This window comes from Cellvibrio sp. UBA7671 (assembly GCA_002483145.1).
Lineage (GTDB): Bacteria > Pseudomonadota > Gammaproteobacteria > Pseudomonadales > Cellvibrionaceae > Cellvibrio > Cellvibrio fibrivorans.
In genome coordinates this window covers 453,564-568,906 of record DLHJ01000016.1, presented here as the reverse complement: position 1 = coordinate 568,906, position 115,343 = coordinate 453,564, and the positions used below count along the sequence as shown (strand labels likewise).

Sequence of the window (115,343 nt, the reverse complement as noted above, 5' to 3'; positions counted from 1 at the left end):
ACACCCGCTGGCTTTGGCGTGCGAGTACTGGCGCAATTGCTGGATATCCTGATCCGCTACGGCATAGTCACCGTGATTTTTATCGCCCTGTCCCTGCTTGGGCGCATGGGTACCGGCATAGCGCTGATACTCGCGTTTTTGCTCGAATGGTTTTATCCCGTCTTCTTTGAAGTTACCCGCCAGGGCCGCACCCCCGGTAAAAAATGGATGGGCATTCGCGTAGTTAACGACGATGGCACACCCATCACCTTCGGCCCCTCGCTGTTGCGCAATTTATTACGCTTTGTCGATTTCCTGCCCATGCTCTACCTCACCGGTATTGTCGCCAGCCTGTGCAACCGCCAATTCAAACGTTTGGGCGATTTGGCCGCTGGCAGCATGGTGATTTACGAGGCGCCGCCTGCGCGTGAACCCAGTTTTGAAGTGCGCGGTCAGTTGCCAGTGCCCGCCGACTTTTCCACCGACGAACAGCGCGCCCTGCTCGCATTTGCCGAGCGCAGTAAATATTTATCGGCCGAGCGCCGAAGTGAATTGGCAACAATTCTTTTACCCGTTATCGGCAGCAAAGATCCGGTGATTGCCATCAAACAAATGGCCAACACTATGGTTGGCAAGCAGTAAGGACGATGACATGAAACAAGGACAATTCGAACAACTCTACCAACCACTCTGGCATGTGATGGAGCTGGAAATTATCGAGCTGGAAAAACCCGACGGCCGCCTCAAGGGCAGTGAACTGGCGAGTTTTGCCAGCCGCTATCGTCGCCTCTGCCATTTCCACGCGCTCGCAAAAGATCGCCACTACTCCAGTCATTTGGTGGATAAACTCGGCGATTTAGTCGTGCGCGGCCACCAGCAGTTGTATCGCCGCAAACAACCCTTTATGCAGCAATTCACCAGTTTTATTGTGGCGGGATTTCCGCGCTTGGTGCGCGAGCAACAACGCTACGTTTGGTGGGCAACTGCATTACTTTACGTTCCGGGGCTGCTGATGTTTTTGGCAATCCTGTGGCAGCCGGATTTGGTCTACACGGTCACCGCGCCCGAACAAGTCAGTTCATTTGAAAGCATGTACGATCCGGAAAATCGCACGCTCGGCAGCGCGCGGGAATCCGACACCAATGTGCAGATGTTTGGTTTTTATATCAGCAACAATATCAGCGTTGCGTTCCGCACCTTTGCATCGGGAATTGTATTTGGTGTCGGCTCGATTTTTTTTCTCGTTTACAACGGCTTGTTAATGGGCGCAGTCGCTGGGCATTTGACCAACGCCGAATTCACGCAAACTTTTTTTACCTTTGTCGTCGGTCACGGCAGTTTTGAATTGACGGCTATTTGCATCGCCGGTGCCGCGGGTTTAAAACTCGGCTACGCATTGCTGGCACCAGGCAACCTCACGCGCAAAGAATCGCTCAAACGCGCCAGCCTCATCGCCATCCAACTGGTGTATGGTGTGATTATCATGCTAGTGATCGCCGCTTTTATCGAAGCTTTTTGGTCGTCCAATAACATCCTTATGCCCTGGCAAAAATATTTGGTCGGCGGATTTTTGTGGGCGCTGGTGATTGGCTACCTGGTTTTCAGCGGGCGCAGTTTGCGTGGTGAGCGAGGTCAGGGATGAATCTGGATCAAGTCACATTGGAAATTCGCCCGCGCAGTGCATGGGAAGCGGTTGACCTCGGTTTGTTGATGGCCAAACGCTGGTGGCTGCCGATGATAAAAATCTGGCTGCTGGTGAGTTTTCCCTTTTTTATATTTACGCTGCTGATTCCCGACAATTGGTTTTGGGTGGGAGCACTCTTTATGTGGTGGCTCAAACCAGTTTTGGAACGCCCGCTATTACATATCCTCAGCCACGCGGTATTTAATGACCTGCCGGATACACGCAGCACCTTCAAATTATTTCCATCGCTCGCCTTGAAGCAAATTTTTTCCAGCCTGACATGGAGAAGACTCAGTCCAACCCGCAGTATGGATTTACCGGTCTTGCAACTGGAAGGATTAAGTGGTGCCCGCCGTCAGGATCGTTTGGGAGTATTGCATCGCGAAGATTCATCGCCTGCCAGCTGGATGAGTTTTATGGGGCTCGCGTTGGAAATATTTTTATGGATCGGCATTATCAGTTTTATCTGGGCGCTGATCCCGCGTGAAATTGATATCGAATGGGCGAATTTCTTTTTTGATCAGGAATCTTCCAACTTGCATCTGCTGCAATTATCCATCTGGTATCTCGCACTCAGCCTCACAGCGCCCTTTTATGTCGCCTGTGGATTTGCACTCTATTTAAATCGCCGCATTAAATTAGAGGCTTGGGATATTGATATTGCTTTCCGCCGCATTGCCAACAAACGCAGCAAGGTTAACATTCTGCCCTCATTACTTTTGACGCTGGCGCTTGGGCTAAGTATTTTTGCCTTCGATGCGCAGCGCATCGCCTATGCTGATGAACAATTGCCGGCGGTAGCGGAATCTGTAGAAACCAGTGAGGAATACTCCGGCGAAGCAGTGATCGATAAACCGCTCGGTGAATTCACTGAAATTGATCGCAACCAGGCGCAGGAATCCATCAAAGCCGTATTGCAACAAACTGAATTCAGCCGCAAGGAAATGCAGCGCACATTGAAATTCGATGAACCAGAAGAGGATGAAGAAACATCAACTTTCTGGAAAAAGTTTTTTAAATTTCTGGCCAATTTTGAAGGGTTTGTCGCCGCCGCCAGTTTACTGGAGATACTCTTATGGCTCGCCGTACTTGCCTTGATCGGTTTTGTTTTTTATCGCTATCGTCATTGGCTGGCCGCGCAGTTTGTACGGATTAAACCTACACCCGCTCCCAAAGCAAAACCGGTAACCCTGTTCGGGATGGATGTGACCCGCGAATCCCTGCCGGAAGATATCAGTACCAATGCACTCAAACTTCTGCAAGCAGGCGATATGCGCGCAGCACTCGCCCTGCTCTATCGCGCCAGCTTGTTTCATTTGGTTCATAGCGGCGTGGATATTCACGATGGCCATACCGAGCGCGAATGCGCTGAACTAATGCGTGAATATTTTGCAAAGAATAGCGCTGCGCAAACACGCGTTGCTTATTTTGTTGCGCTTACCCGTGAATGGCAGCGGCTGGCCTATGGCCATTTATTGCCTACGGCAGAGAAGGCGCAATATTTATGTGTGAATTGGAATAGCTGCTGGCTACAGCAAAGCAACAACGCAAACACACAGGGAGCTGCCGAGTGAGTGACGCAAAAAAATCGCTAACCCCTATGCAGCGCGGATTGATAATCGGTGCGTTGGCTACTGTCTTGGCCGGCTTGGGCTATTGGTGGTACACCACACTGGAGTGGGAAGAGAATGAAATCGATCTAGGCTATTCAAAAGAAGCGCGCCAAAACGATTTTCTTGCCGCTGAAATTTTCTTGCGTAAACAGGGCGTGCAAGCCACTACAGTAAAAAACCTGAGCCTGTTGGATAAACATTCCTGGCGCAACCTCAAACTGGGTGCACAAGACACCATTGTGATTATCAACGGCTATAAAACGCTGACTCAGGAACGTTACGACTCGCTCTATGAATGGGTGGAAGCGGGCGGCACCCTGATTACCTCAACACAAAATCCGTTTATCGGCACCCACACCAGTGAAGAAGATTTGTTGCTCAACGATTTTAATATCGAGCTGGAACCAGAAGAAACTGATGCTGACACCCGTGACCTGCTGGAGAAGCTTGCAGACGGTTTTGACGAGGAAACTGACGAATCCGATGATGAAAATTCTGATACAGAAAAAGCGGATGACAAGCAGGACACATCTCTTGAAAAACCACCAACTGAAGATACAGAAGAAAAAACACTAGCAGAAAAATCGAGCGATAAAAAAACCAACAAGAAAAATGGGAAAGCCAAAAAAGACGAAAAACCGGAAAACTATTATCGCTGTAGCATGAAAGAAACACCTACCGCAATTGAGTTTGCCGACGAAGAAAAACCATTGAATTTTGATTTCAGTCGCCGCAGCCAATTTATCTATTATGCCTATATCGCGCACGACGATGCAGAGGAAGATACAGAGAGCAGTGAAACACCATCAGAAGAAGACCTCACCGTTGAGGTTGAGGAAGATACTGAAGCTGTAGATGCAGAAGAAACGGATGAGGAAGATCATCACTACGATGAAAAACGTGAGCACCTGCTCTACTTTGATATAGGGGAAGGCTCAGTCACCATCACCAGTGACAACACTATTTGGGCAAACCAGCGCATTGACTGTCACGACCACGCCTATGGGTTATGGCGGTTGGTAAATCCAGATGGCCGTGTATGGTTTTTAATTAATCAGGATGCCCCATCGCTCGCCGCGATTTTATGGCGCAATGCCAGCTACGGTGTCATCGCCGGAATGATTGCACTGGTTTTGTGGCTCTGGGCACTCAGCGTGCGTTTTGGTCCGGTATTGGTTATTGAACAAAGCGGGCGCCGCAGCCTTGCCGAACATATTTATGCCAGCGCCATGCTGCTCTGGCGCAAACAGCAGCACCCGCAACTACTCAATGTATTGCGCAAAGAAATTCTGGAGCGGTTGGATGAGCAGCATCCCAATCTGGATCAAGCATCAGGTGAACAGCGCCTTGAATTTTTACACCAACTAACCGGCATTGCCCAAGCCGATATTAAACAAGCTCTTTTCGCCGACGGCCTGCACCATCCCCAGGAATTTGCCGCAGCGATTGCACATTTGCAAACTATCAGAAAGCAACTTTCAGGAAGCAATTATGACTGAGTCAATTAGCAACAACGACAGCATTGAAACCAACAAAGCAACGGACGCCGATGAGAGTTTGCAAAATCGTTTGCAGCAGGCAAGTACCGTTGCCAACAATTTACTGAATGAAATTAAAAAAGTCTTGATTGGCCAAGATGCTGTAATCGAACAAGTATTGATTGCTCTGATCGCACGCGGCCACGTATTAATTGAAGGTGTACCCGGACTGGGTAAAACGCTCTTGGTACGCAGCCTTGCCAAATGTTTTGGCGGGCAATTTTCACGCGTGCAATTTACGCCCGATTTAATGCCCAGCGATGTCACTGGCCATGCGATGTTTAATATGGCCAAACAAGAATTTGAAATCCGCAAAGGTCCTGCATTTACTAATTTATTACTCGCTGACGAAATCAACCGCGCGCCCGCAAAAACCCAAGCGGCATTGCTTGAGGTAATGCAAGAAGGACAAATCACTATTGAAGGCGAATCATTCAAAACCGGTGAACCTTTTATGGTGCTCGCAACACAAAACCCGATAGAGCAGGAAGGTACTTATCCGCTGCCGGAAGCAGAACTTGATCGCTTTATGTTGAAGGTGATTATTGATTACCCAAGTGAGAGCGATGAGCAATTTATGTTGCGCCAGGTAACTTCACAATCACAAGGCGGTTTTGGTCTGGAGCATATCCGCACATTATTAAAACCAGCACATGTGTTAAGCCTGCAAAAAATTGCCGAGCAAATAACCGTAGACGAACAAATTTTGCAATACGTAGTAAAACTGGTTCGCGCTACACGCAGCTGGTCTGGTATTTCACGCGGCGCTGGCCCCCGCGCTTGTATCGCCCTGCTCTCTGCAGCCCGCGCATATGCTCTGCTCAACAATAATTCGTTTGTAACACCGGATGATGTGAAAAAAATGTTTATCCCGGCACTGCGTCACCGGATTTTGTTATCACCGGAATTGGCGATTGAAGGCATCGCTGCCGAGCGGATTCTGCATAATATTTTGTTGCAGGTTGAAGCTCCGAGACATTGATTCCCTTACTGAAAAAAATATTATGCGCAGAACATGGATTCCCAGTACACGTTTGATAACTGCCTTCGCGCTGCTTGCAGCGCTGGTATTTATCAACGCCTTTAGCGCCCATTATTTTAAATGGAGCGCCGCTGCGTATTTGCCGCAGGGATTATTTATTGCTGTAACAGTTATCGCATTACTCGACTGGCTATTATCACGCCGCTTGCCGCCGGTAGAAATTACGCGCGAATTACCCGGCAACCTTGCGGTTGATAAATGGACCGAAGTAAAACTGCGCATTCGCCATCAATTTACCGACAAGGTAAACATCCAGATTTTTGATGGCGTACCTGCAGATGCCAACTACGAAAACTTACCGCTGCGCATTGAGTTGGAACCCAACAAAATCAGCACCAACCATTACTCATTGCGTCCACTGGTGCGGGGCTCACTGCAATTGGATAAAACCCATATCCAATTTAAAAGCCCATTGGGTTTATGGCATATCCGTTATTGGGCCGGTGAGACAACTACCGCCAAAGTATTTCCGGATTTTGTCGCCATCGCCAACTACGCCATTCTCGCCACCGAAAATCACACCAGCCAAATTGGTATTAAAAGGAAACAGCGCCGTGGTGCGGGCATGGAATTTCACCAGCTGCGCGAATATCGCCAGGGCGACAGTTTGCGCCAATTGGATTGGAAAGCGACATCGCGTCGGCAGAAATTAATTGCACGCGATTATCAAGATGAACGCGACCAACAAATTGTATTGATGATCGACAGCGGCCGTCGTATGCGTGCGAAAGATGATGAACTCAGCCATTTCGACCACGCGCTCAACTCAATGCTATTGGTGAGTTACATCGCATTGCGCCAAGGCGATAACGTGAGCCTGATGAGTTTCGGCAACCAACACCGCTGGATTCCGCCACAAAAAGGAGTTGAACGAGTCAAAGTATTGCTCAACGGCATTTACGATTTGCACGCAAACCAATCCACTGCGGATTACATTACCGCCGCAGAAAAACTCGCCCGCCTCCAACCAAAACGCTCGCTGATCATTTTAGTTACCAACTCGCGCGATGAAGACAACAGCGAATTGTTGCTTGCCGTCAACCTGCTCAAGAAACGCCATCTGGTAATGGTCGCCAACATCCGCGAACAAGTGCTCGACCAACTCAATGACGCTCCAGTGCAAACTTTTGATGATTCCCTCAATTATGCCGGTGTCCGTCGTTTTTTACATGAACGTCGCGATTCCCACCGCAAACTCACTGCCGCTGGTGTTTATGCAATTGACTGCACCGCCAACGAATTAGCAGTGCGTGTCGCGAATGCGTATTTGGAAATTAAGAGTACTGGGATTTTGTAGACATACTCACAAGAATACTACCCAGCAATTCATTTCGCTAATTGTTTACCGAAAATTTAACAACAAAAGACCTAAGAATTAACACAGAAAATATGAATAATTCATTACCACTTATCGCGGACGCTTGGCGTTTTTTCAAAAACAACTTGGCTAGTATTATTGCCCTAATCATGCCATTAATAATGGCCGTTAGCACTTTTTCTGCTGCTATCGCTCACTACGCGAGAGATATTGAATACATTGAATATCTCGCCATGCTTCCATACATGTTGACATTCCCCATATACCAATGCGTATTTATTCTTTACATGTCTTCTGTAATAAGTGGTGAATTCTTACAGAGAAAACAATACTACCAACTAGCACTTAAACTTTGGCTTCCTATTGTTGGGCTTTATATTATTGCGACAATCGCGATCCTAACTGGACTTTTACTACTTATAGTCCCTGCCATTATTGTCATGATTCGTATTTCATTTTCGGAGTTTTATTGCATTCTTTATAAAAGATCACCAGTTGATGCTTTTAGATTGAGCTGGAAAGCAACTAAAGAGTATCAGGGAATAATATTCGCCGGTTTTATCATTATATGGCTCGCGACAAATGTTCCGTTTTGGTTTATTAAGAGAACCTTTTATAACATGGACTTTTGGAATCCCATCACTATCGCCCTATACCATGCAGCAGAATCACTATTTGCTATTTTATTAACAATATTCAACTTCAGAATTTTCACATTACTGCCAGAAAAACCAGATAACTAAAATCCACTCAGGATGAGTTACCTTCGAGTCTCAATGCGAATAATTATATTTTTTCAATAGCTAGCGAACTATGGAGTTAGAAAACCGACAAGCCATTATTGCAAGTAATATTGCTGACTCATTGTGCTCACTTAGATACCTGTAAATTTCCCTATAAAAAAGGCAGCCGAAGCTGCCTTATTTTTAAACCAGAAGTAATTTACTGCGGTGTTTCGGATTCAGTTGCTTCGATTACTTCTGCTTCCGCAGCATCAATCGCGTCATCTTCGATTACTTCGTCTTCTACAGATTCATATGACACACCCTCTTCGACGGTTTCCTCGCTGTAAGTGGTGTCTTCAACTGCCCCCTCTTCTGTGTATTCAGTTGGGTAAGCATCAGTTTGGGATTGGTCGTACTGGCCGCTGAAATCCTGTTGCATTGCTTGCATGTATTGGTTGTACGCTGGTAACGCGAAAGCCAAAATCAACACCAATGCCACTACAGGGAAACCAAGTGCTACAACCCAGTGCCAGGTTTTATTCGGCGGAGTTTGCAGGCCGTAATTGTTGCGGCCGGGAGTACCTTTGAAGAAGATCAAAATAATGAGCAAATAAATATTTGCAAAAGGTACTAACGCAAGCAACCACATCCAACCGGTTTTATTCAAATCATGCAAACGCTGGATCATCACGATAACGCTGAACACCAACAATCCAATATAGGCAACAGCCATAATAGGCACGCCCACCCATGGAGACACAAATGCAAACAGACCGCCACCCACAGCTAAAATTGCGTAAAAGCCTATCGCAAATAATGCACCGTGAGCCCAATAGCGCAGACGGTTAATACGTGAGGAAGGAGAGAAAAACTTGATCTCGCCAACGGCTTGATCATCAGTGGTCAATTGACCTTCGGGGGTTTGGTAGGGATTAGTAGACACAAAAAGCTCCTTGATTTGTTATTTCTGAGTAAGTTGATGTGAACATCTGAGCCGCTTCACCGCAGCACATCAACAAATCAAAACAATACCGGAGTCAACTGGAACAGCAATACCTGTATTGTCGGAATTGCTGAAGCCGATCAATTCTTAACGAACTGGAGGAGAGAGATTCAGAGGTTCCGGGAGTTGCCTGCGCACCCAAACAGAGCAACTACCAACGGATTGATTCTAGCGATCAGCTGAATAAATTGCGAAAGAATAATTTCAAATTGTCGAGTAGACGCGCAAAAAATCCGGCTTCTTCGACTGCTTGCAGCGCAACAATCGGGGTATTCACCAACAATTGGCCATCCAGCTCAACGGTGAGGTTGCCCAACTCCTGTCCGACAGCAATCGGGGCTTTAATGATTTCATTGATATGCATTTTTGCTTGCAGTGATTGCTCGCGGCCTTTGGGTAAGGTCAGCACAATATTATTAGGGATGCCGAGTGTGACTTCCTGGGTTTTACCTGCCCACACGCGCGAACTACTCACCTGCTGACCCGCTTGATAAAGTTGGGTGGTCTGGAAGTAGCGGAATCCATAAGCCAGTAATTTTTGTGTTTCGGCAGCGCGCGCACTTTCACTTTCGGTGCCCATCACCACAGCAATAAAACGGGTGTTTTCACGTTTAGACGATGCCACTAAGCAATAACCCGCTTCCTCCGTGTGGCCGGTTTTTAAGCCGTCAACAGTCTCGTCGCGGTTCAACAATAAATTGCGGTTGGGTTGACGAATGTTGTTATAGAAAAAATATTTCTCGGCGTAGATCGGATAGTGAGTTGGATGATCATTAATGATCGCACGCGCAAGCACCGCCAAATCTTTTGCCGTAGTCAAGTGACCTTCTGCCGGCCATCCAGTTGAGTTTTCAAAATGGGTATTGACCATACCCAACTGCGCTGCAGTTTGGTTCATTTTATCGACAAAGGCATCTTCATTGCCGGACACATATTCAGCGAGCGCTACGGTTGCATCGTTGCCCGATTGGATAATCACACCGCGCAATAAATCGATAACTGACACTTGTGTGCCTTCTTTTACATACATGCGTGAGCCGCCCATTTTCCAGGCTTTTACGCTGATGTTCACCATAGCATCTTCGGTGATGCGGCCTTTTTCAATTTCATCAACCACCAAATAACTGGACATCATTTTGGTGAGGCTCGCAGGAGGTAAACGCTGTTCAGAATTGCTCTCGGCCACAATGCTGCCAGTAGTAGCATCAACCAAAATAAAACCGGTCGCAGCCAATTGGGGCGCTGCAGGAATAACCACTGGCTTTTGTTCGACAACCTGTCCAGGAGTCGGCGTAGGCAAAGTGGCAGATGGAACTGGTGCAGCTGGCTGCTGTGCAAAGGTGAGGCCTGAACTGACCAGCAGGACACTGGCTAATAATTTTTTAATCATGGTGGATTAACACTCTGTAAAACGAAATAAAAAAGAAAATTTGAATTCGCGAATTGTAACAGTAAAGCAGCGGCGTGAATCAAACCTGAATCTCAAGTGCAAGCGCTACCGGATTTACTGATAAACCACATGCGCTTCAAAAATTTTAATCCGCGCTAATTGGTCGCGAGCATCTTGCAAACTTTTTGCGTCTTTAAATGGGCCAACGCGCACGCGGTGTACCTGTTTAGGTTGTGCCGCAGATTTAATGATGATCGGATAAGTCAGTTTGCTACCTACACTCGCCGCAAATTGCTGTGCAGAATCTTTTTGGCTGAATGCACCCAACTGTAAATAAGTACCCGCTGGTAATGCCGGCTCAAGATTTTTTGGCGTTTTGCTATCGGCGCGGCGCGGGATGGGCGCCGCATCACCAGGCAATGCAATTTCTACTTCGACCCTGCCAGTGCCAGTTTTATGGATACCAATGCGCTGCGCTGCGGCGTAACTCAAATCCACAATGCGTCCCTGGTGAAAAGGGCCGCGGTCATTAATACGCACAACGACGCTTTTGCCATTATCCAAATTGGTCACGCGCACGTAAGAGGGAATCGGCAAGGTTTTATGTGCACCGGTCATGGCGTACATATCGTAGCGTTCGCCATTGGACGTATTGTGTCCATTAAATTTATTGCCGTACCAGGAAGCGTAACCGCGCTCGCGATAGGAACTTTCATCTTTGATCAGGTGATAGGTTTTGCCGAGCACAGTGTAAGGATTTTTATTGCCTGCCCGGGTGCGTGTTTCATAGCGCGGCACAGCATCGGGCACGTGCGACATATCAATGTCTTCGCTTGGCCCAAAATCCTTATCGTGTTCGTAGCGGCCATCATTGGGGTTGTATGGCTCAGAGGATTTAGTGGGCTTACCGGACTTGGGTTTATTGCCTGAACAGGCCGCCAATAAAACACAGCAAATGAATACCAGTGCGATATTTCTTTTTTGTATTTTATTGGCAGAGCCAGTTCGGGGCATTGATAGCATTAGTGGGCTGCTCCCGCAGATGGTTTATCGATGTTACGCATCGCTTGTTTGATATCAAGGCTTAAATCGTACACTGCCATGGCGTACATGGGGCTGCGGTTGTAGCGGGTGATGGTGTAAAAATTCTGCAAACCGAGCCAATATTCCAAGCCATTGGCGCCATCAAATTCAAGCGCGATCGCCGGTGTGTTGCGGGCAATTTTTTTGGCGGATGCGATACCTGCTTTTTTCCATTCACTCACTTTAATACTGGGTGGTTCTACTTTATTGAAAGACTCGTTGGCCAACAGAGTATCGCGCGCTTTGGTCAACCTAGCCGGAACCACAACTGCTTTGCCGGTTTGCCATCCATGCTTTTTGAAATAGTTGGCGACACTGCCAATCGCATCGGTGGGGTTATTCCAGATATCGGTAAAACCATCACCGCTGAAATCGACAGCAAAATTGCGGTAGCTTGACGGCATAAATTGACCATAGCCCATGGCACCTGCATAAGAGCCTTTGAACTCCAGCGGATTGTGTTTTTGCTCGCGCGTGAGAATAAAATAATTCACCAATTCAGAGCGGAAAAATGGCGCGCGCGGCGGATAATCAAACGCAAGGGTGGTGAGCGCATCAATCACATACCAGCTGCCGGTATTTTTGCCGTAGTTAGTTTCCACACCGATAATCGCCACAATAATTTCGGCGGGCACACCATATTCTTTTTCGGCGCGCGTCAGTGCGGCGCGATGCTCATTCCAAAACGCAACACCATTGGTGATGCGCATAGGCACGATAAAAATCGGCCGATATTCTTTCCAGGTTTTGGATTTTTCTGCCGGGCGCGCAATCGCCTCCAAAATCGGTTGACGCTTTTCTGCCTTACTCAACCATTGAGTAATTTCCTCGGCGGTAAAGCCATGCTGCTTTACCATTTCATCGACAAAACCAGCCGCCAGTGGATGCTGACTGTAATCCGCCGCCGCAATAACACTCAGGCTTGCACCCGCTAGAATACTCAGGCATTTTTTTGAAACGCTATAACAGAAAGACAACATAAAACCTCGTTTAACGCATTTTCCTATCCACTAACCGGCGGTATATGGATCAAGACTGGGGGGTCATTACCCGTTTTTTCTCAGTGGCAATTGCCATCAACAAACCGAAACCGGCAAAGAGCGCAACAATCGCCGTGCCGCCCTGGCTGATCAGGGGTAAGGGTACACCGACCACCGGCACTATGCCTGACACCATACCCATATTGACGAACACATAAACAAAAAACGTTGAACTCACAGCCGCAGCGAGCAGACGGCCAAAACTGCTTTGCGAGTTCACCGCAATCATCAAGCCGCGAATAATGACCATCGCGTAAATGGCCAATAAGAGTATCACCCCGAGTAGGCCAAACTCTTCTGACATAACTGCAATAATAAAATCCGTGTGGCCTTCAGGCAGGAAATCCAGGCGCGATTGGGTGCCTTCCATCCAGCCTTTGCCCGACAGGCCACCAGAGCCAATTGCCGTTTTCGACTGGATTATATTCCACCCGGTTCCCAGTGGATCCTGCGTGGGGTCAAGCATGGTCAGCACCCGCTGGCGCTGGTAATCGTGCAGCATAAAATGCCAGATTGGCCAGAGACTTGCGCCAAACACCACCACGGCAGCAGCGATATAACGCCAGAGCAGGCCGGAGAAAAACAACACCATAATGCCCGAAGTGGCGACCAGGATGGAGGTGCCCAAGTCGGGCTGTTCGATAATCAGGGCTGTGGGTAGACCGATCAACCCGAGCACTATGATGACCTGAGTGAATCGCGGCGGTAAAAAGCCACGGCTGAGGTAGGCCGCAATGGTGATGGGCATGGCGAGTTTCATGATTTCCGATGGCTGGAAACGGAAGCTGCCGATCTGTAGCCAACGCTGGGCGCCCATGGAAATATCGCCAAAAATAGTCACCGCCAGCAATAACAAGACGCCACCCACATAGGCGAAGGGCGCCATGCGCCGCATAAACTCGACCGGAATCTGCGCGACTATAAACATGGTGACGTAGGCAATCATAAAAAAAGTGCCCTGCTTTTCCACGCTCGGCAAGTTGTGCCCACTGGCGCTGTAGAGCACAGTCAGGCCAATCACTGTCAGCAACATCAACAGCAGCAGCAGGAAAAAATCGATATGCAGACGCTCGGCGAGACGCGCGCGGCGGCTGAAAGCACTCGCCGCCTCCGGCATGCGTCGCAGGAAATCCTGTTTACTCATGAGTGGTCTCCAGAACCGCAGCAGACGCAGCTGATGAAGAAGTATCTACAGCTTGCACGGCCGCTTTCGCAGCTAATTCCGCCTCTTTAGCCACCCGCACGGCTTTGCGCTCGGCGATGTAGTTGTTCGCGCGCTTGATAATGGCAGCGTGGTGGAATCCTACAGGTGGAACAAATTCGTCAGCTTTGAGGTAATAACCCAAGAGATGGGCATCCATCATCGCGCGCGCAACTGGTGCGGCTTGGCTCGATCCCCCTTCGGCATTTTCAAGCATCACCGCCACTGCAATTTGCGGTGCCTCAACCGGCGCAAAGGCCACAAACAGGGCGTGGTCGCGATGGCGCTCTTTCAGCAGCGCTGAGTTGTATTTGGCGTTTTGGGCGATCGCTACTACCTGCGCCGTACCCGACTTGCCCGCCATCCGATATTCAGAGCGCTCCGATACCCGCCGCGCCGTGCCGCGTGCACCGTGCATTACCTCTTCCATGCCACCGATAATCGCATCCCAATATTCGGGTTTGGTTTCGAATATCTCATCGACAATCGGCTCATGCACCTGATCACCAATTTTCTGGATAAATTGCGGCCGATAGCGGACACCTCGATTGGCGATAGTGGCAGTCATCACCGCCAATTGCATGGGGGTCGCCAGCACCATGCCCTGCCCAATCGAAATATTGACCGTATCGCCCGGGTACCAAGCTTCGCGCCGTGCCGCACGCTTCCACTCGCGCGAGGGCCACAGGCCTTTGCGTTCGCTGGGAATATCTATGCCGGTGAGGTTACCGAGGCCAAAATGCCCGCCAAAACTACTGATATTGTCGATCCCCATGCGGTTGCCCAGATCCCAGAAGTAGGTATCACAGGATTGGGAAATGGCCGCTTTGAGATCCACCCGGCCATGGCCACCACCGGTTCTGGCCAGCACCCAATCGCGATAGAGACGTGAACTGCCGGGCAAGGTAAATACGCCGCGGTCCGAAATGGCGCGATTGACATCGGTAAACCCCGTATGCAAACCAGCAAGACCAATCACCGGCTTTATAGTTGAACCGGGCGGGTATTGAGCCTGTAAAAAGCGGTTAAACAACGGGGTATCTATGTCCTCATTAAGACTTTTGTAATCGCGATAGCCAATGCCCGTCACAAACAAATTAGGGTCAAAACCGGGGTAGCTCACCGCCGCTAAAACGCCGCCGGTTTTCACATCAATCGCCACTACTGCGCCGCGCCGGCCACGCATGGCAGCGACGGCGGTCTCCTGCATGCGCGCATCCAAATGCAGGCGCAAATCGCTGCCCTGCTTGGAATCTATGCGATCAAGAATGCGCATAACACGACCGCGTGCATTGGTCTCCACGTTCTGGCTGCCAACTTCACCCAGCAACACATCTTCGTAACTCGCCTCGATCCCAATCTTACCGATGGCGTGGGTACCGGAATAACGCTGCAATTGCTCAGGCGTGAACGCATCCACCTCCTTTTCACTGATGCGCCCGGTATAGCCAATCACATGGGCAAACATGTCCTTGTGCGGATAATTGCGGACCAGCTCCGCATTGACCTCTACACCGTCCAGTAAATGCTGATTTACCGCAAGGCGCGCAATTTCTTCTTCAGTGAGACGATAGCGCAGGGGAACTGGGTCGAGTTTATGGCGACGCTGTTTTTGGGCTTTATAGAACTTACCCAAATCCGACGCGCTAATTTCAATCAGGCTTTTAAGCAACTCAATCGTGTTGTTCAATTCGGTGGCATCAGCACTGACAACCGAGAGAGTAAAACTCGCTTTATTATCGGCAAGCAGTTCGCCATTGCGGTCAAAGATCAAACCGCGGGTTGGTGGAACCGGCTGCACGTGTACGCGATTGCGATCAGATTGGGTGGCGTACTCTTCGTAATTGACGATTTGCAAATCGTAATAGCGATACACCAGGATTGACACCAACAGCAGCATAAATACCGCCATCACCACTACGCGGCTGCGAAATATTTTTGCCTCGCGCTGGTGATCTTTAAACTGTTGGGATTCTTGCATGTTCGGGTCGGGAACTCGTATAAATCAAGGTTGATAGTGTTGTAGGTTTTTTAACCTGGCCTTGGCGATATCATTATTTGTGATATGGATGATTTTGCAAAATCGTACAGGCTCGATAAAGTTGCTCGATCACCAAAATGCGCACCAAAGGATGAGGTAAGGTGAGCGGTGAGAGCGACCACTTTATTGTTGCCAGCGCCAAGCACGCCGGCGCCAAACCATCAGGGCCACCGATCAGCAATGAATAATTTGATCCACTCATTTTCCAGCCCGCGAGATTTTCCGCGAGCTGTTCGGTGCTCCAAGGCTTGCCTTTGACCTCAAGTGCAATCACTTGTTCGTCTTTGCCGCCTTTTTCAATCACCGCGAGCATGGCCTCGCCTTCTTTTTCCATCACCTTGGCAATATCGCTATTTTTACTGCGCTGGGCGAGCGGCAATTCCACCATTTCTACCGTGACATCGCGCGGCATACGTTTGGCGTATTCCGCATAGCCAGCTTCAACCCAGTCGGGCATTTTAGTGCCAACAGCGATAATGCGAATGCGCATAGCGACTATTTATCAACCGCTAATGGGTTTGTCACGATTGGCCGGTTTCATCGACCAGAGTTTTTCCAACTCGTAATAATCACGCGCCTCCTGTTGCATCACATGCACCACTGTATCGCCGTAGTCCACCAAAACCCAATCACCGGTTTCCAAACCTTCAATGCCCAAAGCGCGAAAGCCGGCTTTTTTGGTTTCTTCCACCAAGTTTTCAGCTAATGAACGCGAGTGACGGCTGGAGGTACCGCTGGCAATAATCAGGGTGTCCATCACATCGGTGAGTTCGTGCACATCGAGCGTCACTATGTCTTTGCCTTTGAGGTTTTCAAGGGCGTTAATGATCGCTTTGTTTAAATCTGACATTCAGTTACCTATTAATAAAAAATTCAAAAATAAAATGTAAAAAAGATTAATCAAGAGCGCGGCTTATTGATAAAGACCATTGCTGCGAATGTAATTCCACACTCCATCGGGGACCAAAAACTGCGGCGAATTTCCGGCGTGAATTTGCGCGCGAATATCAGTAGCGGAGATGGGCAGTAACCGCTGCTCCAACAACACAATCGCACCCGCTGACTTTTGCGAAATCACCGTGCTATCAGCGCGATTGGATTGCAACAAATCGGCCACTGCTCCCGACTCCGGCAAAAACCAACCCGGACGCGCAACGACTACGATATGTGCCAACTGCAACAATTGCATCCAGTTATGCCAGGTATCGAGCGTCGCAAAACTGTCCATTCCCATACACAAACACAAACTGTTGTGTTCGCCTACTTCAGCACGCAATTCATGCAGGGTGTCGTAAGTATAGGAAGGTTTATCGCGCTGCAATTCGCGCTTATCTATTCGCAATTCCGTGCAGCTTTGCAACGCTATCTCCAGCATGTCCACGCGCTGGCTTGCACTCGCCCCGGGTGTTGGACGATGCGGAGGCAAATAACACGGCAGCAAATGCATTTCATCCAATTGCAGCTGTTGTTTTATTTCCAGTGCGATGCGCAAGTGTCCGATATGGATCGGATCAAACGTACCGCCGAAAATACCTATGCGCTTGCGCATGAGGGGTTACGCACGGATGTGTCCATCGCCAAACACCACCCATTTTTGCGAGGTCAGGCCTTCAAGACCAACCGGGCCGCGCGCATGGATTTTGTCGGTGGAGATCCCAATTTCAGCGCCCAAACCGTATTCAAAACCATCAGCAAAACGGGTTGAGGCATTGACCATTACCGACGCTGAATCTACCTCGGTAATAAAGCGGCGCGCGCGGGTGTAGTCTTCACTGACAATTGCATCGGTATGTTGCGAACTGTATTGGTTGATATGCGCGATGGCTTCATCCAAACCGGACACAATTTTGATCGACAAAATTGGCGCGAGATATTCGGTCGCCCAATCTTCTTCAGTCGCCACATTGGCACTGATCAGATCGCGGGTCTTTTCATCGCCGCGCAGCTCAACACCTTTTTCAGCGTAAGCCGCAGCGAGGCGCGGCAGAATTTGCGCGGCAACTTGCTCATGCACCAGCAAGGTTTCCATCGCATTGCACACACCGTAGCGATGGGTCTTGGCGTTCATGGAAATGGTGAAGGCTTTGTCGAGATCCGCCTTATCGTCAATGTACACATGGCAAATACCATCGAGGTGTTTGATCACCGGTACTTTTGCATCAGTGCTGATACGTTCGATCAAGCCTTTACCACCGCGAGGAACAATCACATCCACAAATTGCGGCATGGTGATCAACTCACCCACAGCTGCGCGGTCTGTGGTTTCCACCACTTGCACCACATCGGCAGGTAAACCAGCCGCTTTCAGACCAGCTTGCAAACAATTGGCGATGGCACGATTGGAATGGATAGCCTCACTGCCGCCACGCAAAATTGCCGCGTTACCGGATTTTAAGCACAGACTCGCCGCATCGATAGTCACGTTGGGGCGCGATTCGTAAATGATCCCCACCACCCCCAAAGGCACGCGCATTTTGCCCACCTGGATGCCGCTCGGGCGATAGCTCATACCGGTGATTTCACCGCAGGGATCAGCGAGCGCCGCGACCTGGCGCAAGCCTTCAATCATGCCGTCGATCGTCGCTGGCTTAACAGCCAAGCGGTCGAGCATGGCGGCATCTAGGCCATTTGCTTTGCCAGCTGCAAGGTCCTTTTGATTTTCCGACACCAGCGTAATACGCGATTTATCCAATTCATTGGCAATCGCCAACAGCGCTTTGTTTTTCAATGCAGTGGGGGCAGCAGCGATCACACGGGAGGCGATACGCGCTTTGCGGCCAAGCTCGGCCATGTACTCTTTAACGTTCAATTCAGACATGAAACAACCTGTTGCGGGCAATTCAGAAAAAATGGCCGCGATTATAACCCGAGTTGCGCACACTTTTGGCGCTGAAGCTGGCTTTATTTCCGCGATTCAGACTCTTTAACGCGGTTTATCCGGATTGCGACGGAACGCACAAGATTGCTCGGTGACATTTCAGTTTTCGTTCATCTTAAAAGGCTTAGTCTGGTTCCACTCCCAACCAACCGGGAGTCACCATCAACCATACGAGATATACATCATGAAAAGCCTGTTATTAATCAGCACCCTGGCCAGCAGCCTGTTGCTGGCTAACAACGCCCTGGCTGATCGCGACCGTCACCATAAGCACAAACACCACGACCACCATCGCCATTCTTACCACGTGGTTGAGTACACCGAATATGCGCGCGTGGTGTCGAGCAGACCGATTTACCGCACCGTCGCTGTAGAAGTACCCATGGATTCCTGCCATGTCGAAACGGTGGCCTACAGCGAGCGTCAACGCGGCGGCGATTCTTTTAAAGGCACCGTAGTGGGTGGCTTGATCGGTGCGGCGATTGGCCATGAAGTTGGCCGCAGCAACCACGCAACTGCTGCCGGTGGCCTAATTGGTGCAGCCATTGGCAACGATGTTGCTGGCGGCAGCCGCCGTGTAACGCGCTATGAAGACCGCGAGGTCTGCAACACGCGTTACCGCACCGAATATGAACGCCAGCTAGTCGGTTATGATGTGACCTACGCCTACGATGACCGTATCTATCACACAGAAACCCGTCATCACCCCGGCGCCCGCATTGTGCATGTGAGAGGCCGTCATTAATCACTCAACGAATTGGCAAAGGTCAAATTGACCTTTGCCAAAACACGGGCGATAGTGAAGGCGTAGAATTTATTTGAATGCCTTCTTGTTGGAATTTGTCATGCTGTACTCAAAAACCTTCCGCGTGCGCCCCGGCCCTTTTCTGCAAACATTCCTTTTGTTGGCAACGCTGCTATTGAGCTGCCAACTGGGTATTGCCCAGTCCAATGACTTGATCGGCAGTGACATGGGGCTTCCCTCCAGTGAACCAGATAACAGCCTGATCGATACTGATACCATTGCCCCGACTGCCCCGGAACCCAAACTCTCGCCCGCTGAAGCCGCCGAATTGGTGCGCAACAAAGTGGGTGGACAAGTCATGAGCGTCAATACGCAGCAAGACGATACCCGCGTGGTCTATGGTGTTAAAGTACTCAACGCCGGGCGCATGCGCGTTATTAATGTCGATGGCCAAACTGGTCAATTGCTCAACCACTAGTAATTCTCTCGATTTAACCACTGCACTTAATCCATCAATAAATCCAGGACCGATCCATGCGTATTTTGATCGTTGAAGATGAAAAACCCCTGCGCGAACAAATTCTCAGCCTGATGGCCACCGAAAAATATGCCTGTGATGCCGCCGCCGATGGCCGCGAAGGCCTGTTCCTCGGCAGCGAATATGACTACGATCTGGCGATCATCGACTTGGGGCTACCGCTGCTAGACGGCACTCAACTGATCCGCGAACTGCGCGCCAAAGAGCGCAACTTCCCCATTTTGATTCTGACCGCACGCGGCAATTGGCAGGACAAAGTTAGTGGCCTGGAAGCCGGTGCCGACGATTACCTGACCAAACCCTTCCACCCGGAAGAGTTGCGCGCGCGCATCCATGCTCTGTTGCGTCGCGCCAGCGGCCATGCCTCCTCAGTCTTGCGCTACGGACCCATCACGATTGATACCAGCGCCAAACGTGTGCACCGCGATGAAACCGAAGTTGAACTCACCAGCTTTGAGTACAACACCCTCACCTATCTCGCCCTACACGCTGGTAAGAACATCTCCAAAAGCGAGCTGACTGAACACCTATATGCGCAGGATTACGACCGCGATAGCAACGTGATCGAAGTATTTGTCGGCCGTTTGCGTAAAAAACTCGATCCGGATGGCAGCTTGAATTTGATCAGCACACAGCGCGGCCTCGGCTACCGGTTCAACCTTGATAAGCAGTAAGCCCGTGATCGCCCGCTTCTCGTCGATTGCCTCGCGCCTGCTGCTGGCATCGGCGCTGCTGCTGCCACTGTTTTTGGGGCTGACCGGCTTCTTCCTTGACCGCGCGTTTGAAAACAGTTTGGAGGTGGCCGAGCGTTCGCGCTTGCGCGGCCACGTCAACCTATTAATGAGCGTGGCTGAACCCATCACCAAAAACGAGAAAATCCACAGTCTGCGCATGCCCGTCACCCTCAGCGACGCCGACTTTGAACATCCCAATTCCGGACTCTATAGCTACATTTTCGACAACCAATCCAAGCTGGTCTGGCGTTCCAACTCGGCAGCCCTGAGCGACCCGCCGGACTACAAACGCATCGCCAAAAGCAACACCCCCGGCAAAATGCTGTTCAGCGAGAAACTGCTGGGCGGCAACCTGCACTTTATCGCGCGCTACACGGTCAAGTGGGAAGATGCACGCGGCACCCCCACTCCATTCCACTTTGTTGTTGCGCACAGTGCCGATGAATACACCGCCGAACTCAAAGCCTACCGCAATGAACTCTGGCGCTGGCTGGGCGCGGCAGGGATTTTTTTATTGATCGCGCAAACGCTGATCCTGCGCTGGGGCCTTCGCCCGCTGGGGAAATTGGCACAGGCGCTAAAAGCGATGCAGAGCGGCGACACCAGCAATATCGCTGGCGAACACCCCAGAGAACTACAAAAAATTGTCGATAACCTCAACCAGGTATTGGAGCGCGAACAGGCCTTGCGCCAGCGTTACCGCAACAGCTTGGCCGACCTCGCCCACAGCCTGAAAACACCGCTGGCCGTGTTGCAAAGCAAGCTGGTTGAAGGTGTGGAATCCGACGGCGAGCTGCAGCAAATTGCCAGCGAACAGGTGGCGCGCATGAACCAGGTCGTGACTTACCAATTGCAGCGAGCGGTCTCCAGCCAGCAAAAAGGCACCTTCCGTCGTACCCGCCTTGAGCCCATCGCGCAGCGGCTATTTGCCGCACTGCAGAAAGTCTATGCACATAAACACATGGAGCAGGAACTGGATTTGGCGCCCAACTCGATAGTTGCAGGCGATGAACAGGATGTAATGGAATTATTCGGCAATATGCTGGAAAACGCCTTTAAATACGGCAATAAACAAGTTCGCGTGCGCTCGTTCGTTGAAGATACCCAACTGCGCATTGATATTGAAGACGACGGCCCCGGTGTTCCCGACGATCAGACTGAGCGGATTCTGGAGCGCGGCCAGCGGCTGGATACCACCATTCCCGGGCAGGGCATTGGCCTTGCCGTCGCCGCCGAAATTGTGCGCAGCTACGAGGGCAACATCAGCATCCACCGCTCGGAACTTGGTGGTGCGCGTTTTAGCGTCTGCCTACCCATTCTTCCCATCAGCAGTTAAAAAGCCTCCTTCACTTATAACCGTTTTGCAGATTTCCGCCCACCTTTTGTAAGCCATGGCTTACACGCTTGTCGTCCTGACCGCACAACAACTTCCGCGATTCCTCACAAAGCGCGGTGATTTATGCGACTACTGCTTTATCGTCCCAAGATCGATACTGGCACCATCTGCTCAACGGCTGTATACCAAAAAACACAGCGGGAGCGACAAGGACCAACATGCCAAGGAGGGCGCCAACCATTCTTACAACAATGCTGTAATCCAGTGGAGAAAGAAAATGTCATCCAGGACGTGTATTGCCGTAGATTCGACTTGCGATTTGCCTGCAAAGTTTATTCAACAACACAACATTGAAGTGCTGCCCATTTATATCAACCACTCCAAAGGGCAGGAGCTGGATTATCGTGATCCTCAAACCATGTTGAATTTTTACAAAAATCATTCACGCGATGTCTATGGTTTGGCGCAATCCGATCCACTCTCCGTCAACGACATGACCGATATCCTCAGGGAGCGTTTGCTGCCGAAATACGATTTGGTGCAAGTCGTCACCATCAACAGCAAAAAGAGCGATGTATTCAAACGCGTGTCTGAAGCGGCTCTGGTAAACGAACCGAAATTCCGCGAGATGGAAAGAACTGAAGGCCGCGCACCTTTCCGCATTCGCTTGTACGATTCCATGTCCATGTTTACCGGCCACGCGCTGCTGGTATATGAATTAGTAAAACGCATCCATGTGGATAATTTGCCCCTGAATAAATCCATTCGCGAAATCGATAACATGCGCGATCAGGTGTACGGCTACTTAATTCCAAATGATTTGTCTTATATGCGTGAACGCCGTCATCTGCGCAAAGGCGACAACAATATTTCATGGATTAATTTTAAATTGGCAAGCGCATTAAACCTGCGCCCGATTGTGCAATTGCACCGCGGTGCAACCGATAAAATCGATACCGGCAAAGGCTTTTTAGGTGCGCTGGAAAAATTGTTTGCCCATGTAAAAAAACAAATCCAACAGGGTTTGACTAGCGAAGTCGTTGCGATGAGTTATGGCGGTTTGTTGGAAGATATTAAAGACGAACCGATCCTCGTGGAATTCCGTGAATTCTGTAAGCAGTACAACGTTAAAACCATGCTGTCGATGATGAGCATGACCGGTGCGATTAATGTAGGGCCAAAATCTTTTGCATTGTCATTTGCTACAGATAAAGATTTGGTGTGATTTTTTTAGTTAGTACAGAACAAAAATTTAAAAGCAATAACTCCCGCCAGTTGCCTGACGGGAGTTTTTTTTGCCACAAATTAATTACAAGGATTCGAGGAATTTAATCAAATCATTGCGCTGCGCCGCCGTCGCCGCTTTGTACGCGGATTGGCTCGCACTCGCTTCACCACCGTGCCACAAAATCGCTTCGTTGATAGTGCGTGCGCGACCATCGTGTAACAAGCGGGTGTGGCCATTGACGGCCTCGGTCAGACCCAAGCCCCAGAGCGCCGGCGTGCGCCACTCGCGGTTTAGCGCGGCATTGCTGGTCAGGCGATCGGCCAGGCCATCACCCATATCGTGCACCAACAAATCGGTGTAGGGCTTGATGGTTTGACCGCGCAATTCTGCCAATGGGTGCCCGTAATCGGTCGTCATACTCGGGGTATGACAACCGCCGCAGCCGAGATTGGCAAACACTTGCTCACCGCGTACGACATCGGCGTTATTGACCGTTTCGGGACGACGCGCCGGTGCGCCCAGCGCCTGCATGTATACAGCAACCAGATTGACGCGCGCATCGCTCAACTCAACGCCCGCTGGCCCTGCATTGCGGCAGGCGGTTTGGTTGGCACCACAAGCGGGGCCCTGGAAGATACTGGTGCTTACCCCTATATCTTCATGCAGCGCATCAGCAGTGAACTGCTCAAGCGTGGCGATATTCGCTTTCCAGCCAAAGCGGCCGATACGCTGGTCACCGGTTTTGGCATCAGTCACCTGCACCGCGCGGCCGGAAATACCATCGCCGTTGCTGTCATTCAGATCATGGCGCTGTAGCAAAGTCGCTTCAGGTACCGCTTCCAATAAGCCCAGTCCGACAATGGTTTGCGCCATGCGCGGCGAGAAGAAATTCACTTGCCCGCCAGCCTGATCCAATACTTGCACCGAGTAGCTGGGTGCTTGCAGTTGATAAGCTGTGCCGTCATTGAAATTACCGGAAACAGTGCTGTAACTCAGGCTTGTAGTCGCTTCCGCCGGTACACCGCCATTGCGCGATTGCGGCTGTAATACTTTGCCGAAATACGCGTGAGGCAATGCATTACCCTGGGCATCGGTACTGCCGGAGCTGACTTTTACCGCCATGGTATTGGGCAACTGACCCGCGACTGGCGCCAAACCGCGACCATTATTGGTATGGCAACCCACGCAGGAATTATTGATTGTCAGGCCGGTAGACAGGTTCGCCAGCTCGGGGAAATCCGGATTGCCCGGCTCAAAGTGCTTACCATTAACAAAATCCGTGTGGAAAATGCGGCGGCCATTCAAGAAACCATTGTGGGTTTCCCAGCGGGTATTCAGGGCTTCGCGGAAGAAGGAAGTCCACAGGTAATCATGGCGATCAACAATAAAAGGGCTTGCTGCAGTAGGCGCATATTCCAGTACCGGATCGGTGAAAATCTGGCCACCGTCACGATAAGTCACTGTCGCATTGTTGGCCGGATTGGTAACCAGATAAGACGGCTTTTGGTAGCCCTTGGCGATACCCTGTGGCGAACGAACCGGCATATAGCCCTGACCACTGGAATCCACCAACACACCGGAAGTGCTGATGACATCCGCTTGCGCGATTCCTTTAAACGCGCGCACTGGTGCTGCCGTAGCGGCGCCACCGGCAGACAGTTTCGCATTCAGCTCATCATTGTTGACGATATACAAACCCGGGCTGCCCAGTTTGATGCGGAAGGTATCCGTGTAGTAAACGCGCTGGGCGCTGACTTTTGGATCAGTCTCGGTGAAACCTAACCATTGCTGGAATTCAAAGTCATAGAACTCACCGGTGCGCAAAGTCGTTTGACCTTCGCGTTCACCCGGCACAAAACGGGTTCCCACACAGCGCCAGCGCTCGCCCTTGCCAGTCGCCGGATCAGCAGTCGCAATACGAGTGAAGCCGCCGTTATCACCAAAGTAGGAACGGTAAGGGTTAAACAAACTCTTGCGGCAGCCAATATCATTAAAGTTGGCGTATTCAGGTTCATAGAAAATCTCTACGCGCGATTCACCTTTCGGGGTGTGATCATGCACCTCAAACTTGAAGGTGCGGTGCTCGTGATAGAACGATGGAAAGGTGTAGAAGATAGTTTCAGCTTCATGACGCGCCCGCGCGCGACCGCTGCCGAAGGTGACGATGGTGCCGTCTGGCTCAATGCGCCAGTTGCGCGATACTTCTTGCGAAAACTGGGTCGGGAACAGCGGCTTGTAGTTCACATTGGCGGGAATACTGGCCGCCACACTGCTGGATGAAGGCACTGCCGGTGTCGATGAGCGGCTCGATGAAGACGCAGGGATACTACTGGGAGCAACACTGCCAGGCGTAGCACTGCTGGCGACGCTGCTACCTGTACCGCCAGAACCATAGACTTTCAGTTCAAAAATCGAATAGCCCCATTGGTTGCCTGCACTGCGCGCCGTGCTATACACACGCAAATAACGATAAGAGCCGGTTACGGCAAGCGTATCGGTGCGTGCACCAAAAGTACCGCCGGTACGGCTCGCCAGATCGGTCCAGGTTGCATTGTTATTCGAGCCTTGCACAAGGTAATTGGCGGCATTGGCTGCCTCCCAATCAATTACCACCGAATTCAGGGTTTTAGCTGAGCCAAAATCCAGGCTGATCCAGGTTGGGTCAATGGCGTGGGTTGACTCCCAGCGGGTACCGGGGTTGTTATCAATCGCCAACGCGGCGGGTTGCTGCTGGCTGCTGGCCGCCACTATCGCACCGGTCGCAAGATTCAGGTTCGCGGGGATGCTGGCGGCGCTGCTACTCACAGGTACCGCGCCATACACCTTCAGTTCCCAGATCGAATAGCCCCAGTTATTGCCGGTACTGCGCTGGGTACAATTAATGCGCACATAGCGATAGGAACCGCTGGCCGCGACTGTATCGGTACGCGTACCAAAAGTGCCGCCGGTACGGCTGGCGATAGTATTCCAACTCGTGCCATTGATTGAACCTTGCACCTCATAGTTGGCTGCATTGGCCGCCTCCCAATCGATAACGACTGAAGACAAGTTATAGCTGGCGCCAAGATCGACACTCAACCATGACGGGCTAATACCATGGGCAGATTCCCAACGGGTACCGCCATTGCCATCCACCGCATTGAGCGCAGAGGTGAGCGACGTGCTGGCCGTAGCCGTCTTATTAAGCGCAAGATTCGTTTGGGCAAAGAGATTGTGACTAATAAGCAGTGAACAGAGCAGAAATAGCATCCTGCCCAGGGTGATGGTTTGCATAATTGTCTCCACTGGTTCCTTTCCAGCCACTGGCATTCACGCCTCTGACGAGATCTTATCGTTATTGAATGCGCTGACCGGACAAGGGAATTAGCTGATTGTTTTGACTTACCGTTAAGCGCGACTTTTGGAAAACAACAACTGTCACGCCAAAATTTTTATTGGAATTGTGGTGGTGTGTTGATGAACTAACACACTAGTAAGCTTCAACTATTAGCCGGACTTTCTCTTCTCACTTTTGGAAAACTGCTTAAAGATGGGGCATCTCACTTGCCTCTGTAAAAAGTGAGATGGATTTGTGTATAACTGGTCACACCGCAACTGTGCGGAAAACCAATTACATCGAAACCGTCCTAAAAAAAACAGCCGATGGAATCGCTTCCATCGGCTGTTCTGGTAAAACGATTAAACAGAACGATCAGTTGTTGTAGCCATTGGGATTTTGCGACTGCCAGCGCCAGGCATCTTTCATCATCCGCGCGAGATCGTATTTTGCAGTCCAACCCAACTCCGCTTTGGCCTTGATCGGATCGGCGTAGCAGCTGGCGATATCCCCCGCTCGGCGCGGCACAATTTTGTAGGGCACAGCGCGGCCACTCGCCTGCTCAAATGCCTTGACCATCTGCAAGACCGAATAACCAGAGCCGGTACCCAGATTGTAGGCGCGGCAGCCTTTGCCGGCCCGATCCAACTTCTTAAGCGCCGCGACATGGCCGAGAGCGAGATCAACCACATGGATGTAATCGCGCACACCAGTGCCATCCACCGTGGGGTAATCGTCTCCAAATACGCTTAATTCTTTGAGTTTGCCAATTGCCACCTGCGCTATGTACGGCAGCAAATTATTCGGGATTCCGGCTGGATCTTCGCCAATCAGACCGCTTTCATGCGCCCCAACCGGGTTGAAGTAGCGCAGCAGGGAGATATTCCACTGGCTGTTGGGCGCCTTGGCGATATCGGTCAATATTTCCTCAACAATCAGCTTGCTGCGACCATAAGGATTGGTGGCAGAGGTAGCGAAATCCTCCTCGATAGGTACCGACACCGGATCACCATAGACGGTGGCCGAGGAGCTGAAGATCAGCTTCCACACCTTGAACTCTTCCATCACCTCGGTGAGCGATAGGCTACCCGCCACGTTGTAACGGTAGTATTTCATCGGAATCTGGTTGGACTCCCCCACCGCCTTCAAACCGGCAAAGTGCATTACCGCCTCTATCTCGTAAGTGCGGAATACATCGCGCAGGGCGTCCTTATCATTGATATCCACCTCAAAAAACAGAGGCTCAACACCGGTAATTTGGGCTACACGCTTGAGTGATTCAGCACTGCTATTGCACAGGTTATCGACCACCACCGGCAAATAGCCGCTATTGATCAGCTCAACGCAGACATGGCTGCCGATAAAACCGGCACCGCCAGTAACAAGAATAGGAGAACGGGACATGCAAGATTCCTTATAAAGATGTAAGCCATTGCGCACGCATTGAACCAGAGTTCGGGCGACAGCATAAGGGCTTGGAAAGAATCTTTTATTAAATCATATAATTATTATTTTATTAAGTAACTAATAGCAAAAAGGCAAGCCGAGGCTTGCCTTTTTGGTGCCAAGTTTTAGGCAGCTAAAACTTACTCGATTGGTAAAGCGAGACCCACTACGAATTTAGCTTCGTCGTTGTAAGAGCCATCCACATCGTCCACAACTTTACCAACAGTGAAGCTCAGCTTGCTGTTGTAGGCATAGGTCAAATCAACGTGAGACAAATCATCTTCATGAACGCCGTATTTAACGGTGAATGCACCAAATGTACCGGCTAATGTCATGTAGTTGTAATCGTCAGCGCCTTCCAGGTTCTCATAATAGGTGAATGCGATTGGGCCGTAACCAATCATTGCAACCGCCTCAACCAAGTCACCTGGACTTAATGCCTCTGGCGTCACATCAATACTTTCGCCATCCACAACTTCAGTTGCGCTAGCTGGTTTTGGGTAGCTGTATGACCAAACACTGATATCAAATTTGAAATCACCAAAAGCATTGCCGTAACCAACATAAAGGTCATACTCCTGACCCATCACCGCATCACCTGAACCTGCCCAAACACCACCATAGAAACCAGCGCCGCTAACTTTCAAGTCACCCCAAATTTGTGGATCGCCTTCACCCAAATCCAGACCGCGCCAGTAGTACATATTGGCCGCGCCAACAGCTGCAGAAACTTCAGCGTGCGCCGCTGGAACAGCAAAACCCGCCATAGCAGAGAGAGCGATAGCACCAGCGATTAATTTTTGTTTCATCTTCATGAGTTCTTCCTCTATTTAATGGTCTTTACTAGTTAGTTTTGAGGCAGCTATTGATAATTCACACTAGCTTGATCGCAATATTGCAGATACCACGCCAGTTTTATTTTTGTCTTTTAAATCATTGTGTTATGAGTTGAATACAAGATTGCATACCCTAAACAAAACCGACTCAAGCACAAGCATGGTGCATAAAAACCCGGCGCGCCACCCTGGCGCGCACCAAAACAACTCATTTAAAGCGAATAACGTACTCTTTAATCTTTTGCAGTTCTTGTTGCGCGCTGGTTTCACCCTCTTCCAATGAAGGCTCAGTCAACTTGCGCAGCAACCATGCGTTTAGCGACGCCACTGCAGCACTGAATGACCAAGGCAGATAGAGCAACAAAGCAAAGAGCACAATGGCCACACCGATTAACGTTTGCGACGATAAAACCTCATCCGCCAAGGTCTTACCAATCACAATCGCCAATATCGGTGTCATCAAAGTGATGAGCGACACCGCGCTCGCAGACATTCGCTGCAAAATATAAAAGAACAGCGCTGCTCCTACTAACGACCCCATGATCGATAAATAAATAATCGATGCACCGGATTTCACCGACACTTGCTGCGGTACAGCGCCATCCATTAGCCACCAACTCAACACTAATCCCGGCAGCGAAAAAAGTAGTGCACCGCTGGCTTGATGAAATGCATCAAGGCTCACCGTTTCCTGCTGGGTTAATTTTTTTACCCACACACTGCTAAAACTAAACAATACACAGGAAAGTAAAATGCTGACGATGCCATATACCGAGCGAATATTAAATTGTAATTGGTGATAAAAAATAACAACCAGACCAGCGAGCGCCAACACCAAGGCAACTACTTTTCTGAACGTGAAAGGATTTTGTTTTAGCAGCCACAAGGTCATCAAACCCGTGACGAAAGGTGACATCGCAAAAATCACCGCCACTAAACCCGATGGAATAAATTGCACGCCCCAATACACAACAGGCATGTTGGGAAAAATACCAATCGACGCCGCAAAATAAATGTGACGGTGCTGCCAATAGGTAGCAAGGGATCTTCGCAGTAATCCATGCACGAGCAATGCAATCGCCAACGCAATTGACATGCGCGCCACAGCGGCGGCGATAAAGCTCAGGCTATCGCTACTCCATTGAATAGCGAGTGGGGTGGTAGCCCAAATTAACACTACCGAAAAATACGCAAATAACACAGCCACGGCATAACTCCTTATTGCCCAATGAGCAACTGACGAGAGAATGACCGCAGCAAACAATCAGCAAGACTGCCTGTAAAAATCAGCAAACTGAAAGTAAAAAAACTGAAACCCGAAAACAAAAAAAGGCCGCAGTTTTTATGCTGCGGCCTTTGTTTATAACGATTATTCAACTAATCAACAAATTCCGCCAAGCAACGCGCGCAGACCACAAACCAAATCATTGGTCGTAGTGCGCGGGCGATATGCTTGGCGGAATAAATTGGATACATAATTAATTGATCTAAGGTTATAAGGTTTTTGAAAACTGAAGCGAGGTTAATTTAATTTCTGTTCAGCCACAAGTCATTTTTGCATTTTTTTTATTCAATTAATTACCCTATACTCGTGCCCTCCTTTTTAATGCAAAAAAGTAATGACCAAACGAAATGAAAACATATCTGGTTGGCGGCGCTGTCCGCGATAAATTATTAGGCCGCACCGTCACTGAACGAGATTGGGTGGTAGTGGGCAGTAGCCCCGCGCAAATGGTCGCCAATGGATTCACTCCAGTAGGTCAAGATTTCCCTGTCTTTCTGCATCCGCACACTAAAGAGGAGTACGCGCTCGCCCGTACCGAGCGCAAAACCGGCAAGGGTTATGGCGGCTTCAGTTTTTACTGTGGCGATGAAGTGACACTGGAAGATGACCTTATCCGCCGCGACCTCACCATCAACGCCATGGCAGAAGATGATAACGGCAAGATTATCGACCCCTATAACGGTCAGCAGGACCTCGCCGACCGACTCCTGCGCCACGTATCGCCCGCTTTTGCCGAAGACCCGGTGCGCATACTGCGCATCGCCCGTTTTGCTGCGCGCTATCACACATTAGGGTTTCGCGTAGCCGATGAAACTATCGCATTAATGCAAACCATGGTCGCCAACGGCGAGGTAGATCATCTGGTGGCGGAACGTGTGTGGAAAGAAACTGAACGCGCACTTGGCGAACCGCATCCTGAAATTTTTGTTGAAGTGTTGCGTGCGTGCCACGCACTAACGCGTTTATTTCCTGAAATCGATGCACTTTTTGGGGTACCACAAACGGCAGTGCATCATCCGGAAATTGATACCGGCACCCATACATTGATGAGTCTGCAACAAGCAGTAAAACTGTCGCCCAGCACCTGCGTGCGTTTTGCTACGCTCTTGCATGATCTCGGTAAAGCGGCGACACCGGTCGATGAATGGCCGCGCCATATCGCCCACGAAGATCGCAGCCTGCCGCTTGTCAAAAAATTGTGCGAACGTATCGCAGCCCCCAAAGATTACAAAGACCTGGCCATGATGGTGGCGCAATGGCATACCCACTGTCATCGCGCATTGGAATTAAAACCGGCAACGATATTAAAAGTATTGCAATCCAATGATGCGTTTCGTCGCCCCGAACGCTTTGAACAATTTTTATTGTGCTGTGAGGCCGATGCACGAGGACGTACGGGTTTTGAAAATCGCGCTTACCCCCAGGCAGATTTTTTTCGCACTGCGTTCAAGGCAGCACAAGCCGTAGATATTACCGCCATCCAGCGCGGCGGTTTTAGTGGCAAAGAATTTGGTGATGAAGTTAATCGCCAGCGCCTGCAAAATCTGGTTCAATTGAAGAACAGCATTTCAACCCCACCCCCAGCGTAACTATAACCTCACCTATAAGTAACGCAGCGGTTATCGAGAGATAAGCACATGCCCGCAACCACCACCAAAGTGGCACTGGTAACCGGTGCCGCCAAACGCATAGGTGCCGAAATCGCCCGGCAGTTACACAAAGAGCATTTTAATGTAGTGATTCACTATCACCAGTCGGATAAAGCGGCAAAAGAACTTGCCAATGAACTAAATGAAGAGCGTGAAAATTCTGCATACTGCATTGCTGCAGACCTCAATAATATGGAGCAAATCAATAATCTCGCCATGCAAGCACAGCAGCATTGGCAACGCCTGGATTTACTCGTCAACAATGCCTCCAGTTTTTATCCCACACCTATTGGCGAAACCAGTGAAGAGGATTGGGACCAGTTAATTAACTCCAATCTCAAAGCACCGTTTTTCCTTGCGCAAGCGCTCGCTAAAAAATTGGGTGAATATCACGGCTGTATCATTAACATTGCCGATATTTATGCGGACAAGCCGCTCAAGAAACACAGCATTTATTCTATCGCCAAAGCGGGCAATGCGATGCTCACCAAAACATTGGCACAAGAGCTGGCACCAATGATACGTGTGAACGGTATTGCACCAGGCGCTATCCTCTGGCCAGATGATAGCCACAAAAAACCGGAAGACCGATTGTCGGACGACAACAAAGAGAAAATGCTCGCCAAAATCCCACTGCAGCAGCGCGGCCAAGCACAGGACATAGCGCGAACAATTTTATTTTTGACGCAATCCCCTTATATTACCGGGCAAATACTCACCGTCGATGGCGGTCGTACGATTACGATTTAGTCTTTATACCCATGAGAAACGCATGATAAGAACACAATTATTAACCGCAGCAGGTGAACGAATTGAAGGTAATGCCGAATTAATTGAGCGCTGGCGATGCGACTATGGCAGCTATATCTGGATAGATTTGATTAATGAAGAGCCGCACGCAGAAAAGCAATTTTTGTTATCTATGCAGTGCCATCCGCTAGCAGTCGAGGATGTACAGCGTTTTCGTCACCCACCTAAAACGGAAACATTCGATAACTACACCTTAATTTTATATCGCGGCATCACCGAATTTAATAAAGACCTCACCATACAGCAAATGACCATTGCACTTTTTGCTGGTGATCGCTGCCTGATTAGCTGCCATCCGCGTCATTCATTGGGCGTTACGCATTATTGGGAAAATGCCCATCATGAGAATTTATTAGTCAGCCCCGGCTTGTTAGCGTCGCGCATTATGCGTTTTTCCGTCGGGCGCTATTTGGAGTCAATCCTTGCATTTGAAACCTCACTCAATGAGCTGGAAGATGCAATGCAAGAAAAACCCAACGACGAAGTTATGCGCGAATTAATCAGTTATCAATCGCGACTACGCAAACTCAAACGGATTTTTAGCTACCACGAAAAACTTGTCACCAATTTATTAAAAGATATTCCGCAGCGATTAATTGACGAAGACGGAGATATAGAACACGGCTTGCAGGATCTATTCGAGCGCTGTGAACGCCTGCACGGCTTGTGCACCATGTACTATGAAATTTGCGGGGATCTAATCAACGGCTACTTATCAATCAGCTCGCACCAGCTAAACAACACCATGCGCGTACTGACAGTTATTACCGCGATTTTTGTGCCACTTACCTTTATCGCCGGAATTTACGGGATGAATTTTGACAACATGCCCGAGCTGCACATGCCCTACGGTTATTTTTATACACTCGGGGGAATGCTGGTAATTGCAGCAGGGTTTGGAATTGTTGCGTTTAAGAAGTGGCTATAAAGCTAGGCGACCGAAATAATCTTGCCACTCCACTTAAAATCAATCGCCCACAGGGACTGTGAGGCCTGATCATACTCCAACCATAAATCACGATAGTTTTTTTGCAATTGCGGATGCAAAACGTCCGGCGCAATTTCAGCTAGCGGCAGAAGTACAAATGCATTTTTGGTGATTTCGGCACGCGGTAATTCAATATCGTTTTCAATCCCGACGAAATCGCCGTAGGTCAAAATGTCGATATCCAGAGTTCGCGGGCTAAACTTTGGCCCGTTACGCTTGCGGCCATTATTATCTTCAATGCGTTTTAGTGTTTCCGATAATTCAATAAGCGACAAAACCGTATTGGCGCCAACAACCAGATTAAAAAAGTTGCTGCCATCAAAACCGACCGATTTACTTTCGTAAACCGACGATATTTGCAATTCACCAAACAACTCCGCCAGCGCATCCAGCGCCGCCGTAATATTGTTATGGCGATCAACATTACTGCCCAAGCTTAAATAAATCGCCGTCATTCGGGTTTTGCCCCGCGCTCGATCAGCAAACCCACATCGCGCGCACCGCGCACTGCACCCGGTTTGCTTAACCGCAAACGCAACCAGGGCACATTAAATTCCGTACGAATCACCTGCGCAATTTCTTCTGCCAGCGTTTCCACCAATAGCGCATTACGGTTTTCAACGTAGGCAATCAAGCGTTTGGAGACAGCTTTGTAATTCAACGCATACTGGATATCGTCAGTCTCGGCGGCTTTGCGAATATCACTCGCCATTTCCAGATCGATACTCACGGTCTGGCGCACTTCGCGCTCCCAATCGTAAATGCCGATAATCGTATCGATACGCAAATCGCGGATGTAGACAATATCCATAAAAACTTCTTTTAAAGTGAAGAGAGTGTATTGAGTGGCCAGCGCGCTTTGACATTAATGGCGAGACCTTCGTGTTGGCCCGCAAGCAAACGCTGGCAACCGGCGTAGGCGATCATGGCGCCGTTGTCAGTACAGAATTCGTGGCGTGCATAAAATACTTTTGCGCCAATTTTGGCGAGGCTTGCATCCAGATCAGCGCGCAACTTTTTATTAGCCGAAACGCCACCGGCAATTACAAGCGTTTTCATGCCGGTTTGTTCTAGTGCGCGCTTGCATTTGATCACAAGCGTATCAACAACGGCAGCTTGAAATGCATTGGCGATGTCGGCGCAGGTTTGGTCATCGGGCAAACCATTCGCTTGTTTGTTGGCATTAACCGTCGTGAGTGTTGCGGTTTTTAATCCGCTGAAACTGAAATCCAAACCGGGACGATCTACCATTGGGCGCGGGAATTTAAATCGACCATCATTACCTTGGTCGGCAAGTTTGGCGATTTGCGGGCCACCGGGATAATCCAGATCGAGCATTTTGGCGGCTTTATCAAACGCCTCGCCTGCCGCGTCATCAATCGATTCGCCTAGCAATTCGTACTCACCCAGCGCATCGACTTTTACCAACTGGGTGTGACCGCCCGATACCAACAAGGCCACAAATGGATATGCAGGCGGATTGGCCTCCAGCATGGGAGCGAGCAAATGGCCCTCCATATGATGAACGCCAATCGCCGGAACATCCCATGCATAAGCCAGTGAGCGCCCCATAGACGCGCCGACCATCAGGGCACCGATAAGGCCTGGGCCCGAGGTGTATGCAATACCATCTATATCGGCAGCAGTAGAGCCACTCGCGGCCATTACCTCATTAATCAGCGGCAGCAATTTGCGCACATGATCGCGCGACGCAAGTTCCGGCACTACACCGCCATACTCCGCGTGCAGTGCGATTTGGGTATACAGGACATGCGCCAGCAAGCCGCGCTCACTGTCGTAAACTGCCACCCCTGTCTCATCACAGGACGTTTCCAAACCCAATACACGCATAAACCAACCTCTTGCCGCCCTTATTTTCAGGGGCGATCACCAACACAGGGCGGCTATGATAAAGGCTGGCATCGCGAAAACCCAGCACTCTCACGCGCGCAAGGTTGCGGCTGCCATAAGAAGCGTATAGAATCCGCACCCCTCGGATACTTCACTGTGTTTACACTCTGGCGCCTATCCACAAGACATCATTTATTAGCTCTCTTTGATTACAGGTAACAGCATGCCTTCAGTAAAACTTAAAGAAAACGAACCCTTTGACGTAGCTCTGCGTCGTTTCAAGCGCGCTTGCGAAAAAGCAGGCATTTTGGCTGACGTTCGCGCTCGCGAATGCTACGAGAAGCCAACTACCGTTCGTAAGCGTGATGCTGCTGCCGCTGTTAAGCGTCATGCTAAAAAGGTACAACGCGAATCTAAAAAGTTTACCCGTCTGTACTAAGTTATTGCGCCGACTCTGTCGGTAGTAATAGTTAGTTTTGATCGGTTCCGCTCGTTAGCCTGTTTGCATCTGTCAACTAACGAGTTGTGCGTTCCACTCCTGTACCCAAATTGATTACTCAATAAGCGGTGATTCATGAGTCAACCAACGCTAAAAGACCGCATAAATGATGCCTTAAAGACCGCGATGCGCGCTAAAGAAAAAGAGCGTGTCGCGGTTTTGCGTCTTGTGATGTCGGAATTTAAAAAAATCGAAGTAGATGAGCGCATCGAAGTTGATGACGCCCGCGCCTTGGTCGTGCTCGACAAAATGGTCAAGCAGCGCCGCGACTCCGAACAACAGTATCGCAACGCCAATCGCCCGGAGCTCGCCGAGCAAGAAGCTTACGAAATCACTGAAATTCAAGCCTATCTGCCCGCTGCACTCAGCGCTGCCGAGCTTGATGCTATTGTTACCAAAGCATTAGCCGACGCTGCTGTGACTGAGGCGCGCGATATGGGTAAAGCAATGGCATTGATCAAACCCCAGGTACAAGGTCGTGCTGATATGGGCGAAGTGAGCAAGCTGCTTAAAGCCAAGTTGAGCAATTAGTCGTCAGCTGCTAGTTTCTAGCTATCCCCTCCAGGCGACGATTTCATGGCCGGTTTAATCCCACAAAGTTTTATTGATGACATGCTCGACCGCCTCGATATAGTCGATGTGGTCGATAGTCGCGTTAAACTCAGGAAAACCGGTAAAAACTACAGCGCCTGCTGCCCTTTCCACGACGAAAAAACCCCCTCCTTCACCGTCAGCCCGGATAAACAGTTTTATTACTGCTTCGGCTGCGGCGCGAGCGGCAATGCGCTGGGCTTTGTGATGGATTACGAGCGACTCAGCTTCCCTGAAGCCGTTGAATCACTCGCTCGCCTGACCGGATTGGAAGTACCGCGCGAGGTGCAAACCGAAGCGCAGGAAAAACGTGAGCAGGAAAAACGCAGTATCTACACCCTGCTGGAAAAAGCAGATAATTTTTATCAGCAGCAATTGCGCCATCACCCCAGTAAACACCTGGCAGTAAATTATTTAAAAAATCGTGGTTTGGATGGCAAAACCGCCAAAGTCTATGGTGTCGGCTTTGCACCACCCGGTTGGGACAATTTACTCAAAAGCCTCGCGCGCAATGATGAAGACAAACACCTGCTGATCGAAGGCGGCATGCTGATTCATCAAGAGCAGGAAAAGAAACTTTACGATCGCTTCCGCCATCGCATTATGTTCCCCATCCGCGACACCCGCGGGCGCGTCATTGGTTTCGGCGGACGGGTGCTAGGTGACGACAAACCCAAATACCTCAACTCGCCCGAGACACCAGTCTTCCATAAAGGACACGAGCTTTACGGACTCTATGAGGCGCGCCTCGCCTATCGCGAGCTACCGCGATTGCTGGTGGTTGAAGGCTATATGGATGTGGTCAGCCTCGCGCAATTCGGGATCGGTTACGGCGTCGCAACCCTGGGCACCGCCTGCGGCCCAGACCATCTCGATCGCGCCTTCAAATACACTAATGAGGTGGTGTTCTGTTTTGACGGTGACAAAGCCGGACGCAGTGCCGCTCATCGAGCATTAGAAGCATCACTCGACACCATGACCGATGGCCGCACCGTGAAATTCCTGTTCCTGCCCGAAGGTGAAGATCCGGACACCCTGGTGCGCCAGATCGGCCCGGACAAATTCGAGCGCATGATCGAGCTGGCAGTGCCGTTTGAGGATTACCTATTTGATGCAGTGGCGGAGGGATTAAACATCCGCACCATGGAAGGCCGCGCCACCTTTAGCAAGCGTGCCGCGCCGCTACTGGAACGCTTACCCAAAGGTGTATTCCGCGAATTGATGTTTGAAAGCCTGGCAACTCGTACTGGGCTCAATCGCAACATCCTGCAGGAATTGATTCAGGAACAGCAAAGCAAAGGCGAGATGCAACCGCTTTTTGTAGTGCCGCCTGCACCAGCCAAACCAGAAGAAACCATACCAAAAGTTGTATTGCCGAGAAAAAATGAGCCGGAATGGGATCACCCACCGCTAGCAATTTACGAGGAGTACGGCGATTTTCCGCAAGAGCTGCCACCAACGGATTATCACGAATTTTATGAAGAGCCGCGCGCGCAACGCAAAGCCATCAATACGGCTTATCAGCCAGAATTGCAGGCGCGCGCGGCAAGCAAATATTTAATGCCGCCAGTGCGCAAAGCCCTGGCACTACTGCTCACCTATCCAACACTGGCGAACCTTGAGCACAACTATGAGGAATGGCTGGCTGATGAAACAGATCTCGACTGCCTGATGCTCGGTCGCTTGCTCAAGGTGTTGCATGAACGGCCGCACTACAACCTCTCGCATTTGATTGGTTACTGGCGCGGCATTTACGGTGCAGAAAATACCGAACGACTGGCAGCCGTTGCAGGGCACGATTTGCTACAAGCAGCAAATGCCCTAACCCAAAGCCGACAAGATAAACCGGCCAAAGCCGATTACGACACCCAAGCGGCATTTAGCGATGCCATGGAAAAACTGCGCCAACAACAAAAGCAGAAAAAAACGGCAGAATCCTTGGCAAAACTCAAAAATGCCGACTTAACTCAACTCACCAAAGAAGAGCGCGATCAGCTGGTGCGCGCCGCACTGGCCACAAAAGTGCAACCATAAACCGTAAAACTGGTCAAAACATGCACAATTTGGTGCTATCTGGCTGAAGAATATTACCTCACCACCCAATCGCCTAGAATCCACACAAACAAGTGGAGTATAATTTCGGGCTTTGCATTTCACTCATCAGGTTTTAAATAGGGTTTCGAATGTCTGAAGACGTCCAACAGCAACAGTCCCGTATTAAAGAACTGATCGCCCGCGGTAAAGAGCAAGGTTATCTGACCTATGCCGAGGTAAACGATCACCTGCCGGAAGACATCTCTGATCCGGATCAGGTCGAAGACATCATCCAGATGATCAACGACATGGGTATCCGCGTCTATGAAACAGCACCCGACGCCGACACCCTGTTAATGACCGATGGCGACTCTGCTGCGGATGAAATCGCCGCTGCCGAAGCCGCCGCCGCACTGGTTGCCGTAGAAACGGAAACCGGCCGCACCACCGACCCCGTGCGTATGTATATGCGCGAGATGGGTACGGTTGAGTTGCTGACGCGCGAAGGCGAAATTGTTATCGCCAAACGTATCGAAGAAGGTGTGCGCGAATTAATGCACGCCGTTGCCTACTGGCCAGGTGCCGTACAGCAAGTGCTCGACGAATACGCACTGGTCGCCAAAGAAGAACGCCGCCTTGCTGACGTCATTATTGGCTGGCTTGATCCGGTGGAGGACATTCCTGCAACACTTGCTGAAGTTGAAGAAATCCCTGTGGCTGTTGCTGGTGCAAAACCTGCTGGCGATGACGACGAAGAAGAAGCTGCAAGTGAAGACGAAGAAGAAGCGGTTTCCGGTGTAGATCCGGAAGAAGCGCGCGTTCGCTTTGAAGAGCTGCAAAAGCAGCAAGACAAAGTGAACAAAACCCTCGCCAAATATGGCTACGGCAGCAAGCAAGCAGAGAAAGAATTGTCCGCCTTGGGCGATCTGTTCAAATTCTTCAAATTGCCGACCAAACAATTCGACCCCATCTACACCAAAGCGCGCGAGATGCTCGACAACGTCCGCAGACAAGAGCGTCATATTATGGATCTGTGCACCCGCAGAGCCCAGATGCAACGCAAAACCTTTATCAAAGAATTTCCCGGCAACGAAACCAACGATGCCTGGTTGCCTGAATTCCTCAAAGGTAAAGTTGAGCACGCAGACAAACTCGAACGTGTATTGCCCGATGTACAAACTGCACAACAGCAACTTGCACAGATCGAAGCAGAGAGCGGCTTGAGTCTCGCCAGCATCAAAGATATCAACCGTCGCATGTCGATTGGTGAAGCGCGTGCACGTCGCGCGAAAAAAGAAATGGTTGAAGCCAACTTGCGTCTGGTTATTTCGATCGCGAAAAAATACACCAACCGCGGTTTGCAATTCCTCGATCTGATTCAGGAAGGCAACATCGGCTTGATGAAAGCAGTGGATAAATTTGAATACCGTCGCGGCTACAAATTTTCTACTTATGCAACTTGGTGGATTCGCCAAGCGATCACCCGCTCCATCGCCGATCAGGCGCGCACTATCCGTATTCCAGTGCACATGATTGAGACCATCAACAAACTCAATCGCGTATCACGTCAAATGCTGCAGGAAATGGGTCGTGAACCTACGCCGGAAGAACTCGGCGAGCGCATGGAAATGCCGGAAGACAAAGTACGTAAAGTGCTAAAAATTGCCAAAGAACCCATCTCCATGGAAACGCCAATCGGCGACGATGAAGATTCGCATCTGGGCGATTTTATCGAAGACACCACCATTATTTCTCCGGTGGAATCAGCGACAATGGAAGGCTTAATGGAAGCGACTCGCGAAGTGCTAGCAGGCCTTACTGCGCGTGAAGCCAAAGTACTGCGCATGCGTTTTGGTATCGACATGCACACCGACCACACCCTGGAAGAAGTAGGCAAACAATTTGATGTAACGCGCGAGCGTATCCGTCAGATCGAAGCCAAGGCGTTGCGCAAATTGCGCCACCCATCGCGCTCTGATCACCTGCGCAGCTTCCTGGATGATTAATAGATCATCACCCAATAAAACCCGCTTCGGCGGGTTTTATTTTATGCACTTCATTAAAACCTGATGCTCAACCAAAGTCGAGTGGCCGCCCAAAATCAGCACTCGCAAAATTTGCACTTCTCCTTTTTACAATAAAGCTTCAACTTCCTGCACCCATCAAGCATTCCTGCAATTCAATCAAGCCATTTGGCATTTCCGCGACTAGTATCCGCGCGAACTTTGAAGTTAGTGGTTCAAAAAATAACGACTACACACCCATCCCCCCCACTTAACAATGAAGGAGTTATCCATGTTCAATAAAAATAATATGCTGGGAAAATTGCTTTTCCCGATGCTGCTCTCGATGGCGGCAACTCAAGTTTCTGCCGCGCCAGATCCAAATTTTCATATTTACTTGATGTTTGGCCAATCCAACATGGAGGGCGCTGCCCCTATTGAAAACCAGGATCGCGTTACAAATCCCCGTGTAAAAGTAATGGCAGACTTAAACTGCGGCAATTTAGGTCGCACCTATGGCAACTGGTATGTCGCATCACCGCCACTCAATCGATGCTACAGCGGGCTGGGGCCTGGTGATTATTTTGGAAAAAACATGGCAGATGGCATGCCGAGTTCTGTCACCATTGGATTAGTTCCCGCTGCGGTCTCCGGTACTCCAATTGAGCTGTACCAAAAATCGGCGCCTATAGGTCGAAATAACCAAAACATTCCAACACAGTTCAACGGCGGCTATGCATGGCTACTCGACATGGCCAAAAAAGCTCAACAAGCCGGTGTCATTAAAGGCATTATTTTCCATCAGGGTGAGAGCGACACCAGCGACCCGAATTGGAAAAACCAGGTCAAAGAAATCGTTACGGATTTGCGTAGAGATCTTGGTATTGGCGATGTGCCTTTTCTCGCTGGCGAATTGCTCTATGCGGATTATGGATCTTGCTGTCACTGGCACAATGCCGAGGTTAGAAAGTTGCCCGGATTAATCAGCAATGCCCACGTGGTTTCAGCGATGGGCCTGCCGGGAATGGATGTGTATCACTTCACCACCGCGTCCTATCGCGAATTTGGCAGGCGCTATGCGCAAATCATGCTCGACAAGATTGATAGAAACAGCGTGGTCAGCTCCATCTCATCCAGCAGCGTTCGCAGTTCATCCCTCAGCTCTTCCATTCGCTCAAGCATTTCTGTTTCGTCACGGAACTCAAGTAGCGTTACAACCTCAAGAAGTGCCTCAAGCTCGTCCAGAGCGACCAGTACTGGAAAATGTGTTTACACCACCACTAATGATTGGGGCAACGGATTTACTGCGTCGATAAAAATTACCAACACCAGCGCGACTGCAATTAATGGCTGGAGTGTAAGCTGGAGCTACATTAACGCGACCCGCATAACCAACCTGTGGAATGGCGTGATGACAGGAAGTAACCCCTATACCACCACCCATATGGATTGGAATAAAACCATTCAACCCGGTCAATCGGTCGAATTCGGCTTCCAAGGCACCAAACCAAACGGAACCGCAATTACACCCGCGGTATCCGGCACCGTGTGTAATTAGAGGCTCACGCCAACAATAGCGCAAATACAAAAAAACCGCCGATTGGCGGTTTTTTTTGATCACAATTTGATAAAAATCCAACAGAATTAACCCTAGCCACATAGAGCACAACTCACTATAATGCCGCACACTGCGTTTCTGCAGTTTCCTTTGGGGCCTATAGCTCAGTTGGTTAGAGCATCCGACTCATAATCAATGGGTCAAGGGCAAAAGAGTTTCAAGGGCCTATAGCTCAGTTGGTTAGAGCATCCGACTCATAATCGGCAGGTCGCTGGTTCAAGTCCAGCTGGGCCCACCATTTTTACTATAAAATTCAATAAGTTACAAAATGTAGCTTTTGATTTGCTTCGACTCAAGGGTTCATTTCTTCGTAACCCTCACGCAAGAGCTTAATCGTAATCAATTCATACTTACTCAAGCCGCTTTCCTCGGGTTACACTGGGGTTACATAGACCAATACAAATTAAACATGACAAAGGAGCCGCCAGTGTCTGATTACAAGGAACTTAATCTGAACAGAGAGAATCTTAATTCTTATGTCCAAGCTTTCATTGAACAAAATGGGCTGACACTTGATGGAGGGCAGCTAAAGGAACAACCAAAGGGAAAACGTGCAGAATTTGGAAGAGCAGGCAGTGACTTTGCAACAGTTGATCTATATCTAAATAAAAATGGAACAACCACTATTCATTGGATGCTCGGAAAAAATCAGCCCTTGGGGCAAGAGCTTGCAAACCACCTCAAAGCAACGATTGATCCAAACGAGTTCGAGCAAGTCAATCTAGCGCTCAAGGGAATTACTTCTGGTGACATAGAATCAATCCTCAGCCAAGCTTGCGAGGCCGGTGATATTGAATGTGAAAAACTCCATGAGGATGCTCAAAAGCTTCAGGTAGCTATTTGTAATAAAGCCCATCAGGACCGACTAGTAATAACTCATCATAGAAATACCAGAACACTACAGATTCAAGGAAAACCACTTTCCTGCTATCGCCGAATTGTCTATTTGCTTTCAGAACTTTTAGATATTGGCGGCCTTGAGCAAGTAATCTGCAGGAAAGACGACGGAGTTGCCGAGATAGTTCGCAAAGAAATGGCAGAAGACTATTTAAAAAAATTCTTTTCGCGCAGCTACGAGCTACTTCCCGGATTAGTACAAAGGTTATTAATTTCAGGTTGCTGCGTTAAACTCGCGGCACCGCAACTGCCAGATTACTCTATGCTTGTATATCCTGATCTGAGAGCGCTTGAGGGTGTATTAAAAGAGGAGCTGATTGGCTACAACATGTCTGTAGCTGATGCAAAGAATGGGTTTGGAGATTTTTTTGACAAAGCACAAGAAGGTTTTAAGCTAAAAGAAGACTACTCTAATTCGGTTGCTCACGCCGGTATGGTGAAAGCATTTAATGAGGCTTATAGCTTCTTCTGCAAGCATCGGCACGGCCTCTTTCATATGGAAGAGTTCGCTGACGGCAGCAGAACAGTTGACACGTTAGAGAAAGCGATTGGGCTCTCGAAAGAAGCATATAGAGTTATTGATGGTCTACTCACTGCTAGAATGTAACTTATGATTAATAGAATTCGCATTGTGGGCAATATCGCCGTAGTGACGGCTAACGCCGAAATGAACCCATTGCGCCATTTATCTCAGCTAAGCAAAGAACTTGAATCATTAAGATTCAAGGGAAGCGTCCTGCTTGATCTACTGTCAGTAAATGGCCTCACTGACAATCGTTTTGTGAGCGTGGAATTTGATGGTCATACCTTTGATCGTAAATCATTTAGTGTGGAATCAGTTGTTGATCCATTGCTCCGAGAGGAGCAAAACTTTTTGATGAAGCAAGACCCGAGCTTTCTTAAAGACAGCGTTTTGACGCCCGCAGAATTAAGTGATTTTTTACATTAAAAGTTTTTTCAAACCCTTCAGCCTGACCACCATTTAATCACCTTGTTGAATGAACTAGGATCGATTGATTCAACAAACTTTGTTAATTCCGCCGAAGATATTCCAGCCTTCCTCATGTGGTTGTCGAACAACGATTCCAATAAGCCAATTCTCGATTTTAATTGCTCTGTTTCAACAGGAAGCCCAGAAAATCGATTGTAAAAAACCTCTTTTATCAATTCCGATTTTTTTACATTCCACTCTGTACCTCCGCATAGAAAAAGCTGATATACCAACCGATACAAATCCACAACCAAGCCACCAGTTTGAAATTCAGTGGGATTGCGATGCAGCATTAAAATGTAGGCAGCAATGACACCACTGATAAAATCCAACAGCAACGTTTGCGCAAGATCAGCCGGAAGCACGGTTTTGTTATTTGGCTTTATCAGATACATCAGCACTGCACATAAAGGACTTACAGTGTCGTATGGACTAATTCGATCAGTGATATATGGATAAGCCACAACCCTCCTACCCGCTAAATTCGCATAGCGGCTTGGTTTTCGCTGAACGAGTGAACCGAGGGCCTTACCACCTCTATAGGATGAAAACTTTGGTTTATCCAGGTTAGGAATTTTTGGGATTAAATCTCGCACAGCAGCGTTAACCTTCGCCAATATTGCTTCAGCTTCCGCTAGAGTCTCGTGATTATTTGGTGCATTGGATAGACTTATTAAATCCAGCGCTACCATCAAAGTTTGCTCTGGATCGTCAATACCTCGCCCACCCCACTTACTCCCAATCCGTTCGGAAAATAGGCCATCAATAAGCTTACGGGTGGTTAGATTTGGAAGAGCCTCACCATTCCGCCACCTGAAAAATGGTCGCCTTGGTAAAACAAAAGTCTTTTGGTGGCGCTCAATAAAATGGTTTAGATGTTCGAAGCGATCAAATCTTTCTCCATCATCAACTGGCTTTACTTCTAGGCACTTGCGCTCAAGCTCGCGAATCAACATGCGAGCACGCAAAGGATTTGCAGCAAATGCCGATATTGACTTGGCTTGCTCTCTCATCAATTAAAGTGCCTTTTCATAATTATAAAAAGACACTTTAAAGTCACTCGCGCATAGAGTCAATCATCCATCATCACACCACACTATTTCATGACATATGGAGTAACGATGGATACTCACCAATCAGAGCGATATCTCACCTACGAACAAGCTGCATCACTGCTCTGCATGACAACAGGCGGGCTCCGAAACCGGCACTGCAGAGGGGAGCCAATGCCACCCTCGGTGAAAATTGGCCGGAGAAGATTATTCCCCGAATCGACCTTCCATTCCTGGCTAAAAGAGCAAAGAAGCAACGGAGGCCTCCTGTGACCTCACTGCTTGGAAATGCTCTGGATATTGGAAAAGCGTTCGATTTTGAACCCGAACCTGTCGATTATGTTCTGCCAAATATGGTGGCAGGCACAGTTGGTGCGCTGGTATCCCCGGGTGGTGCCGGAAAATCCATGCTGGCTCTACAGCTGTCCCTGCAAATTGCGGGCGGGCCAGACCTACTAGAAATAGGAGAGCTCATACAAGGCACGGTAACTTACCTGCCCGCCGAAGATCCTCTTATCGCTATTCATCATCGTTTGCATGCAATGGGTAAACATATGAGCGAAGACCAAAAGCAGCTCATCGCTAGCAAGCTTGCGGTATTCCCATTGATCGGTGTATTGCCAAACATCATGGGGTCACAATGGCGTAGTGAGCTTCTCAAGGCCGCCCAAGGATGCCGCCTGATGGTTCTCGATACGCTGAGGCGCTTCCACGTTGAAGAGGAAAACGCTAGTGGCCCCATGAGCCAGGTAGTGGGCGCGATGGAATCCATTGCAGCAGACACCGGCTGCTCCATTATTTTTTTACATCATGCCAGCAAGGGTGCAGCAATGTCCGGCTCAGGGGACTTGCAACAAGCCAGCCGCGGCTCGTCAGTGCTGGTCGATAACGTCCGCTGGCAAGCCTACCTTGCGGGTATGACCCAAGCGGAGGCAGAGACTTGGGGTGTCGATGAATCCCAACGTGCATACTTCGTCCGATTTGGTATCTCTAAGGCCAACTATGGCGCCCCTTTCAAAGAACGCTGGTTTCGCAAACACGAAGGCGGAATATTAAAGCCAGCAATCCTTGAGCCCACAAAAACAAGAGGGGCTCGCCGTGACGAAGTTTGATTTAACTCACGCCCGGCATGACCCAGCCCACTGTCTCGCACCTGGGCTATTTCGTAGCTTAAAACGGGGTGAGCGAAAAACCAGCAAGCTCGATGTGGTCTATGAATTTGGTCAAGGCCAAAAAATTGAATTCAGTGGCCCAGAACCATTAGGTGCGGACGATTTGCGCATTCTGCAGGGGTTAGTTGCTATGGCAGGCCCTGCTGGTCTAGTGCTGTCGCCAGATCCAAAAACTGAAGTTGGACTACAGCTTCGGATGTTTATGGAGCCAAAGTGGGATGCAATCCAGCAAGATGCCATGGTGGTGAAAGGTAGTTATCGAGCACTGGCAAGAGAAATTGGCTATGCCAATATCGAGGACACTAAGCCGATTCGGGACTGTATAGAACGATTGTGGAAGGTTTCGATAATTGCGCTATCAGGCGGAAAACGTCGCGGCTTTCGATTATTGGCCGAGTACGCCAGCGATGATGTGGCAGGAAAATTATTTGTTGCGTTGAATCCAATGATTGCCCAAGCCGTTATGGGTGGACAGCACATCCGCATCGATCTTTGGGAAGTCCGCTCACTCAAAAGTGACTCAGCCCGCCTAATTCATCAGCGCCTGTGCGGCTGGATAGATCACGGCAAATCCCGCCGTATCGAGCTGGATACACTGTGCTCTTATGTCTGGCCAGAACCAGCCAATAGCAGCACCATGCGTAAGCGGCGGCAACGTGCTAGAGACTGCTTACCAGAACTATCCCGCATCGGGTGGCTGGTGACCGAATATGCCCAAGGAAAATTCGAGATCACAAGACCAACCCACGATAACGGTCACAAAGCCCCCGATAACTGTCACGAATCCCCCCGGCAACTGTCACGCCCTAACCACCCAGATCGCAGCATTCGCGCAGCTTTGGGAGGGAATGGAGAAACTCATCCATGATTATCCAAATAATCCACTAGGCGCGGCAAATTTGCCGTGTCGGCATAGCCTTACCACGAGCCAGAAAAAGAAAATTTAGTGGCAAAAAAACTCAATAAATTACCTATAGGAGAAACGTTATGACTACAAATGACTTGGAATATTCAAATCAGGAAGTCCCAGCCCGCAGCTTCAGCAGAGTACTGTCACTTATTGTTGCAATTGAAAAAATCGAGAAGCCAGACCTAAAAAAGCTCACCACCGATACAGGAATTCCCGAGCGATCAATTCACGCTATGTTGGATAAGCTACATCGAGAATATTTCATGGTAATTGAACGGGTACAGGGCCGTCGCCATGGATACTACCGAATCAGCGATTGGGGCGCGCTCAACAAAGAACGAGTCATGCTGCAAGCAGCCCCCTCGAATACGGATGAGATGGACGAAAAGGAGTGACTTCCAGTCAATTTGACAGTGCCAGATGTTCTTGTACGTTACCCATTCAAACAATTGTTTATCGTTCGATGAGAGACAGAAATGAATCAAAATAATCTGATGCAACTGCGAAAAAAGAGATACAACGATTTTTGCCGTTTTATGAAAAACAAAGGTTATACGAATCCAGCGGCAATAAAGCGCTTTCAAGCCTCCATGGTAATTAGTGGTCTCACATATGTGGTGGCCCTGACAATCGCTTACATGTTAGCCCTTACGGTAATTCCAAACTACGAGACTCTGGCAAAAGTAACGCTCATCGCGTTTGCATTTTGGGTGCTCGCTTCGAAATGGGTCAGCTTCCGCTGGGCAAAAGCATTCCAGGAGAATAATTATGTCGAATAGTGACTGGGGTATGCGAACTAGTGAGATGATCCGCTGGGCTAATAAACTTGAATCAGGCTGGGACTTAAATGTTTGGAAAAGCCTTTTTCTCAGCGGCGGGCTAATAGCGCTCTGGCTTTTATTTATATCGCTGGCCCTGATTGGATTCATTAGTCCTCTCAGACGACGCTGGACGACCTTCAGTGGAGTAACAGTCACACCGATGCACAGCTTAACCAGTTTTGTTATTTCAGCACTGGTATTTTCGCTCACGCATGCTGCAATTTTTGGTGAGGGATTAATTGCTTATTGGATCAACACAACGCTCCCACCGGAGGTGGTGGAAGCGTTGGCTTCAAAATCATTCAAATACCTTTCATTGGTGGGTTGGTTTTTTTCTTAAGGTTAATTGGAAGTAGAAAGCATTTTACCTATTTTGCTCATTCCACCTTTTGCAGCGTTAGCCACTTTGCCAAAACCTCCCCCCATTTTTTGCCCAACACTGGAGGCCGCAGAAGAGGCATCCTGCCGCATGGAACGCTCGCCGTTACTAACCACCTTAGCGGCACCACCGACAAAGATATTGCGACTTTGCTGTTCCTGATTGCTCTCACCAAGATTTTCAGCACCGCCCCCTATGTATCTTAAAACTTTGTCTGGAACCTCATGAATCAATCCAAAACACCTATGCGCAATTTGAATCATCACAGCCACAAAAATAGCAAGCATAGCGATGAGGGAAACAACTCCGGATAAGGAATCGCCGATCATGGAAGACATCGCTGGAATAAACAGAATAGCGACAACCCTCCCCATCACAATGATCAGAACCATTGCAGCAAAAAATCCGAACAGCATCAAAATCGGCCGCAGGAAAAGCGATAAAAGCACCATATAGCCAGCAAGCGCTCGCTGCCCTACAAACCCCTGCCCTTCGGGCATTGCATGAGAAACTGCCCAAATAGGCGCGGCGATCACAGCCTCAATTACAAGCACAAACCAACCAGCAATACCCATAATCCATAAAATTATTGGTGTGGCGGGGAGATAAAAGGCCAGCATCAAAGCCAGCGGCAAAAGCAATAACGCAGCAAACAAAAATAATTTGCTGGCCTCCTCCAAGAGGAACAATATCGGGGATGTCACTGTTCTTGCTCCTCCAGCCAAACCGCCTACGCCTTCGGCTACATCATCCGCTGTTCGAGCTGCCCCCCTGGCAGGAAGCGCCGCAAAATATGCAACCTCAAACCCGGTAATGATCGAATGACCTATATTAGCCATACCCGACAATGGATCAGGATCGGCCAGAGCAATATCTAATGCCCGCTGGATTGTATACAGCACTATTTTTAATCCGCTGTTGTCATCCGCATAGCTGCTGCGCTCCAAAGCAGTAACTATATTCCCATTGGAGTCAGGGACATTCATATTGACGCGATAGTTACTCAATGTGTTTATGAAGTTTTGGTAATCACTATTATCCATCACATCAGATGTCGGCCCCGTCAATTCCGGTTTTACCGACACCATCTTTTGAGTTTCCGCATTAATTCTCTGAAAATCCCAATACCAAGCTCCTGCAGTAAGCCATCCTGCGTCACGTGCCCCTAAAGTCGTTAGTGCTGTATCCGGATTCCCGCCATCCCATTTATTCAAGCGTGTAGTAGCAATAGCCGACATCGCGTCGTTTACTGCTTTCATGTAAGCAGCTTTGTATATCTGTACGGAATTATTGAATGCGAGCGGGTCTGGATCTGGAGCATTATTGTCAACAGTTTTAAGCACAATTGCGCGAGCAAGCGGATCAAGACCCTCATCCAAATCTGCATGGGCAGAAATGATATCTACCTGAAAATTACGCACGTCGTTTTCTATATTCATGCTCTCATCGATTTCAGAAAATTTCAGCTCGATGGAGCCACAAGGATTTGATCCGTAGTTTCGCGGAATTCCGCTGGGGAAACCCGAGAGAAATGCCGCACCATACGCAACACCTGCACCAGCCAAACCATAGCGACTGTCATAGCGCTGCATGACACGATGCTGAACAGGCATTTTCAATTCTTCAGCAACAGCCGATTGTTTGATATTAGTCACCTGATTGTTATCAACAATTTCAATCGGTTTTTCCTCGATATTGGCATGCCTATCCGCTGTATTAATGCCATGCATACATACTCTAGACTCAAGGATCTGTGCGGCGATTTTTTCAAAATCCGTTGAAACTTGGGGCGGATATAAAGTGCCTGACGCACCCATATAATCCAGCGTTTTATTCCACCCTGAATTCGCCAGCCCAATACCATGCCCCGCCACCCATATAACACCAATTTGCATACTCGAATATCCACCAGCAAATGGAAGCACAAGCGCGAGTGCAAACACCATTCTCAACGGAATCCACATGGTACTGTAAGCTTTACCTAAAGGATTCCCCTCATGAGCTGAATTGAGAATACCGGTCAGAAATGTATAGCCGATAATCAACCCCGTAAATATCAACATTCCCGCATTCAAAACTTCTGAGAGAGCGCCAATTATGGAGTCCGGACTGGAAGGCCCAGTACCTCCATTTATCACGTCCACCACACTGCCGAAAATATAACGCAGATACTCCACGCTTTTATCAGTCGAGCTTACCTCAGTAATCGAGGCAAAAATAACATTAGACTGAAGTGCTAGCAGTATGAACGCCACTATCTGAATCATCTTTTTCATATACACTCCAGCCTCTGCCAGTTAAAAATTGGATATCCGATTTCTTCCGCACATTACGATCAATCACTTTTTTGATAACGTCCCTGAATGATGGATTTTTCGACATCTCATTTAGAATCGCTCCACCAACAATAAACACCTCATGGTTACGATTTTTCTTTTCCTTTGCAGATTCCTGTTGCGCAAAGCCTTTTGCTTTAGCCACAAACTGTTCTACAGATTTTTTGAAATCTATCGCCTCCTTATCCCCACCATCTGCCTTTTCACAAATAACTTTCCATTCCTTGCCCGTTATAAAAGACGGCTTTGCATGCATATTTCACCTCCACTGAATTTTAATTACACCAATCCAGTTTTATTGGTTAGCACATGCCACACAAGAAAAAAGTGTACTTTTCTAAACTTTTATTTTGCCAATAAATGATTTTGAAAATATTTTCTACGGAGCACGGAAAAATATTTTTCCTACGCGCAACCTGACTGCACGTAGAAAATAGAGTTTGGATATTTGAACGTAGTTATGGCCTGGCACGCACAAGGCCCTCTGCCGAATGAAGAGCGCATATACGACTCACAAGTGAGTCATGCGTTTTCGCTACGCGAAAAGTGAAAATCAAGAGCCATTCATATGTCAATTTTTTATTGTCAAACTGAAAACATGTCGCGCTCAAAAGGCGACACTGCAACCGCGGCAGCGGCATACAGAGCCGGACAAACTATTGTTGATGAAAGAACCGGCAAAATAAATCGTTTTAGGCGGTACGGAGTTTTAGAAACCTTTCTTTTTAACAATGCAGGACTCTCTCGATCTGAGCTATGGAATTTAGCTGAGAAGTCAGAAAAAGCATCTAACGCAAGAGTAGCCAGAGAATGGCAACTTGCACTTCCGCACGAATTAATGAGAGATGCACATCAGCGAATAATTAGTGAATTTTCTACCCATTTAATCACCGAGTACGGTGCAGCTATAGACGTTTGCGTCCACGCTCCAGGCAAGAAAGGCGACCACAGAAATATTCATGCTCACCTTTTAATGACAACAAGATCAATGCAAGCCGATGGAACACTTTCAGAAGGAAAAATAAAACTAAATTGGAGCGATGACCGCTTAAGAAAAAATGGCTTGCCTACAGGAAGCCAACAAATATCAAAAATCAGGAAAACATGGGCGGATATTGTCAATGAAGAATTAAAAAAAGCAGGCCTTGACATCCGCATCAGTGAGCTATCCCTAAAAGAGCAAGGGATAACCCATAAAATCCCTCAAATTCACGTTGGAAAAATTCACACACAGTTGGCTCGCATGGGGTACATCGATCGTGCAACTCGCTGGCAGGCCAATGAGTTAATTAAACAAGCAAACAACATTATCAATATAGGTTTAACCCACCAAGACGTTAGGAGTCTGAAAATGAAAAAAGCAGCAATTAACACTGAACTTTTACCTCATCACGGCGGAGTTGCAAGCTCCCAAGAAGAGGCCGAAAAAGCGCAGAACTTACCAATTAAAAAACTTCAAAAGCAAGAGCTGGCGGAGTATTGGAAACCCGTTGAAATTGATCCGAATAAGGGTCGTGTAATTAACATGTTTCGAGCCGACGACGCAGGCATATATCGCTGGGGAGCAGGCAAATTAAAGGGCGAAGAAGCATTTAGAGATACAGGTAAAGCTATCTATTCCCAATCAATAAGTGAGTGGGCGCTGGCTGCCGAACTTGAGCTTGCGCAAGGAAAGCTCCGTAAGGGTGAGTGGAAAGAAATTCGAGCCTTCGGTGATGACGAATATCGCCGCCGAATTTGGGCGCAAGGGCAAATGATGGGCATAGAGGTGCAGGGCTATAAACCCACCCCAGAAGAACTGGAAAAATACAAACCAAAGCTGCCCCAAAATGGCTTGGCTTCTGACATTAAATCAGCTCCAGAAAAGCTGGATAAAGCACACGAGGAAACCAACCGATTTGATAACGCCAATGACTTTCAAAGTGATAATGACGAGCAGCAAACTCGCCGCAATTTCGACAATTCAAAATCTCCAAATATCTAATTGAGCCCACCTATTATGAAAGCAATAGATTTGAAAAAAATCACCCAGGAAGAAAGGCTCCAAGAGGTACATGCAAAAGTAGATGAGCTTCAAAAGAGACTGGGCCGAGAACTACAAGTCATAATTTATTCCTCGACACACTACCCGGAGGATGTGTTTGATGATATTGCAACAAGCATGCGCCTTTCTGTTATCAGTTTTAGCACGGGCGACAACCAAAAGGAGAAATATGCGGTAAGAATCACAGTCTCAAAAGTTGGAGAAATTCCATTTGCCTTAAGCTGTGGAGAAATCTACACGGCAGGAGGAACACCAAGCGAGGAAGCTGCACTGTGCGAGCAGACACAAGCGGCTCTAGCTCTTGCCGCTGTAGTAACCAAATCCCTTGACTCAGATCAACTGTACGGATTCCTTAATGCAGCCAGGAATAAGGGAAAGATCAATGACGACCAATTTCTACTGGTAAGCAGCCACTTTTTATGAGGAACAGTCATGACCAACTTGAAAGCCAATGTCGATCAGATGGATCTGCAAGCCTGGAGAGACAACCGTGAAGCACTGGAGATAGAGCGCTCCCTGAAGGATTGCGATCAAAATGCCGCAAAACGCATTAATACCGAAAACAGCACCAATAATAGCGCTCCAGACGATCTGGCTAGCTATTTTGATGTCGAAAACCGCAATTAAGCCTATCTGGCCGAAAACCCGCTAATACTTAGTGCGGTTTTCGGCTTTAACTCACTAACAAGAACCTACACAAACCAATCAATTGCCACTCAATGTGCGCCCTTGTACTATTCCAACCTACGCATGCCATTTACACATATAACACTGACCTGCAGGTCAAAAAACAACCAAAATAAAGCTATATACTTTTGAAAAGTAAATTAAAAAGGATTTATCAAATGACAGCAACAAAGGGAGTAACGGCCTTAAAAGACAAAGCATTCTGGTGCTTTAAAGACGATAAATTAACCAGCACCATACAAAAATCAGGAGTCTGAACAATGACATCATCCTTTCAGTTTTTATCAGGCTCCCTTGCTCTCGAGAACCGTCCTTTTCATTTTAATATTGCAAACATAGTCCAAACTTCCTTTTCACAATGCTCAGGCTATATCGCATATAAACTCACTACTCTTGGTCGAGCATCCGATGAAGACGTCCCATCCTTTATAATTGTTACCAAAGAGCATGGAGTTATTCTGCTGGACATTGTAGAGGATGAAATTACTGAGGCCTTGGAACAAGATGGGAGCGAGCTCTGGAAGTCAGGTGATGGCCAATTAAGGATCGCAAGAAGCTTTGTGGTAGATTTGTATTCGGATGAAGTTATAAGCCGACTCAAAAATGACATCAGCCTTTACAACAGAAAAACAAAATCTGTCAAAGTCCCCATTATTAGTGCACTGGTTTTTTGCAAGAATAACAAACAAGATATAGCTGACCTGACAGAGGAGTATCAAGAGTCTATAACGTCTATAAGCGCTGAAGACCTCCAAGCTTGGCTCAACACGCTTCCCATGGGATACAACTGCTCAGATTCCGAATTAGGAAAAATATATTCTTTACTGGAAGGCACATTTATTTATGAGAGCAAGCAGGGATTTGCTGAGCAAGAGAGCCTTGTTACTGTAAATGATTATATCCAGAAATCTTTGAAGTCAACATTTAAACAAGATGACGCCCAACGTCTGGCATCTCTGCAACTACCACCAGGCCCCCAACGGATAAGAGGACTCGCAGGCACCGGAAAAACCATCGTTCTATGCCTGAAAGCTGCAATTACTCATAAAAGATTTAGTAACTACAAAATATTGTATTTATTCAATACACAGAGCTTATACCATCACGTTCAAAACCTTATTTCAAAGTACTACACACTAGAAGCAAAAAGAGCCCCGGATTTTGAAAACTCCTTACATGTACTGCATGCTTGGGGAGGAAAACAGAAACCAGGGCTGTACTCTCAGCTATGTAATAAATATGGTTTATTGCCATTAACCTTGTCCGATGCAAGAGGAAAAGGCGATGCCCTCGAATATGTTTATAAGGATCTCCTCCAAAAAGTTGGAGATAGAATCGAGCCAGAATATGACCTTATTTTAATAGATGAAGCACAAGACTTCCCTGACGAAGTGTTTCAAGTGGTTTTTAAACTTGCGAAAGGAACTGGAGTAGAAAAAAGAATTATCTGGGCTTACGACGAGTTTCAATCACTTCGAAATAGTGAAATTAAAGAGCCTGAGGATTTATTTGGAAAAAATGCAGCCGGTGAGCCAAATATACCCAACAGCGCCCTAGATGGGAAATACGAAGGAAACATTCCTAAAGATTTCGTACTTCCAAACTGCTATAGAACACCCCGCCCCGTGTTACTTACTGCTCATGGAGTTGCTATGAGCATTTATACATCGAATCCGACAACACCCTTCGCATACAAAAATGATTGGAATGCAATTGGCTATAGAATTCATGAACCGCAGTCGTTGATATTCTCTAAAGGCGATCAAGTTAAAGTTGAGCGACCAGATGAAAACAGCAAAAACTTGTTAGAGACGATATTAAATGAAAATCAAAAAAACCCTCGAAATTTAATACAAGCAAAAACATGTGTTGACCAAGCCGACCAGCTTTCTTACATCAGAGAAAAGGTTCATGAACTAATATTTCAACAGGGTGTATCACCTGAAGAAATTATTATAGTCAATCTACACCCAGGTAATAATAAAGAATCAATGCTGGCCATACAAAGAGCTCTGGCTGAAAGAAATATTCAATCTGTTTTGCCAGGCTACGTTGAAAGCGCAGATGTATTCAAACCCAAAGGCTTTGTTACTATAACAACTCCATATCGAGCAAAGGGAAATGAAGCCAATATTGTATTTGTCCTAAATGCTCAAAATGTTGTTAATGACTTCACTCTACGCATGAGAAACGCTTTTTTTGTCGCCGTCACAAGATCTAGAGGCTGGTGCTACATTTCTGGGATTGGTCCAAACATGTCTCACTTAGAAGCAGAAATTAACGCTATAAAGAATGATTTTCCATTTTTTAATTTCGAGTTTCCTGATCCTGATTCAATAAGAAGAAGCAAGAGTTTTCTCAAAAAGACAGATAAAGAACTTGATCAGATACAAAATATGCTTGCGCTTTTAAAGAGCGATCCAGAGCTTAGGCAACTGCTCATAGATCACTCAAAAGACAATTGATGGTGGCCACATGAAATATGCAATGGCCGCACAAGGGATACATAATGTTAAGGAATTTCTGCGTCCAGCTACGCAAGTTGACTGCATATCTCTTCAACAAGCAAACAGAACTATAACGTGGAATGGACGAAAACCCGGCATTCATAAAAATGTCTACTACCCATTGGAATACCAATATCTTATTGACCATCATCAATACTCACTGCTGTTAGCAGATGGGTCATTCTTTCAATTCTATTATGAATTTACGGAGGATGACTGCTTAGCTAAAGCTAGGTTAGCTTATTATCCAAAGCCTATCTCTACGAGCGACTCTCTGGACTCTCTGATCGATGCCGCAGATGATGCACTGGAGAGAGAAGATGAAGCTCTTTATGATCATATTTTCAATTGGGTTGAACTATTGGAAGTAAAAAAACAATCGCCATCAAACACGTCACATATCAGATTTGACTATGACAATGAAGTTACAGCCCATTCACCATCCCACATACAATTTAGTGGTGTTCAAGAATTTAGAGTTTCAGCTGAGTTTTATCCACTTCCATTAATTTTTATTGAACTTTGCCTGCCAATGCTGCCCATTGAGCATGGTATAGATGTTGGCGCTCTCAACTTTGCCAGTCGAAACAAGCACGCAATAGAGCGACCAACAACCTCTATTTTTCTTACAGGCTGAAATTAAAAACCATGAGCTTCGTCTGGTACGAATGGATTTACTCGCCTACTGGTTGATAATAGCTTCGTTAACAATACTTGACTCGGCTAAATTTTCCAGGACGGGGAAATTAAAACTTTTTGGAAGAGACAGTAACTGCTCATCAACCACATAATTATATTTAAGCCTTTCACATGGAGAGGCTGCATCATAAACCGCCTGTGTCACGAAGAATCGAGGGATGTATAACATTGGCTACATGGCTCCTCTGGCTGCACCAGTAATTTGAACAACATTCGAGTTAAACATACCTTGGAAAAGACAGCTTTGGATCTTATCCGCAGACAGCCTCAATGTTTCCGCAGTCAAAACAATATATCCAGCAGTCACATCATCTCGCCCTGTAGAGTGATTCATCAAGCGCTTGAGCTTATAACTTCCAACATCCAGATGTTCTGCCGTGGTAGCAAAAGTCCGCCTTAGATCATGAAAGTCACAATGGGTGGCAGATAAAGCCTTGACCTTGGCCACAACTTTTTTTGGTTCCCGCACCTGGCCATATTCATTATCAGCAGCAAATACAAACTCCGAGCTAATTCGACCCTTCTGCAGCTTAAATAACTGGTCGATGTTTTTAGTGATTGGCAGCTCTAGGGGCAACCCGTTTTTTGTGTCATAAACAGTGAAGATCGCAGATCGCAGGTCCACATCCCCCCACTTCAATCCAAATATCTCGCCACGCCGAAGCCCTGTTAACAAGGCGAACAACATAGCATCACAAATAGATTGGCCAGTTGGTGTCTCTTGATCACGAACCTCCTGTAAGGCTCGATAAAAGACCGAAAGCTCTCCGGGGCGCAAATGTGTTTGCCTACGCCGAACATTGTTCCATTGCTTACGGTGAGACAATATCTCGACTGGGTTTTCAGGAAAAATTGAAGAGCCATCCTGACGACAATACTCATATTTTGCGAAGTTAAATATTGCCCGCAATACCCGCATGGTCAAATCAGCCTGAGCTTCCGAAGCGATACCAGCATGCAGATCAACAATTACACGGCGATCAATCTCGCTCAGCGGCTTTGAGATGAGCTTGCGCAGATGATTTCTTAATACTCCCTCGTACCCCCTGAGAGTGGTTACGCGGAGCTTACGGGAGCGCTTGTAAGCCTCAAAGGTTTCGCCAAGTGTTACAGCTGACATTGCGTCAACACGCCGCTGCTCGTTCGGGTTAACCCCATCACTCAAATCAGCCAAATGTTTTAGTGCCAGCGTGCGAGCTCTCACCGGTGACAATCCCGGATATTTACCAAGGGTAATACGCACAGGACTACCACCCGATACACGCTTAAAAACAGAAAAGCTTTTAACTCCGCTGGAAGTGACCCGCAAGCGCAACTCAGGCAGCTTTTCATCACGATATTCAATCCTGGATTCAGGTAGTGGCAGGTCTTCTATGGCTTGTTTGGTGAAATTGAATTGTCGTTCCACATGCGCTCCGGGGTTACACTGGGGTTACATCACAATAAGATTTCATATTACATAGGGTGATCTTTATGTATATAAAATTGTTTAGAAACAGTAACTTAGTTACCTATTGTGATATTGTGTGATACCGGATTATATGTTTAACGAAGACTCATAATCGGCAGGTCGCTGGTTCAAGTCCAGCTGGGCCCACCACATCAAATTAGTTTTTGACACTTCAAAATTACATTCACTACCATTTATACAAAATCTGCATTTTACAAATTGTAGTTATTTTAAAAAAATCTCCATTACTTTCCTACGCGATAGTTTCTGCAATTTAACCAACTCACATTGGGGCTACTGCGCACGAATCTCGAAAGGAAACTCAGCGGTTTGCTGATTGCGCGCAATACTGAATTCGATTGTTGCGGGTCGTTGCTTAATGGGCAACTCAACCTGATTTACGCCGAGGTTACCACGCAACTCTGCTGCTTGACTCACGGCTGCACCATTGTCATCCAATGCGGTGATTGCCATAAGTTCGGGAAAGCTGCCGTGAATATCAAATAACAAGCGCCCAGCTTCCCAGCGCGCCAATTTAAATGAGGAGTCAGCGCCATTCCACTGCATACCGAACTGGAACGGTAATTGAATTGCAATAGGATCTGATGCTGCCAAGAAAACCAGCTTGCCCCAGAAAGCAATAACATCACTCACGCCTAAATCCTGCCCGCGCAAATCCAATTGACCGCGCAACCAGGGCTGTGCGGGATCAGTTTGAAATTTTCCTTCTGCCCATGTACCACCAGCATGTTCCAACGCAATGGGTGACTGAAAATTTACAGAGTGAATATTACCGGCTGAATCTTCTACTTCCGTAATAAAAAAACGCGCCGCGCTGAGTTGGCGTGTTAACGGATGTTGGTTGCGCAGATAAATATCAGCCATTAACGATAATTGCTGTGCCTGGATATTCATTTGATTTACCGCAATTAACGCCGGCCCTGCAACAATGGTTTGCTGCGGAGCCTGAAAGGGATATTGGACATCCGTTGGTGGTGAATCCTGTTTAAGCGCAGCCAATGCTGCTACCGTTAATAATTCGGGCGCAGGCTTTTCCTGTGCAAATGTTTGCTCCAGCGGTTGAATGCGCCCAAAACTGAATGGATATATTTTTTTCTCCATTTTGCTCGCCACAATCACTTCGGCGGCGGCGATGCTACCTTGCACATCAATACTGGTGGTTTCTCCTGCGGCTAAAAAATTCACACCGCGCATTGCATTGGTTGTCGCCAGCACCTTGCCTTCTGCATTTAATGCATTTACTTGTAAAAGTGCTTCGCTATTACCTCCGTGCTGAAAATACAAACGGCTTGCACTGGAAGACAGGAAGCGCAATTGCAGTCCATGTGAATTAATTACTTTACCAGCCAATGGCAAATCCACTTTTATACGCTCGACGTTGAGCGGTAAGTTGTAACTAAGTTCACCTTTAATTGCGCCGATCGAGGAGAGATTAACATTCTCCGGCAGCAGAATTTTTTTCGTTCCCTGTGTACCGACGTAATGAATCGGCTGCCCCTGATCAAGAAACGCGCCGTCGTAAACCATGTCGATTTTGGCAACACGACGCACGCCAGTTGCATCGCAGCTACCCGGCGACAACAACGACTGATCCTGGTGATCAACGATATCGAGAATACGCAATTGAATAGGATCTGCTTCTTTGCCGAGATTAGGTAAATTAAATGCGCTGACATCCAGAGTAATCACTGTACCTTCTGCAGTTGCATCAATACTGCTAATTCCCACACCAAACGGGCCTGTACTTGTTTGCGCTGTGAACGCGGTATTTAAATGCTTGTTTAGCGCAAAGTCAGGTAAGGTTGATGATGGTAACTCACTAAATGCACGCGGCTTTTCATCGAGCCGCTCATCCGAGATTACTGTTGGGTTATCGCTCATGGCAAAGGTTCGCGCTAATAACGAGTTAACCCATAATTGTAATTGCGGTTGTAACTGCTCATCGAAAAATACCGAAGCCTGTAATTGCTGCTCCAATTTGGTGAGTTTGATTCGCTCATAAATGGATAAAGTTTCCGGCCAATCCTGCACCATGGTATTTTTTGCATTGCTGAGCAGCGGAGCTATAGCCTTTTCAGCTGCGTTAATAAACTCTTGATTAGCACCTACCATGACGGCATTAAATTTCAGCACCGGCGGAAATAACTGCGGCGCCACTCCGAGATAAATCCCTTTTACCGGTGCAACATCTATCGACAATTTCCCCAGTGCCATCGCCGTAGAGGCCTCGGAAAATTGCGCCGGATTAAATAACGCAACACTGAGCATTTGTTTTGAACTAATGGTTTGCCAATCCGATAAATCTTTATCGGCAGGCGCACCGGCATCCAAACGCCCACGAAATGCGGCAACTCGCTCCGGCGCGCCCAACACAATCCGGTCAGCGTCAATTACGGCCATCATCACCGGCTGCTTTTCGCAGGTATTTTCATCTACCGACGAAAACACGACTTGCTGTGGTGAGTCTTCATCAATCGTATAATTTTTTTTCAACCAAGCGCGCCATTCTTCCGCATTAAATTTCCCGGTCAAAACCCAGAGCGGCTGGGTTTGGTTATTGGTGCGATAAGCGGAGATCCAGACTTGATCCAATTGCTGCGCAATATTGATTCCGGACTCTTCCAGCTTGCGCCAGAAATTCACATCGGGTGCGGGCAAATTAGTTAAGCCCGCACCGGATTGCAGAACATCGGGCAATTGTTGCAGGCGCGGCACATCGACATGCGCCAATGCAAACAGGGGTTCAGTTGCGAGCGCATTCACTATTTTTTCATTTTGCGCTGAAGGTGTCACTGGCTGCCACAAGGGGCGCTTTAACCATAAGATGGTTGCTGCGGTTAGTGCTATAGCCAATAGGATGGCTAACATGCCCCACAGAAATGAGGATTTATGAAAATCCACTTCCACGTGAGCATCGTCCGCTGGCACATCTTCTGTTTTTTCCTCTGTTTTTTCTTCTAACTCGACTGACTGGGAACTAATGGCTGCAGTAGCAATTTCAGGCTCCGCATCAGGTTCTGATTGCGGTTTACTGCCAGCTTCAATATCAATTTCAGTTTTTGTGTTAACTTCACGTTTAGCATCAAGCTCCGGAGCTGTTTTAGCTTCCGTTGCGAGCGTAACAACTGCATCCTTTTTAATGACAGGCTCATCGATGCCTTGCTGTGCTTGCGCAACGTCCAGTTCCGGAATGGCAGTTATCGTCTCTGGTAAGGGGGAACTAGTGATCGCCGGAGTCATTGCGGCTTTTGCTGCGACAGCCTGCTCCGTCGATTTTTTTTCTGGTTTGGCTACTGACTGTTTTTTTTCTTTTACTGTCGGGGTTTTAATTTTTTCTGTTACTGCAGGAGCTGCAGGAGGAATCGGTTGTTGTGCAGATTCCGATTTTTTTGGTGCAGTTATTTCTGCAACAACAGGTACAGGAGCTACCTCCGCATTAGCGGCCGCGAGTTCAGCATCTTCCGCTTCTTCACGCGCAATAATTTTCTTAACCAACAACTGGCGTGGAGTTTCATCCTCTTCATCAAGCTCCTCATCGAGACTGTGCAGCTCCAATTCCAATTCAATTTGGTCGGCAATGCTATCGGCATCTGCTGCGGCCATACTCACCACATCCAGATGGACACCCGCCTCCAAAAATGCAGCGCGCCACTGCTCAACCTCGGCAGAGGATTCCAGAATTTTAATCACACTGGGGCGTTGCGAGAGAAACACCAAGCGAACGGTTTTTGGTTTTAGTTGGAGCAACTGCGCCAAATTACCCACGATTTGATCCACATCAAACCCTGCAGCAAATTGGTTTTTATAGATAAGCTTGTACACAAAAACTCCTTCAGTTTTCAGTACTCTGCTGTGATCTTATTCGTATTGTACGGACTCAGCAGATTCTGAAAGCACCAAAAAAGGAAAACGCTTTGCAGCGATATAATTAATAAGCAATCGCCTGGACAAGCGATTACGAGGTAAGCCAGACACTAATCTTCTTGTATAAAACGCAAGCCGACACCAGCTGGCTCTACACGTACCACTTCCAGTTGTAATACCGGTGCATCATCCATCAGCCCCTGCACCTGCCCCCTAAGCCTCGTACCAACTGGCGGTATTTGCTCAGGTTCAAGCACAACAAATACACCACCATCAGAAATATCGCGGGTTTTTACCAACAACTCACCCACTGAATCATGGGTAATTTTAATCCGGCAAGCAAAGGATGTACGCACATGGCGACGCTTGTCTTTTGAGCTCATGAAAACTCCTGCGTTATTGTTGTTGCATTCTTTTATCTGGGTTGTGTAATTGTTTGCTGCGCGCGTTACACTAAAAATAAAGGCGGAATAACCGCCCCTATTGTTTAACTCACTTATCGGTCACTTCGGCTTTATCCACCTTTTGGAAACCGCGAGGAAGTTTGTTGCCGCGTCGGCCGCGCTCGCCTTTGTAATGCTCAAGATCGGACATTTTCAAGGTGATGTGGCGTTTGCCCGAATGCAGCGTAAGGCACTGACCGGGGCTGATGACATTGACCGAGACTACAAACTCTTCACGTGCCGCTGCGCGCGCCGATGGAATATTCATAATCTTATTGCCTTTACCGCGCGCCAGCTCCGGCAATTCCGTTACCGGGAACACCAGCAGGCGGCCATCATTGCTCACTGCCGCCAACAATGCATGCTCGGGATTATCAAGCAATTGTGGCGGCAAAACCAGCGCTGCGTCAGGTAGAGTCAAGAGTGCCTTACCCGCTTTATTTTTACTGGTGAGATCTTCCAGTCGGGCGATGAAACCATAACCAGCATCCGACGCCAGCAGCACGCGCTGCTGGTCCGTGCCCATCAAAGCACCTTCAAAAGTCGCACCACTGGGCGGACTGATACGGCCACTCAATGGCTCGCCTTGGCCGCGCGCGGAAGGCAAGTTATGCGCAGGCAATGAATAGCTGCGCCCGGTGGAATCAATCAAAATCACTTGCTGGTTGCTCTTGCCGCGCAGCGCATATTTGAAACTGTCGCCCGCTTTGTAGCTCAAGCCTTCCGGGTCTATATCGTGACCTTTCGCGGCGCGAATCCAACCTTTGTCGGAAATCACTACCGTCACCGGATCGACACTCAGCAATTCCGTTTCAGTCAACGCCTGAGCTTCCGCGCGCGCAACAATCGGCGAGCGGCGATCATCGCCAAAGGCCTCGGCAATTTGGATCAATTCTTTGCGCACCAGATTTTTTAATTTCACTGCCGATTCAAGAATTTTTTGCAGACCATCGCGCTCTTTTTCCAGCGCGGTTTTTTCTTCCAGAATTTTCATCTCTTCCAAGCGCGCCAATTGGCGCAATTTGGTTTCGAGAATATATTCCGCTTGCATCTCAATTAAATTGAAACGCTCCATCAGTACCGGTTTGGGATTATCCTCTTCGCGGATGATGCGGATCACTTCATCAACATTGAGGAACACCACCATCAATGCTGCCAAACGCAGCAAACGCTCTTCCACTTTTTCCAGACGATATTGCAAACGGCGGCGGGTAGTGACGGTCCTGAAACTCAACCATTCACTCAAAATTTTCGTGAGCGATTTCACTGCCGGGCGACCGTCGATACCAATCATGTTCATGTTGACACGATAGGTGCGCTCCAACTCGGTGGTGGCAAATAAATGTTGCATCACCTGATCCACGTCAACGCGATTGGAGCGCGGGATAATTACTAGACGCGTAGGATTTTCGTGATCAGATTCATCGCGCAGGTCGGCAACCATCGGCAATTTTTTGGCCTGCATCTGCGCAGCGATTTGCTCCAGGATTTTTGCACCACTGACCTGATGCGGCAGTGCGGTAATAATAATATCGCCCGACTCTTCGTCTTTTTGCCAAACCGCGCGCATGCGTACACTGCCGCGGCCGGTTTCGTACATTTTGATCAGTTCTTCACGCGGCGAAATAATTTCCGCTTCGGTGGGCATATCGGGGCCGAGAATGTGCTGGCACAAATCGTTGACCGTCGCCTGCGGATTGTCGAGTAAATGCACACAAGCATTAACCACTTCACGCAAATTGTGCGGTGGAATATCCGTCGCCATACCCACAGCAATACCGGTAGTGCCGTTTAATAAAACGTTAGGCACTCGGGCGGGCAATACGATGGGTTCTTCAAGTGTACCGTCAAAGTTGGGCTGCCAATCAACCGTGCCCTGCCCTAATTCCTCAAGCAAGACTTCGCTGTATTTGGTGAGGCGCGATTCGGTGTAACGCATAGCGGCAAAGGATTTGGGATCATCGGGTGAACCCCAGTTACCCTGACCATCCACCAATGTGTAGCGATAGGAAAATGGCTGCGCCATTAATACCATGGCTTCGTATGACGCTGAATCGCCATGTGGGTGGAATTTACCGATCACATCACCCACGGTACGCGCAGATTTTTTATATTTAGCGCTGGCTTTTAAGCCCAGTTCACTCATCGCATAAACAATGCGGCGCTGCACAGGCTTGAGACCATCGCCAATATGCGGCAGGGCGCGATCGAGGATCACATACATGGAATAATCGAGGTAGGCTTTCTCGGTGTAATCTTTGAGCGCTATACGCTCATCGGCCTCGGGCAGGGTTATTTCGTCACTCATTGAATATCCTGAAAATACAAAATTCAGATGGTTCTTTTTAGATGAATTTTAGAAAAATTGTTTCGCCAATAACACAAATGATTAGCGGTTTTATCGATATCGTTTAAGCAGTTAATTGTGTCTTAGCGCTTTTTTGCAGCAAGTGGGATCATCCCTTTTTCATTGATGCGCAGCGCAGGTAACCAGGCACTAAAATCCAGTTTGGCAGAAAAATTGTAATTTACATTTTCTTTAACGCCATTGCGACCAAAGTGTTCGATCAAGCGCACCAACTGCAACACATTGGCAGTGACTACCACTTTGACCGGCGTTTCTTGATAAGCAGCCAGGGTAGGCAGTTGATTGCTCACGCCGCTTAGCACATCAAAGTTTTCAATACCGACGGTGTAGGACATGCCGCGCAGGGTTAAATCGCGGTCATTGGGGTTAGCGATCAATAGGCTCACTTCAATTGGCTGACTCAAGCCTTGCGCTGGCAATAATTGCAAGCCGGCAACTTTCACAGTGGGCTGCTCTAATTTCGGTTGCAAACTTGAACATCCCGCCAAACCCAAACTACAGGTTATAAAAAATCCTATCACCAATCGTTTAGTATTGACCACAACAGCCGGTGTTACGATTCGACGCAATAGTGTTTGTACACAGAAAATAAAACTCATCCCAAACTCCTTTACAGCAAAAAAATGTGAATACAAGCACTTGTACATTAACGTCAATGTGGTCTAATCCGCGCTCTTTTTACTGAGTATTCGTCTTTAGACCCAAGCTGATTAATTAGTAAAATAATAAATCGGCTCAATTGCATTCAGAAAAACAAGAGTCAGTAAAATGACATTCCGGGAAAATAGCAGCACACAACTGCTGGCGCGCCCGACCATTGACGGTCAGCTTATACGTATTATCCATGATTAACTGACTACAAACTTATGCCCAACCCACCCTGCAAAACATTGCTCAATCCGGATGAGTTATTCGCTAGTCGCGATCTTCGCCTGCAAGACCGGCGTGAAACCCAGTATCCGCAATTAATGCGCTTATGCGCCGATTTTAATTTTTCTGTTTTGCAGTTACAGCGCAAAATTTTTAGCCACATAAGCCGCAAGATGGTACCGGGCACACTAGAGTTTGTACTGGCGGCTCACGATGAAACAACCAATTATTGGTACAGCGTGACACCGGGCTTGGCCAGCTTAAAAATGCTCAACGATTACGCCAAGCACTATGAGGTAGATATTCTGCACATGCACTTATTTGGCGACGAAGATGACGATTACAACCAATTTACCCAAAACGGTTTTTATTAGAGGGCCTACTCACCCATCTCCAGTTCAAATTCTTCGAGCAAATCCAGCGGTTCCAGCTCCTCGCCTTCTAATTCTTCATTCCAATTGATACCCACCAGCAACACATCTTCGTGCATACCGGGCAACCAATCTTCGAGAAACTCAACCAGTTCAATCGCCACCGGCTTATAGTCTTTCCAATCGTCCTGGCAGTGCGCACGTGCAAAACCCTCCTGCGACCAAAAGGGCATGACATCCACATCATCGTGCGCTTCTGACGCGCTCAGCGCCCAGCCATCAGGCCCTTCCAGCCCCCACACACAGCCCAACTCCATGGCTTCAACGATAAAGCGGTCAAGATTTTCAGCGGGGTCGTCACTGAGCGGATCGGTAGCGATAATGTCATTCATGCTAAAAAACCTTTGGAGTTTATAAACTGAGGTGTGCGCCTTCGGCTTTGAGCCAGGCGCGATCTGCCTTGAAGGTGGGGCAGACGCTGGCGACCAACGCCCAAAAATCTGCACTGTGATTATGGTGACGCAGGTGGCTGACTTCGTGGGCGACAAGATAATCGACTATGGCCTCGGGGGCTAGCAGTATCTGCCAGTTGTATTGGATAGCGCCGCGGCTGGTACAGTGCCCCCACTTTGAGCGAGTTGCTTTGATGCTGACTTGCGTACACAACAAACCCATCATTTGCGTTAATTGTGCCGTTTTACGTGTGAGAATCGTGAGCGCTTGCTGCTGATACCAACGGCTGAGCAATTGGCGAATTTGTGCATCGTCACTCAAGCGCGAGCGCGGGGATAAAATCACGTGCAAGTTTTGATCTACGCGCGCAATGGCCGCACGCGAACCGCGTCCGAGCACCAGCGTTAATGTCTCGCCCATAAACGGGATCTGGCTACCCTGCGCGTAGCGGCGCGGTTCTGGCTGAGTCGCAAGCGATTGCTGTTGCTCGTGGATTTTTGCCCTGACCCATGCCGCTTTTTCGTGCAGGAAATTCACCAACAAGGGTTGCGGGGCGCCCATGGGTGCGCGGATTACTACCTGCGCCTTGCGGATTTCGATACTGATACTGCGTCGCCGCGGCGAGCGGGCGATAGTAAATTCAAACCCCAGCTCCACGGGTGCAGGCGTTGATTTTTTTAAACCAAACCATTCAGTCATTGTTGTGCCTGGACGCCAAAAACAGGAAAGGGGAAAACAGGGATAGACAAGAGTGGATACCTCGGATCAATCGAGGCGCCAAAGATACCACAGGTTGGGCGGGACCAATTCAGTAGAAGCCGAGCGTGTGATCCTTGCGTGCAACATAAACAGACGTCATACCCTGCTCCATGCGCCGCGTGATCGCCGCTTCAGCCTTTAATTCGCCTGCGCGAAAATTGGCAAGCCCATCGTAAAACATCGCGGTAAAAAAGTCGGCGTCAGCATCGCGCGGGGTAAATACTTCGATGCGGCACATGCTAGTGTGGCAGCTAATGCTGTTGATGCTGACACGCTGCAAGCCCTGATACTGGGCAAACATTGCACGCAGCGATTGCTCGTACGCAGCCGCCCATTCAACATCTACCGGCTCCTGCTCAAACATGGCGGTGGCGCGCTCATAGACACTATTTTCCACTTGTTGCACAGCGGTGCGGGCCACTTCGGGATCAAGACCAACAGGCGCTGCTGACACATCCGATAATGCAGCGGGAGCGTCAACAACAATAGGGCCAGCTGTCTCAACTGAACGAGGAGCAATCGCCTCACTCTGCGCAACTGCATTAAGCGGAGTTAGTTCGGGAACCATCTGTTCCGGCGCTGGTTTGAAATGCAGATAAACCGCCAGAGCCAGTATCGGCAGCACTAGCAACGAGCCCCACAAGGGCAAGGGATTGTTGGAGCCGTGTCGATTCACCCAACACCTCAAAAAAATAACCAAAAAATTGCAATCAGCAGGAACACTGCACCCCAGCTGATTGCATGTACGCCCTGCCGAGCTTAACGGCAAGTTACGATTGGTGTCTCTACACTGCCGCCATTGGTATTACCCTGGAAGCCAAACTCAACCGATTGCCCTGCACCGACAGTGCCGTTCCAATTAAGATTGGTCGCGGAATAAGGATTGCTACCCGTAACAGTGGCGTTCCACGAGTTAGTCAGTCGATTGCTGCCTGCATATTGCCAGGTTGCAGTCCAACCAGTTTTGCTCGTGGTACCGGTATTGGTCACGCGGATAATGCCAGTGAATCCTGTACCCCAGGAGTTGCTCACCACATAGCTACAGCTCAGCCCAGCATTGTTGGCCACACTGCTGGATGACCGGCTGGAGCCAGGCATCGAGCTAGGCGCAACACTGGAACGACTGGATGAACCGGGCACAATGCTGGAGCGGCTGGACGAGCTTGGAGCAACACTCGCACGGCTTGATGAGCTGGGCGCAACACTGGCACGACTCGATGATGCCACCGGTGTTGAACTGTTGCCGCCACCGCCTATTTGCACATCAATACAACCGTGGAAGCGCTCGTAAGTTGGCGGTTCGCGCCCCCATTCTGCATAGATCACATGGCGGCCAGTGCGCGCCGGAACCGTACAAGTAGTGTGGATATGCGCGGTGGCTTTTTCGGCGCGCACATTGGGGTAGGCGCCTGGATTATCGTCGTTGTAAGGTAGATCGCAGAAGGGCTGGTCTTCGAAATCGGCCCAGGTCAATTCGCGTCCGACTTGATAGACAAAACCGGGTTTGGTGATCCAATAGCGGAAATCTGAGGTGTCATCAAAATGCGGGCCGTTACTGATATCCCAGGAGAAGACTAACGACCCCGAATTGATGTTATTAACAGGCCAGTTGATGGCATTGTCCCAAGGCGTTTTGCCACCCCGCCAGGTTTCGCTGTCAAAGCCACACACATTTTTGGCAGTTGGCCCGAGCACCTTGCGCCCTTGATGGTGATTCAACACGCTCATATAGGAATAACCGCCGTTGAAATCATTCGCAAAAGCGTCGCCGCATACCGGGTATCTGGCCGTACCATTCGCTACTTCGTCGGGCTTGGTTACCTTGCCGCAAAAATAATTACGCGCGCCGGGGCTATCGACAAAACCATGGCCAAAACTCATGGCAGAAAAGGCCAGTAAAGCAGCACCTAGCCCACTACTTTTGATGAAATTCTTATTCATTATTCACGTCCTCACTTAACCGGATTTAGAGACAATTCCCGGATTCGGGAACCACCGTCGCCGTCGGTACACCTGCATTACGGTGCAGCCACTGAATAAGCGACTACACAGCCTAGCGCTGGCAAACCAGGAGGCGAGCACAATCAGAAGTCCAGCGAGTGCTTATGAACAGCAAAATCATAGGAGAGAGCACATGCGATCTAATTATTGTTATGTCAGCTACCAACACTTTTTCTCACATACACTGGTAGACAAGTGGACAACCGAGCGAACGATATTCCCCCCATGCGACAGCGCTGTCAAACAAACGGAAAACTGAGGCGACACAGAAAGATAAAATCGCTGTCCGACATCACCAGAAAAAAATTTAAGCGCCAAATTTGGTACACAATTTATTTACCGGCTGAACTGGTCGCAACGGATGAAACAAAATCGCCCGAAAAATTGGCCGCCTCGACACGGCCATCCAACAAAATCCGTACGTACAGTGTTTTTGCTTGCGACGAATTTGCAACACTCACCAAATAATAACCGCGCCCATTCTCATAAATGTGCGCCGCACTTGTGGGCAAATTACGCCAGCTCTGATCCAGTTGCGCTAGCCCCAAGCCAGGCTGTGAATTGATGCTCGCATCGCGCGCAGTCGCCAGCGCAATTTCTACTGCCTTTTTCATCGTGACTGGCGCGTGCTCGTGCCCTTCATGCGCTTGTGTAACCGGCGCCATTAACACCATCAGCACAACAATGAACACTTGCAACCATCTACGCATAAGAACCTCACTGTTATTAATTATTTGCTAAACTGCCGCCTCTTATTTTTTGGGCAGCGCGCTGCCTACGCAGGAAATATAAAAATACATGAATGACAAACTCTTCATCCGCTTGCAACACCTTATTCCACAGCACGGTCTTTCACGCGCTGCCGGCTGGTTGGCAAGCAGCCATAACCCACTCATTAAAAATACTTTTATCCGGTGGTTTGTAAAACGCTATCAGGTGGATATGAGTTTGGCGGCCGAAGAAAACCCGCTTGCTTATAATTGTTTTAACGACTTTTTTACCCGCGCCTTAAAAACCGGAGCGCGTCCAATCGATGGAGCATTCGATTCAATCGTCTGCCCAGCCGATGGCGCCATCAGCCAATTGGGCAAGATTATTGATGGCAGTATCTTTCAAGCCAAAGGCCAAAGTTACACCACCGTGGAGCTGCTCGGTGGCGATGAAGAGCTCGCTGCAGAGTTTTCCGATGGCACCTTTGCCACCGTATATTTATCCCCGCGCGATTACCACCGTGTGCACATGCCCTACGGCGGCAAACTGCGTGCGATGGTGAGTGTTCCCGGCGAATTGTTTTCGGTCAACACCGTCACTGCTGAAAACGTACCACGCCTGTTTGCGCGCAACGAGCGCGCGGTCGCTATTTTTGATACCGATATAGGCCCCATGGCGGTCGTGTTAGTCGGTGCAATGATTGTGGCAGGCATTGAAACTGTGTGGGACGGGCAAATTGCGCCCTTTGCCAGCCGCGACATTGCCACCTCACTTTATCCTTACCAAAACATCATGTTGAACAAAGGTGATGAAATGGGCCGCTTCAAACTGGGGTCAACTGCCATCGTATTGTTTGCCAAGGATAAAATCCTCTGGGATGAAAAATTCCGCGCCGGAGCACCCACCAAAATGGGCGAGCACATGGGTAAGAGAATCTAACGCCCTGCTGCCATAAAAATCATTTTTATAACGCACAAAACAAACAGGCCGATCAATTGATCGGCCTGTTTGTTTTTCATGAGCATCCCAATTATTACTGCTGGTCGCCAGGATAATCTTTACGCAGCTCAAGCGGTTTATCTTGATGTTTGCGCAATTTGATATTGATCATCTCCACACCGAGCGAGAAGGCCATGGCGAAGTAAATGTAGCCTTTAGGTACATGCACATCAAAGCCCTCAACCAGCAAGGTGAAACCCACGATGACCAGAAACGACAACGCGAGTATTTTGATAGTGGGGTGTGCATCAACAAAATCACCAATCGGTTTGGCGGCAAACAACATCACACCAACGGCGATGATGATAGCGGTCGCCATAATCGGCACCTGGCTTACCAGACCTACTGCAGTGATCACAGAATCGAGCGAGAAGACGATATCCAGAACGGCAATTTGCACCAACACGATCATCAAACCATGGGCCGCGACATTGCGCTCAGTTTCGATAGCACCTTCGAGACTGCCGTGTATTTCATGGGTCGCTTTGGCAATCAGGAACAAACCGCCGCCGATCAAAATAATATCGCGTCCGGAAATAGCTTCCCCGAGCACTGTAAAGAGCGGATCCACCAAGCCCATAATCCACGCAAGTGAAAAAAGCAGCGCCAAGCGGGTGATCATCGCCAGACCCAAGCCCACATTGCGGGCAAATTTGCGCTGCTTCTCGGGTAAACGCCCCACCAGAATCGAAATAAAAATAATATTGTCGATCCCCAAAACAATCTCTAGCACCGTCAGTGTTGCCAGGGCAACCCAGGCTTCCGGGCTTGTTAACCATTCAAACATCATTCAACTCTCATTAATTAATAACACACAACCCCATGGGGCACGGATAGATGGGTATTGCTCGTAAAAATAGCCCCGGTGCCGGTGAGGCAATCGGGGGTGAGGATTGTACCCTGTGAACTATGGAGATAGGCAATAACTTTGAGAGGGATTATCAGGTGCGGGTAGTCAGGCGGCTGAGCAGCGCCATAAGGCCCTTCTTTTCGTTTTTCATCAGATAATGATCGCGGATACTCGCGATGTCTACATCGAAACTACCTGGTTCAAGATCCCGTGCGATTTCAATTTTCTCAATCTCGTAGCGGGATTTTTTGCCGGAATCGAGCAGCTCCTGCTTGCGCTTGTCATCCTCCGACAAATCCAGGAGCAGGTATTCATCCAGCGGTTGTTTATAAGCATCCAACACCACAATCACACGCGGTTTTAAGCGGCGTTCAAAGTTTTGCTCAACGACGACAGCAACTTCGCCAGTACTCAACTCCACCAATGTACCGGTGGGATACAAGCCGATAGCGCGGATAAACTCCACTACCAGCTCTTCTTGAAACTGGATATTGCGCAGCTCGTACAACTTGGCGACCGCTTTGGACGGCGCGATCGGGTGGCGCGAACCACGCGGATTGGTAACATGATCGTAAAAGGTAACTATGCCAGCGATTTTACCGAGCAGGGGAATTTTATCGCCCGATAAACCCTGAGGGAAACCGCTGCCGTTCAGGCGTTCGCAGTGGGTTTTTACCACACTGATAACACGCGGTTCAACACCAGGGGTTTTACGCAGAATTTCACAGCCAAGCTCAACAAAAGTTTCATAGAGATGCTCTTCTTCCGCCGTGCGCTCTGCCTTGGACAGCAGCGCCAAATCCAGCATGACCTTACCGACATCCTTGAGTAATACACCCATCGCCAGTACATCCAGATCGCGCTTGGGCAGACCTATATGACGTCCAAATAATATCGCCCACACCGATGAACGCACAGCGTGGCTATAGGTGTATTCATCTTTTTCCTGCACCCTGGACAACCAGGTAAAAGCATCGGGATTGCGCAACACACTGTCCACCATTTCACTGGCGACACGTTTGGTTTCCCCGAGCGAAAGCGCATCAAACTGGTTTTTCTCCAGTTGATCCATCACTTCCACCACAGCACCATAAACTTTTTGATGCAATTGGCGCGCTTTTTTCACCTCGCGCTGCAGTGGTTCTACCTCGCGGTAGAGCCCGCGCTGGATTTTGAGCGGAGCAACGGTTTCGTTAAATGAGCTTACGCGCTCACGGGTAGTGGCTTTTTTGGCAGAAGGAGCAATTGTCTTGAGGTTGGCCGCAATCGGGCCACGACCTTTTTCGATATCGATAAAAACATAGTTGCAGAGCGCTTTGAGCTGGTTGATTTCGCCCAGATCGCGCAAGTAAAAACCCTGTAAGGGGAATGGAGTTTGCGACCAAGGTCGATCCAGCCCCGACACAAACATGCCTATGGTCAACTCGTTGACGTCAACTTTGACTTGCTTGATTCCCACGCCTATTCCCCACATCACCCGCAGGTGCGAATTATCAGCCTTATTAGATCGGGATTCCGGCTATATGCCAGAGCTGCGCTGTGGCTAGGATTATCATAGCCCACCGGTGCCACCTGATTCAGGTTCTAAATCTTCCTAAAAAAAACCTTAATAGTGCATGGAGTTTAATCAAGAAAGGCGCGCCATGCCAGAGCCAGCAGATTAAAGGCGTAATAACAAACCCACAAGGTAAAAGTTATTGATGATATTGCGCCGACAACTCGTGTACCGCATTGATAAACGCACCGGCATGGGCAGGGTCAACTTCCGGGGTAATACCATGCCCCAGATTAAATATATGGCCGGAGCCACTGCCGTAAGCGGTGAGAATAGTGCCAACCTCGGCGCGGATACGCTCAGGTGATGCATACAAAATAGTAGGATCCATGTTGCCTTGCAGGGCGACTTTGCTGCCAACCCGCGCGCGCGCCGCAGCGATATCGGTTGTCCAATCCAATCCCAACGCCGTAGCGCCGGTTGCCGCCATAGCCTCCAGCCATTGACCACCGCCTTTAGTGAACAAAATGACCGGTACTTGACGACCTTCGTGCTCGCGAATCAAACCGCTGACAATTTTCTGCATATATTTCAACGAAAATTCTTGATAGGCCGCGTGAGAGAGAGCACCGCCCCAGGTATCAAAAATCTGCACCGCCTGCGCGCCTGCAGCAATTTGTGCATTGAGATAAACAGTGACCGAATCAGCCAACACATCCAGCAAACGATGCATTACTTGCGGCTGGTTGTAGAGCATTTCTTTGGCGCGACGGAAATCGCGGCTGGAACCGCCTTCGATCATATAAGTCGCCAGCGTCCAGGGACTACCGGAGAAGCCGATTAGCGGCACCCGGCCATTAAGTTCACGGCGAATGGTTTTTACCGCGTTGACCACATATGGCAGATCTTGCTCGGGTTTAATTACTTTAAGCGCATTGACGTCTGCTTCAGTGCGCACGGCCTTTTTGAACTTGGGGCCCTCGCCAGTCTCAAAATAAAGACCCAAGCCCATGGCATCGGGGATGGTGAGGATATCGGAAAAGAGAATCGCCGCGTCAAGGCCCGGATAGCGGTCGAGTGGCTGCAAGGTCACTTCGCAGGCCAATTCGGGATTAGTGCACAGCCCCATAAAATCGCCCGCTTTTTCGCGGCTCGCGCGGTACTCTGGGAGATAGCGGCCTGCCTGGCGCATCATCCACACCGGCGTTACATCCACGGGTTGCTTGAGCAACGCGCGCAGGAAGCGGTCGTTTTTGAGTTCTGTCATTTTATTATCCTTAGGCTCAATGCCTTGCTTGTGTTGGATAAAACAAACCCCGCAAAGGCGGGGTTGTAGGGGCGCTGCTTGCTGCGTCCAAATCACCAAAAGAGTAGGGCGCGGCAAGCAGCGCCCCTACGGAGATTAAACCTGTAAATAATCCAGAATGCCATCAGCCGCTTCACGGCCTTCCCAAATCGCCGTTACTACCAGATCAGAACCACGCACCATATCACCCCCTGCGAATACTTTGGGGTTGGTAGTCTGGAATTTATATTGCTGCTGTTCTGGAGCAATCACACCACCCCAGTCGTTGGTTTTGACACCATTGGTTTCAAACCAGGGCTGTGGGCTCGGGCGGAAACCAAAGGCTATCAAAACTACGTCGGCAGGCAGGATCTCTTCTGAACCGGGAACCACTACCGGGCTGCGGCGACCTTTAGCATCTGGCTCACCCATCTGGGTGGTCACCACTTTAACACCTTCCACTTTACCGTTACCGACCACTTCAACCGGCTGGCGGTTGTAGAGGAATTGCACGCCTTCTTCTTTGGCATTAGCCACTTCGCGCTTGGAGCCGGGCATATTTTCTTCGTCGCGGCGATAAGCACAGGTCACGCTGCTTGCGCCCAGGCGAATCGAGGTGCGGTTACAGTCCATGGCGGTATCACCACCACCTAGCACCACCACTTTTTTACCTTTAACGCTGATGAAATCTTCCGGGCTTTTTTCAAAGCCGAGGTTGCGGTTTACGTTGGCAACCAGGAAGGGGAGCGCATCGTAAACGCCGGGCAGGTCTTCACCGGGGAAACCACCTTTCATATAAGTGTAAGTGCCCATACCCATGAATACTGCGTCGTAATCACGCAGCAATTCTTCCATGGTGATGTCTTTACCCACTTCGGTATTCAGGCGGAATTCGATACCCATTTCGGTAAAGATTTCACGGCGACGGCTCATCACGGATTTTTCCAGCTTGAACTCGGGAATACCAAAGGTCAGCAGACCACCGATTTCGGGATACTTGTCGAACACCACCGGTTTAACACCGTTGCGCACCAGCACGTCGGCACAGCCGATACCAGCTGGACCAGCGCCGATAATGGCGACTTTTTTGTTCGTCCAAACAACTTTGGACATATCCGGCTTCCAGCCCATGGCGAAAGCGGTATCGGTGATGTACTTCTCCGCGTTGCCAATAGTTACCGCGCCAAAGCCATCATTCAGGGTACAAGCGCCTTCGCAGAGGCGATCCTGCGGGCATACCCGACCGCAAACTTCCGGCAGCGAGTTAGTCTGGTGACTGAGCTCAGCGGCCTCAAAAATATTGCCTTCGGAAATCAGCTTCAACCAGTTGGGAATGAAGTTGTGCACTGGGCACTTCCACTCGCAATAGGGGTTACCACATTCCAGACAACGGTGCGCCTGACCTTCCACTTCTTCTTTAGCGAAAGGTTGGTAAATCTCCACAAAATTGCGTCTGCGGGTTTCTATATCTTTCTTGGCGGGGTCCTGACGACCCACATCGAGAAACTGAAAGTCATTGTTTAAACGTGCTGACATGATCTTGACCTCACTCATCACCAAGAGTTATTCGCCGCGCTTGCGGAAACTGACCAACAAACTACCCAAAGACGCCGCCTTAGGTTTAACCAACCAGAACTTGCCGATGTAGTCATCGAAGTTATCCAGCAGGTGTTGGCCCCATGCACTTTCAGTCTCTTGCACAAATTCTTCAATCACGGTGCGTAAATGGTGGCGCTGCGCTTCCAGTGCTTCAGTATTGATGCGATGGATATCCACCAACTCGTGGTTGTAGCGATCCACAAAGTCGTTAGCTTCATCCAACACATAAGCGAAGCCACCAGTCATACCCGCACCGAAGTTGACGCCCGTTTGACCGAGCACTGTCACTACGCCGCCAGTCATATATTCACAGCAGTGATCGCCCGCACCTTCCACTACCACATGGGCACCGGAGTTACGCACACCACAGCGCTCGCCTGCAGTACCGGCTGCGAACAACTTACCGCCAGTCGCACCATACAAACAGGTGTTACCCATAATGCTGGTTTTGTTCGATTTGAAGCCGGAGGTACGCGGTGGACGAATGACCAACTTACCACCCGCCATGCCTTTACCGACATAATCGTTGGCATCACCTTCGAGGTACATATCCAGACCACCGGCGTTCCACACCCCAAAACTCTGACCAGCAATACCAGTCAGTTTCAGTTTGAGAGGCTTATCGGCCATGCCCTGATTGCCATAGCGTTTGGCAATTTCACCGCTGATGCGTGCGCCAATGGAGCGGTCGCAGTTGGTGATATGGAATTCAAACTCACCACCGGTCTTGGCTTCAATCGCAGGCAGCAAGACCTTGACCATAGCTTCGGCAGTTTCGCCTTTATCAAATGGCTCGTTTTTGCTTACCGCGCACAATTGTGGTTTGGTCGCCAAGAAATCATCGGTATAGATGATGGGGCTCAAATCCAATTGTTGCTGCTTAACCGTTTCGCCTTCGAGGATCTGCAACAGATCAACGCGGCCAACCAATTCACCGAGACTGCGCACACCGAGGCGTGCCATCCACTCACGGGTTTCTTCCGCAACGAACTTGAAGAAGTTCATTGCCATTTCAACAGTGCCGATGTAATGGTCTTTACGCAGTTTGTCTTGTTGGGTAGCAACACCAGTGGCGCAGTTGTTCAAATGGCAAATACGCAGGTATTTACAACCGAGCGCGACCATCGGGCCAGTACCAAAGCCGAAGCTTTCAGCACCGAGCATCGCCGCTTTGACTACGTCCAGACCGGTTTTCAAACCGCCGTCAGTTTGTACGCGGACTTTATCGCGCAGGTCATTCGCACGGAGGGTTTGGTGAGTCTCGGAAAGACCCAGCTCCCATGGCGAACCAGCGTATTTAATCGAGGTCAACGGACTTGCCGCCGTGCCACCGTCATAACCGGAAATGGTGATCAAGTCAGCGTATGCCTTGGCCACACCGGCAGCGATAGTCCCTACGCCAGGGCGCGATACCAGTTTCACCGAAACCAGCGCATCCGGATTGACTTGTTTCAAGTCATAAATCAGCTGTGCCAGATCTTCGATCGAATAAATGTCGTGGTGCGGTGGTGGCGAAATCAGGGTCACACCGGGAACCGAGTGACGCAGACGCGCGATCAACGCATTCACTTTACCGCCGGGGAGCTGGCCGCCTTCACCGGGTTTTGCACCTTGGGCGACTTTAATTTGCAGCACTTCGGCGTTCACCAGATAAGCTGGAGTCACACCAAAACGGCCCGAGGCCACTTGTTTGATTTTGGAAGTTTTGATGGTGCCGTAACGCGCAGGATCCTCACCGCCCTCACCTGAGTTGGAGCGACCACCCAGGCGGTTCATCGCCTCAGCCAAGGCCTCGTGCGCTTCAGGCGACAACGCACCGAGCGACATACCCGCCGAGTCAAAACGCTTGATCACGCTTTCAATAGGCTCAACCTCTGAGAGAGGCACTGGCTTGCAGGCATCTTCGCGGATCGCCAACAAATCGCGCAGCATGGATACCGGACGCTTGTTGACCAAATCGGCGTAGTTGCGCCACAGGGCATAGTTGCCGCTTTGCACAGCGCGCTGCAGTGTTTGAACTACATCAGGGTTGTAAGCGTGATACTCGGAGCCATGCACATATTTGAGCAAACCGCCCTGTACGATTGGCTTGCGATCCAACCATGCGCTTTGAGCGAGAATTTTTTGATCGGCTTCCAGATCTTCGAAACGCGCGCCCGCGATACGCGACGGCGTGCTATCGAAACACATGGAAACCACTTCTTCCGACAGGCCAATCGCTTCAAACAACTGCGCGCTGCGGTAAGAGGTCACTGTTGAAATCCCCATCTTGGAGAGGATTTTCAACAGGCCTTTATCGATACCTTTGCGGTAGTTTTTGTACGCGGTATCCACATCGCTCAACAGTTCGCCGGTTTCGATCAGATCGTTGAGCACGTAGTAACTCAGGAACGGATACACAGCGGTCGCGCCATAGGCGATCAGGGCGGCGATCTGGTGCGGATCGCGCGCACTGCCGGTTTCTACAATCAGGTTGGCATCGCAACGCAGGCCAACATTGGTCAAGTGTTGGTTGACTGCACCGACAGCAAGAAGCGCAGGGATCGGCAACAAGCCTTTTTCAAAGCCGTAATCGCTCAGCACCATCAACACTTTGCCGGATTTAACGGCGGCAGCCACGTCATCGCACAGTTTAACCAGTGCAGATTTCAGATTGGTTTGCTCAGCGTTGTAATAAAGCGAGAACTTAGCCACGGCATAACCGGGACGGTTCAAATTCATCAAGCCGCGGAATTTTTCGGGCGAGAGCACAGGCGAACTGAGGATCACGCGGTCGGCGTGCTCGGGCAATTCGTCATAGACAGGCAATTCGCGGCCAAGGCAAGTCTCCAGCGACATCACGATCGCTTCGCGCAGCGGATCGATAGGCGGGTTGGTTACCTGCGCAAACTGCTGGCGGAAGTAGTCGTAAAGCGAACGCTGTTGACGCGACAGTACCGCCATAGGGGTATCGTCACCCATGGAGCCAACCGCTTCCTGGCCGCCTTCAGCCAATGGGCGTAACAGCTGATCGCGCTCTTCAAAGCTCACCTGGAACATTTTCATGTTGGCTTTGAGGGCGATACCTTCAATACCATTTTCTTTGGCATCGGTATTGAGCGTGGATTCAATGCGCAGCGCACGCTCTTTCAGCCACTTTTTATAGGGCTGGGTAGACTTCAACTGATTGTCGATATCTTGCGTGTTGTGCAAGGTGCCGGTCAGGGTATCGATCGACATGATCTGGCCTGGGCCAAGGCGGCCTTTGGCGACTACATCAGCCGGATCATAGGCGTACACGCCCACTTCCGAGGCGACGGTGATCATGTCGTCTTTGGTGATAACCCAGCGCGACGGACGCAGGCCGTTGCGATCGAGGGTACATACCGCGTAGCGACCATCGGTAATTACCAAACCAGCGGGACCATCCCATGGCTCGATATGCATGGAGTTGTATTCGTAGAACGCACGCAGATCCGGGTCCATGTTCTCCACATTCTGCCAAGCTGGAGGCACCAGCATGCGAATCGCGCGATGCAATTCCATGCCGCCGAGCGTCAAGACTTCCAGCATGTTATCGAGGCTGGAGGAGTCGGAACCGGTGCGGTTTACCAGCGGCGTCACTGTACTCAGGTCAGGCAACAGCGGCGTTACAAATTTAGGCGTACGCGCCACCGCCCAGTTGCGGTTGCCCACAATAGTATTGATCTCCCCGTTGTGCGCCAGCATGCGGAACGGTTGCGCCAATGGCCAACGCGGCGAGGTATTGGTCGAGAAACGCTGGTGGAAGACGCAGATTGCGGTCTCCAGACGCTCGTCAGCCAAATCAGAGAAGAAACGCGGCAGATCCACCGGCATCATCAAACCTTTATAGGAAAGGATTCCGGTACTCAGGCTGGATACGTAAAAAGACTTGTCGTCTTGCAGGCGGATTTCAGCCTTGCGACGCGCCATAAACAACTTTGAATTGACCTGCTCAATGGTCAGATCCGGGTTGTTTACAAACAGGTGATTAAAGGTCGGCAGCGACTTCATCGCGATCGGACCCAAGCAGCTTGGATCAACCGGCACTTCGCGCCAGCCAGCAACGATCAGCCCTTGCGCAGTCAGCTCTTCCGCCACAATCGCGCGCGCCTTATCGGCAACAGCGGCATCGCGGCTAAGCATAATAGCGCCCACCCCGTAGATAGAGGTCAGCTCAACACCGCAGGCTTCTTTCGCTACTGAGCGCAAAAAGCTATCCGGCTTTTGGATCAACAAGCCACAACCGTCACCGGTTTTGCCGTCCGCATTGATACCACCGCGGTGGGTCATGCAGGTCAGAGCTTCGATCGCCGTTTTAAGCAGACGATGGCTGGTGTTGCCCTTTAAATGGGCAATCAAACCAAAACCGCAGTTATCTTTAAACTCGTCTATCTGGTAGAGGCCAGTGGTCATAGGCTGATTCTCAACAAAAATCACTATCAAGGGATACGCTGCAAGTAAAGGCAAAGCTCATGCGAAAGCCGCGCCAGATCACATCCCAGACAAAAAAGCCCCTGGTATCCAGAGGCTAGGCAAATGGGCGCAGGATATTACCCGCTTGGAGGGGTATTAGCAAGACAACTGCGGGAGCGTCGAGTGTGGGATTATGAGGCAGGTCAGCGCAAAAAACAGCCAGCCAGCGCGATTATATCGCGCTGGCTGATAACATTAGCACTAGGACGATTTACGCCAGCGCTCTGGCGTCAGGGTTTGCTTTGAGCCGAAGGCGTGCTGATCCGCTGCAGTGGCACTGTCTTTACACTCGCCGCGCACCCAGAGGTGATAGCGCGAAATACTGCGGTCCAGTTCAAAAAAACCGTCGCGGCAGTAACCAGCTTGTTCGATCACATAGGCGGTATTTTCCAGCAGCCGCTCATAGGTACCACGTCCTACGTCGACACCCCCCTTCGCAAATTCCTGCCCTGGATTGGCGCCACCGCGCGAAACGCGTATATGACTCGGGATTCGCTCCTCAGGCCAACGCAATCGATAGGTAAACATCTTGGAAGTATTGGGCAGTATCTCCACTTCAAGCGTCTCGGCCATTTCAGTTTCGACATAGCTGCGCCCCGTGGAACTGCATCCAATAATCGTGCACATCAACAACGTGAATATAACAACTTTGCCCATCTATCTGCCCTATGATCGGTTTAACAATTGGCGTGCATTGGGGGGATTAAAGAATTCCTGCCAGAAGCCGACACACTGGCGATAGCCCTCGTTTATTGTCCACACTATACGCGCATCACACCGGAGCCTGCCATGGGTTCGCTACACACACTGCCCCAGCGGATAAACAGCCTGCTGTTGACCTGCATTATTAGCCTGAGTTCACCCGTTTTGGGCAACTCGATCGTACCGGACGATATCGCCTACAAACCTCAGCCCGCCCCCAACCCTTCGGAGAGCGGTGTGGTAGTGGGCACCAGCGAATTACCGGCAACCGCTGCAAGGGTGTCCTCAACTCAATACCTCGCCAAAGGCCAGTGCCCTGACCAAAGCCGCAGTCACGATAACCTATCCAAAGCGCTGGCGATCACCCAATTCCTGCGCAGCTCGCCCCATACAGCTAATGCAGGCAACCTGTTCGCAGCCGAATCCGGGCTGCCCGAACTGATCCGCGCCCAGTTGCGCCAGAAATTTCAAGCTACAGGGCCAGCAGTAATGCCTTGGGGGTTTGCGCAGGCTGATCTCAGCGAATCCCAACTCAAACAGCAGGCACAAAAAATTGCGCGCCAGATGCGCACCCAATTTGTGATTAGCGGGACAATTGTTGACATGTCCATGCTGGCGCCAGACACCACATACAATCCCAGCTTATACCGCCAATTTGCCAATGGGTTTCACGACCTCACCCATTTAAAAATGTTTGACCAGCGCACGCGGGTAATGAGCCTGGAAGTGCAACTACGCGACGGTTTTACCGGTGAATTACTCTTTAATAAAAGCTACTCGACCAATGGTATCTGGAACCAGCGCCAACCAATCGGATTCGGCTCGCCCGCTTTTGCCAAAACCCACTACGGCAAACGAGTCAAATCACTAGCCAATAAGATCAGCACCGAGCTAGCCCAGATCATTCACTGCCAGCCCTTTATGGCCGCAATTGATAGCGCCCCCGGGCAGACTCAGGTTTTACTGCACGGCGGCGCTAATAATGGCCTGCATGCGGGCGACAACCTTAGCTTGTATCAGGTGATTATGGTGGGCTCCAATAACGAGTATCAGGTAAGCGACACCCGGCTGGTAAAACGCGAAACGCGCCTGCATCTGAGTGAGGTCTACCCTACACATAGCATTGCAGTAGTAGAGGGCGGTAGCTATTTAAACGGCAGCTATCTGGCCGCGAGCGAATAATCCATTACGGCTTGGTTGTTTCTGTGTCAGCACCGTAGTGCTCTTGTAAATAGGCATCGTGCGAGGGCAAGCTTTTTACCATATTAAAAATGGCGGAGCGCGCTAATTTCAGAGTTTCATTGATCTGGCCAAAATCGAGGTTATCGACGCGCGGGCTGTATTTTTGCGGGCGAATACCCATGCCTTCAAATACCGATTGCCAGCTGGTGCTGCGAAATAATTCGTCGTTATCTTCACGCAAAATACCGTGACCTTTAAATAAATCGATGCGCTCGCGCAGCGATTCAGGTAACTCCATGGTTTTACACCAACGCCAAAATTCGCTGTCGTCGCGCTCAGTCGCACAATAATGCAGCACAATAAAATCGCGCACCTCTTCAAAGTCCGCCCCCATACGACGATTATATTCACGCTGCAAACTAGGCTCGCAGTCGGCATCCGGCAAAAAGCGTAAAAAGAAATCAATGCCGCGCGCGATTAAATGAATCGCCGTAGATTCAAGCGGTTCAATAAACCCACCCGACAAACCCAGCGCCAAACAATTGCCTTTCCAAAATTCCTTGCGTCGTCCGGTATTGAAACTAATCACACGCGGATCGCTAATACGCGGCGCATCAAGATTTTTCAGCAAGGTAGTTTTGGCTTCGGCATCGCTGCAAAACTTACTCGAATACACATAGCCATGGCCGGTCCCATTGCGCAACGGAATGCGCCAGGCCCAGCCCGCTTTGCGCGCGGTTGCTGTGGTGTAGGGCATACGTGAACCAGCGACCTGGGTTTTGACAACTATGGCGCGGTCGCAGGGTAAATAATTCGACCAATCTTCAAAGCCAACGCCGAGCGCCCTTTCGATTAGTAAGGCTTTAAAGCCCGAACAATCGATAAAAAAATCACCGTGGATTTTGCGCCCGTCCGATAACTCCAGCGCCTCGATAAAACCATTATCTTTACGCAGCACATTGACACAGTTGCCTTCATTGCGGATAACCCCGCGCGCTTCGGCATAGCGGCGCAAATAGGCCGCCACCAATTTTGCATCCAGATGCACCGCATAACCGGCGCCCCCAATCGGCGTGTTCATCGCCTGTGCTGGCGGAAAAAAACGTTCCTGGGCCGCCATCACCGCACAGGGCGAGAAATCCTGCAGGTTGTATTGCTCACCCTCCATAGTCGCCTTGAGCCAGCACTGGTAAAAATCCTGCGAGCCGATACGCTTGCCGAGCGCGCCGTAAGGATGGAAATAGGACTGGTTTTTCACCTTCCAATCGACGAATTTAATGCCCAACTTGTAACAGGCCTGGGTCTCGCGGATAAACTCCTCTTCATCGATCCCCAAGCTGGTAATCAAGCGCACCACAGGCGGGATAGTGGATTCACCCACCCCGATAGAACCTATCTCTTCCGACTCCACCAATTCGATCTCACACAGCTCGCGTTTGAGATGCGCAGCAAGCATGGAGGCTGCGATCCAACCAGAAGTTCCGCCGCCGAGGATGACGATTTTTTTGAGTGGGTTCATGCTTGTATTCATAACCGAAAACGTTCCAATAATTACCCGCGCTGCCCTTACCAGCTCGCTAAGGGCAGCATAGTCTGCTCAAGCGCATCCGGCTCGGTCGTAAAATTCCAGTAGGCGCCGCTGCAGGATTGGATCGATTTGCGCAGCACATCAATCGCCTTGTGACGCGGGAAGCTGGCGCGCCAAGCCAACGCCAACTTACGCTGGCCGCCCGCCAACGGCCGGGCAACCAGGCGATGTGCGGCGCACAAACCCGCCTCTGCCGCCGAGCGCGGCAAAACGCTTAAACCCAAGCCTGCGGCCACCATGTAGCGCAGGGTTTCAAGGCTATTGCCTTCGGCCGCATAGCGTTTGCGCTGGATATCGTCCGGCTCCCGCCATCCGGGATTGAGCAGCAACACCTGCTCGCGTAAACAATGCTCTTCACCGAGCAGCAATAGTTCTTCGCGGGCGATATCTGCCGGTGCTATCTCCGTTTTGCTCGCCAGTGGATGAGTCTGCCGCATAACCACCACCAAAGGCTCATCAAATAACTCCTGGGTCACCACATCGGATTCGCTGAACGGCAACGAGACTAGGATGGCATCCAGATCGCCGTCGCGCAGTTTTTTGCGCAGGTTAGCGGTGTAATCTTCCTGCACATAGAGCGACATAGAGGGCGCCTGCTTTTGTAAATGGGGGATGAGTTGCGGTAGGAGATAAGGCCCAATGGTAAAAATCGTCCCTAACGCCAAGGGGCTATTAAGCTGATCCTTGCCGGCATCCGCGAGCGACTTGATGGCAGCAGTCGTAGTCAGTAGAACACGCGCTTGGGCGACAATTTTTTCACCCAATACAGTTGGCTGTACTTTGGTTTTGGTGCGCTCAAATAGCTCCACCCCCAGCTCCTCCTCCAGCTTGCGCACTGCGATACTGAGGGTCGGCTGGCTCACGTGGCAGCGTTCGGCCGTGCGCCCGAAATGCTGCTCCTCTGAAAGTATGACGATGTAGCGCAACTCAGTCAGGGTCATGAAAAACTCAATCCAATTTGATGGCGCCCAGTGTGCCCGTTTGCATCCTCTCAGGTAAAGCTGCACGCTCACCCCAAAAGACTATAGCCAAATTCTATGGCATTCAAATTGCCCGTCTCCAGCAACCCCATTTAAATATCCCGGTCACCCACACCTTAGCGGCACAGGTCAATAACAACTAATGCCTCATATAATTAACACCTAATAAAGATCGGATGTAGTCTCATGACAACTGCCCAACTTTCCGTTGTATTTTTCCTTCAAATGTTCGTAATCCTTGCCGTTTGCCGCTTGGTAGGCTGGATTGGACAAAAATACCTTCACCAACCCCAAGTTGTCGGTGAGATGATTGCCGGAGTAATCCTTGGCCCATCGCTATTCGGCCTGTTGATGCCCGAACTTCAGAAAACCCTGTTCCCTACGGAAATGAAAGGCGTCCTCTACGTAGGCGCACAATTGGGTGTTGGCATGTACATGTTCCTGGTGGGACTGGGTTTTCGTGGTGATCACTTCAAAGCCAACTTTAAAAGTGCTGCCGCCGTGTCTATCTCCGGCATGGTTGCCCCGTTCCTGGTGGCGATAGCGATTACGCCATGGCTGTTGACTGTACCCGGTCTTTTCTCTGATAAAGCCACTGTTTTCAGCGCGACCCTGTTTATGGGTGCTTGTATTGCGATCACAGCATTCCCGATGCTGGCGCGGATTATCCACGAGCGCGGCCTGAGCCAAACCAAACTGGGCACCCTGTCTTTATCTGCCGGGGCTATTGATGATGCTGGTGCTTGGTGCGTGCTGGCTGTGGTATTGGCCACCTTCGGCGCCGGTGCAGAATTAGCGTATAAAACCATTGTGGGTGGAATGGCTTTTGCCGCCTTTATGATCCTGGTTGTGCCCAAACTGTTGGCACCGCTGGCACGCGCTGCCGAGAAACAACAAACCCTCAGCCCGACCCTGTTCGCGATTGTCATCATGTGCTTTATGTTGTCTGCATTCACGGCTGATGCAATAGGCCTGCATGCGGTATTCGGCGGCTTCCTGCTCGGCGCGGTAATGCCACGCGGCAAACTTACCCAAGAGATCAAACGCCAACTTGAACCTTTTGTAGTGATCATCCTCATCCCGATTTTCTTTACCTACTCAGGCCTCAACACCCAACTGACTATGGTCAATAACGTCGAGCTGCTGGCAATCGCAGCGGTCATACTGGTGGGCTCTATTGCTGCTAAAGGGGTTGCGTGCTGGGGCGCTGCGCGTCTGTGCGGCGCTGACAACCGCACCGCAATGGGCATTGGTGCACTCATGAATGCGCGCGGGCTAATGGAGCTGATCATTATTAACATCGGGTTGCAAGCTGGAGTGATTGGCCCTGCACTATTTTCCATGATGGTGCTGATGGCAATCATCACGACACTAATGGCATCGCCTTTGTTTGAGCTTGTGTATGGCAAGCGCGCCCGTGAAACCGGCGAGCTGGCAGCAGTAGGTGCTGAAGAGGCCGAACCTGCCAAGCCACAAACCGTCTGAGTTACATTTTTTGTACAACCCTCCTCCCGTTTTACCTTAAGCCCTTTTAGCCCGAGCTAGCCTCGGGCTTTTTTATGTCCAGGGGTTGACCAAATCGCACCGAAAAAAGCACCAAAATATGTCGAAATTTTTATCACTTGCACCCAAATCGCCACCTGAGACTAGACCTGCATCACAACAAAATCAGTATCTTAGTTACCGTGGCACAAAAAGTGCTTTTTTGGCGTCTAGCTGTACCCACTCAATCACTCTATTTAACGGACTCCCCATCATGTTATCCATCAAATCGCTTATTGCAGGATTAGCACTGAGCACAAGCTTTGTCATGAGCGCATTCGCCGTTCCAGTCACTGTCAATCTGGCACCAAATACTGCAGGTTATGTTTGGTCATTCAACTACACCTCATCTGAAGCCGACGTTGCTGTAACCGGCTGGTCCAATAAATCCAGCGGAAACAAAGCTATCGCACAAGATGTGATTGGCAGATGGAACAACTCGGGCGTAGGCGTTGAAAATGCCAACAACCCCCACCACGCGGTCGATAATGCTAGCGGCGACTACGATGCCTTGCTCTTTTCCTTCAACAAAGTGGTTGATCTTAGCGGCCTGAATATTGGTTGGCATCAAAATGACGCCGACGTATCTCTGCTGGCTTACACAGGCGCAGCCCCTTTTGCAGGCAACCTAAATGGCTTAGGCAGCAACTGGGCCGCCTTGCTGAACAATGGCTGGAGCGTGGTGGGCAATTACAACCGCAATGGCAACGGCTCCTTTGCGGTTAACACAGCAGATGTGGCATCTCAATACTGGTTGGTCGGCGCTTACAACACAGCATTTGGCACAGGCAATGGATTGACCAAAAAGGACGACTATTTCAAGTTGAAAGCAATTACTTTTGAAGCCGTTGAAGTAGCTGAGTCAGGCTCCCTGATTTTATTGATGTTAGGCTTGGCAGGCTTACGCTTTGCGCGTCGTCGCGCTGCATAGTTCTCACAGCTAAAAGACTGTTTCAAAAAGGGCGCTATCAGCGCCCTTTTTTATTGCCTATAAATTTGTATCGCTTATGATGGGCCGGCTTAAAAAAGATAAGAAGACATCAGGGACAACAATAACAATCCATTAGCGAGACAATAGTATGCGTAGACAAATCGCCTTATCACTTGCTCTGACCTGCGCCCTTCTCTGCACTGCCATTAGCGCACAGGCACAGCAATTCAATGTATTACTCTTTACCAAAACCAACGGCTGGCACCACGAATCCGTCAACGAAGGTGTCACTGCGGTACGTGAACTTGCCGTGCGCTATCACTTCAGCGTTGATTGGCATGAGGACGCGGGTATTTTCAATGATGAAAAACTCAAAAAATACCAAGCTGTCATTTTCCTGTTGACCACCGGCGATATTCTTAATGATGAACAACAAGCTGCGATGGAGCGCTTTATTCGCTCCGGTAAAGGCTTCGTTGGCGTTCACAGCGCATCCGACACCGAATACGATTGGGATTGGTACACCAAAATGGTAGGCCGCACTTTCCACATACACCCCGTCATCCAAACCGCTGAGCTTACCGTCACCAATCGCAAATTCCCCGGTGTTGAGCGCATGCCCGATCGTTTTTTATGGACGGATGAGTGGTATGAATTCGGCGCAGAGCGCATTAAAGGCCTGAATTATATTCTGGCAGTAGATGAGCAGACTTTTGATCCAAAGGTGAGTTGGGGTGAGAAAAAAGGTGAAGGCATGGGCAAATTCCATCCCATAGCTTGGTATCACGATTACGACGGTGGCCGTGCATTTTACACCGCACTCGGGCACCTGCCCGCCACTTACAGCGATGCACTGTTTCTGGAACACATCTATGGCGGACTTTATTGGGCAGCAACCGGTAAAGGTTTGCGCAAAAAATAATTCCTGACTATCACTCTAATCATAACAACAGACACCATGAAAACATTCATACAGACCTACGCACGATTTATTTACCCCGCCGTTATTTTGGTGATTTCACTGAGCATTTATTTTCCCTATTACGGCACACCACAAGCGATGTTTTGGGATGAAAACTACCACGTACCCAACGCTCAAAAATACATTGATGGCGTGATGTATATGGAGCCGCACCCACCGCTCGGCAAATTGCTGATGGCAGTAGGCGAAGTATGGTTTGGCGATAACGAAAACGTTAACAAACAAGCGCTGCTCGCAACAGATTATCTTACCGGTGACGCCGCGCCACCTGAGATGACTTACAAAGGCTATCGCTGGCCATCAACGGTAATGATGGCCCTCTCGGTTTTATTCTTTTACGGCATTATTAATTGCATAACGCAACGTGCATGGCTTGCAGCGGCGTTCACAAGTCTGGTCATTTTTGATAATGCACTGGTCATACATGCGCGCGCGGTACATCTCGATGGCATTCAATTATTTTTTATTCTTGCCGAACTGTATTTTTTTACTCGCATTGTCACCAGCGGAAAACCTATTCGCCTCAGGGATTATGTCCTGCTGGGAACCTTCATAGGGTTGGCCACCAGTGTAAAAGCCACCTCTGCGATTGAATTATTATTATTGGCAATGCTTTTTTGTGTCGATCAATGGAACAATATTAAACAGTGGAATTGGCAGGCACTTATCAAACGCATCGCCGTTACAGTGCCGTCCGGCGTGCTGCCTGCAGCAGCGGTGTTCCTCGGCGTTTTTTATGTCCACATAGGTCTGGGCGAAAAAATTATCGATAACAGAACCTACAAGGCATCTCCCGAATACATCAACCAAATTCGTATGGGCGACACTTGGTCACTCAAGACCTTTTCATTGGGCATGCGCGATAACTGGAAATTCATGAGCGAGTATGCCGACGGTGTGCCACGCCTTGACGAATGTAAACCGGATGAAAATGGCAGCTACGCAATGAACTGGCCATTAAGCAGTAAAACCATCAGCTATCGCTGGGATAAAAATACGGTCGACGGCAAAACCGTTACCCAATATAAATACCTGATTGGCAATCCGATCGTCTGGTTCTCCATTGTAGGAGGAATCATTCTCTCCCTGAGCTTGGTTATCAGCCGTTATATCTACAACAATCCCGTCAAAGATGAAAAACTTTTCTATTGGATCTGCGCCTTTACCGGGCTCTATGTGAGTTATATGGTAGCGATCTTACAGATTGAGCGGGTGATGTACCTCTACCATTATTTTATTCCACTAATTTTTGGGGCAATTAACCTTGCATTAGTTTTTAACTATATCTACCGCGATGAAGTTATCGCCAACAATAAACACACCATTATCAATGCCAGCCTGTTTGCCATTTTGGTGATTGCTGTATTTGCGTTCTTCTCTCCATTCACCTATGGCTTTGGGTTAACCGAAGACCAATTTGAATTGCGCAACTGGTTCAGCTTCTGGAAATTACAGGTGGTTAGATAATTATGAATATCCAACAACTATTAAACAAAAATAGTATTTTCACTGCGCTTATTGCGCTGATTGTCATACTGATTGGCGTGCGCATTACACCGGTGAGTGTCGATCCTGTAGTGAAGGTAATGATTAGCAAGAACCGCGTGGGAATTACTAACATCTATCAACAGCGCGATATCGAATTTACCCGTGAAGTCTGGGTAGATGTGCTTGATCTGGAAGAAAGCAGCCGTTTTAGTCATCCAAAACTGGGTAATATCGCCACCTACACTGACGATTTTTTTGTCGATGTTGACCATAAAATCACGGTAAAAAAATCAGATAACTATCGTTTTATGATGGGCAGTGATGATGGCTTTTCTTTGCGTATTGATGGCAAACTTATCTGCGAGCATTTGGGAGATCGTCCCTTCAGTGTTCAGCCCTGCATGATCTTTTTAAATGAAGGCGAGCACCAGGTGCACATCTCTTACTTTCAGGGTTTTGGCAACTCCGGCTTCACTGTGGAGTATGCTCGCGGAGATGAAAAACCACGCTGGTTTGGTGAAGACTCAAGCAGCGTGAAGTTTTAACTTATCCAATGTGCCACCCACTGAAAAGCGCCCGTAACTGAGGCTACTTTAAAATTCCAAGCTGTAAGTTTTAACTTGACTCAATGCCCTCATCGTTTGATCTGGGCATTTTTTATGCAAACAAAAAATGCGAGTTCGTAAACCGAGATGATTTATTTACTGAGTACGAATAAGCGCATTCCAACTAAATATAGCTTGGTGGCGCGGCTGCTTATGTTGAGCCGCTTTCATTGTAGGGGTTGATAACTGGAAAACGCTTCGCCGAGAAAAGGTCACCAAAAAACGGGAACTGTCGAATCAAATCTCAGCCAGTTCGCATTAATACGGCACTGCAAATATCCGAAAAAAATATCAATTCCATTTCCGTTCGATATTGTTGCAAGCATGGGTCAACGTAAAATCTTGGGCATTAAAGTTCTTGCCAAGAAGACATTTGGTCGCTGATATAAAAAATTTAGCTATCCTATATCTGGCCAGTCTGGCTCAACATTAAGTTTGAACAACCAATCCAAACTGCAGAATTACAGAACAGAAAAAAGCATTTTTAGACTTAGAATAATAAGCAGTAGCGCGAATAATTTTTTTAGTAATTTAACCGGTAATCTATGAGCCAATTTCGCGCCAAAAGGTGCCGTTATAAAACTGGTGATAGAAATAAACAGTACCCCAGGAAGATAGACAAATCCTAGCGTATGATGACTCAGAGATGTATTTGACCAACCATTGATGACATAACCAACAGTACCTGCGATAGCAATAGGTAAGCCGATTGCTGCGGATGTGCCAATGGCCTTTTTGATATCAACATTCTGCCAAACAAGATAGGGAACTGTTAATGAGCCTCCGCCCGTGGAGACAAGTGCAGACACCGCACCGATGCCAGAACCACCCAATAATAAACCGCCGTTACCTGCAAGTTCCCTGCTGGGGTTAGGTTTTTTGTTAAAAAACATTTGGAGCGAAACAACAGCCATAAAGAGCGAAAAGAATATGGCCAGATAAAAAGAGCTGGCATAGGCTGCGATAAAGGTTGCTAAAAATGTACCCAACACAATCCCCGGAGACATCACTTTAACAACCTGCCACAACACTGCGCCTGCACTATTGTGCGCTCGCAGACTGGATATGGATGTGACAATAATCGAGGCCATTGATGTGCCCAAGGCGAGATGAACGACATGTTCGGCGGGAACACCTTGATACAGAAATAAAGTAGTGAGCACCGGCACCATAATTCCACCGCCGCCAACACCGAGCAACCCTGCCATAAACCCTACAAAAGCGCCAAGCAATAAAAAAGACAACATCCACACAATGTCTAAAGGCATCAGCAATTCCTGTAGCAAAGCATCAGACTCCATACACAATTTTTGGTTTGCGCAATTGCTGGATTGTATAAGCCAACAGAGCACATGCAAGAACACCGGACACCAACCACACCTGCGCAAAATGGGTAGCGGTAATTGTGCCGCCCAGCAATAGATCTTTAATCAATACCTGATGCCCCAACACCGGCACCCAGCGGAACCAATCGGCGTAAGCACTCGGATTGAACAAGGTATAAAACAGTGGCACCATCGGGATAAATATCATCAACCCCATATAGGTCTGCGCATCTTTAAAACTGCGTGCAAACAGGGAAATTAAAAATTGTAATGACGTCGCCAGCAACGCGAGCGATGCAAGCACTACAAACACACCCGCCAACTCCAGTGGCGAGACATCAACACGCAACCCTAATTCCTTGAAGGGAACGTAGGCAAATGCGGCGACCAACAATATAACTTCTACCAGCGACACCATCAACGTAAGGGAAAAACTATTGCACCATTTCCCCAGCACTAATGCAGTGGAAGATGCAGGTGTAATTAATAGGGATTCAAGCGAGCGGCGCTCGCGTTCGCCGGCGGTCATATCTGCACTGAAACCGACACTCGCCATAAAGGCAGTGAGAATTAACAGCATGGGCAAACTCCCCATCACAAAAAAACCCATTTTTTCATCGCTGGCTATATTGAGATCGCGAATATAAACGGGGTTGGCGATCCCGGGAGAAATACCGCGCGATAACAAACGCAAACTACCCATGCGCCCATTCCAACTCCAGATTTGCTGGCGCACAAAATGAATCCCTCCTTGCAGTTTGTTGTTGGTTGCATCGAAAACCAGCGCTAATTCAATTGATTCACCTGTGGCAAATTTTTCGCGCGCATCTTTGGGAATTACCAAGGCATAACCCAATTCGCCCGTTTCTACTTTTTGATAGGCATCATCGCCCACCGCATCAACTTGTACACCCCGCTCTTGCAGCCAATCGATCAGTGATGGCAATTGCTCTGCACCCACAACAGCGAGTTTGATGGGTTCGTTGTTGGTCGCTTTGGATTGATTGCTCATATGAATAATGAATAGCGACGAGGCGACAAATACACCGACAAAATACACCGGCATCAAGAGCGTCATGCGTAAGCTTTTACTATCGCGCAGGGAATCACGCCACTCTTTGCGAAACACTATGGCAATTTTATTCAACAATTCCGTAAGGTTAAACGAATTACGCATGATGCAGCTCCTGCTGTGGCTGAACTAAATTGACAAATGCCTCTTCCAGATTGTGGGATTTTCCCGCATCCAGAATTGTTTCAAGATTACCGTCTGCCAAAATTTTTCCGTGGGAGATCACAATAATGCGGTCGCACAAACCACTGACTTCATGCATCAAATGGCTGGAAAAAATCACGCAACGCCCCTGCATTTTTAATTCATGTAATAAACGACGCACTGCGCGCGTCGTGATCACATCCAAACCATTAGTGGGTTCATCCAATAAAATATGCTGCGGCTGGTGCACGATCGCCCGCGCCAACGCCGTTTTCATGCGCTCACCGAGTGAAAAACCTTCCGCGCGACGCTCGGCAATATTCACCATGCCCAACCAATCAATTAATTGGTTAATGGATTTTTCCATCGCATCACCTTGCAACCCTTGCAGCTCACCAAAGTAGCGGATATTTTCGCGCGCGGTTAGACGCTTATATAAACCCGTATCATCCGGCAATACACCTAATTGTTGGCGCGCAGCGTTCGGATTTTTACTGACTTGATGTTGATTGACCCACACATCACCTGCACTCGGCTGCAACAATCCGTAAATCAAACGCATGAGGGTTGATTTACCTGCACCATTTAACCCTAACAGACCGGTGATCTCGCCATCATTTAAGGTAAAGCTGACATCATCCAATGCGGTGATCAGATTTGGTGTGGTCGCTTTTTTAAAGCCAGGAAACTTGAGGCCGCTATTCTTTTTTGCCGCAAAGGTTTTACTGAGATGCTCTACACGAATCATTATTCTGCACTCCCTGACGATGACATACTTATGGAGGAAACGCTTGCAGATGAGACACCTACCGATGAATAATTATCGGCCGCAGAGCTGGCCGCTTTTTTCTGATTGGCACCTAGTACCAAGGGCAGAGGTTTAATCTTTTCCACACAATCTGCTTTTACATCCTTCATAGACGCTCGCTCGATAAATTGCGCAATCAATTGCGGCACACAACCTTCAGATGAAATGGAGTGGTTGCCACCCGCCGCACTCAAACTCGTTGAATTGGGCAAGTGCGCCGCAACAGCTTGTGCCCATACATCGGGCGTCACCGGATCATGTTTTCCTGATAACAAGAGCGCTGGCACATCGCTTTTGATCGGATCCCAATAATCGACAGGTAATTGCGCTTTAGGCCATAACGCGCAAATCGGTTGTATGTCCTTTACGAAAGGAATACCAAAAAACGGGATGCTCTGCTCGATATCACTCACTGATAATAGCGGCCAGTCTTCATTGCAAATCACACTGTAGCGCATGCCTTCCGCAATGTTCATCAACTGCGCATTCTCCGATGACAAGGCCGATAAGGCCGCAAGCAAACGATAATCTTCTTTTTCGGCAAAACTAATCGCACGCGGCAATAACACCGTTAAATCGCGCGAGTAGAGCGACATAAATATCAATGATGAAAACGTGCGCGGCGTTAAGTGCAGTGATTCCGTCTGTTGGTTGCGCGGATGTTCATAGCTAATTTCCAGCGGCTCACCCTTTGCCTGCAACGCATTCAAACGCTGCAGTACTGTTTCTGCTTTTTGCACTATGTTGCCAAACTCTGCCGCACAATCTGTTTGCGCAAGGCATTCATTATTCACCGCCACCAAAGCCGCCATAGCATCGCGTGCAAAATATTTGGGAAGGGCGATGCTCACAGGTGCCACGCCATCCAAAATAATCGTGCGCGCCTGCTCTGGATAGCGACGCGCATATTCAAGTGCGACACGGGTACCGTAGGAACCACCCCAGAGATTAATTTTTTCGTACCCTAATGCGATGCGCACCGCATCCAAATCCTGCACGGCATCTACTGTGGTATAGAAAGCAGCATTGTATTGATATTTTTCGGCGCAGTTTTTCATCAGTGCAATATATTTTTCAGTCTGCTTCACCTCTGGCAGTTTTAAATCCTCTGGCGATGCCTGTTCACAGCGCAGCGGATTGGATTTTCCAGTGCCGCGCTGATCGACAAAAATCAAATCGCGATTTTTGCGCACATCCGCAAAAAAGCTGTGGATCTGGTTAGCCATCTCAATCGACGAGCCACCAGGCCCACCCTGAATTAAAAAGAGTGGATCGGCATTGGCTACCGGGCTGATCGCAGGCAAACGTAAAATCGCCACACTAATGTCTTTGCTATTGGCGTCGGCAGGATTTTCTTTCAGGGTTAATTCACCACACTCCGCACCATACACCAGCGGGGGCTTACCGGTTTCCACAAATCCAGGGCACGGCTTGAGAATGGAAACTGCAGCAGCTTTTCGCTCTATTTTTTCACTGCATGCGGGCAAAAGACCTAGTAGCAACAAGCACAAAATACCGTAAGCCGACCAAGAGATATTCATTCGTTCATTCCTTATTTGTACAAATGTGAATTTATTGATCACCGAGCAACTACTTATCCGCGAGCAATTCGCGCAGGCTAGCCAGTAATACTTTATCGGGAATTTCCAACTGCCGTGCCGCGAGCACCAGTTGCTCTAACTGCGGATGCAAGTGATGTAAACGTTCCTGTTCAGAATTTTTTTGTTTATCCTGCGGAGCAATTTGCATCGGTTTACCGCGCTGCCGCATGAGCAAACCTTCAACCTCCAACAAACTATAGGCTTTGGAAATTGTCATGGGGTTTACCGCATGCTCAAACGCCAGTTCACGCACCGAGGGCAGTTCATCACCTGCTTTTAACTGACCACCGGCAACCATGCGCCTAATTTGCTCGGCGAGTTGGCGGTAGATGGGAATGCCGGATTGGGGGTTAAGGGTAAACATTAATTTTTCACCCCGTAAAAATTAACACTTTTCCAGATCGACTTAACCCAAACGCGCCCCAGTAAAGTCAACATTAACAATGCACCCGAAAACCATAAATAACTGGCATGCTCATGGGCAGGATTCGGCCCCCAAAGAATATTCAAATAGACCATGATGCCGATGAGGCCGAGATTCACAATAGGGATAATCCAATTAAGCAGAACAAAGCTGGCAGCGCTTTTTATATAAACAAGCAACCCCACATAGAACGCTAGACTGCTGAACAAAAAGCCGATGAATAAAACGTACGCCCCCTTAATTAAACCCAGCAAATCATTCAATAGATAGTGATTTATCAGCACAAAAACAAGCGCAACAGGCACTATTGAGGAGACCAACATAAAAAAATATCGTCTTTCGATATAAGTCAGTATTTCCAACCTGGAATAACTGCTGTTAATCCACAAGCGATACAAATTTCTAAAAAAGCTTTGAAAGATAATCCCACCGCGAATACAAATATAAATAAACACATAAATGGAGACCATCATACTCGCTGCATTGGCGGGTATTTGCCTTGCCCAGTACAGCATAAACATTAGCAGCAACAGAAAAAACACTAGCTGACCCAACTCCCGCTTACACCAGGCTTGAATGCCGTCCGATACACCAGCCAACAATGAACCCGCAAGCGTTTTCGGGACGGCAGAAAATACGTTAGTTATCGCCTGGACGTTATTCGCCTGCTGCCGCTGCATTTCCGCAGCGGGTAAGGTCATAAAATTAATCAGATATTTTTGTGGCTGCCAGCGAACCCACCAAACAAACATTCCCAGCCATAGCAGTGCAGTAACTAGCCAATAAATCCCTATGTTCGCTACGGACAATAAATCGGTGTTTTTTGCAGATAAAAATAGAATCCACACAAACAGCGGGACAAAACCTTGCGCAGTTTGTATATACGACCCGACAACCGCGAACAAAACTGCTGCACATGTCAAAGCCATAGTTGTCAAAGCAAATATTGAATAAAAACTAAATTCTTTTGGATTTAATAGCGTAAGGGTAATAGATAACCAAAATGACTCTAACGACCAAAAACCCAAAGCAATAAAAAATAATGGATAACGCAGATCCGCCATGTACTGGAACTGCTTACTGCTTCTTAATGCCAACATTTGTCCCGGCACTAGCATCCCCACCATCATAATCAGCAAAAGACTAAATGCCGAGCCAAGATGGAGCACAATGGAGTAGCCAAAAAAATTCAATATTGCGCCAGGAATTAACACGGCCAGAGTAAATACACCAAGCCATTTTACATAGCGGGCGGGCAATAGCATGACCAGTATCAAGTGCCAATATTGATTCAATATTCCCTGAGCATTCATGGATTCATCTCCAGGAAAATATCCTCCAAACTCAAATACTGCACATCAATTTGCGCCGCAAACTGATTAGTAAGCTGTTGTTCACGCGCGGCAGACCAATTAATGAAAGTAAGCTGTGCACTATTGGCTTGTATTTTTTGATTGATTAAATCGGGAAAATCCAGTTTTTCCGGAAATTTTTCAGCGGCAAGTAAAGTAACGCGCGCAACCGATTCTTTTAGTTCATCCAGCCCGCCCTGATAGGCGAAGGCACCTTCACGCAACATCCATACTTGATTGGCGACACGCTCTACATCGCTGACAATATGGGTAGAAAAAATCACTGCGCGGTTTTCATCGGCGGCAATATCTACTAGCTGCTGTAAAAATTGGCGGCGAGCGATAGGATCGAGACTGGCTACTGGCTCATCCAGAATTAACAATTCCGGCTCATGAGCAAGCGCCAATAAAATAGATAATTTTTGGCGCTGGCCAACCGACATTTTTCCGGTCGGAATAGTCATTGGAATTAACCATTCAGCAACTAATTTATCTACCAGTGATTGATTCCAGCGCGGGCGAAAACTTTTAAATAATTTCAAGTGATCACCGCCGGTTAAGCTTGGTAACAACTCATCCTGCTGCGGAACAAAACCAATGCGCTGTTTAGTCTCATTGGCGATTTGCGTTGCATCAAGCTGCCAAAGTCTGGCCTCGCCTGCAGAGGGAAAACCAAAACCCAAAATAGTTTCCAGCAAGGTGGTTTTACCTGCGCCATTTTTGCCCAACAGTGCAATCACCTGCCCTGGCAACACCTCGGCATTGATTCCTTGAAGAACAGTGACGCGTGAAAATTGGCGTTGCAGATTTTTTAGCGATACACAGGCAGACATAAAAGCTCCTTTTATCCAATTAGGGTTGTGTGATGAGATAAGGTTTTACCTGATAGCCGCGCTTTTTTAGCTGCGCGAGTAAACCGTCCTTGCTGCTGAGGTGCAAACTGCCCACTAACACCAATTCTACCTCGGGCGATGCAAACATCTGCTCAATTTTGGGTAGCCATGCTTGATTGCGCACAACCAATAATTGTTGGTAAATTTCCGGCGTTTCTTTGCGCATATCCGCCGCCATTTCTTTATCTAACTTTTCCAATTCACCTGCACGCCAATAGCCGACGGATTTTTCCAACATGCCATCCATTCTGTGCAAATCGCGCAGCGTGGCTTTAATGATGAGATTGGCATCTACATCGGCGAGCATTGTTAAGTGCGTTAACACTTCACCAGTTGTTTCCAATTCCTGTACGGTTTTTCCACTGACAATTGCCTTCTGATAAAAATAGGCGTCCACGCCCTGCCCCACACCAAATCCCTGGCGCTGCATTTCTGCTATCGACAAACTAAGGCTCACAAACATCGCTTTAAACATGCTCATTTGCCCGAGCGGGAATTGACGTTCATCGGCAAAGGCCTGCAACTCTTTCCAGAGTTTCGGCTGCAAATCCTGGGATAAATTTTTTCCGTCGCTGTACATAAATGCCTGTGCCATTTGCTGACCAAATTCAGGCGAGCTGGCTTTTTTCATATCGGTTTCGAGCACCAGAATTTTTGCATTTTCGTAAGCCTGCTCAAATTCGGGCGGAAGCGGATAATCGCTATTGCGCAACACGTGAATAGTGCCGCCGAGATAAATTTTTTGAGCGCCTTTGGTGATTTCGTAAAGACTGGTTTCTGCGCTGGCAGAAATGCTGACAAACACTAACAAACCGGTAATTAATCTAAAACAGGATTTCATGGCTCACTCCTTGGTTGGCTGTTTATTAGGTGATGGATTAAGGGGACATCACACAAATCAATGTGTATTACTACACTAATACACGAATCCAATCCTGACAAGTGCAGACGGGAAACTTTTGCAGATACCGCCATAAATTTCAGGCAAAAAAATACCCGGACGAATCCGGGTATTTTTCATAAGCATCAGTGAATGGTTAATAATCAGGGGGCAAGTGCGTCCAAGCCAATCACACCTAATGGGCTGCTCAAGCCTGCACCGTCGCGCGCGACTGCGGTATACACCATCGCGTTGGCAAAGGTGAGCGTGGCTTTGATCGCCTCGGTTTTGGTGCCGGTGGGCGCAATGATCACATCGTAGCTACCGGCAGCCAATGAAACATACCCGGTATCTGCTTTAAACGGAACATTGGCAAACGCAGGCATGGCGTTGGCGATGGAAGAACCTGCAGCAACCACATAGATGTCCACGTTGCCCGCGAGTGTTGACGCATGCACCAGGCGCACTTTCGCTTCAGTTGCCACTTTGCGATTGTTATCGGTCAGCAGCAGCGGCTCGATATTCGCGAGAGCACCCACAGCCAGCAAGCTGTACTCCATACCATTAGCGAGAGGCACGTCGGCATTGATTACCACTGGCGTTGTTACACCGGTTGGTACCACTTTGAAATTATAGGTCGCCGCAGGCAGATTCAGGTAATTAGTGAACGCCGGGAAGGCAAGATTGCTGATTGCCGGAGTCACGCCATTGTTTGCCAACACATCAACCGCCGGTGCATTGGCCGACGCATGCACTACACGCAAATTCGCACCTGCTGCTGCATCGCTCAGCACCGCCACATTGGCACCATCCAACACCACCAGTTGAATAGGTGATGAACCTGTACCGACATTGGGCACCGCACCGATCAGCAAGTCTTTACCGCTGGTGAGGGCAACTGAGCCTGAATCAAACACGACTGTGTTGTTGAGCAGGGTGACGCGAATGCGATAGGTTCCCGCAGGTACTTCCAATGGGCCGAGTGTTTCTTTGAATGAGAAACTACCGACAGAAGTTGCGTCTGAGATGGCATCGCCAGGCGCTGTCACATGCACTTTCACCTCTGGCGCAGCGGCAGCCAAGTGTGCAACACGCACGCGCACGTTGTTGGCATTAGCGAGCTTGCCCATGTCGCTCAGGATCAAGGGTTCGATATTGGCAACTGAATTGACCGCAATGACGTCGTAGCGAGTATTGCGCTCCAACTCCAAATCAACCGGGCCGATTACCACCGCATTGCCGCCAGGAATAACACCTTCAACTGCAACATTGTAAGTATCAGCATCCAGTTCCAGATAACCGGTCGATTTTTGGTAATCCAGACCTGACGCAGCCACCGCACCATCCACCCACAAATTCACTTTGGGGGCATCGGCAGATGCATGGAATACACGCACATGGGTTTTGTTGGGGGCCAAGCCGTCCAAACCGATCACGCCCAGCGCAGCGGTCAAGCCAGCACCATCGCGCGCAATTGCGGTGTAAACACCACCAGCCTCCAGCGCAACGCCGACTTTAATCGCCTCGGTTTTGGTGCCGGTCGGGGCGATAATCACATCGTAATCGCCCGCAGCAAGGCTCACATAACCAGTGCTGGCTTTGAATGGGATGTTGCTAAACGCAGGGGTCGCCGTTGCAATGCCAGCACCGGGTGCGGTTACATAAATATCTACATTACCGGCAAGGGTCGAGCCGTGCACCAAACGCACTTTTGCTTCGGTGGCGACTGAGCGGTTGTCGTCGGTCAACAGTAGCGGTTCGATAGTGGACAAGGAGCCCAAAGCAATCAGGGTGTAAGCAGCGCCATTCATCAGCGGCACATCGGCATTGATCACTACCGGCATAGTCGCCGCATTAGGGGTGACTTTGAAGTTATAGGTCGCCCCGGGCAGATTCAGGTAGCCAGTCGCATCAGGGAACGCGAGATTGGCAATCGCAGGCGTTGCACCATTGTTAGCAGTCACATCTACCGCAGGAGCATCGGCCGAGTTGTGCACTACACGCAAATCTGCACCGGCATTTTTATCGCTAATAATGGCGACCGCATTACCGTCCAACACAGCGAGGCTGATAGGCGATGACCCTGTACCGACATTCGGCACAGCACCCACCAACAAGTCTTTACCAGCGGCGAGATTCACGGTACCGGAATCAAATACCACAGTGTTATCGGCAAGGGTTACGCGGATTTGGTAATCGCCCGCAGCAACTTCTACCGCGCCCAAAGTCTCTTTAAACGCAAAGCTGCCCAATGCAGTTGACGCTGCGAGATCTGCCCCGGGCGCCGTTACAAATACTTTCACCGCAGGTGCAGCAGCTGCCAGATGCGCTACACGCACACGCACTTTGGTGTTATCGCTCAAGCTGCCGGTATCGCTGATAACCAGCGGCTCAATGCTAGCGACGCTGTTCACGGCGATAACGTCGTAGTCAGTTTTGCCAGCCAGAGGCAGATTGACTGGGCCGATCACTGTTGCATTGCCGCCAGGGATAACACCCTCCACTGCTACTTTGTAGGTGCCTTCGTCCAAAGTGAGGTAACCAGTCGATTTTTGATAATCCAAACCTGAAGCGACCACTGCATCATTCACCCAAAGATTCACCTTGGGAGCATCGGGTGACGCATGGAAAACACGCACCATGGTTTTATCGAGCGGCGTTACTGTGACCGTTGCTGTCGCGCTCTTTTTGGTATCGGCTGAACTAGTCGCCGTTACGTGATAAGTACCGGCGGTGAGCGGTGCTGTGTACAAGCCGGCCGCCGTTACAGTGCCGCCATTGGCCTCATCAACTTTCCAGGTAACGGCGGTGTTTTTACTGCCGGTAATACTGGCCGTAAATGTTTGGGTAGTCCCGGCTTTGATCGTTGCCGTCATGGGGCTGATGGATACACTCACTTTCTCTTTATCGTCATCGCTGCCGCAAGCGACTAGCACGAGACTTAGCAATGCGAGAAAAATACCTCTGATTAGCTTCATTTCCTTACCCTCTTGTTGACCGAATCAACATGTCATTAATGTTAGATAAAAGGTAAAACCCGTCGTGTCGGGTCGGTATTAGCAGGGTGGATTACGCCGCGACTTTTTTCAGGGATCAAAAAACGGAGCAAAAAAAATGCACCAGGCAATGAAAATCAGCACTGCTTGGCAAAATAGAGGGAATACATTGGCTGGAATGATCTGCACTAAATAACCCTGCGTATCAGTGGCGTATGGGCTATCTAAAAACTACTGGTAAGCGATAATGAGACTTCACATGACGACTAAAAAGGCCGTGTCAATGAATGACTCTACCGCCGCAAACGATGCGCCCGATTGGGGGGCGCTGCTGGCACGTGTAGCCGAGAACGACGATAAAGCGGCATTCCGCGCGATTTACCAACACTTTGCGCCGCGTATCAAAGCCTACGCAATCAACCAGGGCTTCAGCCAGCACGCCGAAGTATTGGTGCAAGAAGTAATGACCAGCGTGTGGCGCAACGCGGATAAATACTCCGAGTCACTTGCGTCGGTATCGACTTGGATCTTTACGATTACGCGCAACCAGCGCATCGATATTTTGCGCAAACTAAATCGTACCCGCGCTGAGATTGTGATTGAGACTGAGGACCTGTGGCAGATTCCCACGGAGGACACCACCATCTGCTCAATCCAGAATTTATCGACCGAAAAATTTGTAAAAGCCGCCATCGATAAATTGCCCGAAGAGCAAATGATCGCCCTGCGCAAAGTCTACTACGAAGGTAAAACCCACGAGGAAGTGGCAGAGGAGTTGAACATTCCTTTGGGTACGGTGAAGGGGCGCTTGCGTCTTTCGCTGCAAAAATTACGTGTTATGTTTGAGGCTAAAGAAATATGAGTGCCTATCATCCTGATGATATGACCTTAATGAATTACGCAGCGGGAAGCTGCAGTATTCCGGAATCACTCGCGGTAGCGATGCATTTGTGTTTTTGTCACGACTGCCGCCAGCATGTGAAAAACTTAAACCATTTAGGTGGCGCGCTACTGGAAACCATCAAGCCAGCCAGCACCGATGATGACGCATTTGAAACCCTGATGTCATCACTGGAACCGCATGACCACAGCGCGCCCGTAAAAGTGAAAATGGAACCAACGCCGAACGATAGAGCGATTCAGCATTTCACCAACCCGCTGTTGCGCTACTTGCCCACATCGCTAGCGGATTTACCCTGGCAACGCCAAACGAAAGAAATCAGCAAGTTTGATTTGACTTCGCTGGTCAACGTGAAAGGCTTCCAGGTTGCACTGCAGAAAATCAGCGCCGGTGCAAAAGTCCCCAAGCATACGCACAAAGGTTTTGAGTACACAGTTATTCTGAGCGGTGGATACTCTGACGAGTTGGGTGTGTATCATGAAGGCGATTTTATCGCGCGCGATGCAAGCCACAAACACAGCCCTACCGCACTGCAAAATGAAGATTGTATTTGTTTGACGGTGTTAAATGCACCACTGAAATTTACTGGCTGGTACCGCGTGTTAAACCCGTTTATGGCGTGGAATTAAATCGCACAGCCCCACACAATCCCCGCAAAACAGCGGGGATTTTTTTCGCCCGCAGATTGATTCGCTCACGCTTAGTGCACCTCAAGCGAAAGCGCTTCCCGATCATGCCAAACAACAATTATCCCCCTATGCCCTGTAGCGGACAGACAAGGAAAAAACCATCCAGTAGACTTTGACACCAAGACTTGTGGTGCCCTATTCCACTGACCACGAGCCTCTTTTGTTACAGGACGCTCGATGCCAAGCCTCACTACCGCCCCCGTGGTTAATCGCCTTATTGAAAGTTTATCACCTGAGGCGCGCCAACAAATTCTGCACAGCTGCGAACAGGTAGAACTAAGCTCCGGCACAGTGCTGTGCGAACCCGACCAACCGTTTCGCTACGTTTATTTTCCGTTGACCAGCTTTATTACTCTGGTCACCACACTGCGTGACCATCAACCACTTGAAATGGGTTTGATTGGTAATGAGGGTATGCTCGGCGCAACAGTCGCACTCGGAATAAATAGCGCCCCCATGCGCGCAATGGTGCAAGGCTCGGGCACTGCGCTGCGTATGACAGCTGAACAATTACAGCAAGATTTACAAAACAATGCTGCACTCACCAGCACCTTCAATCGTTACCTGTATGTATTGATGGCACAACTCGCCCAAACCGCCGCCTGCGCACATTTTCACGCAATCGAACCACGCTTGGCTCGCTGGCTATTAATGACACACGACCGTGCGCACGCCGATTATTTTCATCTCACCCAAGAATTTCTCGCCAACATGCTCGGCGTCCGCCGCAGCGGAATCACTGTCGCCGCCGGCGTATTGCAAGAGCGAAAATTAATTCAATACACTCGCGGGAAAATCAGCATCTTAGATCGCGCAGGATTGGAAGCAGTTGCTTGTGAATGTTATGAAGCGGTGACGAAGGATTATGCGCGGTTGTTTGAGTGATTTTTTAAGGTAAAAATAGGTCACACTTAAAAGCAAAAAAGCCCCAATGTAGCTGGAACTTTTTTGCTTGCCAACATGGCCCATAGATTTGGTGCAAATATCATTACACACATTTTTTTTGGAATTTTTTATCGGGAGAATATCTCTTACGTGTTGACATAAAAATTCCAAACAAACCTGCAAGCAAAAGATACGTACTTGCAGGTTCATCGACGACATGTGCTTTTATTGTTGAGTGATCCAGCAACGTCGGATTATCTCCCCCCCAAATACCGTGGCCAATTTTTGACGATGCAACGCTATCAAAACAACCTACAATTGGAATCTCGGAATCTCGCACCGGGGTGCATTGCTCAATATTTCCAGACACCCTAGTCATATATCTGTACTCTAGCTCGATTGTTTCCCCCGCCTTCACAACGCCTAAATCAATTGTGTCAGCGATCTCATCCCATGAATAACTCCAATAATTCATTTTCGTATCGTAGCTTACTCCACTGTAATGCGACCAAGAGCTTTCAGAACCGTTAAGATCAATACTTCCTATTACCGGAATAAATTCAGTAACACCTGGCGCTGTAAAACGCTCGCCGGTTAACACACCCCCACCACTGAACCAAATCGACTGACCATTTAAAACAATGTCTATCGAATAAAGCAGCGACAAATACTCCTCTGGCAAAAGATCTGGAACGTAGTAATCCATGCCGCCCCCATTGATCAAGTAATCAAAAGTGAGTTCCACATCATCACTGGAATCATTGGTAATGAGCGCTTTGCGAGTAACCTCTGTTTTATTTCGAAACGAATATGCTTGAAAAGCATCACCACTATTTTCAGGTGCATCTAGATAACTTTCAATCCATCCATTGCGCGCACTGGATACTATAAAATTGCTGCCTGCATTATCAGCAATGATGCGGCTATTAACTCCACCACCGGCATCATCAGTGCCAGTACCTATGTCGCTGGGATAACCGTTAGTGAGCTCAATGGATGACTGATTAACATAATACTGCGCACTATGATCATTAACTTGATGAGATACATAAGCACTGACGCTAGTATCAATTATGAGGGCGTAACTCGCTGATGAGAGCACTGATCCAATAAAAAAACTGCAACCAAACGCAAATAAAAGCTTAACTCGCAATTTCATAAGGATCCCTGTTGTGATGATTGGAGAGGTTTAAATCTGGCGCGCATATTAACAATTAAATATTATGCAAACTAGCAATTGAAAAAATGTTATAAAAAAACGCCCGCATCTTTCGAAGCGGGCGTTTTTAGTTCAGCGCGGAGAAAAATTACTCTTCTGTAGTTTCCGCTGGTGCTGCACCTGACTCTTCAGCCAAAGCTTCTTTGATTGAGAGTTTGATGCGGCCGCGTTGGTCTACGTCGAGGCATTTTACTTTTACTACTTGGCCTTCTTTCAAATAATCGCTCACGCTGTTTACGCGCTCGTCGGCGATTTGAGAGATGTGAACCAAGCCGTCTTTGCCCGGCAGGAAGTTGACGAATGCGCCGAAGTCTACGATGCGCACTACAGTGCCTTCGTAGATTGCACCGATTTCCGCTTCGGCAACAATACCCATTACGCGCAGGATCGCTGCTTGCAATGCGTCGTTGTTGTCGGCGTAAATTTTAACGGTGCCGTCATCATCGATATCGATAGATGATTGAGTCTCTTCGGTGATTGCACGAATAGTCGCGCCACCTTTACCGATGATATCGCGGATCTTGTCCGGATGAATTTTGATGGTTTCAAAACGCGGTGCGTTTTCGCTAACCACTGAGCGTGATTTGGCGAGCACTTTGTTCATCTCGGCAAGAATGTGTAAACGCGCAGCCAGAGCTTGCTCCAGTGCGATTTCCATAATCTCTTCAGTGATACCTTCGATTTTGATATCCATTTGCAGTGCAGTTACACCGCTGGTGGTACCAGCTACTTTAAAGTCCATATCGCCGAGGTGATCTTCGTCGCCGAGGATGTCGGTCAATACGGCAAAGCCGTTAGCTTCTTTTACCAAGCCCATTGCGATACCCGCAACAGGTGATTTGAGTGGAACACCGGCATCCATCAACGCCAGGCTCGCGCCACATACAGAAGCCATTGAACTTGAACCATTAGATTCAGTAATTTCGCTCACTACACGCAGGGTGTATGGGAAATCAGATTCTTTTGGCAACACGGCAGTAACACCGCGACGCGCCAGACGGCCGTGGCCGATTTCGCGACGGCCAGTGGCACCCATACGACCACACTCACCTACCGAGAACGGTGGGAAGTTGTAGTGCAGCATGAATGCGTCTTTTTTAGAGCCTTCGAGGAAATCGATAATTTGTGCATCGCGCGCGTTACCCAGAGTCGCTACTACCAGCGCTTGAGTCTCACCACGGGTGAACAATGCAGAACCGTGCGCTTTGCCCAACACGCCAACTTCAACTTGAATTGGACGTACGGTTTTGTTGTCGCGGCCATCGATACGCGGCTCACCCGCTACGATGCGCGAACGCACCAAACGGTATTCAACCATGCCGAATTCAGCTTTCACTTCATCGCTAGAGAAACCGGTAGCTTCAGTCGCCAATTCAGCAACAGCTTGATTGCGCAACTCGCCCAAACGGTCGTAACGTTTTGCTTTATCGGTGATGCGATAAGCCATGCCGATTGAATCGCCAAAGTCTTTTACCAATGCATCAGTCAGCGCGGTTTTTGCAGCAACTGGTTGCCAATCCCAACGCGGTTTGCCCGCATCGCGTGCCAATTCAGCACAAGCTTGGACAACCGCTTGCAGTTCCTGATGAGCATAAAGTACTGCGCCGAGCATAATGTCTTCAGGCAATTCTTTCGCTTCAGATTCCACCATCAACACGGCATCTTTAGTACCGGCAACGACCATGTCCAACTCGGAGGTTTCAAGTTGTTTGAAGCTTGGGTTGAGGATGTAACCTTCTTCCTGGGTGTAGGCAACACGAGCGCCACCGATAGGACCATTGAAAGGGATACCTGAAACAGCCAATGCTGCAGACGTGCCAATCATGGCAACGATATCGGGATCGTATTGTTTGTCAGTTGATACAACGGTACAAACAACTTGCACTTCGTTGAGGAAACCTTCCGGGAACAGTGGACGAATTGGACGATCAATCAAACGCGAGGTCAGGGTTTCTTTTTCTGAAGGACGGCCTTCACGCTTCAAATAACCACCGGGGATACGGCCAGCGGCATAACTTTTTTCTTGGTAGTGCACAGACAGTGGGAAGAAATCCTGGCCTGGTGATGCCTGCTTGGCACCTACAACAGTACAGAGCACAGATACTTCACCCATAGTTACCAGTACTGCACCGGTTGCCTGACGGGCAATGCGGCCAGTTTCGAGGGTTACGGTTTGATTGCCGTATTGGAACTTCTTAATAATCGGATTCACTCTTTTATCCTTTATATTCACTAAAAATCAATTGCGTTAATTGTTACGCGTCTATTTAAGTTTGCTCTTTTCATTCATATCAATAAAAAATCAGTACGAACTGTGCTTCCTGCCCGAGCGCCAATTTTTACTCTCATCAGCGCAATTCCATAATTGCTTGTTAGATTCAAACAACAGCATTACAAAATAAAAGTGCCCGCAGAGCGGGCACTGGACAAACTTAACGGCGCAGACCTAATTTTTGAATCAGAGCAACGTAACGAGAAGAGTCTTTACCTTTCAGGTAGTCCAACAATTTACGACGCGCGTTTACCATACGGATCAGGCCGCGACGTGAATGGTGATCTGCCTTGTGGTCAGCGAAGTGGCCTTGCAGTTTGTTGATGTTAACAGTCAACAACGCTACTTGGACTTCGGGCGAGCCAGTGTCGCCTTCTGCTTGTTTGTATTCGTTAACGATTGCAGCTTTTTCAGAAGCACTCAGTGCCATGATGTTTTCCTCAATTAATATGCGATTCAATTACAGCCCGCCCGTGCATATTTACAGGTGGGTTGTTGCGGTGATTATCCAGTCCTTGAAGAACAATGGATGTCATCCGCGGCTTTTTACCCAGGCAAGCATAGCTTACGGGTAAATTCTTGCGGCTTATCGCTCACCTCTTACTGTTCGTTAGAGGAGCGGTTCGCCAAAATTCGTTTAGGGGCTACGCCACCTTCATCGGTGATACTGCCCAAGCCGAGAAACGCGCGGGGCGATTGTTCGGTTTCTGCACAAAAGACGCGCACAATAGCACCTTGCTCGCCAAATCGATAGACCTTGGACACCATCACTGGGTTGCCCAAACGGAAGTAATGGGCGCTGTTGGCGGGCAAGTCTACCGCCGGCAGACTGGCCACTGGCGCATCAGCGCTGAGCAGGTAGGAATCCAATGCAGAATAGCCCGCTTCGTCCCCCGCCGCTGCCTGTCGTTCATCAAAACGCGACTGCAACTCTTCCAGCGTAATGCACTGGTTTTCATTAAACAGACCGGCGTGGGAGCGATGCAGGGTTTTGACATGACCGCCGCAACCTAAAGCCACACCAAGATCCACTGCAATTGAGCGGATATATGTGCCCTTGGTGCAGCGGATATCCAACTCAACCTCGGCCTCATCACCCGCACGAAACGCAAGAATATCGATACTGTGAATCGTCACCGGACGCGGTGCGCGCTCCACTTCAACGCCTTGACGCGCCATTTTATAAAGCGGCTGGCCGTTGAGTTTCAACGCAGAATACATGGGCGGGACTTGCAAGATATCGCCAATCAATGGCTTGAGCGCCGCTTCGACTTGCGCGAGCGTGATACCGGCAGCGGATTTTTGTTCGAGGATTTCACCATCGGCATCGCAGGTATCGGTAGTCGCACCCAAGCGAATACAGGTGCGATAGCCTTTGTCGGCATCGAGCAAAAATTGCGAGAATTTGGTCGCTTCGCCAAAACACAGCGGCAATACACCGGTTGCCAAAGGATCAAGCGCGCCGGTATGGCCAGCTTTTTCCACAAAAAACAACCTCTTGGCGCGTTGCAGCGCTTGATTGGAAGTCATACCGGCGGGTTTGTGCAGCAACAATACACCGTCAATAGGACGGCCTTTTCTACGCGCCATCAGTGCTGCTCGCCCTTGGAATCATCTTCGGGGGAAGGTTCGTCGTCGTGCTGATGCAGACTGTCTTCTTTTAACGCCCGCTCAATCAAGGTCGATAGATGCTGGCCTTTAACGGAGGTTTTGTCGTAGATAAATTGCAGTTTGGGCACAGTGCGCATGCTCAATTCTTTCGCTAAAAAAGTACGCAGGAAACCGCTTGCCTTATTCAGGATCGAGGCGGCGGCAATACTGTCTTTTTCATCGTCAACGCCAACAAAAGTCACATAGACTTTGGCGTAAGCCATATCGCGGGTGACGGTGACTTCATTGATGTTGACCAAACCAATGCGCGGATCGCGGATTTCATTGGGGATCACCTGCCCCAGCAAACGCTGGATGGCATCGGAGACGCGGTCTGAACGGGTAAATTCTCTTGGCATGCGCCACTAACCTCTGGTTTGCCCTGAACCGGGCAGACAAAAATAACAAAGCCCCACCCCCATGACAGGGGTGGGGCGCAGGTGTTGCGACCGGCTTAGAGCTGGCGCGCCACCTCTTTCACTTCGTAGACTTCGATCTGATCGCCGACTTTAACGTCGTAGTTCTTCACGCCGATACCACACTCAAAACCGTTGCGCACTTCACTCACGTCATCTTTGAAGCGACGCAGGGATTCAAGTTCGCCGGTGAAGATCACCACGTTGTCGCGCAGTACACGGATCGGCTTGTTACGCGACACGGTACCTTCAATCACCATACAACCAGCAACTTGGCCGAACTTCGGTGAGTTGAAGACTTCACGTACGTTGGCGATACCAACAATCGTCTCAACACGCTCTGGATCAAGCATACCGCTGAGCGCTGCTTTCACTTCGTCCAGCAATTGGTAAATGATGCTGTAGTAGCGAATATCAACACCTTCAGACTCCGCCATGCGACGGGTAGTGCTGTCGGCACGCACGTTGAAGCCAACAATAATGGCACCGGAGGTAATCGCCAGGTTCACATCATTTTCAGTAATGCCGCCGATACCGGAAGAGATAATGTTCACTTGCACTTCATCGTTACCGATGTCGTTAAGTGACGCCATAATCGCTTCAAGTGAACCGCGTACATCGGCCTTAACCACCACAGTAAGATTTTTCTTCTGGCCCGCTTCCATATTGGAGAACATATTCTCCAGCTTGGATGCTTGGAAGCGCGCAAGTTTCTCTTTACGCTCTTTCTCGGCACGGAACTGGGCAACTTCACGGGCTTTACGCTCGTCAGTCAGCACCACAAAATCATCGCCAGCGCTTGGCGCGGTATCCAGACCCAAGATTTCAACCGGAGTAGATGGGCCGGCTTCAGTCACTTGCTGACCGCGCTCGTTGCTCATCGCACGGACACGGCCATAGCTTTGACCGGCAAGAATCAGATCGCCCTGCTTCAAAGTACCTTGCTGAACAAGGATAGTAGCAACAGTGCCGCGACCTTTATCGACGCGCGCTTCAATCACCACACCTTTAGCCGCAGCACTCGGAACTGCATGCAATTCCAGTACTTCGGCTTGCAGCGAGATAGCTTCGAGCAGTTCATCAATACCTTGGCCAGTATGGGCGGATACCTGAATAAATTGGGTATCGCCACCGTAGTTTTCAGGGATAACGCCCTTCACTACTAATTCATTGGTTACACGATCCGGATCAGCAGAAGGCTTATCGCATTTGTTGATGGCAACAACGATAGGCACATTGGCTGCCCGGGCATGAAGAATTGCTTCTTCAGTCTGCGGCATTACACCATCGTCCGCTGCTACTACCAGAATCACTACGTCAGTTGCCTTGGCGCCACGGGCACGCATGGCGGTAAACGCGGCGTGGCCGGGGGTATCGAGGAAAGTAATTTCACCGCGTGAAGTCGATACACGGTAAGCACCGATATGCTGGGTAATACCACCGGCTTCACCCGCCGCGACTTTGGCTTCGCGAATGTAGTCGAGCAATGAGGTTTTACCATGGTCAACGTGACCCATTACGGTAACAACCGGTGCACGCTGTACCAGATCACCTTCAGTTTCCAGCGATCTTTCCAGTGCGTGTTCGATGTCGTTTTCGCTAACCAATACAGCCTGATGCCCCATCTCTTCAACCAGCAACACCGCAGTATCCTGATCGATAGATTCGTTCATCGATGCCATTACGCCCATCTTCATCAAGCGCTTGATCACCTCTCCTACTTTAACAGTGAGGCGCTGTGCCAGTTCTGATACGGCAATCGTCTCGGGTACATTCACTTCATGGACGATTTTAGTGGTCGGCTTTTTAAACGCATGCTTGTTGTGTTTTTTGTGACTTGCACGCAAATGACTGCGACGAGCTAATACATCACTGTCTTCACCATCTTCAGCAACAAAATCCAGCAGTTCGATTTTTGGATTCTTTTTGGACGGTGCACCTTTCTTAACCGCCTTGCCTGCACCGCGCTTGTTGCGATCAGAATCTTCTGTATCGTCGTCATCGCGCTTATGGTTTTTCTTGTGGCCGTGGCCACCATGCTTGGTATCTTCTTTATCCGCTGGAGGAGCAATAACTGCCACCGCAGGCTTACCTTTGGCAGGACCGCGTGCATCAGGACGAGCCGTTTTCGCCGGCGCCTGGGCAGCGGGTTTCTCTGCTGGTTTTTCCGTGCGTACCGGATTGCGGCGCGCTTCTTCAGCGGCACGCTTGGCATCATCGCGCGCTTTCACTTCAGCTAAACGTGCAGCCTCTTCAGCTTGACGGCGCTCAATTGCCGCACGGCGCTTCTCTTCAATACCATCGGTAAAGGAGATGCGATGGGAGTGGGCTTCAGCAGCCGGCGCATCTGCAACAACCTCATCTGCCACTGATTCAACTTCCGGCACCGCAGCTACAACAGGTTCGGGCGCAAGCACCACCTCGGCGACTACCGGCTCAGGTGTCACTTCAATTTCCTGCTCGAAATCTGGCTCATGCTCTGCAACGGCGGATTCGCCCACTTCGTCCTCACGTTTCACGTAGGTGCGCTTTTTACGCACTTCAACATTTACCGTTTTACGTGCATTACCCGTACCGGTTTTAATCGTCGTGGTAGTTTTGCGTTGCAAAGTGATTTTTTTAGGTTCCAGCGCGGCTTCGCCATGACTGCTCTTTAAGAAATTGAGCAAGCGCTGTTTCTCATCGTCAGAAACTTTCGCCTCGGCGCTTTTGTGCTGCAAACCAGCTTCGTTCATTTGCTTTAGCAAACGCTCGACCGGTGCGCCTATTGATTTGGCGAGTTCGTTAACGGTTACTTCTGCCATTGTTTTTCCTCAGGGATTGTTCGTTGCCTACAGGGTTTCGCTCACTAGAGTGGCTCACACTCAGGCAAACCAGGGCTCGCGCGCTTTCATAATCAGTGCGGCGGCACGAGTCGCATCAACACCTTCAATTTCCAACAATTCATCAATCGATTGCTCGGCCAAATCTTCCATGGTGACAATGCCGCGACGCGCAAGATTTGCAGCCAACGTATCATCCATACCTTCCATATTTAACAAATCTTCTGCTGGCGCAACACCTTCGAGACGCTCTTCCGTTGCCAAGGCTTGCGTCAAGAGCGCATCTTTCGCGCGTGCGCGCAATTCTTCAGCGACATCTTCATCAAAGCCGTCAATTGCCAACATTTCTTCCAGCGGAACGTAAGCAACCTCTTCAAGCGTAGTGAAACCTTCTTCTACCAATACGCCGGCAATATCTTCATCGACATCCAGCGCACTCATAAACATATTGATGTAACTGCCAGATTCCGCTTCTTGTTTTGATTGCCATTCAGCAATGCTCATGACGTTGATGTTCCAGCCAGTCAATTCACATGCAAGACGCACATTTTGACCACCGCGACCAATAGCCATCGCCAAATTTTCTTCGTTTACCGCCAGATCCATTGAACCGGCGTCTTCATCAACCACAATCGATTCGATTTCAGCAGGTGACATAGCGTTGATAACAAATTGCGCCGGATTATCATCCCACAACACGATATCAACACGCTCGCCACCCAACTCATTGGATACGGCTTGCACACGCGAACCGCGCATACCTACACAAGCACCCACTGGATCGATACGGCCATCATTGGTCTTGACGGCGATTTTTGCACGCAGACCAGGGTCGCGCGCAGCGCCTTTGATTTCAATCACTTCTTCAGCAATTTCCGGCACTTCAATTTTAAATAATTCTACCAATACTTGAGGATTCGAGCGGCTCAGCAACAACTGTGGGCCGCGCGCTTCAGTGCGCACCTCCAACAACAGGGCGCGAATACGATCGCCCATGCGGAAAATTTCACGTCCAATCAATTGGTCACGCGGTAACACGCCTTCGGCATTATTACCCAAATCAACAATAATGCTATCGCGGGTCACTTTTTTCACAGTACCACTGATCAAATCACCCATGCGGTCGCGATACTCATCGACCATTTGCGCGCGCTCAGCTTCACGTACCTTTTGCACAATCACTTGTTTAGCGGTTTGCGCAGCAATACGACCGAATTCCGCGTTTTCAATTTTTTCGCGGTAGGTATCACCCACTTTCAATGATGCGTCTTTATCGCGCGCTTCATCCAGGTAAAGCTGGGTTCCCAGTTCCGCCATTACATCATCGGCAACCAATTCCCAACTGCGGTAGGTTTCGTAATCACCGGTGGTGCGATTAATAATAACGTCGATTGATGAATCTTCATCAAAACGTTTTTTCGTAGCCGTAGCGAGTGCAATTTCAATTGCTTGAAAAATTAATTCTTTATCGACGCCTTTCTCGTTGGATACCGCATCAGCGACCAGCAAAATTTCTTTGTTCATTGGTTTGCCTCTGTTAACTCCTCAAGCTAGTGAAGTGCTAGACCCACTAGATAATTACGTTTTCCGTTTTACTATTTCCACCAAGCTATGCTCGCAACAAACTGCAAACACTCACTGAATTTAATCTTTGTCTGTTAAATTATGCTCGCGCATCAAATCGTCGTAACGTGGCTCTACATTCGCTTTATCGATAACATCAATCGACAATTGCACTTCCTTGTTATCCACCTGCAAAAACACATCGCCATTTTCCACTTTAGTGATTACGCCTTTAAAACGACGGCGACCATCACGCGCAATTCGCAAACGCACACTGATAGTTTCACCAAGGTAGCGCACGTACTGCGACTCTTTATAAAGCGGGCGATCCATACCTGGGGATGACACTTCAAGTGTGTATTCACCATCAATCGGATCTTCTACATCGAATACAGCGCTCACCTGACGGCTGACGCGCTCGCAATCATCCAGCGATACACCGTTGGGTCCATCGATAAAGATACGCACAGTGGTGTAACGCCCCTGCGTCAAATATTCCAACCCCCACAACTCGCAACCTAAGGCAGTAGCGACAGGTGAAACCATTTGCTCTAACAATTCTTGCTTGGAAGCCATGCTTTAATCCGCACTAAAACCAGCCCTGCAATATGCAGAAGCCCAAAAAACAAAAATGGGCACAAGGCCCATTCGAACGTTTACTGCATTCACCGCACAGGCCGTACGGTGGGGGCGATGCCCGCAAACAACAAATACAAAAAAGCCCCAAAAAGGGGCTTCTCGACCGAACTTGCCTTACAACAAAGCAAACTCGTAACCTCTTGATTTCTGGCGAGAACCGGGAAATCCCTTTTCTTCACCGCTTCTTGCTGATATCTACCGCAAGCAAGAAACTAAAATTTTGGTTGCGGGGGCAGGATT

The 115,343-nt window shown here is 49.1% G+C and carries 99 protein-coding genes and 2 tRNA genes (2 of these 101 cut by a window edge); 45 read left to right on the top strand and 56 right to left on the bottom strand.

What is annotated here, in order from left to right; genetic code table 11:
- The 7 genes from B4E62_RS18270 to B4E62_RS18240 all read left to right on the top strand — a co-directional run.
- Positions 1-621, top strand: the 3' portion of a protein-coding gene (locus B4E62_RS18270; protein ID WP_331353064.1) for an RDD family protein. 57 nt of this gene lie to the left of the window's left edge; 621 of the gene's 678 nt are visible here — the last part of the coding sequence; the start codon falls outside the window, past its left edge; the stop codon is at positions 619-621.
- A 10-nt stretch (positions 622-631) separates the two neighbouring features.
- Positions 632-1,621: a stage II sporulation protein M gene (locus tag B4E62_RS18265; RefSeq protein WP_331353063.1), complete on the top strand. Its 990-nt coding sequence runs from the start codon at positions 632-634 to the stop codon at positions 1,619-1,621.
- Positions 1,618-3,237, top strand: coding sequence for a DUF4129 domain-containing protein (locus tag B4E62_RS18260; protein ID WP_331353062.1), 1,620 nt, complete (start codon positions 1,618-1,620; stop codon positions 3,235-3,237). The genes B4E62_RS18265 and B4E62_RS18260 overlap by 4 nt, the downstream gene beginning before the upstream one ends.
- Positions 3,234-4,775: a DUF4350 domain-containing protein gene (locus tag B4E62_RS18255; RefSeq protein ID WP_331353061.1), complete on the top strand. Its 1,542-nt coding sequence runs from the start codon at positions 3,234-3,236 to the stop codon at positions 4,773-4,775. Before B4E62_RS18260 ends, B4E62_RS18255 begins: the two co-directional genes overlap by 4 nt.
- Positions 4,768-5,796: a MoxR family ATPase gene (locus tag B4E62_RS18250; RefSeq protein WP_331353060.1), complete on the top strand. Its 1,029-nt coding sequence runs from the start codon at positions 4,768-4,770 to the stop codon at positions 5,794-5,796. The genes B4E62_RS18255 and B4E62_RS18250 overlap by 8 nt, the downstream gene beginning before the upstream one ends.
- A gap of 22 nt (positions 5,797-5,818) precedes the next feature.
- A complete protein-coding gene (locus B4E62_RS18245; protein WP_331353059.1) occupies positions 5,819-7,153 on the top strand; it encodes a DUF58 domain-containing protein in 1,335 nt (444 codons plus the stop codon).
- Positions 7,154-7,245: 92 nt separating this feature from the next.
- The gene (locus B4E62_RS18240) at positions 7,246-7,917 is read left to right on the top strand and encodes a hypothetical protein (RefSeq protein WP_310067275.1); all 672 of its coding nucleotides are present in this window, start codon (positions 7,246-7,248) and stop codon (positions 7,915-7,917) included.
- Between the two features lie 199 nt (positions 7,918-8,116).
- Here B4E62_RS18240 and B4E62_RS18235 read toward each other — a convergent pair whose 3' ends face one another.
- The 10 genes from B4E62_RS18235 to B4E62_RS18190 form a co-directional block, all read right to left on the bottom strand.
- On the bottom strand, positions 8,117-8,842 hold the full coding sequence (locus B4E62_RS18235) for a DUF805 domain-containing protein (protein ID WP_310067276.1): 726 nt from the start codon (positions 8,840-8,842) through the stop codon (positions 8,117-8,119).
- Positions 8,843-9,077: 235 nt separating this feature from the next.
- A complete protein-coding gene (locus B4E62_RS18230) occupies positions 9,078-10,292 on the bottom strand; it encodes a D-alanyl-D-alanine carboxypeptidase family protein (RefSeq protein ID WP_310067277.1) in 1,215 nt (404 codons plus the stop codon).
- A gap of 114 nt (positions 10,293-10,406) precedes the next feature.
- Positions 10,407-11,315, bottom strand: coding sequence for a septal ring lytic transglycosylase RlpA family protein (locus tag B4E62_RS18225; RefSeq protein WP_331353058.1), 909 nt, complete (start codon positions 11,313-11,315; stop codon positions 10,407-10,409).
- Positions 11,315-12,355: a lytic murein transglycosylase B gene (gene mltB, locus B4E62_RS18220; protein WP_331353057.1), complete on the bottom strand. Its 1,041-nt coding sequence runs from the start codon at positions 12,353-12,355 to the stop codon at positions 11,315-11,317. The genes B4E62_RS18225 and mltB overlap by 1 nt, the downstream gene beginning before the upstream one ends.
- 49 nt (positions 12,356-12,404) lie before the next feature.
- The gene (rodA, locus tag B4E62_RS18215) at positions 12,405-13,559 is read right to left on the bottom strand and encodes a rod shape-determining protein RodA (RefSeq protein ID WP_310067285.1); all 1,155 of its coding nucleotides are present in this window, start codon (positions 13,557-13,559) and stop codon (positions 12,405-12,407) included.
- Positions 13,552-15,597 (bottom strand): penicillin-binding protein 2, encoded by a 2,046-nt coding sequence (gene mrdA / locus B4E62_RS18210; RefSeq protein WP_331353056.1) that lies wholly within the window; start codon positions 15,595-15,597, stop codon positions 13,552-13,554. The genes rodA and mrdA overlap by 8 nt, the downstream gene beginning before the upstream one ends.
- Positions 15,598-15,670: 73 nt before the next feature.
- Positions 15,671-16,147 carry a 23S rRNA (pseudouridine(1915)-N(3))-methyltransferase RlmH gene (rlmH, locus tag B4E62_RS18205; RefSeq protein ID WP_331353055.1) on the bottom strand — a complete coding sequence of 159 codons (477 nt, stop codon included), beginning with the start codon at positions 16,145-16,147 and terminating at the stop codon, positions 15,671-15,673.
- A gap of 12 nt (positions 16,148-16,159) precedes the next feature.
- Entirely contained in the window at positions 16,160-16,507 is a 348-nt protein-coding gene (gene rsfS, locus B4E62_RS18200) for a ribosome silencing factor (protein ID WP_310067292.1), read from the bottom strand.
- Between the two features lie 63 nt (positions 16,508-16,570).
- Complete coding sequence (nadD, locus tag B4E62_RS18195) at positions 16,571-17,206, bottom strand: nicotinate-nucleotide adenylyltransferase (protein ID WP_331353054.1); 636 nt, start codon at positions 17,204-17,206, stop codon at positions 16,571-16,573.
- A 6-nt stretch (positions 17,207-17,212) separates the two neighbouring features.
- A complete protein-coding gene (locus B4E62_RS18190) occupies positions 17,213-18,466 on the bottom strand; it encodes a glutamate-5-semialdehyde dehydrogenase (RefSeq protein WP_310069403.1) in 1,254 nt (417 codons plus the stop codon).
- Between the two features lie 253 nt (positions 18,467-18,719).
- Here B4E62_RS18190 and B4E62_RS18185 point away from each other — a divergent pair, with 253 nt between their 5' ends.
- The 5 genes from B4E62_RS18185 (at position 18,720) to B4E62_RS18165 (ending at position 23,113) form a co-directional block, all read left to right on the top strand.
- Positions 18,720-19,280, top strand: coding sequence for a hypothetical protein (locus B4E62_RS18185; RefSeq protein ID WP_310067296.1), 561 nt, complete (start codon positions 18,720-18,722; stop codon positions 19,278-19,280).
- A gap of 100 nt (positions 19,281-19,380) precedes the next feature.
- A complete protein-coding gene (locus tag B4E62_RS18180; RefSeq protein ID WP_310067298.1) occupies positions 19,381-19,758 on the top strand; it encodes a hypothetical protein in 378 nt (125 codons plus the stop codon).
- A 56-nt stretch (positions 19,759-19,814) separates the two neighbouring features.
- Positions 19,815-20,492 (top strand): response regulator transcription factor, encoded by a 678-nt coding sequence (locus B4E62_RS18175; protein ID WP_310067301.1) that lies wholly within the window; start codon positions 19,815-19,817, stop codon positions 20,490-20,492.
- Between the two features lie 4 nt (positions 20,493-20,496).
- Entirely contained in the window at positions 20,497-21,888 is a 1,392-nt protein-coding gene (locus tag B4E62_RS18170) for an ATP-binding protein (protein WP_331353053.1), read from the top strand.
- A 277-nt stretch (positions 21,889-22,165) separates the two neighbouring features.
- On the top strand, positions 22,166-23,113 hold the full coding sequence (locus tag B4E62_RS18165; RefSeq protein ID WP_310067306.1) for a DegV family protein: 948 nt from the start codon (positions 22,166-22,168) through the stop codon (positions 23,111-23,113).
- 84 nt (positions 23,114-23,197) lie between these two features.
- Here the strand turns inward: B4E62_RS18165 and B4E62_RS18160 are convergent, their stop codons facing one another.
- From B4E62_RS18160 to B4E62_RS18145, 4 genes are all read right to left on the bottom strand, one after another.
- Entirely contained in the window at positions 23,198-26,389 is a 3,192-nt protein-coding gene (locus B4E62_RS18160) for a di-heme oxidoredictase family protein (RefSeq protein ID WP_310067310.1), read from the bottom strand.
- A gap of 418 nt (positions 26,390-26,807) precedes the next feature.
- Positions 26,808-27,836, bottom strand: coding sequence for a UDP-glucose 4-epimerase GalE (galE, locus tag B4E62_RS18155; protein WP_310067312.1), 1,029 nt, complete (start codon positions 27,834-27,836; stop codon positions 26,808-26,810).
- 182 nt (positions 27,837-28,018) lie between these two features.
- On the bottom strand, positions 28,019-28,693 hold the full coding sequence (locus B4E62_RS18150) for a TorF family putative porin (RefSeq protein WP_331353052.1): 675 nt from the start codon (positions 28,691-28,693) through the stop codon (positions 28,019-28,021).
- A gap of 229 nt (positions 28,694-28,922) precedes the next feature.
- Complete coding sequence (locus B4E62_RS18145; RefSeq protein ID WP_331353051.1) at positions 28,923-29,921, bottom strand: DMT family transporter; 999 nt, start codon at positions 29,919-29,921, stop codon at positions 28,923-28,925.
- A 425-nt stretch (positions 29,922-30,346) separates the two neighbouring features.
- On the opposite strand from B4E62_RS18145, the gene B4E62_RS18140 reads away from it, so the two are divergent.
- Genes B4E62_RS18140 through B4E62_RS18130 form a run of 3 tightly spaced genes read left to right on the top strand, consistent with a single transcriptional unit; the run spans position 30,347 to position 33,386 of the window.
- Positions 30,347-31,588 (top strand): multifunctional CCA addition/repair protein, encoded by a 1,242-nt coding sequence (locus B4E62_RS18140; protein WP_331353050.1) that lies wholly within the window; start codon positions 30,347-30,349, stop codon positions 31,586-31,588.
- Between the two features lie 48 nt (positions 31,589-31,636).
- Entirely contained in the window at positions 31,637-32,398 is a 762-nt protein-coding gene (locus tag B4E62_RS18135) for a pteridine reductase (protein WP_331353049.1), read from the top strand.
- Between the two features lie 22 nt (positions 32,399-32,420).
- Entirely contained in the window at positions 32,421-33,386 is a 966-nt protein-coding gene (locus B4E62_RS18130; RefSeq protein ID WP_331353048.1) for a magnesium transporter CorA family protein, read from the top strand.
- A 2-nt stretch (positions 33,387-33,388) separates the two neighbouring features.
- Here B4E62_RS18130 and folK read toward each other — a convergent pair whose 3' ends face one another.
- Genes folK through tsaD form a run of 3 tightly spaced genes read right to left on the bottom strand, consistent with a single transcriptional unit; the run spans position 33,389 to position 35,297 of the window.
- Positions 33,389-33,901 (bottom strand): 2-amino-4-hydroxy-6-hydroxymethyldihydropteridine diphosphokinase, encoded by a 513-nt coding sequence (folK, locus tag B4E62_RS18125; protein ID WP_331353047.1) that lies wholly within the window; start codon positions 33,899-33,901, stop codon positions 33,389-33,391.
- Positions 33,898-34,257, bottom strand: coding sequence for a dihydroneopterin aldolase (gene folB, locus B4E62_RS18120; protein ID WP_310067330.1), 360 nt, complete (start codon positions 34,255-34,257; stop codon positions 33,898-33,900). The genes folK and folB overlap by 4 nt, the downstream gene beginning before the upstream one ends.
- A gap of 11 nt (positions 34,258-34,268) precedes the next feature.
- On the bottom strand, positions 34,269-35,297 hold the full coding sequence (gene tsaD, locus B4E62_RS18115) for a tRNA (adenosine(37)-N6)-threonylcarbamoyltransferase complex transferase subunit TsaD (RefSeq protein WP_331353046.1): 1,029 nt from the start codon (positions 35,295-35,297) through the stop codon (positions 34,269-34,271).
- A 223-nt stretch (positions 35,298-35,520) separates the two neighbouring features.
- Between tsaD and rpsU the strand changes: the two genes are divergently transcribed.
- The 8 genes from rpsU to B4E62_RS18075 all read left to right on the top strand — a co-directional run bounded on the left by rpsU (position 35,521) and on the right by B4E62_RS18075 (position 43,888).
- Complete coding sequence (gene rpsU, locus B4E62_RS18110) at positions 35,521-35,736, top strand: 30S ribosomal protein S21 (protein WP_084618192.1); 216 nt, start codon at positions 35,521-35,523, stop codon at positions 35,734-35,736.
- A 135-nt stretch (positions 35,737-35,871) separates the two neighbouring features.
- Positions 35,872-36,327, top strand: coding sequence for a GatB/YqeY domain-containing protein (locus tag B4E62_RS18105; protein ID WP_331353045.1), 456 nt, complete (start codon positions 35,872-35,874; stop codon positions 36,325-36,327).
- Positions 36,328-36,372: 45 nt separating this feature from the next.
- The gene (dnaG, locus tag B4E62_RS18100; protein WP_331353044.1) at positions 36,373-38,421 is read left to right on the top strand and encodes a DNA primase; all 2,049 of its coding nucleotides are present in this window, start codon (positions 36,373-36,375) and stop codon (positions 38,419-38,421) included.
- Between the two features lie 149 nt (positions 38,422-38,570).
- Entirely contained in the window at positions 38,571-40,427 is a 1,857-nt protein-coding gene (rpoD, locus tag B4E62_RS18095; RefSeq protein WP_310067343.1) for an RNA polymerase sigma factor RpoD, read from the top strand.
- A 289-nt stretch (positions 40,428-40,716) separates the two neighbouring features.
- A complete protein-coding gene (locus B4E62_RS18090; protein ID WP_310067347.1) occupies positions 40,717-41,982 on the top strand; it encodes a sialate O-acetylesterase in 1,266 nt (421 codons plus the stop codon).
- Positions 41,983-42,203: 221 nt separating this feature from the next.
- Positions 42,204-42,280: transfer RNA gene (locus tag B4E62_RS18085), tRNA-Ile, on the top strand.
- Positions 42,281-42,469: 189 nt separating this feature from the next.
- Positions 42,470-43,546 (top strand): type II toxin-antitoxin system RnlA family toxin, encoded by a 1,077-nt coding sequence (locus B4E62_RS18080; RefSeq protein WP_331353043.1) that lies wholly within the window; start codon positions 42,470-42,472, stop codon positions 43,544-43,546.
- A gap of 3 nt (positions 43,547-43,549) precedes the next feature.
- On the top strand, positions 43,550-43,888 hold the full coding sequence (locus tag B4E62_RS18075; protein ID WP_331353042.1) for a type II toxin-antitoxin system RnlB family antitoxin: 339 nt from the start codon (positions 43,550-43,552) through the stop codon (positions 43,886-43,888).
- Between the two features lie 17 nt (positions 43,889-43,905).
- Here the strand turns inward: B4E62_RS18075 and B4E62_RS18070 are convergent, their stop codons facing one another.
- Complete coding sequence (locus tag B4E62_RS18070) at positions 43,906-44,943, bottom strand: hypothetical protein (protein ID WP_331353041.1); 1,038 nt, start codon at positions 44,941-44,943, stop codon at positions 43,906-43,908.
- A gap of 308 nt (positions 44,944-45,251) precedes the next feature.
- Between B4E62_RS18070 and B4E62_RS18065 the strand changes: the two genes are divergently transcribed.
- From B4E62_RS18065 to B4E62_RS18045, 5 genes are all read left to right on the top strand, one after another.
- Positions 45,252-46,094 (top strand): helicase RepA family protein, encoded by an 843-nt coding sequence (locus B4E62_RS18065; RefSeq protein ID WP_331353040.1) that lies wholly within the window; start codon positions 45,252-45,254, stop codon positions 46,092-46,094.
- Entirely contained in the window at positions 46,081-47,022 is a 942-nt protein-coding gene (repC, locus tag B4E62_RS18060) for a replication protein C, IncQ-type (protein ID WP_331353039.1), read from the top strand. The genes B4E62_RS18065 and repC overlap by 14 nt, the downstream gene beginning before the upstream one ends.
- Before the next feature lie 119 nt (positions 47,023-47,141).
- Positions 47,142-47,459, top strand: a complete 318-nt coding sequence (locus B4E62_RS18055) for a helix-turn-helix domain-containing protein (RefSeq protein WP_331353038.1) — start codon at positions 47,142-47,144, stop codon at positions 47,457-47,459.
- Between the two features lie 81 nt (positions 47,460-47,540).
- Positions 47,541-47,843 (top strand): hypothetical protein, encoded by a 303-nt coding sequence (locus B4E62_RS18050; RefSeq protein ID WP_331353037.1) that lies wholly within the window; start codon positions 47,541-47,543, stop codon positions 47,841-47,843.
- Complete coding sequence (locus B4E62_RS18045; RefSeq protein WP_331353036.1) at positions 47,833-48,225, top strand: hypothetical protein; 393 nt, start codon at positions 47,833-47,835, stop codon at positions 48,223-48,225. The genes B4E62_RS18050 and B4E62_RS18045 overlap by 11 nt, the downstream gene beginning before the upstream one ends.
- 2 nt (positions 48,226-48,227) lie before the next feature.
- On the opposite strand, the gene B4E62_RS18040 is transcribed toward B4E62_RS18045, so the two are convergent.
- Together B4E62_RS18040 and B4E62_RS18035 are read right to left on the bottom strand one after the other, a co-directional pair.
- Complete coding sequence (locus B4E62_RS18040; protein ID WP_331353035.1) at positions 48,228-50,540, bottom strand: DotA/TraY family protein; 2,313 nt, start codon at positions 50,538-50,540, stop codon at positions 48,228-48,230.
- Complete coding sequence (locus tag B4E62_RS18035) at positions 50,488-50,856, bottom strand: hypothetical protein (protein ID WP_331353034.1); 369 nt, start codon at positions 50,854-50,856, stop codon at positions 50,488-50,490. The genes B4E62_RS18040 and B4E62_RS18035 overlap by 53 nt, the downstream gene beginning before the upstream one ends.
- 312 nt (positions 50,857-51,168) lie before the next feature.
- Here B4E62_RS18035 and B4E62_RS18030 point away from each other — a divergent pair, with 312 nt between their 5' ends.
- The 5 genes from B4E62_RS18030 to B4E62_RS18010 all read left to right on the top strand — a co-directional run bounded on the left by B4E62_RS18030 (position 51,169) and on the right by B4E62_RS18010 (position 56,475).
- A complete protein-coding gene (locus B4E62_RS18030; protein WP_331353033.1) occupies positions 51,169-52,584 on the top strand; it encodes a MobA/MobL family protein in 1,416 nt (471 codons plus the stop codon).
- Between the two features lie 15 nt (positions 52,585-52,599).
- Positions 52,600-53,067, top strand: coding sequence for a hypothetical protein (locus B4E62_RS18025; RefSeq protein ID WP_331353032.1), 468 nt, complete (start codon positions 52,600-52,602; stop codon positions 53,065-53,067).
- A 9-nt stretch (positions 53,068-53,076) separates the two neighbouring features.
- Entirely contained in the window at positions 53,077-53,271 is a 195-nt protein-coding gene (locus B4E62_RS18020; protein ID WP_331353031.1) for a hypothetical protein, read from the top strand.
- Positions 53,272-53,591: 320 nt separating this feature from the next.
- Positions 53,592-55,796 (top strand): DEAD/DEAH box helicase, encoded by a 2,205-nt coding sequence (locus tag B4E62_RS18015; RefSeq protein WP_331353030.1) that lies wholly within the window; start codon positions 53,592-53,594, stop codon positions 55,794-55,796.
- 10 nt (positions 55,797-55,806) lie between these two features.
- Positions 55,807-56,475 carry a DUF2290 domain-containing protein gene (locus B4E62_RS18010; protein ID WP_331353029.1) on the top strand — a complete coding sequence of 223 codons (669 nt, stop codon included), beginning with the start codon at positions 55,807-55,809 and terminating at the stop codon, positions 56,473-56,475.
- Between the two features lie 234 nt (positions 56,476-56,709).
- Here the strand turns inward: B4E62_RS18010 and B4E62_RS18005 are convergent, their stop codons facing one another.
- From B4E62_RS18005 to B4E62_RS17985, 5 genes are all read right to left on the bottom strand, one after another.
- Positions 56,710-57,945 carry an integrase family protein gene (locus B4E62_RS18005; RefSeq protein WP_331353028.1) on the bottom strand — a complete coding sequence of 412 codons (1,236 nt, stop codon included), beginning with the start codon at positions 57,943-57,945 and terminating at the stop codon, positions 56,710-56,712.
- Positions 57,946-58,281: 336 nt separating this feature from the next.
- A complete protein-coding gene (locus B4E62_RS18000) occupies positions 58,282-61,830 on the bottom strand; it encodes a hypothetical protein (protein WP_331353027.1) in 3,549 nt (1,182 codons plus the stop codon).
- A 152-nt stretch (positions 61,831-61,982) separates the two neighbouring features.
- Positions 61,983-62,255 carry a PilZ domain-containing protein gene (locus tag B4E62_RS17995; protein WP_331353026.1) on the bottom strand — a complete coding sequence of 91 codons (273 nt, stop codon included), beginning with the start codon at positions 62,253-62,255 and terminating at the stop codon, positions 61,983-61,985.
- A gap of 109 nt (positions 62,256-62,364) precedes the next feature.
- Positions 62,365-64,623 (bottom strand): DNA topoisomerase IV subunit A, encoded by a 2,259-nt coding sequence (parC, locus tag B4E62_RS17990; RefSeq protein WP_331353025.1) that lies wholly within the window; start codon positions 64,621-64,623, stop codon positions 62,365-62,367.
- Positions 64,624-64,745: 122 nt separating this feature from the next.
- Positions 64,746-65,282, bottom strand: coding sequence for an LEA type 2 family protein (locus B4E62_RS17985; RefSeq protein ID WP_310067356.1), 537 nt, complete (start codon positions 65,280-65,282; stop codon positions 64,746-64,748).
- A gap of 267 nt (positions 65,283-65,549) precedes the next feature.
- Here B4E62_RS17985 and B4E62_RS17980 point away from each other — a divergent pair, with 267 nt between their 5' ends.
- On the top strand, positions 65,550-65,927 hold the full coding sequence (locus B4E62_RS17980) for a hypothetical protein (protein ID WP_310067358.1): 378 nt from the start codon (positions 65,550-65,552) through the stop codon (positions 65,925-65,927).
- 5 nt (positions 65,928-65,932) lie between these two features.
- On the opposite strand, the gene B4E62_RS17975 is transcribed toward B4E62_RS17980, so the two are convergent.
- The 5 genes from B4E62_RS17975 to B4E62_RS17955 form a co-directional block, all read right to left on the bottom strand.
- The gene (locus B4E62_RS17975; protein WP_310067360.1) at positions 65,933-66,316 is read right to left on the bottom strand and encodes a DUF2750 domain-containing protein; all 384 of its coding nucleotides are present in this window, start codon (positions 66,314-66,316) and stop codon (positions 65,933-65,935) included.
- Positions 66,317-66,335: 19 nt separating this feature from the next.
- On the bottom strand, positions 66,336-67,076 hold the full coding sequence (locus B4E62_RS17970) for a SprT family zinc-dependent metalloprotease (protein WP_331353024.1): 741 nt from the start codon (positions 67,074-67,076) through the stop codon (positions 66,336-66,338).
- Between the two features lie 109 nt (positions 67,077-67,185).
- Positions 67,186-67,812, bottom strand: coding sequence for a hypothetical protein (locus B4E62_RS17965; protein WP_331353023.1), 627 nt, complete (start codon positions 67,810-67,812; stop codon positions 67,186-67,188).
- Between the two features lie 83 nt (positions 67,813-67,895).
- Positions 67,896-69,077 (bottom strand): lytic polysaccharide monooxygenase, encoded by a 1,182-nt coding sequence (locus B4E62_RS17960; RefSeq protein ID WP_331353022.1) that lies wholly within the window; start codon positions 69,075-69,077, stop codon positions 67,896-67,898.
- Between the two features lie 392 nt (positions 69,078-69,469).
- Positions 69,470-69,847 carry a DUF6488 family protein gene (locus tag B4E62_RS17955; RefSeq protein ID WP_331353021.1) on the bottom strand — a complete coding sequence of 126 codons (378 nt, stop codon included), beginning with the start codon at positions 69,845-69,847 and terminating at the stop codon, positions 69,470-69,472.
- A gap of 88 nt (positions 69,848-69,935) precedes the next feature.
- Between B4E62_RS17955 and asd the strand changes: the two genes are divergently transcribed.
- Positions 69,936-70,787 carry an archaetidylserine decarboxylase gene (gene asd / locus B4E62_RS17950; RefSeq protein WP_331353020.1) on the top strand — a complete coding sequence of 284 codons (852 nt, stop codon included), beginning with the start codon at positions 69,936-69,938 and terminating at the stop codon, positions 70,785-70,787.
- 94 nt (positions 70,788-70,881) lie between these two features.
- On the opposite strand, the gene B4E62_RS17945 is transcribed toward asd, so the two are convergent.
- From B4E62_RS17945 to B4E62_RS17920, 6 genes are all read right to left on the bottom strand, one after another.
- On the bottom strand, positions 70,882-71,634 hold the full coding sequence (locus B4E62_RS17945; RefSeq protein WP_331353092.1) for a TerC family protein: 753 nt from the start codon (positions 71,632-71,634) through the stop codon (positions 70,882-70,884).
- 154 nt (positions 71,635-71,788) lie between these two features.
- A complete protein-coding gene (locus B4E62_RS17940; protein ID WP_310067375.1) occupies positions 71,789-73,156 on the bottom strand; it encodes an HD-GYP domain-containing protein in 1,368 nt (455 codons plus the stop codon).
- Between the two features lie 235 nt (positions 73,157-73,391).
- Positions 73,392-74,459, bottom strand: coding sequence for a uroporphyrinogen decarboxylase (gene hemE, locus B4E62_RS17935; RefSeq protein WP_310067377.1), 1,068 nt, complete (start codon positions 74,457-74,459; stop codon positions 73,392-73,394).
- A gap of 135 nt (positions 74,460-74,594) precedes the next feature.
- A complete protein-coding gene (locus B4E62_RS17930; protein WP_331353019.1) occupies positions 74,595-76,013 on the bottom strand; it encodes an FAD-dependent oxidoreductase in 1,419 nt (472 codons plus the stop codon).
- Between the two features lie 27 nt (positions 76,014-76,040).
- Positions 76,041-80,492: a glutamate synthase large subunit gene (gene gltB / locus B4E62_RS17925; RefSeq protein ID WP_310067383.1), complete on the bottom strand. Its 4,452-nt coding sequence runs from the start codon at positions 80,490-80,492 to the stop codon at positions 76,041-76,043.
- A 261-nt stretch (positions 80,493-80,753) separates the two neighbouring features.
- A complete protein-coding gene (locus B4E62_RS17920) occupies positions 80,754-81,209 on the bottom strand; it encodes a hypothetical protein (RefSeq protein ID WP_331353018.1) in 456 nt (151 codons plus the stop codon).
- Positions 81,210-81,341: 132 nt separating this feature from the next.
- On the opposite strand from B4E62_RS17920, the gene B4E62_RS17915 reads away from it, so the two are divergent.
- On the top strand, positions 81,342-82,436 hold the full coding sequence (locus B4E62_RS17915) for a flagella assembly protein FlgT middle domain-containing protein (RefSeq protein WP_331353017.1): 1,095 nt from the start codon (positions 81,342-81,344) through the stop codon (positions 82,434-82,436).
- Positions 82,437-82,440: 4 nt separating this feature from the next.
- Here B4E62_RS17915 and B4E62_RS17910 read toward each other — a convergent pair whose 3' ends face one another.
- Together B4E62_RS17910 and B4E62_RS17905 are read right to left on the bottom strand one after the other, a co-directional pair.
- Positions 82,441-83,955 carry a tryptophan halogenase family protein gene (locus tag B4E62_RS17910; RefSeq protein ID WP_331353016.1) on the bottom strand — a complete coding sequence of 505 codons (1,515 nt, stop codon included), beginning with the start codon at positions 83,953-83,955 and terminating at the stop codon, positions 82,441-82,443.
- Between the two features lie 47 nt (positions 83,956-84,002).
- Positions 84,003-84,965 carry a hydrogen peroxide-inducible genes activator gene (locus tag B4E62_RS17905; RefSeq protein ID WP_331353015.1) on the bottom strand — a complete coding sequence of 321 codons (963 nt, stop codon included), beginning with the start codon at positions 84,963-84,965 and terminating at the stop codon, positions 84,003-84,005.
- Positions 84,966-85,190: 225 nt separating this feature from the next.
- Here B4E62_RS17905 and B4E62_RS17900 point away from each other — a divergent pair, with 225 nt between their 5' ends.
- The 5 genes from B4E62_RS17900 (at position 85,191) to B4E62_RS17880 (ending at position 90,492) form a co-directional block, all read left to right on the top strand.
- Positions 85,191-86,489, top strand: a complete 1,299-nt coding sequence (locus B4E62_RS17900; RefSeq protein WP_310067397.1) for a cation:proton antiporter — start codon at positions 85,191-85,193, stop codon at positions 86,487-86,489.
- A gap of 271 nt (positions 86,490-86,760) precedes the next feature.
- Positions 86,761-87,477, top strand: a complete 717-nt coding sequence (gene xdp1 / locus B4E62_RS17895; RefSeq protein ID WP_310067398.1) for an exosortase-dependent surface protein XDP1 — start codon at positions 86,761-86,763, stop codon at positions 87,475-87,477.
- A 148-nt stretch (positions 87,478-87,625) separates the two neighbouring features.
- Positions 87,626-88,399 (top strand): ThuA domain-containing protein, encoded by a 774-nt coding sequence (locus B4E62_RS17890; RefSeq protein ID WP_331353014.1) that lies wholly within the window; start codon positions 87,626-87,628, stop codon positions 88,397-88,399.
- Positions 88,400-88,435: 36 nt separating this feature from the next.
- Entirely contained in the window at positions 88,436-89,926 is a 1,491-nt protein-coding gene (locus B4E62_RS17885) for a phospholipid carrier-dependent glycosyltransferase (protein ID WP_331353013.1), read from the top strand.
- 2 nt (positions 89,927-89,928) lie between these two features.
- Positions 89,929-90,492, top strand: a complete 564-nt coding sequence (locus B4E62_RS17880; RefSeq protein ID WP_331353012.1) for a PA14 domain-containing protein — start codon at positions 89,929-89,931, stop codon at positions 90,490-90,492.
- 521 nt (positions 90,493-91,013) lie between these two features.
- On the opposite strand, the gene B4E62_RS17875 is transcribed toward B4E62_RS17880, so the two are convergent.
- The 9 genes from B4E62_RS17875 to B4E62_RS17835 all read right to left on the bottom strand — a co-directional run bounded on the left by B4E62_RS17875 (position 91,014) and on the right by B4E62_RS17835 (position 102,029).
- Positions 91,014-91,820 (bottom strand): sulfite exporter TauE/SafE family protein, encoded by an 807-nt coding sequence (locus B4E62_RS17875; RefSeq protein ID WP_331353011.1) that lies wholly within the window; start codon positions 91,818-91,820, stop codon positions 91,014-91,016.
- Positions 91,821-91,842: 22 nt separating this feature from the next.
- Entirely contained in the window at positions 91,843-93,054 is a 1,212-nt protein-coding gene (locus tag B4E62_RS17870; RefSeq protein WP_331353010.1) for an ABC transporter permease, read from the bottom strand.
- On the bottom strand, positions 93,047-93,841 hold the full coding sequence (locus B4E62_RS17865; RefSeq protein WP_331353009.1) for an ATP-binding cassette domain-containing protein: 795 nt from the start codon (positions 93,839-93,841) through the stop codon (positions 93,047-93,049). Before B4E62_RS17865 ends, B4E62_RS17870 begins: the two co-directional genes overlap by 8 nt.
- Positions 93,841-95,442, bottom strand: a complete 1,602-nt coding sequence (locus B4E62_RS17860) for an alpha/beta hydrolase (protein ID WP_331353008.1) — start codon at positions 95,440-95,442, stop codon at positions 93,841-93,843. Before B4E62_RS17860 ends, B4E62_RS17865 begins: the two co-directional genes overlap by 1 nt.
- Positions 95,443-95,491: 49 nt before the next feature.
- Positions 95,492-95,866 (bottom strand): GntR family transcriptional regulator, encoded by a 375-nt coding sequence (locus B4E62_RS17855; protein ID WP_331353007.1) that lies wholly within the window; start codon positions 95,864-95,866, stop codon positions 95,492-95,494.
- Entirely contained in the window at positions 95,866-97,239 is a 1,374-nt protein-coding gene (locus B4E62_RS17850) for a hypothetical protein (protein ID WP_331353006.1), read from the bottom strand. The genes B4E62_RS17855 and B4E62_RS17850 overlap by 1 nt, the downstream gene beginning before the upstream one ends.
- Positions 97,236-98,111, bottom strand: a complete 876-nt coding sequence (locus B4E62_RS17845) for an ABC transporter ATP-binding protein (RefSeq protein ID WP_331353005.1) — start codon at positions 98,109-98,111, stop codon at positions 97,236-97,238. The genes B4E62_RS17850 and B4E62_RS17845 overlap by 4 nt, the downstream gene beginning before the upstream one ends.
- Positions 98,112-98,130: 19 nt before the next feature.
- Entirely contained in the window at positions 98,131-99,012 is an 882-nt protein-coding gene (locus B4E62_RS17840; RefSeq protein ID WP_331353004.1) for a TraB/GumN family protein, read from the bottom strand.
- A 203-nt stretch (positions 99,013-99,215) separates the two neighbouring features.
- Positions 99,216-102,029, bottom strand: coding sequence for a DUF4397 domain-containing protein (locus B4E62_RS17835; protein ID WP_331353003.1), 2,814 nt, complete (start codon positions 102,027-102,029; stop codon positions 99,216-99,218).
- A gap of 277 nt (positions 102,030-102,306) precedes the next feature.
- Between B4E62_RS17835 and B4E62_RS17830 the strand changes: the two genes are divergently transcribed.
- From B4E62_RS17830 to B4E62_RS17820, 3 genes are all read left to right on the top strand, one after another.
- Positions 102,307-102,909, top strand: a complete 603-nt coding sequence (locus B4E62_RS17830; protein ID WP_310067430.1) for a sigma-70 family RNA polymerase sigma factor — start codon at positions 102,307-102,309, stop codon at positions 102,907-102,909.
- The gene (locus tag B4E62_RS17825) at positions 102,906-103,577 is read left to right on the top strand and encodes a ChrR family anti-sigma-E factor (protein ID WP_331353002.1); all 672 of its coding nucleotides are present in this window, start codon (positions 102,906-102,908) and stop codon (positions 103,575-103,577) included. The genes B4E62_RS17830 and B4E62_RS17825 overlap by 4 nt, the downstream gene beginning before the upstream one ends.
- Before the next feature lie 237 nt (positions 103,578-103,814).
- Positions 103,815-104,522, top strand: coding sequence for a Crp/Fnr family transcriptional regulator (locus B4E62_RS17820; protein ID WP_310067435.1), 708 nt, complete (start codon positions 103,815-103,817; stop codon positions 104,520-104,522).
- Positions 104,523-104,625: 103 nt separating this feature from the next.
- Here B4E62_RS17820 and B4E62_RS17815 read toward each other — a convergent pair whose 3' ends face one another.
- The 8 genes from B4E62_RS17815 to rimP all read right to left on the bottom strand — a co-directional run bounded on the left by B4E62_RS17815 (position 104,626) and on the right by rimP (position 115,040).
- Positions 104,626-105,681 (bottom strand): hypothetical protein, encoded by a 1,056-nt coding sequence (locus tag B4E62_RS17815; RefSeq protein ID WP_331353001.1) that lies wholly within the window; start codon positions 105,679-105,681, stop codon positions 104,626-104,628.
- 148 nt (positions 105,682-105,829) lie between these two features.
- Entirely contained in the window at positions 105,830-107,953 is a 2,124-nt protein-coding gene (gene pnp / locus B4E62_RS17810) for a polyribonucleotide nucleotidyltransferase (RefSeq protein ID WP_331353000.1), read from the bottom strand.
- Positions 107,954-108,173: 220 nt separating this feature from the next.
- Positions 108,174-108,443, bottom strand: coding sequence for a 30S ribosomal protein S15 (rpsO, locus tag B4E62_RS17805; protein WP_310067437.1), 270 nt, complete (start codon positions 108,441-108,443; stop codon positions 108,174-108,176).
- Positions 108,444-108,613: 170 nt separating this feature from the next.
- Positions 108,614-109,603, bottom strand: a complete 990-nt coding sequence (gene truB / locus B4E62_RS17800; RefSeq protein WP_331352999.1) for a tRNA pseudouridine(55) synthase TruB — start codon at positions 109,601-109,603, stop codon at positions 108,614-108,616.
- Positions 109,603-110,022, bottom strand: coding sequence for a 30S ribosome-binding factor RbfA (rbfA, locus tag B4E62_RS17795; protein WP_310067442.1), 420 nt, complete (start codon positions 110,020-110,022; stop codon positions 109,603-109,605). Before rbfA ends, truB begins: the two co-directional genes overlap by 1 nt.
- Positions 110,023-110,117: 95 nt before the next feature.
- A complete protein-coding gene (infB, locus tag B4E62_RS17790; RefSeq protein WP_331352998.1) occupies positions 110,118-112,883 on the bottom strand; it encodes a translation initiation factor IF-2 in 2,766 nt (921 codons plus the stop codon).
- A gap of 60 nt (positions 112,884-112,943) precedes the next feature.
- Complete coding sequence (gene nusA / locus B4E62_RS17785; protein WP_331352997.1) at positions 112,944-114,425, bottom strand: transcription termination factor NusA; 1,482 nt, start codon at positions 114,423-114,425, stop codon at positions 112,944-112,946.
- Between the two features lie 120 nt (positions 114,426-114,545).
- The gene (gene rimP, locus B4E62_RS17780; RefSeq protein ID WP_310067448.1) at positions 114,546-115,040 is read right to left on the bottom strand and encodes a ribosome maturation factor RimP; all 495 of its coding nucleotides are present in this window, start codon (positions 115,038-115,040) and stop codon (positions 114,546-114,548) included.
- A 32-nt stretch (positions 115,041-115,072) separates the two neighbouring features.
- Here rimP and B4E62_RS17775 point away from each other — a divergent pair.
- The coding region (locus B4E62_RS17775) for a hypothetical protein (RefSeq protein WP_331352996.1) at positions 115,073-115,343 on the top strand (271 nt) is incomplete at its 3' end.
- Positions 115,325-115,343 (bottom strand) — tRNA-Met (locus B4E62_RS17770) (it continues 53 nt past the right edge of the window). The genes B4E62_RS17775 and B4E62_RS17770 overlap by 19 nt on opposite strands.

Coding starts and splice junctions, on each gene's coding strand:
- rpsU (WP_084618192.1), top strand. CDS start 35,521: ATGCCTTCAGTAAAACTTAAAGAAAACGAACCCTTTGACGTAGCTCTG.
- rlmH (WP_331353055.1), bottom strand. CDS start 16,147: ATGCGCATTCGCATTATCGCTGTTGGCACTAAAATGCCCGACTGGGTT.
- B4E62_RS17825 (WP_331353002.1), top strand. CDS start 102,906: ATGAGTGCCTATCATCCTGATGATATGACCTTAATGAATTACGCAGCG.
- B4E62_RS18090 (WP_310067347.1), top strand. CDS start 40,717: ATGTTCAATAAAAATAATATGCTGGGAAAATTGCTTTTCCCGATGCTG.
- B4E62_RS18180 (WP_310067298.1), top strand. CDS start 19,381: ATGCTGTACTCAAAAACCTTCCGCGTGCGCCCCGGCCCTTTTCTGCAA.
- B4E62_RS17930 (WP_331353019.1), bottom strand. CDS start 76,013: ATGTCAGCACGTTTAAACAATGACTTTCAGTTTCTCGATGTGGGTCGT.
- B4E62_RS18165 (WP_310067306.1), top strand. CDS start 22,166: ATGTCATCCAGGACGTGTATTGCCGTAGATTCGACTTGCGATTTGCCT.
- B4E62_RS17850 (WP_331353006.1), bottom strand. CDS start 97,239: ATGAATGCTCAGGGAATATTGAATCAATATTGGCACTTGATACTGGTC.
- tsaD (WP_331353046.1), bottom strand. CDS start 35,297: ATGCGTGTATTGGGTTTGGAAACGTCCTGTGATGAGACAGGGGTGGCA.
- gltB (WP_310067383.1), bottom strand. CDS start 80,492: ATGACCACTGGCCTCTACCAGATAGACGAGTTTAAAGATAACTGCGGT.
- B4E62_RS18150 (WP_331353052.1), bottom strand. CDS start 28,693: ATGAAGATGAAACAAAAATTAATCGCTGGTGCTATCGCTCTCTCTGCT.
- hemE (WP_310067377.1), bottom strand. CDS start 74,459: ATGACAGAACTCAAAAACGACCGCTTCCTGCGCGCGTTGCTCAAGCAA.
- rpsO (WP_310067437.1), bottom strand. CDS start 108,443: ATGGCACTGAGTGCTTCTGAAAAAGCTGCAATCGTTAACGAATACAAA.
- mltB (WP_331353057.1), bottom strand. CDS start 12,355: ATGTTGTCTTTCTGTTATAGCGTTTCAAAAAAATGCCTGAGTATTCTA.
- B4E62_RS17985 (WP_310067356.1), bottom strand. CDS start 65,282: ATGAGTTTTATTTTCTGTGTACAAACACTATTGCGTCGAATCGTAACA.
- B4E62_RS18020 (WP_331353031.1), top strand. CDS start 53,077: ATGACCAACTTGAAAGCCAATGTCGATCAGATGGATCTGCAAGCCTGG.
- xdp1 (WP_310067398.1), top strand. CDS start 86,761: ATGTTATCCATCAAATCGCTTATTGCAGGATTAGCACTGAGCACAAGC.
- B4E62_RS18135 (WP_331353049.1), top strand. CDS start 31,637: ATGCCCGCAACCACCACCAAAGTGGCACTGGTAACCGGTGCCGCCAAA.
- B4E62_RS18240 (WP_310067275.1), top strand. CDS start 7,246: ATGAATAATTCATTACCACTTATCGCGGACGCTTGGCGTTTTTTCAAA.
- B4E62_RS18160 (WP_310067310.1), bottom strand. CDS start 26,389: ATGCAAACCATCACCCTGGGCAGGATGCTATTTCTGCTCTGTTCACTG.
- folK (WP_331353047.1), bottom strand. CDS start 33,901: ATGACGGCGATTTATTTAAGCTTGGGCAGTAATGTTGATCGCCATAAC.
- B4E62_RS17960 (WP_331353022.1), bottom strand. CDS start 69,077: ATGAATAAGAATTTCATCAAAAGTAGTGGGCTAGGTGCTGCTTTACTG.
- B4E62_RS18050 (WP_331353037.1), top strand. CDS start 47,541: ATGAATCAAAATAATCTGATGCAACTGCGAAAAAAGAGATACAACGAT.
- rsfS (WP_310067292.1), bottom strand. CDS start 16,507: ATGTCAGATTTAAACAAAGCGATCATTAACGCCCTTGAAAACCTCAAA.
- B4E62_RS17840 (WP_331353004.1), bottom strand. CDS start 99,012: ATGAAATCCTGTTTTAGATTAATTACCGGTTTGTTAGTGTTTGTCAGC.
- B4E62_RS17885 (WP_331353013.1), top strand. CDS start 88,436: ATGAAAACATTCATACAGACCTACGCACGATTTATTTACCCCGCCGTT.
- B4E62_RS17870 (WP_331353010.1), bottom strand. CDS start 93,054: ATGCGTAATTCGTTTAACCTTACGGAATTGTTGAATAAAATTGCCATA.
- truB (WP_331352999.1), bottom strand. CDS start 109,603: ATGGCGCGTAGAAAAGGCCGTCCTATTGACGGTGTATTGTTGCTGCAC.
- B4E62_RS18105 (WP_331353045.1), top strand. CDS start 35,872: ATGAGTCAACCAACGCTAAAAGACCGCATAAATGATGCCTTAAAGACC.
- B4E62_RS17820 (WP_310067435.1), top strand. CDS start 103,815: ATGCCAAGCCTCACTACCGCCCCCGTGGTTAATCGCCTTATTGAAAGT.
- B4E62_RS18075 (WP_331353042.1), top strand. CDS start 43,550: ATGATTAATAGAATTCGCATTGTGGGCAATATCGCCGTAGTGACGGCT.
- B4E62_RS18245 (WP_331353059.1), top strand. CDS start 5,819: ATGCGCAGAACATGGATTCCCAGTACACGTTTGATAACTGCCTTCGCG.
- B4E62_RS17845 (WP_331353005.1), bottom strand. CDS start 98,111: ATGTCTGCCTGTGTATCGCTAAAAAATCTGCAACGCCAATTTTCACGC.
- B4E62_RS18130 (WP_331353048.1), top strand. CDS start 32,421: ATGATAAGAACACAATTATTAACCGCAGCAGGTGAACGAATTGAAGGT.
- rpoD (WP_310067343.1), top strand. CDS start 38,571: ATGTCTGAAGACGTCCAACAGCAACAGTCCCGTATTAAAGAACTGATC.
- B4E62_RS17860 (WP_331353008.1), bottom strand. CDS start 95,442: ATGAATATCTCTTGGTCGGCTTACGGTATTTTGTGCTTGTTGCTACTA.
- parC (WP_331353025.1), bottom strand. CDS start 64,623: ATGAGTGACGAAATAACCCTGCCCGAGGCCGATGAGCGTATAGCGCTC.
- B4E62_RS17910 (WP_331353016.1), bottom strand. CDS start 83,955: ATGAACCCACTCAAAAAAATCGTCATCCTCGGCGGCGGAACTTCTGGT.
- B4E62_RS18030 (WP_331353033.1), top strand. CDS start 51,169: ATGTCAATTTTTTATTGTCAAACTGAAAACATGTCGCGCTCAAAAGGC.
- B4E62_RS18035 (WP_331353034.1), bottom strand. CDS start 50,856: ATGCATGCAAAGCCGTCTTTTATAACGGGCAAGGAATGGAAAGTTATT.
- B4E62_RS18025 (WP_331353032.1), top strand. CDS start 52,600: ATGAAAGCAATAGATTTGAAAAAAATCACCCAGGAAGAAAGGCTCCAA.
- B4E62_RS18175 (WP_310067301.1), top strand. CDS start 19,815: ATGCGTATTTTGATCGTTGAAGATGAAAAACCCCTGCGCGAACAAATT.
- B4E62_RS18015 (WP_331353030.1), top strand. CDS start 53,592: ATGACATCATCCTTTCAGTTTTTATCAGGCTCCCTTGCTCTCGAGAAC.
- B4E62_RS18265 (WP_331353063.1), top strand. CDS start 632: ATGAAACAAGGACAATTCGAACAACTCTACCAACCACTCTGGCATGTG.
- B4E62_RS17915 (WP_331353017.1), top strand. CDS start 81,342: ATGGGTTCGCTACACACACTGCCCCAGCGGATAAACAGCCTGCTGTTG.
- infB (WP_331352998.1), bottom strand. CDS start 112,883: ATGGCAGAAGTAACCGTTAACGAACTCGCCAAATCAATAGGCGCACCG.
- B4E62_RS17995 (WP_331353026.1), bottom strand. CDS start 62,255: ATGAGCTCAAAAGACAAGCGTCGCCATGTGCGTACATCCTTTGCTTGC.
- B4E62_RS18250 (WP_331353060.1), top strand. CDS start 4,768: ATGACTGAGTCAATTAGCAACAACGACAGCATTGAAACCAACAAAGCA.
- folB (WP_310067330.1), bottom strand. CDS start 34,257: ATGGATATTGTCTACATCCGCGATTTGCGTATCGATACGATTATCGGC.
- asd (WP_331353020.1), top strand. CDS start 69,936: ATGAATGACAAACTCTTCATCCGCTTGCAACACCTTATTCCACAGCAC.
- galE (WP_310067312.1), bottom strand. CDS start 27,836: ATGTCCCGTTCTCCTATTCTTGTTACTGGCGGTGCCGGTTTTATCGGC.
- B4E62_RS18260 (WP_331353062.1), top strand. CDS start 1,618: ATGAATCTGGATCAAGTCACATTGGAAATTCGCCCGCGCAGTGCATGG.
- rimP (WP_310067448.1), bottom strand. CDS start 115,040: ATGGCTTCCAAGCAAGAATTGTTAGAGCAAATGGTTTCACCTGTCGCT.
- nadD (WP_331353054.1), bottom strand. CDS start 17,206: ATGCGCAAGCGCATAGGTATTTTCGGCGGTACGTTTGATCCGATCCAT.
- nusA (WP_331352997.1), bottom strand. CDS start 114,425: ATGAACAAAGAAATTTTGCTGGTCGCTGATGCGGTATCCAACGAGAAA.
- dnaG (WP_331353044.1), top strand. CDS start 36,373: ATGGCCGGTTTAATCCCACAAAGTTTTATTGATGACATGCTCGACCGC.
- rbfA (WP_310067442.1), bottom strand. CDS start 110,022: ATGCCAAGAGAATTTACCCGTTCAGACCGCGTCTCCGATGCCATCCAG.
- rodA (WP_310067285.1), bottom strand. CDS start 13,559: ATGAGTAAACAGGATTTCCTGCGACGCATGCCGGAGGCGGCGAGTGCT.
- B4E62_RS17890 (WP_331353014.1), top strand. CDS start 87,626: ATGCGTAGACAAATCGCCTTATCACTTGCTCTGACCTGCGCCCTTCTC.
- B4E62_RS17905 (WP_331353015.1), bottom strand. CDS start 84,965: ATGACCCTGACTGAGTTGCGCTACATCGTCATACTTTCAGAGGAGCAG.
- B4E62_RS18230 (WP_310067277.1), bottom strand. CDS start 10,292: ATGATTAAAAAATTATTAGCCAGTGTCCTGCTGGTCAGTTCAGGCCTC.
- B4E62_RS18010 (WP_331353029.1), top strand. CDS start 55,807: ATGAAATATGCAATGGCCGCACAAGGGATACATAATGTTAAGGAATTT.
- B4E62_RS17955 (WP_331353021.1), bottom strand. CDS start 69,847: ATGCGTAGATGGTTGCAAGTGTTCATTGTTGTGCTGATGGTGTTAATG.
- B4E62_RS18055 (WP_331353038.1), top strand. CDS start 47,142: ATGACTACAAATGACTTGGAATATTCAAATCAGGAAGTCCCAGCCCGC.
- B4E62_RS18185 (WP_310067296.1), top strand. CDS start 18,720: ATGAAAAGCCTGTTATTAATCAGCACCCTGGCCAGCAGCCTGTTGCTG.
- B4E62_RS18140 (WP_331353050.1), top strand. CDS start 30,347: ATGAAAACATATCTGGTTGGCGGCGCTGTCCGCGATAAATTATTAGGC.
- B4E62_RS17900 (WP_310067397.1), top strand. CDS start 85,191: ATGACAACTGCCCAACTTTCCGTTGTATTTTTCCTTCAAATGTTCGTA.
- B4E62_RS18070 (WP_331353041.1), bottom strand. CDS start 44,943: ATGAGAGAGCAAGCCAAGTCAATATCGGCATTTGCTGCAAATCCTTTG.
- B4E62_RS17975 (WP_310067360.1), bottom strand. CDS start 66,316: ATGAATGACATTATCGCTACCGATCCGCTCAGTGACGACCCCGCTGAA.
- B4E62_RS17855 (WP_331353007.1), bottom strand. CDS start 95,866: ATGTTTACCCTTAACCCCCAATCCGGCATTCCCATCTACCGCCAACTC.
- B4E62_RS18045 (WP_331353036.1), top strand. CDS start 47,833: ATGTCGAATAGTGACTGGGGTATGCGAACTAGTGAGATGATCCGCTGG.
- B4E62_RS17880 (WP_331353012.1), top strand. CDS start 89,929: ATGAATATCCAACAACTATTAAACAAAAATAGTATTTTCACTGCGCTT.
- B4E62_RS17835 (WP_331353003.1), bottom strand. CDS start 102,029: ATGAAGCTAATCAGAGGTATTTTTCTCGCATTGCTAAGTCTCGTGCTA.
- B4E62_RS17980 (WP_310067358.1), top strand. CDS start 65,550: ATGCCCAACCCACCCTGCAAAACATTGCTCAATCCGGATGAGTTATTC.
- mrdA (WP_331353056.1), bottom strand. CDS start 15,597: ATGCAAGAATCCCAACAGTTTAAAGATCACCAGCGCGAGGCAAAAATA.
- B4E62_RS17920 (WP_331353018.1), bottom strand. CDS start 81,209: ATGGGCAAAGTTGTTATATTCACGTTGTTGATGTGCACGATTATTGGA.
- B4E62_RS18040 (WP_331353035.1), bottom strand. CDS start 50,540: ATGAAAAAGATGATTCAGATAGTGGCGTTCATACTGCTAGCACTTCAG.
- B4E62_RS17865 (WP_331353009.1), bottom strand. CDS start 93,841: ATGATTCGTGTAGAGCATCTCAGTAAAACCTTTGCGGCAAAAAAGAAT.
- B4E62_RS17945 (WP_331353092.1), bottom strand. CDS start 71,634: ATGTTTGAATGGTTAACAAGCCCGGAAGCCTGGGTTGCCCTGGCAACA.
- B4E62_RS17815 (WP_331353001.1), bottom strand. CDS start 105,681: ATGAAATTGCGAGTTAAGCTTTTATTTGCGTTTGGTTGCAGTTTTTTT.
- B4E62_RS17970 (WP_331353024.1), bottom strand. CDS start 67,076: ATGACTGAATGGTTTGGTTTAAAAAAATCAACGCCTGCACCCGTGGAG.
- B4E62_RS17875 (WP_331353011.1), bottom strand. CDS start 91,820: ATGCCTTTAGACATTGTGTGGATGTTGTCTTTTTTATTGCTTGGCGCT.
- B4E62_RS18225 (WP_331353058.1), bottom strand. CDS start 11,315: ATGCTATCAATGCCCCGAACTGGCTCTGCCAATAAAATACAAAAAAGA.
- B4E62_RS17830 (WP_310067430.1), top strand. CDS start 102,307: ATGACGACTAAAAAGGCCGTGTCAATGAATGACTCTACCGCCGCAAAC.